The sequence below is a fragment of the uncultured Sanguibacteroides sp. genome, assembly GCF_900543425.1.
Classification (GTDB): Bacteria; Bacteroidota; Bacteroidia; order Bacteroidales; family Marinifilaceae; genus Gabonibacter.
The window spans coordinates 1-115343 of the sequence record NZ_UQRQ01000007.1 but is presented as its reverse complement, the minus strand read 5'-3'; the positions used below and the strand labels follow the sequence as shown (position 1 = coordinate 115343).

Annotated in this window: 85 protein-coding genes, 1 tRNA gene and 1 pseudogene (1 of these 87 running past the window's edge); 58 read left to right on the top strand and 29 right to left on the bottom strand. The window is 39.6% G+C overall.

The window, feature by feature from the left end; genetic code table 11:
• The 3 genes from QZR76_RS05495 to QZR76_RS05485 form a co-directional block, all read left to right on the top strand.
• Positions 1-85: the 3' end of an efflux RND transporter periplasmic adaptor subunit gene (locus tag QZR76_RS05495; protein ID WP_294141133.1), read on the top strand. Its footprint begins 1004 nt before the window's first position; 85 of the gene's 1089 nt are visible here — the last part of the coding sequence; its start codon lies off the left edge, out of view; its stop codon occupies positions 83-85.
• A 74-nt stretch (positions 86-159) separates the two neighbouring features.
• Positions 160-3210 carry an efflux RND transporter permease subunit gene (locus QZR76_RS05490; RefSeq protein ID WP_294141132.1) on the top strand — a complete coding sequence of 1017 codons (3051 nt, stop codon included), beginning with the start codon at positions 160-162 and terminating at the stop codon, positions 3208-3210.
• Positions 3211-3235: 25 nt separating this feature from the next.
• Positions 3236-4558, top strand: a complete 1323-nt coding sequence (locus QZR76_RS05485) for a TolC family protein (protein ID WP_294141130.1) — start codon at positions 3236-3238, stop codon at positions 4556-4558.
• A 93-nt stretch (positions 4559-4651) separates the two neighbouring features.
• Here the strand turns inward: QZR76_RS05485 and QZR76_RS05480 are convergent, their stop codons facing one another.
• The 4 genes from QZR76_RS05480 to QZR76_RS05465 all read right to left on the bottom strand — a co-directional run bounded on the left by QZR76_RS05480 (position 4652) and on the right by QZR76_RS05465 (position 10762).
• Entirely contained in the window at positions 4652-5848 is a 1197-nt protein-coding gene (locus QZR76_RS05480; RefSeq protein ID WP_294141129.1) for an FprA family A-type flavoprotein, read from the bottom strand.
• Between the two features lie 121 nt (positions 5849-5969).
• The gene (locus tag QZR76_RS05475) at positions 5970-7184 is read right to left on the bottom strand and encodes a C1 family peptidase (protein WP_294141127.1); all 1215 of its coding nucleotides are present in this window, start codon (positions 7182-7184) and stop codon (positions 5970-5972) included.
• A 136-nt stretch (positions 7185-7320) separates the two neighbouring features.
• Positions 7321-8217, bottom strand: a complete 897-nt coding sequence (locus tag QZR76_RS05470; protein ID WP_294141125.1) for a CPBP family intramembrane glutamic endopeptidase — start codon at positions 8215-8217, stop codon at positions 7321-7323.
• 22 nt (positions 8218-8239) lie between these two features.
• Positions 8240-10762: a DNA translocase FtsK gene (locus tag QZR76_RS05465; RefSeq protein ID WP_294141123.1), complete on the bottom strand. Its 2523-nt coding sequence runs from the start codon at positions 10760-10762 to the stop codon at positions 8240-8242.
• 272 nt (positions 10763-11034) lie between these two features.
• Between QZR76_RS05465 and QZR76_RS05460 the strand changes: the two genes are divergently transcribed.
• Both QZR76_RS05460 and QZR76_RS05455 read left to right on the top strand, forming a co-directional pair.
• Positions 11035-12504 carry a Do family serine endopeptidase gene (locus QZR76_RS05460; protein WP_294141121.1) on the top strand — a complete coding sequence of 490 codons (1470 nt, stop codon included), beginning with the start codon at positions 11035-11037 and terminating at the stop codon, positions 12502-12504.
• 99 nt (positions 12505-12603) lie between these two features.
• Entirely contained in the window at positions 12604-13464 is an 861-nt protein-coding gene (locus QZR76_RS05455) for a sigma-70 family RNA polymerase sigma factor (RefSeq protein WP_041502623.1), read from the top strand.
• Positions 13465-13504: 40 nt separating this feature from the next.
• On the opposite strand, the gene QZR76_RS05450 is transcribed toward QZR76_RS05455, so the two are convergent.
• A complete protein-coding gene (locus QZR76_RS05450; protein ID WP_294141119.1) occupies positions 13505-14014 on the bottom strand; it encodes a sigma-70 family RNA polymerase sigma factor in 510 nt (169 codons plus the stop codon).
• Positions 14015-14552: 538 nt separating this feature from the next.
• Between QZR76_RS05450 and QZR76_RS05445 the strand changes: the two genes are divergently transcribed.
• The 15 genes from QZR76_RS05445 to QZR76_RS05375 all read left to right on the top strand — a co-directional run bounded on the left by QZR76_RS05445 (position 14553) and on the right by QZR76_RS05375 (position 40620).
• A complete protein-coding gene (locus tag QZR76_RS05445) occupies positions 14553-14900 on the top strand; it encodes a hypothetical protein (RefSeq protein ID WP_294141117.1) in 348 nt (115 codons plus the stop codon).
• Positions 14901-14933: 33 nt separating this feature from the next.
• Positions 14934-18227, top strand: a complete 3294-nt coding sequence (locus tag QZR76_RS05440; protein ID WP_294141115.1) for a hypothetical protein — start codon at positions 14934-14936, stop codon at positions 18225-18227.
• Positions 18228-18331: 104 nt separating this feature from the next.
• On the top strand, positions 18332-18757 hold the full coding sequence (locus QZR76_RS05435; RefSeq protein WP_294141113.1) for a carboxypeptidase-like regulatory domain-containing protein: 426 nt from the start codon (positions 18332-18334) through the stop codon (positions 18755-18757).
• Between the two features lie 605 nt (positions 18758-19362).
• Complete coding sequence (locus QZR76_RS05430) at positions 19363-20571, top strand: FecR domain-containing protein (protein WP_294141109.1); 1209 nt, start codon at positions 19363-19365, stop codon at positions 20569-20571.
• A gap of 86 nt (positions 20572-20657) precedes the next feature.
• Positions 20658-24050 (top strand): SusC/RagA family TonB-linked outer membrane protein, encoded by a 3393-nt coding sequence (locus tag QZR76_RS05425; protein WP_294141107.1) that lies wholly within the window; start codon positions 20658-20660, stop codon positions 24048-24050.
• 10 nt (positions 24051-24060) lie between these two features.
• Positions 24061-25545 carry a RagB/SusD family nutrient uptake outer membrane protein gene (locus QZR76_RS05420; protein WP_294141104.1) on the top strand — a complete coding sequence of 495 codons (1485 nt, stop codon included), beginning with the start codon at positions 24061-24063 and terminating at the stop codon, positions 25543-25545.
• 24 nt (positions 25546-25569) lie between these two features.
• The gene (locus QZR76_RS05415; RefSeq protein ID WP_294141102.1) at positions 25570-26412 is read left to right on the top strand and encodes a DUF4843 domain-containing protein; all 843 of its coding nucleotides are present in this window, start codon (positions 25570-25572) and stop codon (positions 26410-26412) included.
• 24 nt (positions 26413-26436) lie between these two features.
• On the top strand, positions 26437-28038 hold the full coding sequence (locus QZR76_RS05410) for a PKD-like family lipoprotein (protein ID WP_294141101.1): 1602 nt from the start codon (positions 26437-26439) through the stop codon (positions 28036-28038).
• Between the two features lie 545 nt (positions 28039-28583).
• On the top strand, positions 28584-29528 hold the full coding sequence (locus tag QZR76_RS05405; protein ID WP_294141099.1) for an ATP-binding cassette domain-containing protein: 945 nt from the start codon (positions 28584-28586) through the stop codon (positions 29526-29528).
• Positions 29525-31813: a Gldg family protein gene (locus QZR76_RS05400; RefSeq protein ID WP_294141098.1), complete on the top strand. Its 2289-nt coding sequence runs from the start codon at positions 29525-29527 to the stop codon at positions 31811-31813. The genes QZR76_RS05405 and QZR76_RS05400 overlap by 4 nt, the downstream gene beginning before the upstream one ends.
• A gap of 12 nt (positions 31814-31825) precedes the next feature.
• Positions 31826-34129 carry a Gldg family protein gene (locus QZR76_RS05395; protein WP_294141096.1) on the top strand — a complete coding sequence of 768 codons (2304 nt, stop codon included), beginning with the start codon at positions 31826-31828 and terminating at the stop codon, positions 34127-34129.
• A gap of 26 nt (positions 34130-34155) precedes the next feature.
• The gene (locus tag QZR76_RS05390) at positions 34156-34548 is read left to right on the top strand and encodes a carboxypeptidase-like regulatory domain-containing protein (RefSeq protein ID WP_294141094.1); all 393 of its coding nucleotides are present in this window, start codon (positions 34156-34158) and stop codon (positions 34546-34548) included.
• An 835-nt stretch (positions 34549-35383) separates the two neighbouring features.
• Positions 35384-38719, top strand: coding sequence for a hypothetical protein (locus QZR76_RS05385; protein ID WP_294141092.1), 3336 nt, complete (start codon positions 35384-35386; stop codon positions 38717-38719).
• 247 nt (positions 38720-38966) lie between these two features.
• Positions 38967-40301, top strand: coding sequence for an NADP-specific glutamate dehydrogenase (gene gdhA, locus QZR76_RS05380; protein WP_294141090.1), 1335 nt, complete (start codon positions 38967-38969; stop codon positions 40299-40301).
• Between the two features lie 112 nt (positions 40302-40413).
• Positions 40414-40620, top strand: coding sequence for a hypothetical protein (locus tag QZR76_RS05375; protein WP_294141089.1), 207 nt, complete (start codon positions 40414-40416; stop codon positions 40618-40620).
• A 2-nt stretch (positions 40621-40622) separates the two neighbouring features.
• Here the strand turns inward: QZR76_RS05375 and QZR76_RS05370 are convergent, their stop codons facing one another.
• From QZR76_RS05370 to mce, 8 genes are all read right to left on the bottom strand, one after another.
• Entirely contained in the window at positions 40623-41387 is a 765-nt protein-coding gene (locus QZR76_RS05370; RefSeq protein ID WP_294141087.1) for a TIGR02757 family protein, read from the bottom strand.
• Positions 41388-41446: 59 nt separating this feature from the next.
• Positions 41447-42109: a tRNA (5-methylaminomethyl-2-thiouridine)(34)-methyltransferase MnmD gene (gene mnmD, locus QZR76_RS05365; protein ID WP_294141084.1), complete on the bottom strand. Its 663-nt coding sequence runs from the start codon at positions 42107-42109 to the stop codon at positions 41447-41449.
• On the bottom strand, positions 42109-43137 hold the full coding sequence (locus QZR76_RS05360) for a low specificity L-threonine aldolase (protein WP_294141083.1): 1029 nt from the start codon (positions 43135-43137) through the stop codon (positions 42109-42111). Before QZR76_RS05360 ends, mnmD begins: the two co-directional genes overlap by 1 nt.
• Positions 43138-43235: 98 nt before the next feature.
• A complete protein-coding gene (locus QZR76_RS05355; protein ID WP_294141213.1) occupies positions 43236-44405 on the bottom strand; it encodes a sodium ion-translocating decarboxylase subunit beta in 1170 nt (389 codons plus the stop codon).
• Positions 44406-44906: 501 nt separating this feature from the next.
• Positions 44907-45332: a biotin/lipoyl-containing protein gene (locus QZR76_RS05350; protein WP_294141081.1), complete on the bottom strand. Its 426-nt coding sequence runs from the start codon at positions 45330-45332 to the stop codon at positions 44907-44909.
• Positions 45333-45363: 31 nt separating this feature from the next.
• Entirely contained in the window at positions 45364-45720 is a 357-nt protein-coding gene (locus QZR76_RS05345) for an OadG family protein (RefSeq protein ID WP_294141079.1), read from the bottom strand.
• Positions 45721-45732: 12 nt separating this feature from the next.
• Entirely contained in the window at positions 45733-47292 is a 1560-nt protein-coding gene (locus QZR76_RS05340; RefSeq protein ID WP_294141211.1) for an acyl-CoA carboxylase subunit beta, read from the bottom strand.
• Between the two features lie 34 nt (positions 47293-47326).
• Complete coding sequence (gene mce, locus QZR76_RS05335; protein WP_294141077.1) at positions 47327-47731, bottom strand: methylmalonyl-CoA epimerase; 405 nt, start codon at positions 47729-47731, stop codon at positions 47327-47329.
• A gap of 276 nt (positions 47732-48007) precedes the next feature.
• Between mce and QZR76_RS05330 the strand changes: the two genes are divergently transcribed.
• The 7 genes from QZR76_RS05330 to QZR76_RS05300 all read left to right on the top strand — a co-directional run bounded on the left by QZR76_RS05330 (position 48008) and on the right by QZR76_RS05300 (position 57640).
• Positions 48008-48415 (top strand): hypothetical protein, encoded by a 408-nt coding sequence (locus QZR76_RS05330; protein ID WP_294141075.1) that lies wholly within the window; start codon positions 48008-48010, stop codon positions 48413-48415.
• 196 nt (positions 48416-48611) lie between these two features.
• Complete coding sequence (locus tag QZR76_RS05325) at positions 48612-50003, top strand: aminopeptidase P family protein (protein WP_294141073.1); 1392 nt, start codon at positions 48612-48614, stop codon at positions 50001-50003.
• Positions 50004-50020: 17 nt separating this feature from the next.
• The gene (dnaN, locus tag QZR76_RS05320; RefSeq protein ID WP_294141071.1) at positions 50021-51145 is read left to right on the top strand and encodes a DNA polymerase III subunit beta; all 1125 of its coding nucleotides are present in this window, start codon (positions 50021-50023) and stop codon (positions 51143-51145) included.
• A gap of 31 nt (positions 51146-51176) precedes the next feature.
• Entirely contained in the window at positions 51177-51953 is a 777-nt protein-coding gene (locus QZR76_RS05315) for a 3'-5' exonuclease (protein ID WP_294141068.1), read from the top strand.
• A gap of 248 nt (positions 51954-52201) precedes the next feature.
• Entirely contained in the window at positions 52202-53251 is a 1050-nt protein-coding gene (locus tag QZR76_RS05310) for an efflux RND transporter periplasmic adaptor subunit (protein WP_294141066.1), read from the top strand.
• 13 nt (positions 53252-53264) lie between these two features.
• Positions 53265-56300, top strand: coding sequence for an efflux RND transporter permease subunit (locus tag QZR76_RS05305; protein WP_294141064.1), 3036 nt, complete (start codon positions 53265-53267; stop codon positions 56298-56300).
• 68 nt (positions 56301-56368) lie between these two features.
• On the top strand, positions 56369-57640 hold the full coding sequence (locus QZR76_RS05300) for a TolC family protein (RefSeq protein WP_294141062.1): 1272 nt from the start codon (positions 56369-56371) through the stop codon (positions 57638-57640).
• A gap of 78 nt (positions 57641-57718) precedes the next feature.
• Here the strand turns inward: QZR76_RS05300 and QZR76_RS05295 are convergent, their stop codons facing one another.
• Positions 57719-58867 carry a lipase family protein gene (locus tag QZR76_RS05295; protein WP_294141060.1) on the bottom strand — a complete coding sequence of 383 codons (1149 nt, stop codon included), beginning with the start codon at positions 58865-58867 and terminating at the stop codon, positions 57719-57721.
• Positions 58868-59086: 219 nt separating this feature from the next.
• Here QZR76_RS05295 and argS point away from each other — a divergent pair, with 219 nt between their 5' ends.
• From argS to QZR76_RS05265, 6 genes are read left to right on the top strand one after another with little or no spacing between them, the layout of a single operon-like run.
• Positions 59087-60874, top strand: coding sequence for an arginine--tRNA ligase (argS, locus tag QZR76_RS05290; protein ID WP_294141058.1), 1788 nt, complete (start codon positions 59087-59089; stop codon positions 60872-60874).
• A gap of 11 nt (positions 60875-60885) precedes the next feature.
• On the top strand, positions 60886-61398 hold the full coding sequence (locus QZR76_RS05285; RefSeq protein ID WP_294141056.1) for a flavin reductase family protein: 513 nt from the start codon (positions 60886-60888) through the stop codon (positions 61396-61398).
• Positions 61399-61400: 2 nt separating this feature from the next.
• The gene (locus tag QZR76_RS05280) at positions 61401-62243 is read left to right on the top strand and encodes a histidinol-phosphatase (protein ID WP_294141054.1); all 843 of its coding nucleotides are present in this window, start codon (positions 61401-61403) and stop codon (positions 62241-62243) included.
• An 11-nt stretch (positions 62244-62254) separates the two neighbouring features.
• Entirely contained in the window at positions 62255-63268 is a 1014-nt protein-coding gene (locus QZR76_RS05275) for a hypothetical protein (protein WP_294141052.1), read from the top strand.
• Positions 63269-63306: 38 nt separating this feature from the next.
• On the top strand, positions 63307-64275 hold the full coding sequence (locus QZR76_RS05270) for an FKBP-type peptidyl-prolyl cis-trans isomerase (RefSeq protein WP_294141050.1): 969 nt from the start codon (positions 63307-63309) through the stop codon (positions 64273-64275).
• Positions 64276-64287: 12 nt separating this feature from the next.
• Positions 64288-65061, top strand: a complete 774-nt coding sequence (locus QZR76_RS05265; RefSeq protein ID WP_294141048.1) for an inositol monophosphatase family protein — start codon at positions 64288-64290, stop codon at positions 65059-65061.
• A 567-nt stretch (positions 65062-65628) separates the two neighbouring features.
• Here the strand turns inward: QZR76_RS05265 and QZR76_RS05260 are convergent.
• The 5 genes from QZR76_RS05260 to QZR76_RS05240 form a co-directional block, all read right to left on the bottom strand.
• Positions 65629-66951, bottom strand: coding sequence for a DEAD/DEAH box helicase (locus tag QZR76_RS05260; RefSeq protein ID WP_294141046.1), 1323 nt, complete (start codon positions 66949-66951; stop codon positions 65629-65631).
• 72 nt (positions 66952-67023) lie between these two features.
• A complete protein-coding gene (locus QZR76_RS05255; RefSeq protein WP_294141044.1) occupies positions 67024-67821 on the bottom strand; it encodes a patatin-like phospholipase family protein in 798 nt (265 codons plus the stop codon).
• Positions 67822-67911: 90 nt separating this feature from the next.
• Positions 67912-68916: a type I glyceraldehyde-3-phosphate dehydrogenase gene (gene gap / locus QZR76_RS05250; RefSeq protein ID WP_294141043.1), complete on the bottom strand. Its 1005-nt coding sequence runs from the start codon at positions 68914-68916 to the stop codon at positions 67912-67914.
• Positions 68917-69188: 272 nt separating this feature from the next.
• Entirely contained in the window at positions 69189-70526 is a 1338-nt protein-coding gene (gene tilS / locus QZR76_RS05245; RefSeq protein WP_294141042.1) for a tRNA lysidine(34) synthetase TilS, read from the bottom strand.
• Between the two features lie 119 nt (positions 70527-70645).
• Positions 70646-72514: a hypothetical protein gene (locus QZR76_RS05240; RefSeq protein WP_294141041.1), complete on the bottom strand. Its 1869-nt coding sequence runs from the start codon at positions 72512-72514 to the stop codon at positions 70646-70648.
• Between the two features lie 511 nt (positions 72515-73025).
• On the opposite strand from QZR76_RS05240, the gene ettA reads away from it, so the two are divergent.
• Both ettA and QZR76_RS05230 read left to right on the top strand, forming a co-directional pair.
• Complete coding sequence (gene ettA / locus QZR76_RS05235; protein ID WP_294141039.1) at positions 73026-74702, top strand: energy-dependent translational throttle protein EttA; 1677 nt, start codon at positions 73026-73028, stop codon at positions 74700-74702.
• A gap of 11 nt (positions 74703-74713) precedes the next feature.
• Positions 74714-75517: a hypothetical protein gene (locus tag QZR76_RS05230; RefSeq protein WP_294141037.1), complete on the top strand. Its 804-nt coding sequence runs from the start codon at positions 74714-74716 to the stop codon at positions 75515-75517.
• A 49-nt stretch (positions 75518-75566) separates the two neighbouring features.
• On the opposite strand, the gene QZR76_RS05225 is transcribed toward QZR76_RS05230, so the two are convergent.
• Positions 75567-78056, bottom strand: a complete 2490-nt coding sequence (locus QZR76_RS05225) for an AsmA-like C-terminal region-containing protein (RefSeq protein WP_294141035.1) — start codon at positions 78054-78056, stop codon at positions 75567-75569.
• A 55-nt stretch (positions 78057-78111) separates the two neighbouring features.
• Positions 78112-78672: a helix-hairpin-helix domain-containing protein gene (locus tag QZR76_RS05220; RefSeq protein WP_294141033.1), complete on the bottom strand. Its 561-nt coding sequence runs from the start codon at positions 78670-78672 to the stop codon at positions 78112-78114.
• A 212-nt stretch (positions 78673-78884) separates the two neighbouring features.
• On the opposite strand from QZR76_RS05220, the gene QZR76_RS05215 reads away from it, so the two are divergent.
• From QZR76_RS05215 to QZR76_RS05195, 5 genes are all read left to right on the top strand, one after another.
• Positions 78885-78957: transfer RNA gene (locus QZR76_RS05215), tRNA-Lys, on the top strand.
• 1149 nt (positions 78958-80106) lie between these two features.
• A complete protein-coding gene (locus QZR76_RS05210; protein WP_294141031.1) occupies positions 80107-80988 on the top strand; it encodes a hypothetical protein in 882 nt (293 codons plus the stop codon).
• Positions 80943-82397, top strand: a complete 1455-nt coding sequence (locus tag QZR76_RS05205) for a hypothetical protein (protein ID WP_294141030.1) — start codon at positions 80943-80945, stop codon at positions 82395-82397. Before QZR76_RS05210 ends, QZR76_RS05205 begins: the two co-directional genes overlap by 46 nt.
• On the top strand, positions 82387-86019 hold the full coding sequence (locus QZR76_RS05200) for a helicase-related protein (protein ID WP_294141028.1): 3633 nt from the start codon (positions 82387-82389) through the stop codon (positions 86017-86019). Before QZR76_RS05205 ends, QZR76_RS05200 begins: the two co-directional genes overlap by 11 nt.
• Positions 86020-86022: 3 nt before the next feature.
• Positions 86023-87885: a DUF1998 domain-containing protein gene (locus QZR76_RS05195; RefSeq protein ID WP_294141026.1), complete on the top strand. Its 1863-nt coding sequence runs from the start codon at positions 86023-86025 to the stop codon at positions 87883-87885.
• Positions 87886-88096: 211 nt separating this feature from the next.
• Here QZR76_RS05195 and QZR76_RS05190 read toward each other — a convergent pair whose 3' ends face one another.
• Entirely contained in the window at positions 88097-88801 is a 705-nt protein-coding gene (locus QZR76_RS05190) for a hypothetical protein (RefSeq protein ID WP_294141025.1), read from the bottom strand.
• 387 nt (positions 88802-89188) lie between these two features.
• Positions 89189-89800 carry a DUF1062 domain-containing protein gene (locus QZR76_RS05185; protein WP_294141023.1) on the bottom strand — a complete coding sequence of 204 codons (612 nt, stop codon included), beginning with the start codon at positions 89798-89800 and terminating at the stop codon, positions 89189-89191.
• Between the two features lie 551 nt (positions 89801-90351).
• On the opposite strand from QZR76_RS05185, the gene QZR76_RS05180 reads away from it, so the two are divergent.
• Complete coding sequence (locus tag QZR76_RS05180) at positions 90352-92394, top strand: heavy metal translocating P-type ATPase (protein ID WP_294141021.1); 2043 nt, start codon at positions 90352-90354, stop codon at positions 92392-92394.
• 152 nt (positions 92395-92546) lie between these two features.
• Here the strand turns inward: QZR76_RS05180 and QZR76_RS05175 are convergent, their stop codons facing one another.
• The 4 genes from QZR76_RS05175 to pgl (QZR76_RS05160) all read right to left on the bottom strand — a co-directional run bounded on the left by QZR76_RS05175 (position 92547) and on the right by pgl (QZR76_RS05160) (position 98013).
• Positions 92547-95810, bottom strand: coding sequence for a hypothetical protein (locus tag QZR76_RS05175; protein ID WP_294141019.1), 3264 nt, complete (start codon positions 95808-95810; stop codon positions 92547-92549).
• 144 nt (positions 95811-95954) lie between these two features.
• Positions 95955-96383: a hypothetical protein gene (locus tag QZR76_RS05170; protein WP_294141018.1), complete on the bottom strand. Its 429-nt coding sequence runs from the start codon at positions 96381-96383 to the stop codon at positions 95955-95957.
• A gap of 310 nt (positions 96384-96693) precedes the next feature.
• The gene (gene mscL / locus QZR76_RS05165; protein WP_294141016.1) at positions 96694-97122 is read right to left on the bottom strand and encodes a large-conductance mechanosensitive channel protein MscL; all 429 of its coding nucleotides are present in this window, start codon (positions 97120-97122) and stop codon (positions 96694-96696) included.
• Positions 97123-97317: 195 nt separating this feature from the next.
• On the bottom strand, positions 97318-98013 hold the full coding sequence (gene pgl, locus QZR76_RS05160; protein WP_294141014.1) for a 6-phosphogluconolactonase: 696 nt from the start codon (positions 98011-98013) through the stop codon (positions 97318-97320).
• Between the two features lie 305 nt (positions 98014-98318).
• Here pgl (QZR76_RS05160) and QZR76_RS05155 point away from each other — a divergent pair, with 305 nt between their 5' ends.
• The 16 genes and pseudogenes from QZR76_RS05155 (at position 98319) to atpG (ending at position 112212) form a co-directional block, all read left to right on the top strand.
• Positions 98319-98711 carry a hypothetical protein gene (locus QZR76_RS05155; RefSeq protein ID WP_294141012.1) on the top strand — a complete coding sequence of 131 codons (393 nt, stop codon included), beginning with the start codon at positions 98319-98321 and terminating at the stop codon, positions 98709-98711.
• Between the two features lie 390 nt (positions 98712-99101).
• Positions 99102-99902, top strand: a pseudogene (locus tag QZR76_RS05150) (MotA/TolQ/ExbB proton channel family protein); the annotation flags it as partial.
• A 107-nt stretch (positions 99903-100009) separates the two neighbouring features.
• Positions 100010-100615, top strand: a complete 606-nt coding sequence (locus QZR76_RS05145) for a biopolymer transporter ExbD (RefSeq protein WP_294141010.1) — start codon at positions 100010-100012, stop codon at positions 100613-100615.
• 21 nt (positions 100616-100636) lie between these two features.
• Positions 100637-101308: a biopolymer transporter ExbD gene (locus tag QZR76_RS05140; RefSeq protein ID WP_294141008.1), complete on the top strand. Its 672-nt coding sequence runs from the start codon at positions 100637-100639 to the stop codon at positions 101306-101308.
• 3 nt (positions 101309-101311) lie between these two features.
• Positions 101312-102136 (top strand): energy transducer TonB, encoded by an 825-nt coding sequence (locus QZR76_RS05135; RefSeq protein WP_294141007.1) that lies wholly within the window; start codon positions 101312-101314, stop codon positions 102134-102136.
• Positions 102137-102139: 3 nt separating this feature from the next.
• Entirely contained in the window at positions 102140-103084 is a 945-nt protein-coding gene (locus QZR76_RS05130) for a substrate-binding domain-containing protein (RefSeq protein ID WP_294141004.1), read from the top strand.
• A gap of 27 nt (positions 103085-103111) precedes the next feature.
• On the top strand, positions 103112-104764 hold the full coding sequence (locus tag QZR76_RS05125) for a tetratricopeptide repeat protein (RefSeq protein WP_294140998.1): 1653 nt from the start codon (positions 103112-103114) through the stop codon (positions 104762-104764).
• A 184-nt stretch (positions 104765-104948) separates the two neighbouring features.
• Positions 104949-105341, top strand: coding sequence for a hypothetical protein (locus tag QZR76_RS05120; RefSeq protein ID WP_294140997.1), 393 nt, complete (start codon positions 104949-104951; stop codon positions 105339-105341).
• 126 nt (positions 105342-105467) lie between these two features.
• Positions 105468-106973, top strand: a complete 1506-nt coding sequence (atpD, locus tag QZR76_RS05115) for a F0F1 ATP synthase subunit beta (protein WP_294140995.1) — start codon at positions 105468-105470, stop codon at positions 106971-106973.
• Positions 106974-107000: 27 nt separating this feature from the next.
• Positions 107001-107237, top strand: coding sequence for an ATP synthase F1 subunit epsilon (gene atpC, locus QZR76_RS05110; RefSeq protein WP_294141208.1), 237 nt, complete (start codon positions 107001-107003; stop codon positions 107235-107237).
• A gap of 4 nt (positions 107238-107241) precedes the next feature.
• Positions 107242-108354: a F0F1 ATP synthase subunit A gene (gene atpB / locus QZR76_RS05105; RefSeq protein WP_294140993.1), complete on the top strand. Its 1113-nt coding sequence runs from the start codon at positions 107242-107244 to the stop codon at positions 108352-108354.
• Positions 108355-108435: 81 nt separating this feature from the next.
• Complete coding sequence (gene atpE, locus QZR76_RS05100) at positions 108436-108690, top strand: ATP synthase F0 subunit C (RefSeq protein ID WP_041502119.1); 255 nt, start codon at positions 108436-108438, stop codon at positions 108688-108690.
• Positions 108691-108700: 10 nt separating this feature from the next.
• Positions 108701-109198, top strand: coding sequence for a F0F1 ATP synthase subunit B (gene atpF, locus QZR76_RS05095; RefSeq protein WP_294140991.1), 498 nt, complete (start codon positions 108701-108703; stop codon positions 109196-109198).
• A 5-nt stretch (positions 109199-109203) separates the two neighbouring features.
• Positions 109204-109740, top strand: a complete 537-nt coding sequence (locus QZR76_RS05090) for a F0F1 ATP synthase subunit delta (protein ID WP_294140990.1) — start codon at positions 109204-109206, stop codon at positions 109738-109740.
• A gap of 25 nt (positions 109741-109765) precedes the next feature.
• Complete coding sequence (gene atpA / locus QZR76_RS05085; RefSeq protein WP_294140988.1) at positions 109766-111343, top strand: F0F1 ATP synthase subunit alpha; 1578 nt, start codon at positions 109766-109768, stop codon at positions 111341-111343.
• Positions 111344-111348: 5 nt separating this feature from the next.
• Positions 111349-112212 (top strand): ATP synthase F1 subunit gamma, encoded by an 864-nt coding sequence (gene atpG / locus QZR76_RS05080; protein WP_294140986.1) that lies wholly within the window; start codon positions 111349-111351, stop codon positions 112210-112212.
• Here the strand turns inward: atpG and pgl (QZR76_RS05075) are convergent.
• Both pgl (QZR76_RS05075) and QZR76_RS05070 read right to left on the bottom strand, forming a co-directional pair.
• Complete coding sequence (gene pgl / locus QZR76_RS05075) at positions 112180-112980, bottom strand: 6-phosphogluconolactonase (RefSeq protein ID WP_294140983.1); 801 nt, start codon at positions 112978-112980, stop codon at positions 112180-112182. The two genes, atpG and pgl (QZR76_RS05075), sit on opposite strands and share 33 nt — an antisense overlap.
• Before the next feature lie 70 nt (positions 112981-113050).
• A complete protein-coding gene (locus tag QZR76_RS05070; RefSeq protein ID WP_294140981.1) occupies positions 113051-114211 on the bottom strand; it encodes a DUF6051 family protein in 1161 nt (386 codons plus the stop codon).
• A 171-nt stretch (positions 114212-114382) separates the two neighbouring features.
• Between QZR76_RS05070 and QZR76_RS05065 the strand changes: the two genes are divergently transcribed.
• The gene (locus QZR76_RS05065; protein ID WP_294140979.1) at positions 114383-115231 is read left to right on the top strand and encodes a LytTR family DNA-binding domain-containing protein; all 849 of its coding nucleotides are present in this window, start codon (positions 114383-114385) and stop codon (positions 115229-115231) included.
• The last annotated feature ends 112 nt before the right edge of the window (positions 115232-115343 follow it).

The window sequence follows — 115343 nt, the reverse complement described above, 5'->3', positions numbered from 1 at the left end:
TACGGTACTTACAGGCGGATTAATGCAATTGCAGAACGGCATGCGGGTAAATGTTTCTCTTGTAAAAGAGACGGGCGGTGAATAAGGTGGGCTTGTCATTTATATCCCGTGATGGAATTGTAATATTATTAGGGTTAAAAATCTAAAAATTAAAATGGAATGAGTCTTTCTTCAACCTGTATAAAGCGTCCGGTATTTGCCACGGTGATGAATCTGGTCTTGGTAATCGTGGGTGGAATCGGACTTTCTTATTTGGGTGTACGTGACTATCCCAGTGTCGATCCCCCGGTTATATCGGTATCGACTTCTTTTGTGGGGGCTAATGCCGATGTTATTGAAACACAGATTACGGAGCCTTTGGAGGCGGCTATCAACGGTATTCAGGGGATTCGTTCGCTAAGTAGTACGAGCCGTGACGGTCAAAGCCGTATTACGATAGAGTTTGAGTTGGAGGTAGATTTGGAAACAGCTGCTAATGATGTACGGGATAAGGTATCAGGAACCTTAAGGCGTTTGCCGCAAGATATAGATCCCCCGACAGTTTATAAAGCAGATGCCGACGCACAACCTATTTTCGGAGTTTCTTTACGGAGCGATAAGCGTTCTTTGATTGATTTGAGCGGATATGCAGAGCGTTATTATAAGGAGCGTTTGCAAACTATTCCAGGGGTAAGTAGTGTGGAAATATGGGGAGAGAAACGTTATTCGGTTCGTTTGAGAATGAACCCTTCTTTATTGGCAGCTCGTAAGCTGACCCCGATGGATGTGAAAGCAGCTATTGAAAACGAGAATATTGAGTTGCCTTCCGGTCGGGTCGAAGGCGATAACACGGAATTAACCATCCGGACGTTAGGACGGTTGATGTCTATTGAGGATTTTAACAATTTGGTGATTTCCAGGGAAGGGGATAAATTGGTCCGTTTCCGGGATATCGGTGTGGCTGAAGTAGATGCCGAGAATGTACGTAGTATATTGAAGAGAAACAGGGTTCCGATGGTTATTTGTGCGTTAATTCCTCAACCGGGAGCAAATTATATTGATATTGCAGATAGGGCATACCAAGTTATGGCTGATTTGCAAAAAGATTTACCTGAGGATATTGAAGCCGGTATCGCCTATGATAATACTGTTTTTATTCGTGATTCCATTAATGAGGTAGAGGATACGATTCTTGAAGCTTTTGTTTTGGTCGTATTGATAATTTTTCTGTTTTTACGTAACTGGAGAACGACATTGATCCCGGTATTGGCTATTCCCGTGTCGCTGATTGCGGCTTTCTTCGTCATGTATATGGCCGGTTTTTCCATCAATATATTGACATTATTAGCTGTGGTTTTGGCTATTGGGTTGGTCGTGGATGATGCCATTGTCGTAATGGAGAATATCTTTACGAAAATAGAGCAGGGGATGACCCCTTTAGAAGCCGGTTTTAAAGGATCCAATGAGATTTTCTTTGCTGTTATAGCGACAACGGTCGTATTGGTAGCTGTATTTTTTCCTATTGTTTTTTTGGAGGGAACGACCGGAAGATTATTCCGGGAATTTAGCGTGGTTATCGCAGGTGCTGTAATCGTCTCTTCTTTCGTCGCCTTGACTTTTACTCCAATGATTTCAACCAAACTGTTGACGAAGGATGCTACTAAAAATTGGTTTTACCGGAAAACGGAGCCCTTCTTTGAAGGGATGAATCGTATATATCGTCGTTGGTTGGAGCGTTTCCTGCAGGTACGTTATTGGGCATTAATTATTATAGGTATTTCCGGTATCGCTATTTATTTGTTATGGTTGGCCATTCCCTCGGAGATGGCTCCTTTAGAAGATCGTTCTAATATTCGTATCTCATCGACGGCACCGGAAGGGGCTACTTTTGAGTATATAAATCGTTATTCACAAGAACTTTCGGCTTTTATCGAGGAGACGGTACCCGAACAAGATAAGTTGATAGAATTTGTAGGAGGAGGACAGACCAATCGTTCCAGTTTGAATTTGTGGTTAGTGAATCCGGATGATAGAGAACGGACACAACAGGAAATTGCTGATGAATTGGCTGTAAGCGTGCGTCAATTTACGGGAGCCCGTACCTTAGTTTCTCAACAGCAGACTTTTGGAGGACGCCGGGGAGGACTTCCGATAGAATATGTCATTCAGGCTAAGAATCTGGATGATCTGAAATCGATCTTACCGAAGTTCATGGAGGAGGTAAATAAAAGCCCTTTGTTTTCCGCTTCTGATTTGAATTTGAAGTTCACGAAGCCGGAATTGACTATTAACATTGATAGGGATAAGGCTGCGGCTATGGGTGTGACCGTGCAAAATATAGCCCAAACATTGCAGTTGACTATGAGTGAACAGCGTGTAGGGTATTATATTATGAACGGAAAGCAATACCAGATATTAAGTCAGTTGGAGCGGGAAGATAGGAATAAACCTTCTGATCTGAAAGGAATTTATGTCCGGAATCAGGAGGGTAATTTGATCTCTATGGATAACTTGGTCTCTATGCGAGAAAGTTCTATGCCTCCTCAGCTATATCGTTACGATCGTTTCGTTTCCGCAACGGTGTCCGCGGGATTGTCCAAAGGCGTAACTATTTCACAAGGATTAAAGGAGATGGATCGGATTGCTGATGAGGTGTTGAATGATGATTTTAAAACGACTCTTTCCGGTAATTCGAAAGATTTTGTGGAAAGTTCTTCCAGTTTGATGTTCGCATTTTTATTGGCATTGCTGTTTATATATTTGGTTTTATCCGCTCAATTTGAAAGTTTCCGGGATCCTTTGATAATCATGTTGACTGTTCCTTTGGCATTGATTGGGGCTATGGTTTCCTTGTGGTATTTTGGTCAAACCATGAATATTTTTAGTCAGATCGGAATTATTATGTTAGTCGGTCTGGTTTCAAAAAACGGTATTCTAATCGTGGAGTTTGCCAATCAGCGGAAAGCTGCCGGATTACCTATGGCAGAGGCTATTCGAGAGGCATCGGTTTCCCGGTTACGTCCGATTCTGATGACGAGTTTGTCTACGGTATTGGGTATCTTGCCTATGGCTATTGCAACGGGAGCCGGATCTGAGAGTCGTGTTGCTATGGGAATCGCCGTAGTTGGCGGGATGGTTTGTTCTACATTATTGACTTTGTTTGTTATTCCGGCTATCTATACTTATTTTTCTTCTCAGAAAATAAGGATTATAGAGGAGATAAAGGAATAATAAGGACTTAAAAAGAAAAAAAATTATGAGAAGAGAGGTGTTATATCAATCCACGTTATGGAAAGCAATCGGTATGCTTGTTTTTTTTCTGAGTTTTGAATTTGATGGATTTGCTCAGCAGAAAATAACTCTCCCGGAATGTATCAATCAAGCATTAGAATCAAATTATGCTATAAAAATAATTCGCAATGAGGCTTCTATGGCCAAGAATAGTGTAGATTATTCATATTTTTTGCCCAGTCTGGCTATTGATGCGAGGCAGAATCAGACGCGTAATGATGTGAAGACGGAGAATAATGTAGGGGAAATCAATAAATTGTCTGATGTGAAAACCGATAATTATTCGGCCGGAGTGGCTTTAAACTGGCGTTTATTTGATGGTTTGGAAATGTTTACCACTCATGAACGTTATAAGGAATTAGAGTCCAGGGGAGAATTATCCGTAAAAATGGCAGTAGAGAATTTGATCGTGGAAGTAAGTGCTGCTTATTACAATGTATTGGTACAACAACATCGATTAAAGGCGGCCAGTCATTCGTTGAGTTTGTCAAAAGAACGTTATGATGAAGCACGCATTCGTCATCAGATAGGTAATATGGCTGGTTTGGAATCCCAACAGGCAAAAATTGATTTGAATTCGGATAGTTCTGCTTTCGTACAACAGAAAGAGATGGTGAAAAGTGCTTATATCAATTTGAATAAATTGATGAATATCAATTTGCAGGAAGTGGCATATGTGCAGGATACGATATTGTTGAACGTGCCATTAGAAATGGCAACATTGGAGAAAAATACATTGGTGCGTAATACGGCTTTGTTAATAGCTAAAAAAGAACAGAAAATATCGGCATTGGATTTGAAAAATGCAAGAGCTGTTTTTTTCCCGACATTGGATTTTAGTTCCGGATATAATTATAACAAGACAGATGCCCCGGCCTCCAATACGAAACTGAACCGGACAAATGGATTTTATTGGGGATTTTCCGTAAATATTCCGATCTTCAGTCGTATGCAGAATCGGACAAAAATCAGGAATGCCCGTTTGGAACAAGAAAATAGCGAACTATCCTATAAAGAGGTCGAAAAGGAAACATTAGGTGATTTGGCGTTATTATACAATACTTATGAAAATAATTTGTTGATGGTCGGTTTTGAACGGGAGAGTGCGGACGTTGCTGAAAAAAATTTGGATGCCGCACTGGAAAAGTATAAATTAGGATCCCTTTCCGGTATCGAATTTCGTGAATTTCAGCGAAGTTATTTGGACGCTGTCGATAGAATGCTGTTGGCTCTTTATCAGGCTAAAGTTTCAGAATTATCTTTATTATTGATTAGTGGAGATATATGATATAATTGTGGATTGTAAATTGACGATTCTTTTAAAGAAAATCAGAAGGAATAAAAAGACGGTTTCGAAGCTTACCCGAAACCGTCTTTTTATTTAGCAGATTTCATTCAATTTATCCGCCATCGCGTAAGCGATTTGACGACATAGCTCGAAATCCTCTTCTTTGGGTGCACCCCAAGCTTCAACGGAAGGAGCGACCACTTCCCATTTGATTTTTTCAGCAAATTGATTGAAACGGGGCATGGCTCCTCCGGCCCAGGCTTTACCTCCGAAAAAGGCTACAACGTGATTTTTTACTCCCATATGCTCCAATTCGTTTAGAAAGGTTTCCATGGTAGGGAATATTCCTCCGTTATAGGCACAACTACCCAAGATCACACCTTTGTAACGGAAAATATCGTTAATCATATAAGAGGGGTGAGTTTTAGACGTATCGTGAATTCGTATTTTTTTGATACCTTTTTCAGCCAAAAAGCGAGCAATCATATCGGCCATCTTTTCGGTGTTTCCATACATAGAGCTAAAAGCGATAACCACTCCTTTGTCTGTTTCGTATTTGCTCCATTTATCATATTTTGCGACAATGTCGGCGATATGGGAACGTCGAACAGGACCATGTGTGGCACAAATCATCTGTATGGGAAGTCCTCCTAATTTCTTTAATGCCTGTTGTGCCGGTTGCCCGTATTTCCCTACAATATTCGAGTAGTAACGGCTGATCTCTTCTTCCAGGTAATCCAGATCTACTTCATCGTCGAAAATTCCTCCGTCCAATGTCCCGAAAGCACCGAATATATCGCCGCTGAACAGAATACCTTCCGTGGATTCAAAGGTAACCATAGTTTCCGGCCAGTGAAGCATGGGGGCCATATAAAAATTCAGTTTATGTTTTCCCAAGTCCAACGAGTCTCCTTCTTTTACTTCCAATAAGTTATCGTATACACCGTAAAAATTTTTCAACATGGGAAAAGTCTTCGCGTTGCCGATTACTGTTACATCGGGATAATGACATAATAAGGCTTTGATTGCTCCCGTGTGATCAGGCTCCATGTGATTCACTATCAGGTAATCGACTTTACGTCCATTTAATAATTGTTCGATGTTTTCCACGTAGTCCTCCATTTTGCTTCTTTCAATGGTATCGATCAGGGCTACTTTTTCATCGATAATGAGATAAGAGTTATAGGCTACACCTTTGGGAAGAGGCCAATAATTTTCAAATATATGAGTTCTTCTGTCATTAACACCTACCCAATAAATATCCTTTTTTATTTCTACTGCTTGATTCATATCGATTAAGTTTTTTAATTAAACGTTTCAATTCCTCGCGAAATTATAAAAAAAAGGCTGTCTTCTTGGAGGAAGGACAGCCTTTTTTTATTTACTTTCTCTATTATGGAATAGAGAATATTTATTTAAGACCTAATTTCTTTTTGATATCTTTAGGAATGGCATTTTTGTGAATGAGGATATTCATTGTTTTTAGTTGCATAAAAGGATAGGAAACATAGAAATAACCTCCGAATTTATTATATTTATTCCATGAGTTTTTCACGATGAAATAAGGAGTTCCGTTTTGATCTTTTGCTTTTCCGATGATTTGCATACCGTGGTCATCGGTTGTTTGATAGTTATCAAACTCACGTTGTCTCATTTCCTGTGTGATCTGTTTCTCTGGAGCGGGACCATTTTTGAAAGCATCCGGATTTTGTTGTTTTTTAGGCATGGCTTCCCATTTGGCGATTTCAGCTCCGCTCATCTCTTTGGTATCGGTTGTCGGAACTACGGCAACACCCGGATTTACAGTAGCAAATCCCTTTTCGCTGACATCGGCACCCCAGGCAAAGGTATAACCTTTATCGATAGCTTTATCCATTACTTCCATAAACTCATCAAGAGGCAAATTATACGATTCTCCCCATAACCAATTATCCGGAACCTCAATAGCAAATGAGGTATAGAACGGGTGATGCGTGAAAGAAGTTAAACTTACATAGTCGTCCATATTTAAACCGACAACTTCGTCCGCAAATGTTCTGGGGGTGTATTCTTTTCCTTTGTATTGGAATTTTTCAGGTTCTGCTCCTAAATAAGCGTCTAAAATCCCTTCATACCCTTTTTTCCAGGCCGTACTTAGTTTCTTATTTTGGTTTGTGATAACCGCTTCCACGTAAGCTTTCAGTACGGCATCAATTTCGCCGAAAGCATGATTAGATTCACCGTATTCCAATCCCTCGTATACTTCTAAAGGAACAATACCATAATTCTTGATCGTATGTACCACATCTCCGAATGATCCACCCACTCCGAAATTCAAATATCCATGAAGACGTACGTATTTGTCAGCTTTATCGCTATAGGCATGTCTTACCGAATACATAGCAGAAAGATTAACAGAATCTTTGCCCATACGCATCATTTCAGATTCGAAAAATGCGGTTGCAGACCAAGACCAACAGGTTCCTGCACGACTTTGATCTTTTACTGAAAGTGTCGGTAATCTGACAATTTCCGTGAAGATATAACCTTCCGGTTTTTGCTCTTCTTCTTTTTCTTTTACTTGGGCGCTGGTAAATAAGGAGAGCCCGAAGATAAAAATGAACAGTAATGAACTGATTTTCTTCATTTTAATGTAATTTGTGTGAATAATGATATGTTATTAATTTCTATTTCCATACAGACTGCCGCCAAAGATAAAAAATTGCTTGTTTAAAACGGAAGATCAAAATTAAATTCGGCGTTTTTTAAGAAAAAAATAACATTTAAATTTTTTTCCATATATTGATCTTCGGGAAAAAATGATACTTGCTGTTACAGATCCAGATAAAGAGAACGCCGCCTACTAAAATGATGATCGGATCCCAATAAGAGGACGTAGGATTTAAATCTTTAAATAAGGCATGCGTTTGTAGAGCTGCTGAATCGTGTGTCACAAGTATGGATGCGAGAGCGTTGTTTGCAAAATGAAGGCCAAGTGCTAACTCGACGCCATCGTCTTTTACGGCAATATAACCTAAAATAAGTCCCATGAGTATGTATTGTGACATGGCGTTAAAGTATCCGAAGCGTTCGACCTCCGGATTGCTCGAATGCAATAAACCGAAAATGACGCCGGTAATCAGAACTGCAATCCACCTGTACTTGAAAAGTAAGGCAAAGCCTTGCATAAGATATCCTCTGAAAATAAACTCTTCGAAAGCAACCTGAAAAGGAATCAGGGTAATAATAATGACACACATGATGATAAAAGGAAGCGGTTCGAATTGGAAGAGTAGTTCGGACTTATTACTGAGGAAGTATTGCGGAAGCATGGAGAGAAGTGTTATGATACTCCATATTCCGGCCCCAAACAAAAAGCGGGAGGTATCGAAGCGGTTTCGACCCGTGAGTATATCCGTGGGCTTTTTTTGATGAATGAATTTCACACAAACCAATAAGCTAATCACTCCCACGGCAAAAGGAAACAATACCAAGGCTAAACCCGGATTTGTGTTGGGGACAGTTAGGCTATTGCTTTGCAAAATAGAACCCGTATTCATATAAATACTGTAAAGCAATATCGGAACGGAAGCTATTTGTACGGCTATAAACGTAATAGCCAGAGTAAGAACATATCGATACCACTGGTTTTCTCCTTTATTTGCTTTTTCTAAGAACATAACTGATGATTAAGTGTTGTTATTAAAATCGTTCTCCTACTGAACGGAGTAATTGTTCCAGACTATACTCATCAGCGATCAGTACTTGTCTGGCCTTGCTTCCTTCGTACGGTCCAACAATACCTGCCGCTTCCAATTGATCTATAATTCTTCCGGCCCGGTTATAGCCTATTGAAAAACGTCTCTGGATGGAGGATGTCGAACCCTGTTGAGTGTTGACTACCATTCGTGCAGCCTCTTCGAATAGAGGATCTTTAATACCGAGATCGGCCTCTGAACTGAAACCGTTTTCTGTATCCGATTGGTATTCAGGTAACATATAGGCAGAAGGGTAGGCCTGTTGAGCAGCAATGAAATGAGTAACGGCATCGACTTCGGGAGTATCCACGAAAGCACATTGTACGCGAACCATATCTCCGTCTGCAGAGATGAGCATGTCGCCTCTTCCTATCAGTTGATTGGCTCCCGGTGAGTCCAGTATAGTACGGGAATCGATCATAGAGGCTACTTTGAAAGCAATCCGGGCCGGGAAATTGGCTTTAATGACACCGGTGATAATATTTGTGGAGGGCCGTTGAGTGGCGATAATCATATGAATCCCAACGGCACGGGCAAGTTGTGCAATTCTGGCAATAGGTTGTTCAACCTCTTTACCTGCGGTCATGATGAGATCTGCAAATTCATCTACAACCACGACGATATACGGCAAATACCTGTGACCGTTATTCGGGTTTAATTGGCGTTTGATGAATTTTTCGTTGTATTCTTTGATATTTCGTACCTGCGCCAGTTTCAATAAATCATAACGGCTATCCATTTCGATACAGAGAGAATTTAGGGTAGCGACGACCTTACCTGTCTCCGTGATAATTGCGTCTTCTTCTTCCGGTAATTTGGCCAAAAAGTGTTTTTCTATAATGGAATAGATACTTAATTCCACCTTTTTGGGGTCGACCATCACAAATTTCAATTGGGACGGGTGCTTTTTGTATAATAGAGAGGTAATGATTGCGTTTAATCCGACCGATTTTCCTTGTCCTGTCGCCCCGGCTACCAATAGATGAGGCATTTTGGTCAGATCAAAGGTATAAGGTTCATTTGAGATTGTTCTGCCCAATGCAATCGGAAGAGCGTATTTGGACTCTTGGAATGCTTTGGAGGCAATAATTCCTCGCATGGAGACGATTTCCGGATTTTGATTCGGCACTTCAATACCGATTGTACCGGCTCCCGGAATGGGAGCAATGATACGGATTCCCAAGGCTGCCAAGCTTAATGCAATGTCGTCTTCCAGGTTTTTAATCCGGGCGATTTTAACCCCCGGAGCGGGGACTATTTCGTATAAAGTAACAGTCGGACCGATCGTCGCTTTTATTTTGGTAATTTCAATTTTATAATATCGTAATGTTTCGACGATAGTGTTTTTATTCGCTTCTAACTCTTCCGCCGTTACCTTGGGATTCCCTGACGAATGTTCTGCCAATAGTTCTAACGTGGGATAACGATAATTGGAAAGATCCAATGTCGGGTCGTAATCTTCATCAGGTCGCAGGTTTCTGTTTAACTGTTCTTCCAGTTTGTCCGCGATGATCGTGAGTTCAATGTCTTTACCGGAGTCTTCTCCTGCTTCGATTTCCCCGTCGGATTCTATCGTGGTTCTTTTTTCAAAAGGTTCATCTTCTTTTTTTATATTTATTTCAAAATCCGGTTGGGCTATATCCTGTAAAATGGGAGTATCGGGAGTATCGAATTGATGTTCGAATATATTGTTTTCTTCCTCTTCTCGAGTAAATGTTTCCTCTGAAAAAGATTCTTTCTCGCTTTCTTCCTCCTCTGTTTTCATCGCTTCTTTTTCGGCTTCCTCTCGAATTTTTTCTTCTTTTTCAGCTTGCAGGCGTGTGCGTTCTTCTTTGCGTTCTCTTCTTTGAATAAAATAATTTTTTACTATTGCGGCACATTTATTAAAAGCGTTTTCAAATCCGAAAAAGAGAATGACGGAAAAAGAGATTAATAATAAAAATAAAGTTCCTACTTTCCCGACTAACGAATTCAGCCAATTACTGATAAAGTAGCCGTGTGTTCCTCCGGGAAAAACATAACCTGTAGGGATAAAATTAAAAATATATCCGAAGAATAAAGAACACCAAATGATAAGAATAAATCCGATCAATAGTTTTCTTGAGAACCTATAAATAGAGCGTCCCATTACCTGCAAACCTCCGATAAAAAATAGATAACAAAATATAAAAGAGGATATTCCAAACCATTGGTTAATGAAAACATCGGAGAGTATGGCACCTATTTTACCGGCAGGGTTGCCCGCTTCTATTTCAGGATTGGTGATTAACTCCATGGAATTTTTGTCGATTAAACTTTGGTCAATTCCTCCCGTGAAAAAGAACCCGACAAACGAAAGAAGGAGATAGATGGATAATAAGATCAGGATCAGCCCCATGATTACGCGTGTTCTTGGGTCCTGTAATATATGCGGTGTATGCCAACTGCTTGATTTCGTACTCTTTTTCTGGTTGATTCTTGTTATCATGTGCTTGAATTTTATCGCGAGCGAAGTTACAATTTATATGGGAGAGTTGCAAAGCAAGGATAAATTTCCGATAAAATTTTAAATGAAGAAATTTTTTGTAATATACTGACATTACGTCTTGGTATAAGGGGTATTACGCTTGTTTTTGTGAAACTACAAAATCATAGGTTAAGTTATATTAATTAAGAATTTCTTAATAAGCGATTGGCAGGGATATTGTTAATATTGTAGGGTATAAAATGAAAAGTTGAGTTAAATCAAAAGATAAAGATATGGCAATTACAAAATCATTACTAAACCTCGGGTTAGGGATGGCAGGAGGATGTATTGCATTCTTCGTTATAGATACTTTACAAAAGGAGCCGATAAAACCTGTTCAACCTTTGGAGGTCGTTTCTCCGACCGCAGTTCGTCCGGTAACCATGGTAAACGATAATGCAATTAATAGCGTACCTGCTGGAAATGTGGACTTAAGGGATGCTGCCAAAAAGACAGTTCCTGCTGTGGTTCATGTCAAAACGATACAGATGGGAAGAGAGATTGTGGGGAATCCTTTATTGGAATTCTTTTATGGGAGAGCTCCCCGGGTTCGTGAGGTTCCGCAACGTATGGGATTTGGTTCGGGAGTTATTGTTTCGGAGGATGGGTATATTGTAACCAATAACCATGTGATTGACGGGAGTGACGATATTACGGTCGTTTTGAATAATAAAAAGGAGTATAAGGCGAAAATTATTGGGAAAGATGCCAATACGGATATTGCTTTGTTGAAAATAGAAGAACATGGATTACCCTATCTGGACTATGGGAATTCGGATGATGTGGAATTAGGTGAATGGGTTTTGGCCGTGGGGAATCCGTATAATTTGACTTCTACCGTGACTGCCGGAATTATTAGTGCGAAGGCACGTGATTTGGGTATGGATAGAAGACAAATGAATTTAAGTTCTTTTTTGCAAACGGATGCGGCCGTGAATCCCGGAAACAGTGGAGGTGCTTTGGTAAATGCCAAAGGGGAGTTGATCGGAATCAATACGGCTATAGAGTCGCCCACGGGATCTTATTCCGGTTATGCCTTTGCAGTTCCGGCGAATATAGCTCGTAAGGTGGTTGGAGATTTGAAGAATTTTGGAACCGTACAACGGGCCGTTTTAGGGATTCGTATGAACGAAGTGACGGCGGAATTGGCTAAAGAATTGAATCTAAAAGATGTAGGAGGAATATATGTTATAGAGGTACTTGCTAATGGAGCAGCGGCGAAGGCCGGTATAAAGAAAGGAGATATTATCAAAGAGATCAATGGTATTGAGGTAAATACTGTCTCTGCATTTCATGGTCAACTTGGAAAATATCATCCGGGGACTACAGTAGATGTACGTGTTGAACGGAATGGAAAGAGCAAAAATATGAATGTACTTTTGCAAAATATGTATGGTGACACGGCATTGGTGGATATGAAGGATGACGGTATTTTAGGTGCGGTGGTTGAACCTTTGTCTAAAGAGGAGCGATATCGATATGGAATCAACAAAGGAGTGAAGATTACCGAATTGAAAAACGGACATTTAAAGGGTATCGGATTGCAAAAAGGGTATATTATTGTAAAGATTAATAACTATTGGATATACGATAAAGACGATCTGGTGAAAGCATTGAAGATAGCAGAGAATGAAGGAGTTTTGATTACTGCTATTTCACCGAGAGGGCGGATCGAATATTTTGCATTATCATTACAGGATTAAAAAAAGTTAATAAACGAAAGGTGGCGATTTTAACATATTGGTATATGGATAAAATGTTCTACCTTTGCCACATATTTCGGGGAGAATATAAAAACAATTATGAGACAGCTAAAGATAACAAAATCTATAACAAACAGGGAGAGTGCATCTCTCGATAAGTATTTGCAGGAGATTGGTAAGGAGGATTTGATCACCGTGGAGGAGGAGGTTGAGTTAGCTCAGAGAATTCGGAAAGGGGATCAAAGGGCATTGGAGAAGTTGACGAGGGCAAATTTACGTTTTGTTGTTTCTGTGGCAAAGCAATACCAGAATCAGGGGTTAAGTTTACCAGATTTAATCAATGAGGGGAATTTAGGGTTGATCAAAGCTGCTGAAAAATTTGATGAAACCAGAGGGTTTAAATTTATTTCTTATGCCGTATGGTGGATTCGTCAATCTATTTTACAAGCCTTAGCTGAACAATCGCGTATTGTGCGATTACCATTAAATCAAGTCGGTTCATTAAATAAAATCAATAAAGCTTTTTCTCGATTCGAACAAGAACACGAACGTCGTCCTTCTCCGGAGGAATTGGCGGATACGTTGGATTTACCGGCAGAAAAAGTGGCGGATACGTTAAGAGTGTCCGGACGTCATATATCGGTAGATGCGCCTTTCGTGGAAGGAGAGGATAATAGTTTGTTGGATGTGTTGATCAACGATGATTCGCCTGTAGCGGATAAAACTTTGATTAATGAATCTTTGTCAACGGAGGTAGAGCGGGCCTTATCCACTTTAACCGAAAGAGAACGGGATATTATTCGTCTTTTTTTCGGGATCAATTGCCAGGAAATGACGTTGGAAGAGATCGGAGAGAAGTTTGGGTTGACGCGTGAACGGGTTCGTCAAATTAAGGAAAAAGCGATAAGACGTTTGCGTCATTCGTCACGGAGTAAGTTGTTAAAAACCTATTTAGGATAATAAAAAAGCGCCTTTAAGGCGCTTTTTTTAATGTTATCTGCTATCTAATGTTATATTGATGCTTTTCGAAATATTCCTTTAATTTTCGTAAAGCTCCATATTTGAGTGTCTTGACCGTGTTGACAGAGGCTCCGAGAAGTTCTGCAATCTCTTTATTTTCGTAACCGGAAAGGACAAGACGCATGATACGTGCCATCTGTTGAGGAAGTTGATTGATAGCATGGAGTAAAATTTGATTGGTCTCCTCTTCAATAAGCATATTTAAAACATGCGGGTCCTCACTTTCTTCTTTGGGGATTTTATCGTATCGTTTTGTTTCCCTTTGACAACTTCGGAGGTAATTTAATGATTCATTCCGAATCATGATGAAAAGGAAATTTTCAATTGAATTTAAGTTTTGATGCTTGTTTCTGTTTTCCCAGAATTTAATGATTACTTCTTGTGTAATATCTTGTGCAATATCGGGAGAGTTGACATAGTGAAGTGCTGATGCACAAAGTGTTGTATAGTATTTACGGATAAAAACTTCAAGTTTTAAAATTTCTCCCATATCTCATTAAACCTTCGTTTGTTGATAGTACACAATTTTCATTATGGTATGATCCGCTGTACCACATGTCCTTTCATTATCAGTTTATTCTATTTACAAGCTATCGATCTTTTCCCCTCGTTTCTCCCTTTCATAAAACGAAGGTTAATTTATATCGAAAATGCAAGTATAGAAATAATTTTTGAGAAAAGCCATTTTATATTCATCCAAAAATGATTTTAATGATGTCTTTTATAAGAAAATAAGATTATTTGTTTTATCATTCGTTTTAATGGTAAAATGAATTTTATTAAGTCGGTTCATTTTTTTTACGGTCGTTGGTTCAAAGAATAACTTGTGATCATTCTACAAGGTTGTTTTTCAATTCATTTTTTTTTGCTTTTAAAAAGAATATTTTATACTGAAAATCATTTTAAAATATTGCTTTGAGTAAACGGATAACGCGAGTGTTAATTATTTGTAATTTTTGAATTAATGCTAATCCTTTTGCGTTCTTGGTGGTGTCTTCTATAAAAGACTACAATTAAATAGTTGACAAATGAATCAAAAGGTGTGTTCTGTAGGCTGTTACAAATCAATTTTACTGAGCCGGAGTTGGAGTTTTCGTGTATTTGCTATAATTTTTTTATTGTTGATCACTTTTGGGCAATATGCTTTGCAAGGAAATGTGGGAGAGGGGAAATATGCTACGGCTCTTCCCTCCTCTCTTCCCAGGCTTATTGATATTATAAAAAAGACAGGATGGGTGTTGTGGGGTGAGTATGCGCTTTCGGAAGGAGAGAATAAAGCAACTCTTTTGGGAGGAAAGGAACAATGTCTTATTGCCGACGCTGTAAAATGGGTCGTAAACGGATTTAATCCGTTTACGGACTTCCATGTGAATTGAATTTATAAAAACTAACATACTAAAATTAAACCGATGAAATTTCAAATAATAAAAACAATTGCCTGTTACGAGGCCAAATTACTAAGACGGAATTGGGGATTTCGGATATTTGCTGTGATCGCTCTATTGGGGACATGGATATTCCAATATGTGGAACAAATTCAATTTTTATTTTGGTTTAAAATTGCGATGCCTTCTTCTTTGCCTTGGTTCAATACCTATATTTATAATGTCTTACAGGCATTGATGATTATATTTGTCGTGACAGATGTACTGAAAAGGGATCGACGATTCGATTCTGGAATCGTACTTACGGTGTATCCGGTTTCCAATAGCGAACTTATTTTAGGGAAAATGTGGGGTATCGCCAGCGTCTTTATAGGATTAAATTTTATTTCTCTGTTGTTAGCGGCTTCGATGAATATTTTTCTCAGTTTATCCCCTTTTAATCTCTGGTTATACTTTTTTTATTTTCTGACTTTATCCCTCCCCGCCCTGATTTTTATGACCGGTTTTTCTTTTTTCGTTTCTCGTTTGGTAAAAGAACATATTTTTTCTTTGTTACTATTGTTATTATTCTGGGGAGTAACCTATTGGTATTTGCCGGAAATATGTGGAGGAGCTTTTGATTTTTTTGCGATCGGAATTCCAAATCTTTTTTCTACTATCACCGGACATCCGGAACTTTCTCTTTATTTATTGCAACGTGCTTCATTCGTTGGAATTGGTTTGGGGATGCTGTTGCTTGCCGCACTATGGTATAGACGTTTAACGGATGGAAAGGAGTTAAAGAGGTTAAGATATTTGTCTTGTACTCTGTTGACAGTTGGGATTATTTGTATGTTAGGATATAGCTACTCTTTTCTGCATGAAAAAAGTGTTAGAAAGAGGTATGCCGATACTTATGTGAAGTACGCGGATAAGCTTGATTTGCGAGTGGAAAAATCATCTATCGTTTACCGTCAGGAAGGAAATCATATTTTTGCTTCCGTTCAACTTCAAGTTAAAAATATCGGCGAGATCCGAATGCAGGAACTTCTTCTTTATTTGAATCCGGGATTAGAGGTACGTCAATTATCGGATAAAGGTAAAAACTTGGCTTTTTATCGTGATAATCAGGTGATTGTGGTAGAGAAAGAACTTCAGCCCGGGGAGAGTACAACTGTGCAAATAGAGTATGACGGAAAGATTGACGAGCGAATTTGTTATTTGGATATTCCGGATAAAGAATATGCCGATACGCGTTGGAATAATGATGTATGGAGGTTCGGAAAACGAAATGCTTTTGTAGAGAAGGGATATACATTGTTGCTCCCTGAGTGTTTGTGGTATCCGGGAGCGGTTCCTCCGGTAAATTTAAGATCTTTGTATGCCACGGAGAAAAATTTTACAACATATGATTTACGGGTGTTTAATCCGGATCATCAGATGGTGATTTCTCAGGGCAAAGTAGAGGAATCGGGAGATACTGTTAGATTTGTGCCGGGAAATAAATTGACTGGAATTGCACTGAGTATAGGACCTTACGAGAAGAAATCCATAACGGTGGATAGCGTATTATTGGAATGGTATTATTTTAAAGGAAGTAATCTTTTGATAAAGGAGACAGATGATTTTTCAGATTTTCTAATCCCGTTTTTGCAAAAACACTTGAAAGGGTACCCATTTCAACATTTGAAAATGGTTGAAACTCCCGTTACATTGGCCTCTTACGTGAGAAATTGGAAAGGGGGAACTGAAAATGCTCAACCTGAGTTACTTTTTTATCCGGAACGGGGGAGTAAAATTTTAGCCATGTCGGATTATATTGAGTTTAGTGGAGAGGGAGCAGTTAACATGATTGATGGAAATGAAATAATTTCAGGACCTAAAGCAGATTTTATGAGGTTTGGTTTGTTTTTGGAATCTTCTTTTTTGCGTGAATATGCCATGCGGAGAAAACTTGATATGAAACGGCGTTTAGCATTATATATGAGACAAGAAATGATAAGCGTGCTAAAATCCGAGGCTATTCCTAATGAATACTCTATTCAGCCTTTGTATTCCAATTATTGGGGATTTATGAGTTCTCCCGACTATCCGATGATGGATCGCATATTGCAAGTCATGTTAAGATTTCAGGAGGATAATGCTACTTCAAGTATAGTAAAGATGCCGCTTTTCTTAGGAATGAACGAATATCAACAGGCGATGGTCTATCTGACTTCACATAGTTTGGAAGATGCGCTGAATGATGATACTTTACCTATAGGGATTATGACGGAAATAATTAATATAAAGGCCAGGGATTTAAAAAACAGGATTTCAACCTCTGTATCTTATACGGATCTACATCAATTTTTGAGTGATTTTAGGAGCTCCTATCTTTTTGGAGAGATTGATTTTAAACAATTTAGACAAGCTTTTTCGGATCAATTTCAGGTAGATATTTTACAATGGCTACCTGAATGGTATGAGGGAAGACAAACGGCAAGTTTAATTATAAAGGATTTAGGTGTCGATAAAGTAGAGAACGGAGAGGTAAAGGGATACCGTGGTCGGGTACGGGTGTACAACCCTTCGGAAACAGACGGAGTCTTATCCGTCATGGAGCGTGGTGGGTATATAAAACATTTCATGATCAACCGGGGAGAAGCGAAAGAGATTCGATTCCTTCTCGGTAAGATGCCGAGGGTAATATATGTAAATACCAACTTGTCGCAAAATATCCCTCAAACTCTTCATTGGGTTATGAATCCGACCGTAAAAATGGTTGTTGTTTCCGATACTTCACAAGGGATCTTTGATATGGATAAAAATTATTTTTTGCCGGAACCCGATGAGATTGTTATAGATAATGAGGATGATGGTTTTCAGATTGATAATGTAGTGTCTAAACGTTTTATAGGAAAAATATTGAAAAAGAAGGAATACGATATACCGTTGCATATCACATCCAATAGTTGGACTCCCGGAATAGACGAATCCTGTTACGGGGGAGTTGTGCGGAGTGCTTATTTGAAGTTGGGAGGGGGAGAGAATAATCATGTCACGTGGAGGGCAAATATTCAACGAGCAGGTGTGTATGAGCTATGGGTATATGTGCCTACTCTCCCTGCTTTTATCTATAACGGTTCGTTAGAAGGGGATTGCTTACAATATTATGCGGTTCAAAACGGAGAGGAAAACGATGAATTTAGTATTAATATCACGAAAGATCAAGGTTGGGTTTATGTCGGTGAATATCGGCTTCCGAAAGGAGAAAATCGTGTCGTTTTATTGGACCGGGCACAATCTCAAGTTCGTTTTGTTGCCGATGCCATCAAATGGAAATATATTAACGAATAGAGATTCCTTATTTAAAGGAATCTTTTGGAGAGAGTACTTTTTGATTATGTTGACTTTGAATACAGTACTGCCTTAATAATAAATGTTTTACTAAAATTAATGCTATGAAAACAAAATTCTTTTTTCAGAAGATGATGATGCTTCTTTTTGTCATTTGTTCTTTCCATGTTGTCTCTTGTGGGCAATCGAGTAAAATAACCGGAACGGTTACGGATGTATTCAAGGAGCCTATTATCGGTGCTAATGTACAGATAAAAGGGACATCCTTCGGAACGATTACGGATTTTGACGGCAAATATGTTTTATACGGAGTAATGCCTTGGGATACGTTGGTATTTTCGTATATCGGAATGAAAACGGTGAAAGTCGGGGTAAGAGGTTATAGCGTAATAGATGTTACTATGTATGATGGTAGTATGATGTTATCGACCAATACCCTTCAAAAACGATTGTTAGCTTTTCATCGGGAAGGTGTCTTTTTCGATTATGATCGCTATTTAAAGATGAGGATGCAACCTCAGGTGTGTTAATTTTCAGGTGAAAGTGTTGGGTACAAAAAGAAGAATAGTTTTACCGTAGTACTGTATTCTGTCAATGTATAATTTGTGTCGGAGGTTGTCTTTAAAAGAATTTTTTTAGGCAACCTCCTTTTTTTATCGGGTCGTGTATTATATGATTTTGTTTTTTGGCGTTATATGGGTAAAATTATTTAATCATCTTTTTTCAATTTTCATTCATCCTTTTAAGGGTTTGTGGTATCTTAAAACAAGATGTTATATTAAATTTAAAATTAGGTAATTATATACATCCTGAAATTTATATGCATTGGAATACACCCGTGATAGAAGATCGTACTGCTTACGATTCTATCGTAATAAGAAAGAATTTACTATTCTATGTGAAAAGGGAAGAGGAAAGAAATTGTATAGTATAGGTAATTTATCTGTAGTAGAGATTGTAAAATCTGCTACAGATATCCTTTTTCTGTTTAAAGAAATGATAATGTTTGTCATTGTATAATAGATATTTAGAAGTGAGGAGTAAAAAAAATGTTTTTTTTATTGTTTTTTTTCGTGTTTCATTCATCCTGTCTTGTGCTTTGTGGTGTCTTAAGATAAAAAATAGAGGATGTGTTATGGTATTAGATAGAGCGCAGTTATTGGCTGAAATCATTATACGGGTTAAATTGAAAAGGGCTTCTTGGGAAGAACGGGAAGTATTAGGGAAGTGGTTAGACGAAAGTGATGAAAATCGCCAATTATATAAGAATATTATTCGGGGGACGAGTATTGCTAAACGATTGAGATTGGAAGATGAAATCAATCGAACAACGAATTTTGATGAGATTCATAAAGAGATTTCCGGGCGTCTCCTTAGAGGGAAAAAACAAAAGAAGTATTTCGTAATAGGAGGGAGTGTTGCGGCCGCATGTATGGTGGGTGTGTGCATATCACTAATTCTGTTGTTTGAGAAAAAACCAATGGAAAGACTTTCTATGATTCCAGTCAAACAACAAGAAGCGGTTGAAATCAGTCCGGCCCGGGGGAAGGTAATGTTAGTGTTGGAAGATGGAAGAGAGATAAATTTAAATGTTTCGTTAACGGATACATTGCAACTTTCATCCGTTGCTGTGATTGAAGAACAGGGAAAATTATCTTATAAAACGCTATCCGATTCCTTGCCTGTAGAGGAAGTGAGACATATTATTCGTACTTATTGTAGTGATTATCAATTGGTATTAAGTGACGGAACCAAGGTATGGCTTAATGCGAAATCGGAGATCGATTATCCGGTAGAGTTTTTAGGTGATAAAAGGGAAATTTTCTTGAAAGGAGAAGCTTATTTTGAGGTTGCGCCTGATACGGAGAAGCCTTTTATCGTAAAAACAGCTTCTATGCAAACAAGGGTGTTGGGAACTTCTTTTAATATTAGTGCTTATGAAAATGAGCAAAATGTTTACACTACGTTGTTAACAGGAAAGGTAGAAGTGAGATTGAATAAACGGGGAAACACTTCTCCCATTACGCTAAAACCTAATATGCAATTGAAATTGGATAAAGAAAGTGGGGATTTTTCAGTAGAAAAGGTGCGGATAGAAAAGGTTACGGCTTGGCGTCACGGTGTTTTTGTATTTGATGAGGATGATATTGAAGTGGTAACGCGAATGTTATCCCGTTGGTACGACGTGATGTTTGTTTTTGACGGTGAACGGAAAGGACCCCATACGTTTAGCGGGCGGATGAGTAAAGATGAAAAACTGGACGAAATATTAAAGATGCTTACTTTAGCCGGAGGACCGGAATTTAAAGTCATAGGAAAAACGGTACACATAATAGAGAAATAAAATACCGGAAATGCTTTAGCGAGCATTTCCGGCTAAAAAACCTTGTTGACAGCAAGGTATGTGTTTAATTAAAACGTAACAAAAGTATGAAAAAAAACTACAAACCAAAAGGGTTCTGTGGACTTTTGGTGACTTGTAGAGTATTGTTTTGCAGTATTTTGCTGTTAGGCATTACTGCGGCGCTTACAAGTTCACCGGTCTACGGACAACAAAACACAAAACGATTTTCTTTAAAACTTACTCAGGTTAGTGTATTGGATGCACTACGGGAAATTAATCAATTGAGTGACAATTCCGTTGTATTTAAGAAGGAGGAGGTGGAGAAGGAGACAGTGAAAGTAACAGTTGATTTAAACAATGTCACGACTCTTCAGGCTGTTCAGGCTTGTATCAAAAACACGAATCTGGAGTGTAGGGAATTGAACGACAAAGTTGTTGTAGGACCTAAAAAAGCGCCGACTTCGGTTACGATCACGGGTACCGTGAAGGATAAAGAAGGACAGCCGTTGCCGGGAGCGACAGTTGTTGTTGCAGGAGATTCTTTGCATTTGGGAACCAGTACGACCATTGACGGTGCTTATACCTTGACGGTTCCGAGTGCTGTAAAATCTTTAATTTATTCGTTTATCGGCTATAAATCTCAACAGGTTGTTATCGGTAATCGTACCGTGATCAATGTGGTGCTGGAAGAAGATGTTAAAGAGGTGGAGGAGGTTGTCGTAACCGGTATGTTTACCCGTAAGGCGAATACTTATGCCGGATCTGCCGTTACCTTGACATCGAAAGATATTGTGCGTACAGGTAGTTCGAATCTGTTTCAAAGTCTGAAGAACCTGGATCCGGCTTTGTTTATTATGGATAACCTGGATATGGGATCGAATCCGAATAGCTTACCACAAATGCAAATGCGCGGTGTGTCCAGTTTCCCGGTAGAAGAGACCGGAATTCAGCTTAAAGGTAATTACCAAAATAATCCTAATCAACCGTTATTTATGTTAGACGGATTTGAAACCACGGTAGAGCGTGTGATGGATATGGACATGAACCGGATCGAAAGTGTTACGTTATTGAAAGATGCGGCAGCAAAGGCAATCTATGGTTCAAAAGCAGCGAATGGAGTAGTGGTTATCACGACTAAACGCGTAACGGGAACCCAGCAACTTGTAACCTATACGGGAAGTGTCGATATTGAGATGCCAGACTTGACCAGTTATAATCTATGTAATGCGGCAGAGAAGCTGGAAGCAGAGAGAATAGACGGTATGTACGATTATAAGAATATGGACGAAGAGATCAGATATTCCCAATTGTACGAGGAAAGAAAACAGCTTATTGCGGCCGGTTTGGATACCTATTGGCTTTCGAAACCTCTACGCACGGGAGTCGGACATAAACATAATCTTTCCGTTCAATTGGGTGACCAGAATTTACAGGCGTTATTCAGTTTGACTTACAATCAGGTGATGGGAGTTATGAAAGGATCTGACCGTAGAAATATTATCGGAGAGATCGATCTTTCTTATCGCAAAGACAACTTGTTATTTAGAAATAATGCTTCCATAACAAACAATAAGAGTAATGATTCTCCTTACGGGGCATTTAGTAAATACGCGCAAATGAATCCTTATTGGAGAGCCAAGGACCCGGAAACAGGAGAAGTAGCCCGTTGGGCTTATACCGGACAAGGAGCTTCTGTTGCAAACCCTATGTACGATGCAGAGATCGGAACTCTTTATCAGCAATCATATGTTGAGTTTATCAATAACTTTGAAATCGAGTGGAGACCTATTGAGGCTTTGATTTTAAGAGGTGGGATTACATTAGGCTTGAAGAGAAATGACGGTGACGAGTTTTTACCCGCAACTCACTCTTCATTTGCCAGTATTAACAAATATTCTTCTACTGAAGAACAGCTTCGGAAAGGATCTTACCGGATAGATGAAGGTAAGAGCAGTACCGTGTCTGCCAATATAAACGCGACTTATTCGGGGACATTTGCAGATCGTCATAATATTTTCTTGAACTTCAGAACGGAGATAGGAGAGAATAAAAGTCAGGCTTATGTATTCCAGGCGGAGGGTTTTCCTAACAACCAGATTGCCGATATCACTTTTGCGCGCCAGTACGCTAAAGATTCCCGTCCTTACGGAAGTTCTTCCTGGAACAGGAATTTGAGTTTCGTACTTGCCGGTGGATATAACTTCGATAATCGTTATTTATTGGATTTTAGTGCCAGAGAGGACGCTTCTTCTCTATACGGTGATGACAATCGCTGGGCTTTAGGATGGTCTTTGGCTTTAGGGTGGAATTTGCATAACGAGAAATTTTTTAAGAATGATATTATTCAGCAATTTAAGTTGCGGGCATCTATCGGTGTAACCGGAAACCAGAATTTCTATAACAATGAAGCTGTTGCGACTTACGAATATTACACAACAGATAATTACTTGGGAATGACGGGAGCTCAGGTTGCACGTATGGCTAACCCGAAATTGAAGGGCGAACAGAAAAAAGATTACAACGTGGGATTTGATGCCATTATTTATAAGGCTAATATCCGTTTTGATTATTACTGGGCCGATACCAAGAATATGTTGACCGATGTTTCTATTTCCACATCGACTGGTTTCTCTACCGTGAAAGATAATTTGGGTTTGGTTCGGAATCAGGGTGTCGAGGTTTACTTGACTTATAATGTATTCCAGAATAATAAAGGCTTTTTGAACGTGTTCGGTTCTTTGACGACCACGACGAATAAGATTATTCGTTTGTCGGAGAGTATGAGGACGTATAACGCCTTGCGGGATAAGATGGCAGCCGATAAGGGAAATAATAAGCCGGTAACAAAATACGTGGATGGAGAATCCATGAATACGATATGGGCCGTACCTTCTTTGGGAATTGATCCTCAGACGGGAAACGAGGTATATGTAAAACGTAACGGCGAGTTGACTTATACTTATGACGAGAATGATCAGGTGCCGGCGGGAAATTCTTTGGAAAAATACAGAGGAACTTTCGGTTTTACTGCTGAATATAAAGGATTCGGATTAAGCACCACTTTCCGTTATTATACCGGTTACCAAAAGTATAACTCGACTTTGGTAGATCGGGTAGAAAACGTGGATATGAACTATAATGTGGATAAACGGGCTTTATACGGTCGTTGGAAAGAACCGGGACAGGTGGCGCAATTCAAACGTTTGGGAACATTCCAATATGACGGTGATGCACAGTCATACCAGGAAAAGACACGTCCTACAACTCGTTTTGTGCAGGATGAAAGTTTACTTACCTGGGGAGCTTTAAACCTCTATTATGAATTCCAGCCTAATGTGCTTAAGTCGCTTAGAATGAGTAGATTGAAAATTTCTTTTAACATGAATGATATTGCTACTTTCTCTTCCGTTAAAGTAGAACGTGGATATAGTTATCCGTTTGCCAGAACAATGTCATTTTCTCTTATAGGATCATTTTAAATAAATAGATATGAAACGAATAACACAATATATAACTTTGTTTATCCTCCTCTTTTCTGTTACGTCATGTAACGATTGGTTGGATGTAACACCTGCATCACAGGTACCTGAAGAGGATCAGTTTAAAGATGAACCCGGATTCCGGCAAGCGTTAATCGGTTGCTATATCGGGTTGGCCAGTGAAACCTTGTATGGTAAAAACCTGTCTTGGTATGTGCTGGATGTACAGGATGGAAAATATGATTTGTATCCTTCGGCTCAGGTTTATCCGATGGCTGCTTATCAGTATAAGCATGTGAGAGCGACTCCTATTATTGATGCCGTTTGGTTGAATGCCTATAATATTATCGCCAATGCAAATAACGCTCTTAAATTTATTGAAAAGAGATCCAATGTCTTGGACCCGATCTCTTACAAGGTGATAAAGGGAGAATTATTAGCTATCCGGGCTATGTTGCATTTTGACCTGATGCGTATTTACGGATATGGAAACTTGGCTTCTCGTACAGATAAAGAGACAAAGCTCACGATTCCTTATGTTAAAGAATACAAGAAAGAGACGACGGAGCAATTGTCTTATAAAAAAACAATAGATTTGATTGTGGCTGATTTAAAAGAAGCCCTGGATTTATTGAAAGAAGAGGATCCTGTCACGAAAAAGCACACGGATGATTATTATGATAATTTAAATGACGACGGATTTTATAGTGATCGTACCTATCGTTTGAATTATTTTGCCGTAAAAGCTTTACTGGCGAGGGTATATATGTGGGAAGGAAGTGACGCTTCTTTGTTGTTAGCCCGCCAAGAGGCGTTGGATGTGATCGAAGATGGAGAAAAGGTCGATCTTTACACGTGGGTGACGAATGATGGTATTTCCACGGATTTGATTCTTTCTACGGAACATATTGCTTCCTTGAATGTACTGACGTTGTCAGATAAAATTTCCGGATATTTTAAATTGAATTTTACGGATACGGATTATGAGCAGATTAAATTGTCTGAAGAGGGAGTACAGAATATTTTTGATGAAAGCGGAACGGGTAGTAATGCTGATTTCAGGGGATCATCCAAAATGTTATTCCCTACTTCCAATGGTTACTATGTACCTTTGAAACTGGCTCAGGACCGGGCGATCAGCGGAACGAATTGTTTGAACAGAATTCCTCTGGTACGTATTTCGGAGATGTATTTGATCGTGGCGGAAACCTATCTGAAAGGAACGGATGTTAACACTACCGAAGCTGCCAAATATTTGACGACTTTACGTGAGAATCGTTCTAACTTCATTGATATTTCAGGATACACCCGAGATCAGTTGTTGACCTGTTTGACGAACGAATATAGGCGGGAGTTCCTTTGTGAAGGTGTGACGTTCCTCTATTTCAAACGTATCGGGGAAATAAATATTCCGAATTTGTCTACTCCGATGAGCGATGAGACTTATGTGTGGCCCTATCCGGAGACAGAAGCAGCAATGGGTCTTGTTCAATAAGTTTAATAGTATAAATTCAATGTTATGAATAAATTAAAATTTATATATACGATATGTATATTCGCTTTGGGATTGCTTATTGCAGGATGTTCCAAAGAGGAGATACCTACTTATAACGAGGAGTTTCCCACGGTTACTTTTCCGTGGACGGGAATAGGAATACGAACCTATCCTGGTTATAATACTACGACAAAGAAATTCGAAAAAGTATACTCTTTCTGGTCTGATCCGGACAAGGAGAAAGTTATTGTCGATATCCCTTTGGAAGTGGTAGGGGATGTACGGAGCTACGACCGGAAAGTAAATTATACGCTTGATCTGGATAGTTGTACATTGGTAGATGGTTCTTATAAAATTTTGGAAGCGGTAATTCCCGCGGGAGAAGCATTTGGTAAGATCTCGATCGAGTTAACCAAATTGCCTGTTCTGGAGACGGAGACCTGCATTTTGGAATTGGTATTGGCTGCTTCTGACGATTTTGTAAAAGGACCGAAAGAGTATACGCGTGTAAAATTTATGTGGGATAATCAATTGCCTATGCCGAGATCCGGAACATTCTACTGTCGTACTTATAATTATTTGATTGCTGCGGGACAGAGTATGAATTTGGCTACTTATGACTATTACAGTAAAAATGCCCATAAAGCGATATTGGAGGCTTTGGATTGGCCTTGGGAATCCGATAAATGGCCGGCATACAATAACCGTGATCCGCTCGGATTGACCTTCTATACTACTGCCCAAACCAATGCCTATTACGATTTATTGAATGCCTATTTAGAGGCCTATGAAGAGGTTAACGGGGAGCCTTTGCTGCATGACGGAGGATTAGCAAAAGGACAACCGGTTAAGGCGAGAAAGTTTTAATTTAACAGATCAAAGATTATTCATATGAAAAATATATTTTATCTATTGATACTTTTATTGAGTAGTGGCCTTTGGTCATGTTATGACGATAAAAGTACTTACGATACGGAAAAACTTCCTGAAATAAAGATTGACTTGGAAAATATTTCCGATGTTCAAAGGACTACCTATTTGGGAAATCTTAAAATAGATATACCTATTACAAAAGACGGACAGGCTAATCACCCGGATTTAGGATATTTATGGAAGATTCAGTTGGGAACCTCTTCTTTGGATTATGTGACTGAAGAACTCTCACATGAAAGAGTATTGGATATGACGGCCAATATGCCGATTAATGCCGGCGGTTATAAGCTTTTGTTAACGGTGACGGATTCTGCAACTACATTGCAATATTTTGCTTCTTTCACCTTAGTGGTAACCAGTGAATTCGGGGAAGGACTTGTTGTAGCCCATTCTCAAGACGGACAAACCTCAGATCTCTCTTTGGTGATGGACGAAAATCTGACCAAAGATTTTACCGGGGAGAGAAAGGTGATCTCTAATATTTATGCTTCCAAAGGAGAGGTATTTCCGGATAAGATCAAGAATATGATGTATACCGTTTCCGGATCAACCTATGGAACCTATCGGAACATTTTATGGGTAGCAGGTGAAAAAGGAGCTTACCGGATCGATGTAGAAGATTACTCCTACACGGATACCAAGAGTATTGTGCCCATGGCGGATGCTTCTTTCGAGGCTGATGCTTTTTATCCTTCTGCCCAAGTAACGCTAATGGTCGCTAATCAACAAATTTATCAACATTTGCGTCAAAACGACAATATGTTTGTTAAACCGGAAAAAATCACCAATGTACAAGGCCTTGAATCCAATTATTTGGATAATGCTGTTTTGGCATCTGCTGTCGGTGATAATGGGAATAGAGCCAATGCCGTATGGTATGATTCTAATATGGAATGTTTTGGTCGTTTTAATAGTTATTATTCAGCTCCCAAATGTCAATTGTTCAGTTCTTCGGAATACAATCAATCTTTCCCCTTTGATCCTTCCAATATTCGGGATAAGGAAGCCATTGCAGGGGGAATGATGGAGAGAGACGGTTTAGCTATGGTATTACGGGATAAAACAACTCAGGAGTATGAAATTTATATTTTTAAGACGCAAAATTCGAATTATGATCTGATCGCTCCGACTCCTTATGCTTTGTATAATGTTCCGGCCGGATTGAAAACCGTTATGGATGCGGCTGTTTCTTATACCTTTAGCTCGGTTGACCCGATCATGTATGTTGCCACGGAAACCGACGTATATGCCGTTAGAATGTCATTGGGTACGTTGACTTATGAATCTAAATATACGGTTGCCAGTGGAGAAAAGATCTCTATCGTTAGATTCTATATGCAGGGACGTTATAATATGGATCCTACCGAATTTGATAGTGATGCTTCAGCTTTGGTTCCGTTGAATGCAAAAGCTGTGCTGATTGCTACTCAGGCAGGGGATGCCGGAAAAGTTTATCTGGTTCCGCAAAAAGATTTAGGAACAGGTAACTTAGATAAAGAAAAACAAGTAACCTACGACGGGTTCGGTGTGATTTCGAATATCGTTGTCCAAGGGAAATAATTTTTTAAGTAGGTAAGCAATTATTGCTTACCTACTTAATTCATATTCGTGGATAATTACTGCGTATTAAAATTTTGTTTCGTTTAGGTCTGCTTTTTATAAATAGAAGGTAGAAGGGGTGAAGTATAATCTAAAAGAAATAGGAAGCTCAAGTCAGAAATATCAACTGGTGTCAGAAATTTGTGTTGTAAATCTGCATGATAGTATGATGGGGATGTGTGTGTAATCAAAAGAAATGATGGAAGAAACAATTGTAAGAGTGGAAAATCTATCCTACCGTTATCGTGTTCAGAGGGCTATGCGGGGCATCAATTGCGAAATTTCCCACAACGGGTACACGTCCTTTGGGAGTCACGGGGTGGGTAAATCAACCGCGATGAACATATGTGTGGGGTATTGAAATCGATGCAAGGTCATGTTATCTGGATTCGCAAACGAGGAAGACAATTGGACAACTATGCAGGGTTTCCTCGAAGAGACTATCACATAGTTGATAATCGAACTAAGAAGAATATTCGATGTAATATAATGTAATTAAATAAATTATGGAAGAATCAGTAGTAAGAGTAGAACATTTGTCCCATCGTTATAGCGTTCAATGGGCGATACGGGATATTAATTTCGAGATATACCAGAAGGGTATTCTCGGCTTGCTTGGCTCTAACGGTGCCGGTAAGTCGACGACGATGAACATCATGTGCGGGGTATTAAATCAAACGGAGGGGGAAGTTTATATTAACGGTATTAATTTTCGCGATGACCCGATTGCGGCGAAGATGAACATCGGTTTTTTACCGCAGAAGCCGCCTTTGTACACGGACCTTACGGTTCGCGAATATCTGGCCTATTGTGCGGAGTTACGTTCCGTGGAACCTAAAAAGATCAAGGGAGCGGTGGCGGCGGCGATGTCCCGTTGCGGTATCACTCATTTCAGCAAGCGTTTGTTGAAGAACTTGTCGGGAGGTTACCAGCAACGTGTCGGAATTGCCCAGGCGATTATTCATAATCCGAAGTTCGTGGTTCTGGATGAGCCGACAAACGGTTTGGACCCGAACCAGATTCTTGAGATTCGTGAGTTAATCAAGGAGATCGCTTATGACCGTTCCGTGTTGCTTTCGACTCATATTTTGTCAGAGGTACAGGCTACCTGCGATCATATTAAGATGATCGAGAAGGGTAATCTTGTTTTCTCGGGAACGATGGAGGAGTTTAACAATTATGTTCAGCCCAACTCTTTTGTGGTGGTGATGAAAAACCCTCCGGCGATTGAGGTGTTACGAGAAATCCCTGGAATCGAGCGGGTGGAAGAGGTAAGTCAGAACAGTTATCGGATGTGGTTTACCCGTGATAGTGACGTGACTCGGGAGGTGGTAGAGTTGAGTGTCTCCCGGGGTTGGGAATTAAGTGAGATTACGGTAGAGCGTAGCTCTTTGGATGAAGTATTTGCCCGCTTGTCCGGAAAAGTAAAGATGAATAGCCGTTTGTCATGAGAAAGATATACAAGATAGCGATAACAGAGTTACGTACCCTGTTTTATTCCCCGGTGGCATGGTTGATCCTCGTGGTCTTCACGGTTCAGGCTGCCATGTCTTACACGGGTTTAATCGATACCATATTGATGCAGCAGTTCTCCCGCCCGTTGTGGTACAGTATCGTGCGAGAACTTTTCACTCGTAGTTTCAGCCTTTACCCGACGATGCTGGGTAACCTTTACCTATACATACCGTTATTGACGATGGGTTTGATGAGCCGGGAGTACAGTAGCGGTTCGATCAAGTTGTTGTATTCGTCACCCGTTTCGACGATACAAATCGTTCTGGGTAAATACTTGTCGATGATGCTTTACAGTTTAATTCTTGGAGGAATTTTGCTGGTGTTTGTTTTTTTGACGGGTTTTAACGTTCCCGATTTCGACTATACGCTGGCGTTAAGCGGTGTTTTGGGGCTTTACCTCGTGGTTTGCGCCTATGCGGCGATTGGTCTTTTCATGTCCTGTCTTACTTCTTACCAGGTAGTGGCGGCGGTGTCGACGCTGGCCGTATTGGCTTTCTTGAATTACGTTGGTCGGTTGGGTCAGGATATTCCTCTTGTTCGGGATATCACTTACTGGCTGTCTATTCAGGGGCGTTCCTCGCAAATGATCGAGGGGTTAATCACGAGTGAGGATGTCTTGTACTTCCTTATCGTTATCGGGATGTTTCTTTCTTTATCCGTGATTAAGATACTCTCGGGTAAAAAACGTAATAAAAGTTTAATCGTGACGAGATACTTCGTTGTGACTTTTTTGGCTTTATTCCTGGGCTACCTGAGTTCCCGTCCTGTCTTTAAGTTTTATTACGATGCCTCGGCGACCAAGTTGAACACATTGGCCCCGGCGAGTCAGGAGGTAATGGAGAAGATGGACGGAGGTTTGACGATCACGACTTACGTTAACTTGTTGGAGAGTCATTACCATTGCGGTATTCCCTCGGAAGTGAACAGTGATAAAGACCGTTTTAAAGAGTATATTCGCTTCAAGCCTCGAATGAAGATGAAATACGTATATTATTATAAAGACGTGAAGGACTCGAATAATTACCTGATCGAGCGTTTTTCCGGTTTAACGGAGCGTCAGAAAGCGGAGAAAGTAGTGGTGGCGAATGATTTGAACATGAAAATGTTCCTGACACCTGAGGAACTTTCGCGTCAGATCGATCTATCGGGAGAGAATTACCGTTTTGTTCGTGTAATCGAGCGTGATAATGGCCGGAAGACGTTCTTACGTGTTTACGATGACGGTTATGTTTTCCCTAACGAGGCGGAGATCTCGACGGCGATGAAACGCCTCGTAACGGATGTTCCGAGGGTTGCTTTTGTCGTAGGACATGGTGAACGTGATATCCGCAAGGCCGGGGATCGTGATTATTACACCTTTGCGAAGAGCCCGACTTTCCGGCATTCGTTAATTAACAAGGGGTTTGACACGGAAGTGTTAGATCTTTCCGTGGAGTCTGATGTCCCTGCCGGCGTGAATGTGCTTGTCCTTGCCGATCCTTACACGGCATTAAGTGATAACGAGATAGATAAGATCAACCGTTATATCGATCGCGGTGGTAATCTGGTGATCGCCGGTGAACCGGGTAAACAGTCCATATTGAACCCGCTCACGCGTGTATTGGGAGTCGAATTCGTTCCCGGCGAACTTGTCCAACCGACGGGAGTTTATAATGACAACCTGTTGATTTGCCAGTTTAATGAAGAGGGAGTGAAGGTGATGACCCCTTATAAAAATTTATTAAACCGTTACGGTATTGTAATGCCCGGTGCTGCGGCACTTGCTTTTGACACTACGCGTGGCTTCCAGGTGGTTCCCGTTTTGACGACGGCCGGGGTAGGGAGTTGGAACGAGCTTGAAGGTGGCGATAAGGCCGTCTTTAATCCCCGGGCCGGAGAGGTTCAGGGAGCTTACCCGACGATGCTTGCTTTGACACGGCAGGTGGGTGATCGTGAACAACGGATCGTTGTGCTTGGCGATGCCGATTGTATCAGTAATTCGGAGTTATTGATGGATCGTGTTGGGGTTCAAACATCAAACTTCTCCTTGATCACGGGGATGTTCCGGTGGTTGAGTTACGGTGAATTCCCGCTATCGATCACTCGTCCGGCATATAAGGACACGGTATTGGAGCTGACACGGGAAGGTATGCCCCTGACGAGTTTATTATTGACATGGATATTCCCCGCCTTGTTCGTTTTGGGAGGAGTTGGAGTTTGGATGAAAAGAAGGTTGGGTTAAATAAAATAGAATATGAGAAAAGTATTAAAAATAGCTGGAAATGAGTTAGGTGCTCTTTTTTACTCACCCGTGGCGTGGTTTATTCTGGTGATCTTCACGATCCAGACGGGTCTTACTTACATGGATCTTTTCAAATCTTGTGTGACGTCTCAGTTTTTAAATGATGCCCCCGGCGAGGGTAGTTTGACGGGAGTAATCCTGGTCTCTTTAAGCGGTCTTTTCATCGTTGTACAACAATACTTGTACCTTTACATACCCTTGTTGACGATGAGCTTGATGAGTCGCGAGTACAGCAGCGGTTCAATAAAATTGTTATATTCGTCGCCAGTAACGGCCACACAGATCATTAGTGGCAAGTTCCTTTCGATGATGTTTTACGGTTTAGTTCTGGTGGGAGTTTTGCTGGTTTACATCTTGTTCTCTTGCTTTACGATCCCCCACTTCGACCTTTCGATGGCATTGTCCGGTTTGCTGGGTTTGTATTTATTGATCTGCGCCTATGCGGCTATCGGTCTTTATATGTCGAGTTTGACGTCTTACCAGATTGTTGCCGCAATGGGTACTTTAGCGGTATTGATCGTTTTGAATTTTATCGGTAATGTGGGCCAGGATATCGGTTTCGTTAGAGAGATCACCTATTGGCTCTCGATCAAGGGACGGGCGATGGTTTTCGTTAACGGGTTGATTTGTAGTGAAGATTTGTTTTATTTTATCCTTGTGATCCTTTTCTTCTTGGCCTTGTCTATCATGAAGGTAGAGTCTCATCGGGCTAAAAGGAGCCTGGCCGCATCTGCCGGAAGGTACGTGGCTGTAATCGTAGTTGTTGTCGGCTTGGGGTATTTGACCTCGCGCCCGACGCTACAGTTGTACAAAGACATGACCGCTTGCCAGACAGAGACGGTGACGAAGTCAACCCAAGAGATATTGGATCAAATCGACGGAGAGATTAAGATCACGACTTACGTTAACCTGCTGGGAACAAATTACATTTACGGTTTGCCGAGGGCAGAGAAGGCGGATATGGATCGTTTTAAGCCTTATATGCGTTTTAAACCGGATATAGAGATGTCTTACGTTCGTTACTACCTGCAGACGGCGCCCTTGAATAACAAGCGTTTCGCTGGCTTGGATGAACACGGAGTAGCAGAGGAGTACGCGAAGATGGCGAAGGTTTCCTTAAAGGGTTTTATCTCTTCCGAGGAGATCAATAAACAGATTGATTTACGCCCGGAGGGATACCGTTTCGTTCGCTTGCTGGAGGCCGCAAACGGTCGTAAGACATTCTTGAGAATGTATAACGACCAGTTACAATTCCCGACGGAGGCGGAGGTGGCAGCGGCATTGAAACGTTTGGCTATTGATGCGCCTAAAGTGGCTTGTTTGACGGGGCACGGAGAACGGAGTACGAGCGGTTTCGGAGACCCTGATTATTACTCTTTTGCCAGTAACCAAACTTTCCGTTACGCGTTGGTAAACCAAGGTTTTGATGTTCACGTTTACCGGATGAAAGAGGGGGAAGAAATCCCTTCCGAATACGATATTCTTGTTATTGCCGACATGAAGAGTCCTTTCACGCCAGACGAGTTGTCAAAAATCGGCCGTTATATCGAGCGCGGTGGTAACCTTTTAATTGCTGTTGAGCCGGATCGGGTTGAGTTGACGCATCCTTTACTCTCGTTGTTTGGTGTACGGTCGGTTCCCGGTATACTCGTGCAGCCGACGTCAGATTTTAACGCCGATTTGTTACAATGTCAGGTGACGGAAGAGGCGGCAGGGATCTCTCGTGAATACGCCCGAATGAGAAAAAGGGGCGAATGTGTGACAATGCCTGGAGCGGTAGGTTTGGAGTATGATAACACTACGGGCTACACCTTTCTTCCCATTTTGCGGACGGTTGGCAAGGGTAGCTGGAACGAGTTGGAAACGGTTGATTTGATTAACGAGCGGGTGGTATTGAACCCTTCAGCTGGAGAGGTCGAGGGTTCTTATGTCACGGCTTTGGGTTTAAGTCGGAAAATGGGGGACAAGGAACAACGAGTGATCGTCCTTGGCGATGCGGATTGCGCCAGTAATGCGGAGTTAATGATGATGCGTAAGGGGATCAACGCCTCGAACTACTCGTTGATCACGGAGAGTTTCCGGTGGTTGACGAACGGGGAGTTCCCGGTGGAGATCGTTCGGGCAGACCCTAAAGACACGACGGTCGTTTTCCCTATTACGGGAATCTTTTGGGTGAAGTTCTTTCTCTTGGGGCTGTTCCCGTTATTGTTGATCGGTTGCGGAATCTTTATTAATTACTTGAGGAAAAGAGGATAATTGTTTAACTATCAAAATGAATCGTTATGAAACAAAAAATGTTTTTTAAAAGCTTTTTAATGGTTATCGTATTATTCATGGGATTTACTTCCGTGGTAATGGCCCAGAATAGTCGCGTGACGGTCAAAGGTAAAGTCTGTGATCCGGATATGAATGTCGTTTTGGGAGTTCAGGTGATGGAGAAAGGAACAACTAACGGTACTATAACGGATTTGAATGGATATTTTGAATTGACGGTTTCGGAAAAAGGAACTCTTGTGATTATCTGTAACGGTTATGTTACCCGTGAGATAAAGGTGAAAGACTTTCTGGCAGCGCAAGGGCATTATCTGCTAATTATTCTTGAGGAAGAGGAGTTACCTGATCCATGGGTTGATTTTTACGATCGACTGCTTTTTTGCTTAGAGCCTAAGCGATAAGGAATTGTAGTGTGTATACTGAGGCAGGCCTTGCCCTTACAAAAAAACCAAAGGGGAAAATAATTTTGTGAGGGAGAGGGCCTGTCTTTTGTGTATATTCGAATAAAAACTAATGGAACGAACATGCAATTGATTATTGCCGATGCGGTTAAATGGGTTTATCGGGAAAATTGATGATCAAAAATGGTGAAGTTGTGAATATTTATAATAAAAGATAAAATATTTCATATGAAATTTACATTCTGTTTTTAAATGACTGTCGAACGTAAATAGATTGAAAAATAGAGAGTTAACGGATGGAGATAAATGACTAAAAAAAGAACCGTAATTGTTTTTTTTAGTGAACTGTAATTTTAGGTTTGGATTTCAGGTAGAGATACTCTATATTTGGAGAGTGTGTAACTAAAAATAAGATCATGAAATTACATCTCATTTCTGTATTTATTCGACATAAAATCAATGACTTAAGGCGTCGTTGGTCGTTTCGAGTGTTTGGCTTATTATGGTTAATAGGAATTTTGTATATTCCATTTTTATTTCAAGGGACGGAGCATTATAGGGGATTATCTGCAAATATTCTCTTTTTTAATGTCTTACAGGGCCTTTTCTTATTTTTTATTGTATGTTATTTTAGGATAAAAAGGGACGCAAATACGTTGGATCCTTTTCGGATGTATCAAGTAAATGATGTTTATTCTTTTGCATGTTGAAAAGGAAACTAAAATAATTGAGGGTGGTAGAAAAAAGCCAGGATGGATGCGTTTGAATGAACGTTACCGGATAGCTTGAGTTGGAGACAAATAATAAAATATGACTGAAATTTAAATTGAAAATTATGAAATTGAATCTTATATTGACCGTAGCCCGTTATGAAGCAAAGGTTCTGAGAAGAAGTTGGTTATTGCGCCTATTTGCTTTACTGGTGTTTGTCGGAATAACCGCTTTACAAATTATGACACAGAGTTCATGGAGTATAACGGAACACTATATGGTGGCCTTGCCCTCTTCCATGCCCTTTTTTAATGCTTATTGGTTTAATTTGTTACAGGTTTTTCTGTTGATCTTTATTGTGGCGGATCGCTTCAAAAGCGGAAAATACGTGGATACGACGGAGTCTTTGCGTGTACGTCCGGTGAGTAATGCAAATTATTTAGCAGGAATGGCATGGGGAATTTTCGTCGTATTTGTGGTGCTGAATATAATCTCTCTGTTAATTTCTTTATCCCTTAATATTTTTGTCAGTGAGGCTCCGGTAAGCATTTGGCCCTATCTCTTTTATTTGTTTACCTTAACTATTCCTTCCTGTTTATTTATGTTGGGTGTAACTTTTTTAATCTACTCTTGGATAAAGAATGCTATGCTTGCTTTGTTGGTGTTATTGGTAATGATCGGATTGATCTATGGTTTTATTCCTTCTGCCGGATATGGTATTTTTGATCTTTTTGCCCGGGAGATGCCTAATATGTTTTCGGAACTGACCGGGCATCCCGAAATAGGATATTATCTTTTACAACGTTTGACCTATATCGTTTTGGGTGTAGGATTACTGGGGTTTGCCATTGTATTGTATCCTCGGATTGCTAATGGAAAAAAAGGAAAGTTGAAATTATGCAGCGGGCTTATCCTGTTATCGGGTATATTAATCGGAGGTACCTTCGTCGGGTCGAAAGAGGCTGACAGGCGTTTTCGGAAGCATATGGTGGAAACTTTTGAAAAATACAGTGCGCAAGACCGGCTCTATTTGTCCGATGCGGAGATTACTTTCGAGCAAGCGGGTACGACCATGTCGGTGAAAAGTAAATTAACCGTCCAGAATAAGGAGAATCATCCGGTATCGGAGATCGTTTTATTTTTAAACCCGGCCTTACGCATCAAAGAAATTCGCAGAGAGAGCGGTGAAGCTATTTCTTATCGCCGGGATGGACAAGTCGTTATTCTGGAAAAAAACTTGGAACCGGAAGAAGAGTTTTCTTTCCAAGTGGATTACACGGGAAAGATAGATGACCGGGTGTGTTATCTGGATATTTCCGATGAGGAATATTACGATAATCGTTGGATTACGAATATATTTTGCTTTGGTAAACGATATGCTTTTTTAGAGAAGGATTATACGTTGCTGGAGCCTGAAGTGCTGTGGTATCCGGTAACAGAACCTCCTGTTCATTGGGTGCATCCTTATACTACGGGGAAAAATTATACGAATTATGTTTTAAATGTAATTCATAGGGATAAACGTACTGTGATTTCGCAAGGAAATCGAGAGGTATCCGGAGATACTATTCGTTTCGAGAGTCCCGATAAATTGACAGGAATCAGCTTATGTATAGGAGATTATACCCACAAATCGTTGACTGTGGATTCCGTGTGCTTAGATCTCTATTTTTATCGCGGGGAAAGCTATTTTAGAGCTCCTTTTGTCAGCATTAAGGATTCGCTTCCCTCTTTGGTAAAGCAAATGGATGGATTGATGGTAAGCAAATGGGGGCATCCTTATCTTTATGATAGGCTCTCTCTTTTGGAAACTCCCGTGTCGTTCGCTACTTACATACGGGGATGGAGTAGAAAGAGTAATTACGTGCAGCCGGCCATGGTATTCGTTCCCGAACGCGGGGTAACTATACCGGAGATCGGAAATCAAATAGCGAAGGAGTATGAAAGAATAAAAAGAGTGAAAAAGAATTTGAATCGTACAGGACAAGATCCTTATGATGAAGACTGGACAATGCGTAGTTTTATCGATTGTGTACAAAGTGTGTTTGTATTTCCCGGTTCTGGATTTGTGAAGGTCGATTTCGATTTGTTAAGAGGAAAACAGGATTATAGCGGAACGCCTGTGACGACAAAGGTGGGTGCCGGAAATAAGCATATACTCTCTTCTTTATTTCAAGATAACAGGTGTGCCGTTTTTTCTAAGGAGATCCCTATTGCCGGACAAATATTCGATGAGTTTCAGATACTGGTATCTCCGGCTTACAAGACGGCGACTACCGCTAACCAATCGCCACAAAACGAGATGCGCGTACTCGATTATCTCTCTGAACATAGTTTGGAGGAGGCCGCAACAGATCCATCTCTCTCTTCGGATATGTTTAAACTACTGTTGCTGAAGAAATGCAATTACTTGTATGAATTGATTATGGTGGATATTCCTGAGCGTGCATTGCAGGCTTTTATGGAAGAATTTATGACTAAATATCGTTATCAACAAGTTGCTTTCGAACGGTTTATGAAAGAATTTGAAGAGCGATTTGATTATAAGTTGGGCGAGGTATTTGATAAATGGTACAGGAATAAAGGATGTTCTTATCTGGAAACTAAAGATATCAGGGGGTATAAAGTAGAACAAGGGGAGTACGAAGGTTATGCGGTTCATTTTAAGTTGTATAATCCTGGAAAGTCCGATATTTTAATCTCGGCTACGGTAAGTGCGAATTGGCTCAAAAATGCTCGCGGGTATTGGGAGAAGAGATTCGTTTTGTCGGCGGGAGAGGCTTTGGAGGTACATATACCGTGTGACGATGTACCTGGAATGGTTTCGATAACTCCGAGTATAGTATTGAACCAACCCGCAGAGGTCGTGATGATGTTGCCGGACGAATTGGAGGTAATCCGTGATTCTACGCGGGGACTATTTTCGATCAGTCCAGATCTTTTCCTGCCCGATCCGAATGTCATTATCGTAGATAATGAAGACGAGGGATTTTCTTTATTTGATTCGAGCGGGAAACGGATGGCGGAGAAGAGAGATAAGAGGGATACCGGTTACGAGGAGTTGAAAGGCGGTCACCGTTGGACTTATATTATAGGGAGGGGATATTATGGGAAATATATTACGAGTGCTTTTTATAAAAAAGCCGGAGAGGGAAAGGCCATGGCCGAATGGAAAGCGAATTTTCCTAAACGGGGAAAATATGAACTGTTTATTTATAATGTAAGCGGAGGAAATAATATAATAAGTGTTAAGGGAATAACACAATACTATACGTTGTATTTTGGGGATAAGAAGGAGGAGATAGAATTTAATTCACAGAAAGAGCTTAGTTCTCCATGGGTTTCTGTGGGTACATTCTTCTTCGATAAAGGAGAGGCAAGACTGGTGATGAATGATAAATGCGATGTGGACCTCGTGTATGCCGATGCCGTGAAATGGGTATATGTCGGGGAGGAATAGAGTTCCGATTTTAAACACGGATAACCGGTTGCCAGAAAAGGGAACCGGTTATTTGTTTTTAAGAATCTTCTTGTTGAGAATCGGAAAGTTATAAGGTGTTGTATATAAATATAATGAAACGTTATACCGTATGAGAAAAGACCATAGAGGAATATTTGGGAGAGTGTGAATAAGAGTCTACTTTAGTCAAAAATTTAATAACGTATTAAAAGAAGGATCATCTTTTAATTGATTAATCGGAATGAATATGAAAACAGAAATGCAAGAATTTATGGATGCCTTGAAGGCAAGAACTCCGGGAGAGCCGGAATTCCATCAGGCGGTAGAAGAAGTTATTGAAACCGTATGGGATACTTATCAGGCTAATCCAAAATATAAGAAGAATAAAATTCTGGAAAAAATGGTGGAACCCGAAAGAGTGATACTGTTTCGAGTTCCATGGATCGACGATAAAGGTGAAGTACAGATTAATCGCGGTTATCGGGTTCAATTCAATAGTGCCATTGGACCGTATAAAGGAGGAATCCGTTTTCATCCTGCCGTGACTCTTGGAACATTGAAGTTTTTAGGCTTTGAACAGACATTTAAAAATTCTTTGACCACACTTCCGATGGGAGGGGGTAAAGGCGGTTCCGATTTTAACCCGAAAGGCAAATCGGATAACGAGGTCATGCGTTTCTGTCAAAGTTTTATGACGGAACTTTGTAAGTACATAGGTCCTGATACCGATGTCCCTGCCGGTGATCTTGGCGTCGGAGGACGTGAAGTAGGTTATATGTTCGGGCAGTACAAGAGAATTCGTAACGAATTTACCGGGGTGTTGACGGGGAAACCTTTTGAATTTGGTGGTTCCCGTGTTCGTCCGGAATCTACCGGTTACGGTACGGTTTATTTGGCACAACACGTGTTGGCTTCTAAGGGAGAAAAGATTGTCGGTAAGGTTGTTGCTCTTTCCGGTTTCGGTAATGTTGCCTGGGGGGCAGCTCAGAAGTTGGTTCAATTGGGTGCTAAGGTAGTCACTATTTCCGGACCTGACGGCTATATTTACGATGAAAAAGGCTTGGACGAGGAAAAGATCAGCTATATGCTTGAATTACGTGCGACTAATAACGATGTGGTAGAACCTTATGCCCGTAAGTTCGGAGCTAAATTTTTTGCCAACAAAAAGCCTTGGGAGGTGAAGTGTGATATTGCTTTTCCTTGTGCTATTCAAAACGAGTTGAACGGTGAGGATGCGAAACTATTGGTGGCTAACGGCTGTAAATTAATCGTTGAAACGTCTAATATGGGGTGTACTCCGGAGGCCATACATTACGCTAATGAATACATTACTTTTGTTCCCGGGAAGGCAGCCAACGCGGGAGGTGTTGCTACGTCCTGTTTGGAAATGAGTCAGAATGCCATGCATTACAGTTGGACGGCCGAGGAGGTAGATACGAAGTTATCTCAAATTATGAAAGATATTCACGATACTTGTGTCAGATACGGCAAAGAAGGGGATAAAGTGAATTACGTGAAAGGAGCCAATATCGGTGGTTTTATTAAAGTTGCGGAAGCTATGTGTGCCCAGGGGCATGTGTAGTAAGGTAATTAGATATTATTAGGTTAATGAAGGCGATTCGTGAGGATCGCCTTTATTTTATAAACTTTTTTCCCGTTTATTCGTTTTAGTATGGGATTTAAATGAATAAGTTATGAAAAAGGAGAGTAAAAAATGTATTTTACCGGAAGAAAAACGGGATAATCATTATTCAAAAAGCGATGACGCCTTAAAGGCCGAATACAATGAGGTATTGGAATCGATATTGGAAAATAACGATGAAGATGCAAAGGACAATATGTCGGATTATATGGATGAGTTAAAAGAAGAGTCGGATGCGCTGGATGATTTTGCCAGATAATTTTAATCATTGTACTTTTCAAAGGCTCCCAAACCGAAAAGAGCAAAGTCATAGCGAATCGGATCGACAGGATCGAATTCCCGGAGACGGCACGTTAATTCAAGTACTGCCTGGCGGTCGTTTTGCTTTCGGGTTAAAAGCCCCAGCTGCCTGCTGATGTTTCCGGTATGCAGATCCAGCGGGATAAGAAGGGCAGAGGCAGGAATCTTTTTCCATAGTCCGAAGTCGATTTCATCCCGACGGACCATCCAGCGTAAAAACATATTGATCCGTTTGGCGGCAGACCCTTTCTCTACGTCGGCAATGTGGCGCAGAACCCTGTTCTCTGCAGGAAGGGCCGTGAATATCGTATGCCATTCCGCTAATACCTCGAACATATCCTGATGCTGTTGGTAAGCCCGAGAAAATAGACCTTCTAATCCCCCGTAATTTTTATAGATACGGGAAAGTGATTTGAAAAAATAGATACAATCGTAATCATTGAAGGTACGATGTTTAAAGCCTTTTAAACAGGAATAGTCAGATTCCGCGGCATGGAGAACAAAATCATGAGGAGCGTAGTCCAATCGTTTTATCAGTTCCCTGCATTTTTTGATGATGACGGGGCGTTGCCCCCAGGCTAATGTTGCAGCCATAAATCCGGCAATTTCAATGTCTTCCTTTTCTTCAAAAAGTTTGGGGATTTGAATGGGATCCGTTTCGATAAAGAAATCGGATCTGCAATATTCCACGTATTTTTCATCAAGAAGTTGTTTGAGTGCAGACATAATCGAAATTATTTTCGGATTTTATAATTTACTAATCGATCGATTACCTAATTATGTAATCATTGAATCTTTTTACCTCTTAATATTTCCCGTTTCCCGGGTGGTCCGGGTAGGCGTTCCAGCGTTAATCCCAAGCCCCGTAATGCTTGTTTTACGATTCCTTTTACACAATAAGTGACAAAGATACCTCCCGGTTTCAATGCTTTGCAAAACAATCCCAGTATCTCTTCCTGCCAGAGATGAGGTTGTACATCGGGAGCGAAAGCATCGAAAAAGATTAGATCGAATCGGGGAGGAAAGTTCACTTCACTAAAATCCGCCTGGTGTTTATGGAGGGTAAAATAGGGTGTGATCTCCACTTCTTGCTCCCAGGGAGCCGTATGCAATTTGTAAAATAGAGTAGAGGTGTCGTTTAGTCGTGTGTTATAATTGAGTGCTTTTACTTCTTCTGCCGATAAAGGGTATTTCTCAAAACTATGATAGGTGATTTTCCGATGCTGCTCCTTGGCGTTTATTAGCGAGAGATAGGCATTTAATCCCGTACCGAAACCTGCCTCCAGGATTGTCAGCTCGGGACGATTCAGGTATTCGATACCGGTTTTAATGAAAATATGACGGGATTCTTGTATGGCTCCGTGAACCGAATGATAATGTTCATTTAGTTCCGGTATATGTATTGTAAAACTTCCATCTTCTGTGAGTTTGATTTCCCGTTGTTTCATTAACAGATTTCTTTACGTAAAAGATTGACGAATTCAATGATGTCATTTTCCGTGGTATCGAAGGAACATACCCATCTTACTTCTGCGGCATCCTCGTCCCATACATAAAAGAAACACTCTTCCTGAAGTCGTTCGATGCTCTCTCTGGGGATAATGGCAAATACCTCATTCCCTTCTACCTTTTGTGTGATGGTAATAGACGGGATCTGAGCAGCTTCTGCAGCTAATTTTTGTGCCATTGCATTGGCATGGGCTGCTGCTTTTAACCATAATTCGTTTTTCAGCACAGCGGAAAATTGAGCTGCAATAAACCTGGATTTGGAATGAAGTTGCATCAACTGTTTGCGGATATATTTTGCTTCTTTGGAGACAGCTGTATTGAAAAAGATGACGGCCTCCCCGAACATCATGCCGTTTTTTGTTCCTCCGAAACTTAAAACATCGATTCCGACCTCTTTGGTAACAGCCAAGGGAGAACATCCCAGGGTAGCAAGAGCATTTGCCAAACGGGCTCCGTCCATGTGTACATACATATCGTGTGCATGAGCAAAATCACAAATCTCTTTCAACTCTTCGGGAGTATATAAAGTGCCGAGTTCCGTGCACTGGGTCAGAGAGATCATTTTGGGTTGTGCATGGTGTTGCTCTCCAAAACCGTGCATGTGATTTTGTATTAATCCTATCGTTAATTTTCCATCGAAAGTCGGTACGGTTAATAGCTTGCTTCCCGTTTGTTTTTCAATGGCTCCGCATTCGTCCACGTTTATATGAGCTGTTTCAGCACAAATAATGGCGTGATAGGAGTGAGTGAATGTTGCCAGACTCAATATATTGGCTCCCGTGCCGTTATACACGAAATAAACGTCGATGTCGGACCCGAAAATTGTTTTGAAATCCTGAACGGCTTTTGCCGTGTAATCGTCTTCGCCGTAAGAAGGTTGATGTCCATAGGCTGATTCTTCCAGCGCTTTGAATACTTCCGGTAATACCCCGGAAAAGTTGTCACTTCCGAAACCTCTTAGTCCCATGTGATATGATTATAAAATTAAGTAGAACAAAGGTAATGTATTTATTGAAATAAAAAACTCCCCGTTGAACAGGGAGTTCTTTATATAGAGATGATAGATTACATCAAGAAACTCAGTAAGATACCGGCTGCTACTGCAGAACCGATCACTCCGGATACGTTAGGAGCCATGGCATGCATTAACAAGTGGTTTCCCGGGTCCGCTTTTAATCCCATGTTTTGAACGACACGGGCACTATCGGGTACGGCCGAGACTCCGGCAGCTCCGATCATCGGGTTAACGGGGTTGTGTTTGGGTGATAACCAGTTCATCACTTTACCGAAGAATACACCTGCAGCCGTTGCTAATACGAAAGAAGCAGCACCTAAGCAGAAGATCAGAATGGAGTCGGTTGTCAGGAATACGTCGGCTTGTGTCGAAGCACCCACGGTAATACCCAATAACATCGTAATGGTATCGATTAAGGCGTTACTTGCCGTATTAGCCAAACGATTGGTTACCGTAGACTCTTTCAATAAGTTACCGAAGAATAACATTCCCAACAACGGAAGAGCTGACGGGGCCAGGAAGGCAGTCATCAACAGACCGATAATAGGGAATAATTGTTTCTCCAAACGGCTTACGGCGCGTGGCGGACGCATTCTGATTTTACGTTCGGCTTTCGTCGTCAATAAGTTGATTACCGGCGGTTGAATTACCGGAACTAAAGCCATATAAGAATAGGCGGCAATGGCGATCGGGCCGATGAGGTTTTTCACGATCGTTCCGTCAGCCAGCATGTTTACACCGTTGGCTAATTTGGAAGAAAGGAAAATAGCAGTAGGACCGTCGGCACCACCGATGATACCGATAGCTCCGGCTTCTGGCGGAGCAAATCCTAACCAAAGGGCTCCCAAGAAGGTAGCAAAAATACCGAACTGGGCGGCAGCTCCGAGAATCATCAACCGGGGGTTGGAAATTAAGGAGGAGAAGTCGGTCATAGCCCCTATACCTAAGAAAATCAAGGGGGGATACCAACCGTTGACCACTCCCTGGTAGAGAATGTTCAATACCGATCCGGGTTCGTAAATACCTAATTTCAGGTTGAATCCTTCTGCCATATAGAATGGAATGTTCCCGATGATAATACCCATTCCGATCGGAATCAGCAACATCGGTTCGTAATCGAAACGGATGGCTAAATAAATGAAACAAAGAGCAACCAGAATCATAATCAGGTTACCGGCCGTTGTATTGGCAAATCCGGTAAATTCCCAGAAATTCTTCATTCCGGCTGTGGCATCTGAATTGTGTACCGCATTCATGTCGGGATCAGAGAAAACGAGCTCTCCGTTCTCGATAGTTGCAACTCTTGTTCCTAACTCTACGATTTTCTCTTTCGTGATATAACAATAAGCAGTAGCATTCGGGTCCAAATTAGCCGAATAGTTTACTACTTTTTTAGGATTGTAAGTCATGATCACTTGGTTCCCATTCAAAACCCATGTACCGGTATATCGTTGTTTGATGGAGTCCATCGTGAACGATCCATCGGCAGAAAAACTGTAGATTTTATAACGGGAAACAGTGGTATTGGACTTTCCAAGGGCATTCGGAATATAACCTCCGCTTTTGTTTACCCATTTACCGTGGACAAGTTCCTCTTTCAAATTATCTTTACCCGATGCCTCGCAAACCGATGTGGTTAACGTCGCAAACAGGAAAGATAACATGATGAAAAATACTTTACTCATATTTTTTTTGTTATAAGGGTTTATAAGTCTCCCGACTTATGCAATTTCAATTAACGTGTCACCTTGAAGTACGGCATCGCCTACTTTTATGGCTATGGATTTCACTACGCCGCCTTTTTCTGCCAATACGTTGTTTTCCATCTTCATGGCTTCCATGACAAGCAGACAATCTCCTTCTTTTACTGTATCTCCAACGTTAACGTTTAATTTAAAGATGCTTCCGGGTAGAGGAGCGATAACCTTAAATACTTTGGCGCTTTCACTCTTCTTAATTTGTCCCTCTCCGGGGGCAGAAGCTACAGGTTTACGAGCTAATACCGGTGTTTTGGGTTTCATAGCCTCATTCTGAAGTTCTACTTCATAAGGAGAGCCATTGACGTTAACGGTTGCCATATTGCCGTCGAATTCTCCAACTTCTACTTCGAAGGTCTGACCGTTTATTTTGAATTTATACTTTTTCATTGTTTATTGTTCGTTTTATAAATGAATTAAACTATCTGCGGGGTTGGTTTTGTACTCCGTAAATTTTAGAGCTCCACGGGGAATACTGTTTTTGTGCATTCTTAATGGTGATGATATTACTTTCTTCATCATGTAATTCATTGAGATACATATGAATACCCATTGCGATAGCAACATTGACATTGGCCTCGATATTGATGTTTTCTTCCGGCTTTCCCTCTTTTTTGAGTTTATTTTTAATATTAAACTCTAATAACTTGGGAATAGCCATAAAGATGATCACCAATCCGATCAGAGCTGCAAAAACGATAACCCACCCCACGACTGCGATCGTGTATCCTCCGGCTTTTGCGGCTAAATCCGTGGAGAGTATGATTGCATTTATCATATCAATTGAATTTTATAAAGGTATATTACTATGTTTTTTCGGCGGATTAACAACCTTTTTCGTTTTCAGGCTTTCAAATGCGCGAATGATTCTGAAGCGAGAGTTACGCGGCTCGATTATATCGTCGATATAACCGTAAGATGCTGCTTGATACGGATTGGCAAATGCTTCATTATACTCGTCCTCTTTCTCCGTAACGAATTTTGCCCGAGCTTCCGGATCGGTCAATTCGGCTAAATTCTTGCCGTAAAGTACCTCGATGGCTCCTTTGGCTCCCATTACTGCAATTTGTGCTGACGGCCAGGCATAGTTGAAGTCTCCGCGAAGTTGTTTACAGGACATCACGTCGTGTGCTCCACCGTATGATTTTCTTAAAGTAACGGTTACTTTAGGTACGGTAGCCTCTCCATAGGCAAACATCAGTTTAGCCCCGTGAGTGATGATACCACCGTATTCCTGACCGCTACCCGGTAAAAATCCCGGAACATCGACCAAGGTCAAAATAGGGATATTAAAGCAGTCACAGAAACGAACGAAACGTGCTGCTTTACGAGAAGCTTCTATATCCAACACTCCGGCTAAGAAGTTCGGTTGGTTGGCAATCACACCGATAGGCATACCGTCCATCCGGCAGAATCCTACGATGATATTTTTGGCATAATTACGGTGAACTTCCAAAAATTCCCCGTAGTCCACGATAGATTCGATAACTTCCAACATATTGTAAGGCATATTGGGATTATCCGGAATGATCGTGTTTAATTTATCTTCCAAGCGATCGATCGGATCGGTACAAGGAATAATCGGAGCATCTTCCAAATTGTTGGAAGGCAGGTAAGAGAGTAATTTACGAATAATCATAATACCCTCTTCTTCGTTTTCTAACAAGAAGTGAGAAACTCCGGATTTTGTCGCGTGTACACGAGCTCCTCCCAGGTCTTCAGTCGAAATATCTTCTCCGGTTACGGTTTTTACCACTTTCGGTCCGGTTACGAACATGTAAGAGGTATTTTCTGTCATCATGATAAAGTCCGTTAAAGCCGGGGAATAAACGGCTCCTCCGGCACAAGGTCCGAAAATAGCAGAAATCTGGGGAATTACTCCGGATGCCAAAATGTTGCGTTCGAAAATTTCTGCATATCCGGCTAATGAAGTAACACCTTCCTGAATACGTGCACCACCGGAGTCATTCAGTCCGATAATCGGAGCTCCTACTGCCATAGCTTTATCCATTACCTTACATATTTTCATGGCTAATGTCTCGGATAAAGCTCCTCCGAATACGGTAAAGTCCTGAGCAAATACAAAAACCAAACGACCGTCGATGGTTCCTTGTCCGGTAACCACACCGTCACCTAAGAATTTGGTTTTTTCCATTCCGAAATTGGTACAACGGTGAGTTACGAACATGTCAAACTCTTCGAAGCTTCCGTCATCCAATAACATATCGATACGTTCACGGGCTGTAAATTTTCCTTTTTTATGCTGGGAGTCGATTCTCTTTTCGCCACCACCTAATTTTGCTTGTGCTCGGAGATCGATTAGTTTCTTTACTTTATCTTGATTTGTCATCATAATTTTATGAGTATAAAAGATTATTCAAAAATTACTTTGTTCCACAAAGCTCCGTTAGTACTCTGCAGGTTGATTTCGGGTGTAAAAAACCTATTTTTAAACCTTCTGCACCGTTTCTCGGTGTTTTGTCAATCAATTGACAACCGGCAGCTTGTGCGTCATTTAATGCAGTTGCAACATCTTCGACCGCAAATGCCATGTGATGCATACCTCCTCCGGTTTTCTCAACGAATTTTCCGATGGGGCCTTCTGGATCTGTGGATTCAAGCAATTCAATCTTAGTCTGTCCAACCTTGAAAAAAGCAGTTTTAACTTTTTGATCTTTTACTTCTTCAATGGCATAGCACTCTAATCCCAATACTTTTTCATAAAAAGGAATAGCTTCATCCAAACTGGCAACGGCGATGCCAATGTGTTCGATATGAGTTGGTTTCATTGTGATAAAATTTAAATTAATTAGATATTATGTTTAATTTTAATTTGTTTTCCACACAGATTTTTAGAACTATTGTCTCCTTAAAATACAAGGTGCGAAATTACTGATTGTTATTACGATTTTCAAACAATTTGACGTTGATTATTCTAAAAAAATAGTGTTTAGAATCATTTTAAATAACATGGTGAAAAATAGGTAAAAATCGAATGTTTATTGTTGTAACTCTTTACTTGTTAAATCCGTAAATCTCAAAAAATAAATGAAAAATAAAAGATCATGAGTAAACAGAAGTTTGTTGTTTTTATTTTGGCGATTATCGGGATGATTGCTACTTTTTTACCTTGGTATGAAGTGAATCTTTACGGTTCAATTGCGGGGTATCAATCGGCGGGTTGGTTCACGTTTATCATGTTTGCCGTTGCTTTTTTGTTTGCTTTAAGGGGGAGGTTGAAGGAAGATATGGGAGTGGGCTGGGTATATGTTGGTTCGGGTTTTAGCTTGGCGGCAGCTTTCGTCGTGTTATGGCGTATTATCAATATTTATTTAGACAAGGAGGGGGCTGTGACGACATTAACCGGAGAGATGATGGCAGAGGAAGTACGCATCTTATATGGTGCTTATCAGGTTGTCATTGCTGGTATATGTCTTCCTTTCGGAGCGTTCCTTTTTCAAGGAAAAAAATAATGAAGAACAAGTGAATTCCGGGATCGGGGAGTTGGAAAATCAATAAAGATTCAATTCCGTGATCCCGGAATAGTTATGTTTGAAAAGAGAAGAATTTATGATTTTGGAAATAAATCTTTTCATCTATTAAAAAAAAATCAGTACCTTGTCGTCTCGTTTGTAACGTTGAAAATTATTCATTAAAATAATAATAAATATGTTTGATAAAAGCGTGTATGTTAGTAGAAGAAAGCGACTTATTGAAAAAATGAGTGGCGGTCTGGTACTTGTTCTTGGTAATGGAGAAGCTCCTGCGAATTATACGGATAACACCTATAAATTCAGACAGGATAGTTCATTCCTTTATTTTTTCGGATTGAATTTACCCGGTTTTGCCGGAGTGCTGGATGTTGATACCGGTAAGGAGTATATTTTCGGGAATGATGTGGATATGGATGATATTATCTGGATGGGACCACAACCGATCGTAAAAGATATGGCCGCCGGTGTAGGAGTTGCTAATACGGCGCCTTTTACCAAATTGGCTGATTGTTTGAAAGAGGCGATAGCTGCCGGACGTAAAATTCATTTTTTACCTCCTTATCGTTATCGAAACATGATTATTTTGGAGGATTTGTTGGGTATTCATCACTCTTTGGTGAAGAGCTATGCTTCTTTGGAGTTGATTAAGGCTGTTATTTCCTTACGTTCCGTGAAAGAGCCGTGTGAGATCGATGAAATTAACCGGGCTTGCAACATCGGATACGAAATGCATGTGACAGCCATGAAACATGCTCACCCGGGTGTGAAAGAACAATACGTTGCCGGATTGATTGAAGGTATTGCCGCTTCTTATGGAAGTATGGTTTCTTTTCCGGTTATTCTATCTCAAAATGGAGAAACCCTGCATAATCATGACCATAGCAAGATATTGACGGAAGGACGCATGATGCTGACGGATGCCGGAGCCGAGTCGGTTATGAACTATTGTTCGGATTTTACGCGTACCGTGCCTGTCGGGGGAAAATTTAACCAGAGACAAAAAGAGATCTATAATATTGTACTGGCATGTAATAATAAGGCAATGGAGATTGCCCGTCCGGGAGTGACTTATCAATATGTGCACCTGGAAGTCTGTAAGGTGTTGGCACAAGGGTTGAAGGATCTCGGATTAATGAAGGGAGATGTGAATGAAGCGGTTGTTGCCGGTGCACATGCCTTGTTTATGCCTCACGGCTTGGGTCATATGATGGGGTTGGACGTGCATGATATGGAAGATTTGGGACAGATATATGTAGGGTACGATGAAGTTACCCGTCCGATTAATCAGTTTGGTACCTCTTCCTTAAGGATGGGAAGAATGTTACAACCGGGTTTTGTTATTACGGATGAACCGGGTTGTTATTTTATACCGGCTTTGATCGATCAATGGAGAGCACAGGGTCTGCATAAAGATTATTTGGTGTATGATAAGATCGAAGCTTATAAAGATTTCGGAGGTATTCGTTTGGAAGACGATATACTGATTACGGAAAACGGGTGTAAATGCATGGGAGATCACCGAGCTCCCATAACCGTTGAAGAAGTAGAGAATACTATGCAAATGTAAATTTAAAATCGTATAATATGAAGTTTGTTATATCAAGTAGCACTTTTCTTTCTCGGTTGCAAGCTGTGAGCCGCGTCATTAGTGGAAAGCCTGCTCAGCCGATTCTGGATAATATTTTACTGGTGGCTAAAGACAATATGTTGTTCGTTACCGCATCCGATAAAGAGACTACCATGGAAGCCCGTGTGGAGTTGGAACAATTGGAGATACCCGGTAGTATTACCATTCCTGCTAAATTATTGTTGGATATACTGAAAGAGTTTCCGGAACAACCGTTAACTTTTGAAATCAATGAGGCGACTCATAAAGTAACGATTATCTCCGATAAGGGTGAATTCTCCGTGATGGGAGAGGGTGCTGAAGATTATCCGATACAATCCGGTTTGGATGAAAATTCGGTCGTGTTGGTAACCAATTGCGGTATGTTACTGGAAGGAATTTCCAAGACTGTTTTTGCGACGGCGAATGACGATCTTCGTCCAGTGATGAACTGTATTCTGATCGAGATGAACGCGGAAAATTTCACTTTTGTTGCTTCCGATGCCCATAAATTGGTACGATATAAGCGTTTCGATGCCCGTACGGATGGAGAGCAGCGGGCTTTGATTTTGCCGAAAAAGCCCTCGTTGTTATTGAAAAATATTTTACCGAAGGATGAAAGCGAATTGAAAATGCAATTCAATGAAAAAATGGCTTGTTTCACTTTCGGGGATTACAAGATGGTATGTACTTTGGTAGAAGGACGTTTCCCGAATTATAATTCGGTTATTCCTCAAAATAATCCCAAGAAAATTATAATTGAGAAAAAAGAGTTGTATAATACCTTGAGAAGAGTGTCCGTGATGGCTAATCAAGCCAGTAATCTGGTGAAATTCGATTTGACAAGGGGGTCTATGGTCATCTCTGCTCAAGATGTGGATTATGCTATGTCCGGACATGAGACGATCTCCTGTCAATACGATGGAGATGAAATGGCTATCGGATTTAAATCTCCTTTTGTCTTGGAAATTTTAGCCAATTTAAATACGGAATATTTTGTATTGGAATTATCGGATCCCAGTCGTCCCGGTCTCTTCCTGCCTTACGAAAGTGATAGTCAGGATGAGGATTTATTGATGCTATTGATGCCGATGATGGTGTAATACATTTATTTGAAATTTAAATTGAAAGTTTGTGAAATTAAAACTGACCTGTCCGATCGTTTTTTTTGATTTGGAAACGACGGGTGTTAATATTGCCAAGGATAAAATTGTTGAAATATCCGTTTTGAAAATCCATCCCAATGGAAAAGAGGAACAGAAGACTCTCCGGGTTAATCCGGAAATGCATATACCGGAACAAGCGACGGCGATTCATGGTATTACGGATGAAGATGTAAAGGATTCTCCTGTTTTTAAGGAGGTAGCTAAAGAGTTAGCCCGTTTTATCGAGGGATGTGATCTGGGAGGGTATAATTCGAACCGTTTTGATATTCCTCTGCTTGCAGAAGAGTTTTTGAGGGTAGGGGTGGATTTCGATATGCGTAAGCGCAGATTTGTGGATGTACAAACGATCTTTCATAAAATGGAACAACGTACGTTAAGTGCGGCGTATCGTTTTTATTGTGATAAGAATTTGGAAGATGCACATACTGCGGCGGCGGATACCTTGGCTACTTACGAGGTATTACAATCTCAATTGGAACGCTATGAAGGGCAGTTGGAAAATGATATCACTTTCTTAAGTAAGTTTTCGTCTCAAAGCAATAATGCGGACTTCGCCGGTTTTATCGTGTATGATGAAAATGGAGTTGAGGTTTTTAATTTTGGAAAAAATAAAGGAGTTCCTGTACTTCAGGTGTTGAAGGAGCAACCGGGGTATTTTGCCTGGATGCTGAATAGTGAATTTCCATTGTATACAAAAAAAATATTGACTGAAATTAAATTAAGAAGTGCCGGATTATTGAAATAGTTTGTCTAAATAGTATAAAATACGTATAATTAATTAAGAACGTTCGATAACCTTATCGAACGTTTTTTTATTTCAAAATGTGTATGAATGAACTTTTTATAGCCTGTTTCGTATTGTATATATTTGGGTAAAATCTTTATCTGAATTTTTGCTTCATTTCGTTAACTGGGATTCTGGCATGGAAGTTGTAAAGACGTAGCCCTTGTAGTAATAAAGAAGTTGAATAATAATTAATAATAATTTGTTTTATGAGGTGTAAATGGGCAATTTTAGGTTTATCTGTACTTTTGGGCGTCTCTTGTAAAGGAAAAAAGGATAATACCGTCCCCGATATTATCCGTCCGGTAAAGGTCGTAAAAGTAGAGTCGTTAGATGCTATAAATAAAGTGTATACAGGTATTGTCGAGGCGGAAGAATATAGCAATTTGGCTTTTAAGGTATCGGGTCCGTTAATTGAAATGAACGTGGAAGAGGGACAGAAGGTGAAGAAGAATCAAATCATCGCGCGGGTGGATCCTTTGGATTATCGGTTACAATATGAAGCGAATAAGGCAGCCTACTTGACGGCTAAATCTCAATTGGAGCGAAATAAGAAGTTATTGGCCATGCAAGCCATTTCCAAACAAGATTATGAAATTGCGGATGCAAATTACATCAAAGGGAAGTCTGCTTATGAAACCTCACAGAATACATTGGAAGATACGAAATTGAGAGCTCCTTTTGACGGATTCGTGGAAAAAAAATTCGTAGAGAATTACCAGAAAGTGATGCCGGGAGAGTCTATTATAAAACTGGTGAATCCCCGAAAATTAGCGGTCAGCTTTACTTTACCGGAAACAAGTGTGGATTTGACCCGGGTTCCGATGACGGTAACGGTTGAGTTTGATACTTATAAAGGACTTTGGTTTAAAGCCCGGGTAAAAGAATTTATCGATGCTTCTCCTGACGGAACGGGTATTCCCGTGAAATTATCCATTGATGATCCTCGTTTTTCCAGAGATATACATAATATCTATCCCGGATTTTCCTGTAAGGTTAATTTGAAAATAGAGACGAGTGTGGCAGGTAGCTATATCGTGCCGATGAGTGCTCTCTTTAAAGATTTGAACACGGGTAAAACTTGCGTGTGGCTGTATAACACAACCTCAGAGACGGTAACGAGTCAGGCTGTGGAAATCGGACAATTGATAGGTAATGATAAAGTGATCGTGGAGAAAGGATTGAATCGTGATAATATCATTGTGGTGGCGGGTGCTAATTATATCACGGAAGGTCAGAAAGTAAAAATATTAAAATAATAAAGGAAAAATTATGAATATAGCTAGATATTCGCTGGATAACACGAAGGTAATCTATTTTTTCCTGGCCATATTGATGATCGGAGGCGTTTTGTCGTTTGATTTATTGGGAAAGAAAGAGGATTCTCCTTTTGTGATTAAAACGGCAGTCATTATTACACAATATCCCGGAGCAACGCCTGCTGAAGTGGAACAATTGATCACGGAACCCATAGAACGGGAGATTCAGTCTATGCGGCGCGTACATAAAATAAATTCGGAGTCTTTTTATGGGATGTCTAAAATTAAAATTGAGCTGAGTCCTGCAACTCCTCCGGATGAAATGCCTCAGATGTGGGACGAGTTGAGGCGTAAGGTATTGAATATTCAACCGAGCCTGCCTCAGGGTGCTTCTCAAATTAGCGTATCGGATGATTTTGGGGATGTATTTGGTATATATTACGGTTTAACGGCTGACGAGGGATTTAGCTACCACGATTTGAGGGAGTGGGGACAAAAATTAAAGACTCAATTGGTGACGATTGACGGTGTGCAAAAAGTAGCCTTGTTCGGGGAACAGACAGAAGTGGTGAATGTTTTTATAACGATGTCGAAGTTAGCCAATTCCGGATTAAATCTAAACACGTTGATCAATACCATAAAATCCCAGAATTCTCTAATCAATACAGGCGTAAAGAGAGCCGGGAATATTGAATTGAAAATACTTGCCGACGGAACTTATAAAACTTTAGACGATATTCGGAATCAATTGATTGTGACAGAAACCGGACAGCAAGTTCGTTTAGGCGATATTACGATTGTGGAGAAGGGGTATTTGGATCCGCCCTCCAGTTTGATTCGGGTAAATGGTAAACGGGCTATAGGCATTGGAATCTCTACCGTACCCGATATGGATGTGGTAAAGACCGGAGAAAAGGTGAAAGACAAATTGAGTCAGTTGGTAGAGATGATGCCTGTCGGCATCGAGTTGGTGACTCTTTATCCGGAGAATGAAATTGCAAGAGAAGCAAATAACGGATTTATTTTAAATCTGATAGAGTCTGTTGTGATTGTTATTCTGATCATTCTACTTGTCATGGGAACTCGGGCCGGACTATTGATAGGTTCTTCCTTACTTTTTTCCATCGGGGGAACCATGCTAATCATGCAATTTATGGGCGTGGGACTAAACCGGACCTCCTTGGCTGCTTTTATTATTGCCATGGGTATGTTGGTCGATAATGCCATTGTGGTTACGGATAATGCCCAGATATTGATAAAAAAGGGAATGAAGCGGCGGGACGCTTTAATAAAAGGAGCTACTTCTCCTCAATGGGGATTATTGGGAGCAACCTTAATTGCTATTTTCTCTTTTTTACCTCTTTATTTGGCGCCTTCGGCAGTTGCGGAGATGGTTAAGCCTTTGTTTATCGTGTTGGCTGTTTCTCTGGCATTGAGTTGGATATTGGCATTGACACAGACGACTGTATTCGGTAATTTTATCTTAAAAGAAGGAAGCGGCGAAGCTGTGAAGGATCCTTATGATACGAAATTTTATAATAAATTTACCGCTGTGCTACGAGAGTTGATACATCATAAGGTGCTTACGCTTGTTACCGTGATTGTATTGTTTTTCGTTTCACTTTATATTATGGGGGCCATGCCTCAAAACTTTTTCCCGAATATGGATAAACCTTATTTCCGTGCAGATTGTTTCTTGCCGGAAGGGTATAGTATTCGGGAATCGGAAAAAATATTGACGGAGATCGAAGGTTACTTAATGAAGCAAAAGGAGGTGAAAAATGTCTCCTTGACGGTGGGGAGTTCCCCGTTGCGTTATTATCTGGCAAGTACTTCTTTCGGCCCGAAATCGAATTTCGGTAACTTGTTGATAGAAGTGGATGATAAAGCTAATTCGCCTATTTTGGAGGAAAGATTGAATACTTATGTACGGGAAAATTATCCGGATGTATTAATCCGTTCTTCTTTGTTTAAACTTTCTCCGGCCGTGGAAGCCTCTATTGAGATCGGTTTTATCGGGGATAATATAGATACCTTAGTTGCTTTGACCAATCGTGCCATGAAAATGATGCGGGAGACCGGAATGGTTACCAATGTGCGGAATAGTTGGGGAAATAAGGTTCCGGTTTGGGAGCCTGCTTATTCCCAGGAGCGGGGACAGCGTGTCGGAATTACTCGTCAATCCGTGGCTTATGCATTGAAGATTGCGACCAATGGCTTATCGCTTGGAGATTATCGGGAAAAAGATCTGTTTATGCCGATTTTATTGAAAGAGGATGGGTTGGATACAAAGAATCTTGATAATATGAAAACATTACCGGTATTTACTTCGAAAGGCTTGACCGTCCCGTTGGCTCAGGTTGTGGATAGTTTTGCTTACGATTATAATTTTAATGTTATCAAGCGTTATAATCGGGATCGGGTGATGATGGCTCAATGCGATGCGAAAAGGGGAGTAAATACGAAAGCTGCTTTTGCCAAGGTTTTGAGTCAGGTGAAGCAAATGGATCTGCCGGAAGGCTATTCGATGAAAGTTTTTGGAGAGGAAGAGACACAAGAAGAATCGAATCAGGCTTTGGCTGCTAATATGCCCCTGACTCTGATATTGATGTTTATCGTGCTTTTATTGTTGTTCCGTACTTATCGAAAACCGACGGTTATTCTGTTAATGGTTCCTTTGATCTTTATCGGTGTCGTTTTTGGATTGCTGGTGATGGGAAAAATGTTTGACTTCTTTGCGCTGTTAGGTGTATTGGGATTGGTTGGAATGAATATAAAAAATGCCATTGTACTGGTCGACCAGATAGGGATAGAACAGGAAAACGGTTTGGCTCCTTTGGATGCCGTGTTGCAGGCCACGAAATCCAGAATCGTACCGGTAACAATGGCTTCAGGAACGACTATTTTGGGAATGTTACCCCTTTTATTCGATGCCATGTTCGGGGGAATGGCCGCTTGTATCATGGGCGGATTATTGATAGCCAGTTTGTTGACGATAGTCGTGTTGCCTGTGACTTATTGTTTGATTTTCAGGATAAAAGTAAGATAGTACATGGTCTCCTGATTCTTGGCATTTGAGGGTCGGGAGCCATCATCTAAATTCATAAACAAAAAAGTATGAAACAATTTATTTTAAGTATATCGATTCTGTTGGCTGCCGTTACCGTGAACGGACAAGCGTTGATGTTGACGTTGGAGCAATATCGCCAACGAGTATTGGAATATAATCAGGATGTAAAACAGTCGCAGGAGGCTGTAAAAGCTGCTGTCTTCGCTTTGAAAGCGATTAAGACAGGTTTTTTCCCGAAGGTCCAGATCGGAGGAGATTACTCTTATCAATTGGAGGATGTAGAGTTTATGCAGGGAATCGATATGAAACATAGTAATTACTCTGCCGTAGCGACTGCTTCCCAGAATCTGTATTCCGGAAGCGGAGTGAAAAAGCAACGGGATGCGGCGAGATTGCAAGAAGCTATTGCACGGTTAAGCGAGGAGTTGACAAAAGATAATATTATTTATGCCGCAGATTTGAGTTATTGGTCGGTTGCTGCTAATGAGACACTTTATCTGATATCGGAAGAGTTTGTTATGATTGTACGGGAGTTATACGATATCGTAAATAAACGTTTCGATGAGGGCGCTATTAGTAAAACAGATGTATTAATGGTAAAGACTCGGTTGAAGGAGGCTGAATTGCAGTTGTCTACGGCAGATATGAACTTTAAGACAGCCATGCAGTCGTTAAAGATCATGATGGGAGTTGCTTTGGAAGAGACCGTTGTCGTTATCGATTCTATTCAAAAACCGATGATTGTTCCCGCGTTACAGCCTATTGAAACGGCCTTAAAACGTCGTCCTGATTTTCAGATCGCCACGGAAAATCTGAATCTGGCGAAACAACAAACAAAGATATTACGGGCAAAATATCTTCCTCAGTTCAGTATTGGATTGAAAGAGGCATGGGGAACGCCGATGATTAATGTTGACGGAAAAGAGCGTTTTACCACGGTAGCTTTTGCCAAGTTAAGTATGCCTGTATTCAATTGGGGCGAAAAACGTCACTATGTACAACAAAATAGAGCAATGGAGGTTTATAAAGCATTGGAAATTAGTAAGGTACAAGATCAGATTAAAGAGGAGTTGGCTAATGCCTGGGTGAAGTTGAATGAATCTGCCAAACGAGTGGAGATCGCACGAACTACTTTAGATATCTCCCGGGAAAATTTAATGTTAAATACATTTAGCTATAACGAGGGAAAATTACCGATCTTAGATGTGCTTTCCTCTCAGGCGACCTGGTTACAAGCATACACGAATGTGGTTTCTGCGAATTATCAATACAAGGCGGCTTTAGCGGAATATGTTAAAATATTGGGAGGATACAATTGATTAACCCACGGGGACGGGTGCAATGTGCTATTTTTGTAAATTAAAGGATTCTGTGATTTAGTGATTGGGATAAAGTTTTTATAGTTTGAGTACTACCTGTAAATAGAATTGAACCCCGGCACTACTGTGATCTCCTTGAAGGGAGACAAAATTAACCCTGCATCCTTGCTGCTGGAATGAATGAAAAGCATGTTCGGCATTTAGATAAGGTACGTAAGTGTCATCGGGCGAGTGCATAAGCGTGAGAGAAGAGTTGGGAGTCCATTCGACAAGAGAGTTTTGTCTCAAAGCTTTTTCCAATTTTTTTATGGAGTTGTTTTTTTCCGGTAGAAAAAAAGCAGGCGATAATATATCTTCCAGCCAATGACCTAATCGCATGTTTATTTCCGGTAGATCTTGATTCCCGTTGAAAAGAGGAATTACCTGATCGGGAGAAATGAAAATCTCGTTCCAATCTAACTGTAAACGGCTACCTGTGTTTAAACCGAGAATCAGATAAGGAACAAAGGCAGGTTGGGAGATGTAATTTTGGTTTAAAAAATAGTTATAGGTAGCTTCTAAATCGTAAGCTCCCCCTCCTGCAAAGGTTTGTTTGACTTTTAGGTCGGTAGCGGGTATTTCTTCGATTTTTTTCAATAAAGCAAGAGTGGCATTTCCTCCTTGTGAATATCCCATTAGGGAAATCTCTTCCGGAATGGAAAAACGAATGGATTGCAGATACTCTTTTCCGGCCCTGATCATATCCAGACACGATTGGGCGGTACTGTTGCTGTGAAAAAAAGGGTGGAATAGATGTTCCGTCTCTCCAAATCCGATGTAGTCTGCCATAAAAACGACTTGCTTAAAGAGAACGGGAGCAAGTTCGAAATGAAGAAGCTGGCGGGAGGGGGCTTGGGATTTTAAAAATAAAGAAGAGTGTTGTACGCTGGTAACACCATTTATATTTTTATTGGAAGGATAAGCGATAACGCCAGAGGCGATAATATCTTGATTTTTACAGTCTTTTGTCCGATAACGTATGGTCGTGACATGAATATTTTGTAAAAGAAAGGAAAGAGAGGAGTAACGGGTGAAAATTTCAGGATACCTGTTTTTTATCTCTTTGACGGAAAACTCTTTTTCTTGAATGACAGATACGAAGTAACGGGGAGAGATAGATTCTTCATCTTTAGAGCAGGAGTGGAGTAATAACAATCCGATAACTGAAAAGAGTAAGAATTTCTTCATGATATATATTTTTTATGTTCGTGTTCAAATATAATAAATTATGAATTGATGTTAAGTGAATGATCGGGAGAAAGCGGGATTTTTGTTTTTTATCCGGATCGTTCGGTCAAAAATGGAAATAATTGTGGGGAAAAGTGATTTTTCCGATTAATTGCGGATATTATCTTGATAAATTGTATTTTTGCGAACGTTAGTGAATTGTTTAAAAGTTTGAGCGATATGACGATAGAAAAAATGCTTACTCAGCAAGTATTGGAGGCCGTAAAGGCATGTTACGGGGTTGAATTGACAGCTAAGGATATTCAGTTGCAGGAAACGAGAAAAGAGTTTGCCGGAGATTTGACGGTAGTGGTTTTTCCGTTTACCCGATATTCTCGAAAGTCCCCCGAAGAGACGGCGAAAGAGCTGGGAGAGTATTTGAAGCAGAATATAGAAGAGGTCAAAGAATACAATGTCATTAAAGGTTTTCTTAATGTAACGATCTCTTCAGCCTATTGGATTGAGGTATTGAATGAAGTAGCCGAAGAGGAGAGATTTGGCTACTTAAAAGAGAAGAGCGGGAAGACCATTATGATAGAATACTCTTCTCCTAATACGAACAAGCCTTTGCATTTAGGTCATATCCGGAATAATTTGCTGGGATGGTCTGTGTCTGAAATCCAGAAAGCAAACGGGCATGAGGTGATTATGGTTAATTTGGTGAATGATCGGGGAATACATATTTGTAAAAGTATGATAGCCTGGAAGAAATTCGCTAATGGAGCGACACCCGAATCTACCGGCACAAAAGGAGATCATTTCGTGGGCGATTACTACGTACGTTTCGATAAAGAGTATAAAGCTCAAATAAAAGAGCTGATGGGAAAAGATATGTCGGAGGAGGAAGCAAAGAAAAATGCTCCGATTCTGTTGGAAGCTCAGGAGATGTTGCGCAAATGGGAGGCTGGAGACGAGGAAACCGTAGCTTTGTGGCGGATGATGAATGATTGGGTTTTGGAAGGGTTTGATGAAACTTATAAATTGATGGGGATCTCTTTTGATAAGATCTATTTCGAATCGGAAACTTATAAAAAAGGACGCGATCTTGTGTTGAAAGGGTTGGCCGACGGAGTTTTGTACCAGAAAGAAACGGGAAGTATTTGGGCCGATCTGACGGGAGACGGGTTGGATCATAAATTGTTGTTGCGGGATGACGGAACTTCCGTTTATATGACTCAGGATATTGGGACTGCCTACGATCGTTTTAATGAATTTAATATCGATCAGGAAATCTATGTTGTAGGCAATGAGCAGAACTATCATTTTCAGGTGTTGTCCCTGATTTGTAAAAAATTAGGTTTCGAGTGGGCAGACAAGATTAAACACCTCTCTTATGGTATGGTGGAGTTACCGGAAGGGAAGATGAAATCAAGGGAAGGTACGGTAGTTGATGCCGATGACCTTATTGCGGAGATGATTCATACCGCACGGGTAACTTCTGAGGAGCTGGGGAAGTTGGAGGGTTATTCTCGGGAAGAAGCAGAAGAGGTGTATCGTAAGGTTGCCTTAGGAGCTTTAAAATATTTTATTTTAAAAGTAGATCCTAAAAAAACGATGATGTTCAATCCGAAAGAATCGATTGATTTTAACGGAAATACGGGACCTTTTATTCAATATACCTACACGAGGATTAAGTCGGTATTGCGCAAAGCGGCAGAAATCGGAATTGCGATCGAACCGGGGGATATACATACCTCGTTAACGGAGAAGGAACAGAATCTGATTAAACTAATAGCCAAATTACCTTCGGTAGTAAAAGAAGCCGGGGACAATTATAGTCCTGCCGTGCTGGGAAATTACGCGTATGAGCTGGCCAAGGAGTTTAATCAATTTTACCATGATTACTCTATTCTGAAGGAAGAGAATGTAACGGTCCGGAATATTCGATTATTGTTGGCGCGGCAATGTAGCGAGGCTATAAAAAGTGCTATGGGGATGCTGGGAATTGAGATGCCGGAAAGAATGTAAACAAGAGAGAAATGAATATGCTTCAAAAAATAGATCCTAAGGTTATTCAGGAGAATGCCATCCAATTAATTGGTGAGGAGTGGATGCTTATTGCTGCCGGTAATGCCGATCATTTTAATATGATGACGGCGAGTTGGGGTATGATGGGTTTTTTGTGGAACAAGCCTGTCGTGACTGTTTTTGTACGCCCGCAGCGGTATACGTTTGAATTTATGGAAAATAATGCCTATTTTACGCTTACTTTTTTGGGAAAAGAGAACCGAAAAGCGTTAAATGTATGTGGCTCGACTTCAGGTAGGGATGTCAATAAGGTGGAAAAGAGTGGATTGACTCCCTGTTTTACATCGTTGGGGAATCCTTTTTTTGAAGAAGCCCGTTTGGTTTTGGAGTGTAAAAAAATATACACGGATTGGTTAAAAGAAGATGCTTTTTTAGAGAAAAGACCGGTAGTGGAAAGTTATCCTGAAAAAGATTTTCATAAAATATACGTGGGCGAGATTGTTAATGCTTGGATGAAAAAGTAAGAATGGATTTATGTAATTATCATAGTCATTGTACTTTTTGTGATGGAAGGGCGCCTGCTGAAGATTTTGTAAAAGCGGCGATAGAAGCAGGATTTCATAGTTATGGAATCTCTTCCCATTCTCCGCTGCCGTTTGAAACCGACTGGTCTTTAAAACGGAGCGAGGTAGGGAATTATTTGCAGGAAATGGAGAGGCTTAAACGAGTATATGCTCCGATGCTTGAAGTATATGTAGGGTTGGAAATTGATTATTTGAATGATGAATGCGGACCTTCGTCTCTTTACTTTCAACAATTGCCGTTGGATTATCGTATCGGTTCCGTTCATTATGTAGTGAATCCGGAAAAAGAGAAAGTGATGGATATGGACGGGAGAGTCGAAGATTTTCGGAGAAACCTGGATGATGTGTTCGCCGGAAATTTGAGGCAGTTGATAAAGAATTATTTTCAGGCTTCGATGCGAATGGTTGAGTTAGGCGGTTTCGATTTTATTGCTCACGCGGATAAAGTGGCGATGAATAGTTCGCTTTGTGATCCGGAAATCGTGGACAGCAAATGGTTCCGGGCGATGATGATGGATTATTTGAGGTTGATTGCAGAGAAAGGTGTGATGGTGGAGATCAATACGAAAGCCTATGTACGAAGAGGAATGTTGTTTCCGGACGTGCGTTATTTTAGAGAATTGAAGACATTAAAAATACCCCTGATGGTAAATTCCGATGCCCATGAGCCTGGAAAAATAAATCAAAGTAGGGCAGAGGCATTTGAGTTGTTACGAGAGGCGGGAATTCGGAGTACGGTACATTTACGAAAAGGATTTTGGGAAGAAACGGAGATAACGGTTTAATAAAAACGAGTATGGGAAAATATTATATTTTATCGGTATGCGTGTTGATACTTAGCTTTTGGAGTTGCTCCGAAGAAAAAGAGGACGATCTGATTGATATTTTGGAGAAAGAATCCATCGGTATTGGGGAATACCTGCGAGAAAATGCTACAACTTCTGTTACTACGGTTTGTTTCTATTCCGTAAAAGGTTTGCCGATTGATTCTATCTATATTTTTAACAACGATCAGTCGGGAACTTTGGTGAAAGAAGATGAATACGCCCTGATCGATTACGATGTGTTGGATTTGAACGGGAAATACATGGATTCTACTGATCCGCAACAGAAGCTGGATTCTACTTATATCAGAACTTACGCGATGGGGGGACCGGTATATAATGTACTCGATACGGTGAATAAGTTTAATTATATCGGGGAGGCGTTGAAATACATCGGAGAAGGTAAAACGGGTGAAATGATTGTTCCTTCTAAACTGGGTAGCCAGAACGGAAAGTCGATGTTGTATAAACTTCAGGTAAAACGGGTCATTCCGGACTTTAAGAAATATGAAGACGCTTTGATTCAGAGTTATATAGGTCAAATAGAAGGTAAGATCGGCGATCCTGTCGAGATAAGACAAAATGATTCGATCACTTATCTGGTAATGACACGTCAAGGAAGCGGAGCCTCCGCAATCAAGGAAGGAGATACGGTTTCGATTTCACATGAGGCCTACGTTTTGACCGAGGGTTTGTTGAAGCAGTATGAAGTTTGGGATAGTGTGACGATGATTCATCCTCAAGCCCCGAGAAATGGGACGATATTGGAAGCTTATGCAAAGGCTTTGACCTATTTACGCGATGGAGACGAAGCAACGGTTATTTTGCCTTATGTTTTGGGATACGGACGTGCAGGAGTAAGGAATACAGGCGGACAGATTTTGATACCCTCTTTTTCAACTTTGGTATATACGTTGAAAATAAAAAGAGTGGGTATATTTACTCCTCCGGAAAATCCGGAGACGGGAACGGGTAACGAGCCATGACAGATGGTATATTTTAATAACAACTAAAAAAAACGGAAATGAAAAGAAACAATTTAATTTGGGGATTAGGCTTGCTGACGGGAATATTTGCAGGCTGTTCGGATGATATAGATACGATTGATATCAAAAAGGTTCTTGCTCAGGAACAAAAGAATATCGAAGCTTATCTTGATAAGAATGCCGAGACTGAGATAATAAAAATACCTGTATCCGCACAAAACGAACATATTGCGGACATGTATGTTTTCAATAACGATCAAACCGGAACGGTAGCGCAAGATAAAGAGTGGGTATTGATTAACTATGATTTGACGAACTTGAACGGGTATATTTTTGATACGACAGACCCGGCTAAGGCCGCAGGCGTAGGTGGTGGATTTACAGCTACTTTTCCTTATGGAGGACCGGTGTATTGTCAGGTCGGAGACGGTAATTTTGTAGGTTTGTTAGCCGGTTATATCGGTGAAGGTAAAAAAGGAAATTTACTTATTCCTTCTCCGGTGATGTATAGTAACGGAATCACTCATTTGTATGATATGAAGGTGGAGAAAGTCGTGGGAAAAGATCTGTTCTCCTATGAAAAAGGAATGATCAAACGGTATATGGATGAAGTTTATTCGACTATTCCCCAGGAAAATATTCTGGATGTGAAGAGTGGCGATACGACAACCTATATTGTTCGGACGACATTAGCTTCAGAAGGAGAATACATTGAAGCAAAAGATAGCGTTAGTGTCGTATGTGCGGCTTATCTTTTGGATGAGGTGAGAGATAGAGATAACTTAAGACAAATTATAAAAATCGATGGAAATAAACCGGTGAAATGGCTTGTAAGCGATTTAATCGATGGCTTGAAGTTAAGTTTCCCGCTATTGAGGGCCGGTGATAAAGCCGATATTATTGTGCCTTACGGTATGGCTTATGAAAATAAACTTTTTAGAGGAATTCCTCCTTATTCAACCATTATTTATCGGTTGGAAATCAAAGAGAAAATTGCTAAAAAGTAAAAGAGTAAAGAAATGGATCCGGATTTGAAAAATACGCTGGAACTTGCTGTCAAATGGGCTAAAGAGGTCGGAAAGATACAGTATTCTTATTTCCGAACGAACAATTTGGGTATTGAAACCAAATCGAATGTTTTCGATGTGGTGACGAAGGTGGATAAGTTATGTGAAGCTTTTTTGTTGGAACAGATAAAAACGTATTTTCCGGATCATAGTGTATTGGGCGAGGAGAGCGGGGAACACGATGCACATAGTGATTATTTATGGGTTGTCGATCCTCTGGACGGAACGAACAATTATAGTCAGGGATTGCCCGTGTTTACGGTCTCTATCGGATTAACCTATCGGAAAGAACCGTTGATCGGTGTCGTATATGCTCCCTATTTGGATGAGATGTATACGGCGGTTCGGGGAGAAGGAGCTATACTGAACGGAAAATCGATTCGGGTATCTGATAAAAAGGATTTGTTGCATAGTGTGTTGGGAACCGGATTTCCCTATGATAAGGACGTGAATCCGGATAACAATGCAGCTAACGTATCCCGTATTCTGCCACACATCCGGGGACTCCGGCGTATGGGATCAGCTGCCTATGATTTGTGTTGCGTGGCTGCCGGATTTTTGGATGCCTATTGGGAATTGGGACTACATGCTTGGGATGTATGTGCCGGGGAGCTTATCGTACAAGAGGCCGGAGGAGAAATCCGATCTTTTCGGGAAGACCGGGGAATTGCTATCATGGCTGGGAATCACCGTCTGATTGATGAAATGCAAGAGTACATACGATAACCTGTGATTGGAATTATTCTTACATAATAAAACTGGAGTTCATTGACCGGACTCCAGTTTTTATTTTTTGAAAAGAGAGTAATAAGGTCTGAGATTAATTTTGGATTTAGGATTTACGATTAATTTCTGCTCCTGCTATTTTAAAATCATCGATCTAAAATCCGAAATCGTCAATCTTTTCAATCCCTTAATTCTTTTAATCTATAATCGCAAGGGATAATTCTTCGGGGTAAAGACGTTTCCGTCGGTCGTGTAGTCAATTTTCGTTCACTACCCTCCGGGACTCGCTTTGCTCGGACAATCCGTCGGGTGGCCGTTCCGAAAACCGAACCCGACACTCGCCGTTCACTATTGATACCCCTTCGTTTTTATCCCTTCCCCTTCAATTAATCGCAAATTTTAAATTGAATTTTTGATTTACGATTAATTTCTGCTCCTGCCATTTTAAAATCATTGATCTAAAATCCGAAATCGTCAATCTTCTCAATCCCAGAATCCCTCAATCCCTTAATTACAAAATTTCTTAATTTCCGAATCCTTTAACTTCGCTTGTTTCGGATATGGCTTTTAAAAGGAGATAGCGAATTTGGTTTTCATGTTTTTGATTTTTTCTTTCCGGATAAGGGCTAGTGTTTTTCTTATCTTTTCGCGTTTAATGGCCACAAAAGCATGAAAATCTTTTACCTCGATATGTCCGATTTCCTCTTTTTGTAAATTTCCTTTTTGACAGAGAAAGCCGACTATATCCATTTTACTCAATTTGTCTTTTTTGCCTTTTCCGATGTATAAGGTATCCCATTTCGGTTTAGGGGGAATCTTATTTGTGCCGGATAAACGGAAAACCTCCGGAATTTCCGGGAGATATGCCGGACATGTTTCTGATTCCTCCAGAAGTATAAAGGCAGTTCCTGAAGCTTTCATCCTGGCAGTACGGCCATTACGATGAATGAAAGCCTCTTCTGTTTCTGGCAGATGGTAATGGATAATATATTGTATTTCAGGTATATCGAGACCTCTTGCTGCTAAATCGGTTGAAATTAAAATTGCTGTACTTCCGTTTCGGAATTTGCATAGAACTCTTTCTCTTTCCGTTTGTTCCAATCCGCCGTGAAAAAATTCACTTTCCACCTCCTGTTCCCGGAGGTAGGAGCTGATCCGTTCGGCGTGTTCTCTGTAATTACAAAAAATAAGGGTCGGAGCTCCGTTTAATTCTCCTAACAATTGATATAGGGTGGTAAGTTTGTCTGTTTCCTCTGAGTAGACGGTTTTTATTTCTAATTTGCCGGAAGGTGTTTCTTTTAAAAAGTTAATGGTGTGAGGTGATTCCATCCCGACAAATACAGGGATTTCAATGGCTGAGGTGGCAGAAGTGAGAATCCGCTTTTGAATCCCGTGTAAACAGGCGAATATTTCTCTCATCTCTTCGAGAAATCCGAATTCAAGCGATTTATCAAATTCGTCCAGAATAATTGTATGCACCTCTTTTAAATCAATATTTTTCCGATCGATATGGTCTAATAGTCGGCCGGGAGTACCTATGAGTAAGGCCGGGGGGTAGGCGAGACTTCTCTCTTCAACTTGAATATCATGTCCGCCATAGCAACATACGACCCGATGGAGACTTTTTAGAGATCGAAATACGGATTCAATTTGAAGAGCCAGTTCCCGGGAGGGGGTAAGAACCAATGCTTGGATCTCTTTTTTGTCGGTTGACAATCTTTCTAAAAGGGGAAGCAAAAAAGCTAATGTTTTTCCGGAGCCGGTAGGGGATAGTAAAAGAATATCTCTATTATTTTGCTGGGCTTCAATCGCTTGGTTTTGCATTTCGTTTAAAGCCGTAATTCCGAGTGATTGCAGTATATTCCGAAAAGTGTTGTCGATGAGTGTCATTAGTATGAATTAAGTTTCCGACAAAAATAATATTTACTTTTCGGTTTAAAACAGATACGACTGATTATTCCATCAGTTTAGTCCTAAAGTTGTCATTATTTTAGGGCGTTTAAATACAATCATAGCTTCCTTATAGCCTTCATCGAAAATCTTTTCCGTATTATTCAGGTCAAACATACTGTATCGGCTAATGTGCTTAGGCATAATCAGAATGTCACAACTTTTAGCATCAATATTCATATTGGAAAGAATTCCCATGTGGAAAGAGCGTTCCGCGAGATGTACCAAATTCTTAATATGATTACTGGGTTCAACCGGGTCGATATGGACTCCGATAATGATATCACATAAATCACGGATCGGACGTACTGGTAAATTCATAAAAACACCACCGTCCACGTATTGTTGATTATCAATAACCATAGGTACGAATACGATCGGAACAGATGAGGAAGCCACGACCGACGGAATAACCTTGCCGCTGTTAAAGTGAGCGGGAATACCCAGGTTCATGTTGGTTGCCGTGACAACCAGAGGAATTTGTAATTGATCGAAGGTTTCTACTTGAATGAATTCGGATAACCGCTTCTCCATTCCACCCATCATCATAACTCCCATTTTAGAGACAACGGGACGGGCAAAGTCTAACATCTTTGTTCCCAGAAAGAATGAAAGCGACTCTTCTGCTGTGTGCCCGGAGGCAATCATGGCTCCGGCAATAGCTCCGGCGCTGGTACCGGAAATAATATCAGGTTTGATCCCTAATTCTTGCATGGCCTTGTATACTCCTAAATGTGCAAAACCTCTTGCTCCTCCTCCGCTTAAAACTAATCCCAAATGATAGGGTCTTTTTTCCTTGTTGATATCCATAGAATATATATTGTTACTTTCCTTACTATACGGGAATGAAAAAGAATGGTTGAAAAAAAAGAGCCGGTTTATAACCGACTCTTTCCGTATTTATTTTACAGTCGCCATGTGAGCGATCAATTCGATTACTTTGTTGGAGTATCCCCATTCGTTGTCATACCAAGAAACGAGTTTAACAAAGTTTGAATTCAATGCGATACCTGCTTTTGCATCAAAAATGGACGTACGGGCGTCTCCTAAGAAATCGGATGAAACTACGTCTTCTTCCGTGTATCCCAAGATTCCTTTTAATTCGTTTTCAGAGGCTTCTTTCATGGCAGCCTTGATTTCATCGTATGTAGCCGGTTTTTCCAAACGGCAAGTTAAATCTACGACAGAAACATCAAGTGTCGGAACCCGGAATGCCATACCCGTCAACTTACCGTTTAATTCGGGGATTACTTTACCCACGGCTTTGGCTGCTCCCGTAGAGGATGGAATAATATTACCGGCTGCAGCGCGTCCACCTCTCCAATCCTTTGCAGAAGGACCGTCAACCGTCTTTTGAGTTGCTGTAGTAGCATGCACGGTAGTCATCAAACCTTCAACAATACCAAATTTGTCATGAATTACTTTTGCTAACGGAGCCAAGCAATTGGTGGTACAAGAAGCATTGGATACGATAGTTTGTCCGGTATAAGATTTGTTATTTACACCCATAACGAACATAGGGGTATCGTCTTTTGAGGGTGCTGACATGACAACACGTTTTGCTCCGGCTTTTAAATGAGCTTCGGCTTTTTCTTTTGTCAAGAATAATCCGGTAGATTCAACAACATATTCAGCTCCTACCTCATTCCATTTTAAATTAGCTGGGTCTTTTTCAGCCGTAACGCGAATCGCTTGTCCGTTTACAACTAATTTGCCGTCTTTCACTTCGATCGTTCCATTAAAACGTCCGTGCATGGTATCGTATCTAAGCATATACGCCATGTACTCCACGTCGATAAGGTCATTAATCCCTACGATTTCAATATCGTTTCTACCCATAGCTGCACGGAAAACCAAACGACCAATACGTCCGAATCCGTTAATACCAACTTTAATCTTTGACATCTCTAATTATATTAATCGGTTAATAATGATATTATTATTCTTATTATTCTCTTATTTTCATACAAAAGTATGGATAAAAAAATGAAAAACAAAGAAGTTTTTGAATTGTTATACGCGAACGTTTTTTTTCTTAAAAAAATTTGCGCAAACGTTTTAAATGACTATCTTTGCCATCGCAATCTAAGAAATGTTTTTTGCTTTTATAAGTGTAGTAAATTTATTGTTAGTGTGTTAAAAAGAGGCTAAGGCCTCTTTTTTAATTTTTCGCTTTTTTATTCTTGTGTCTTAGATGAGACCTGTATCATTAAAGCCTTTTTGGTGCCGGGTGTAATTTTATAACGATCGTCCAAGCGATGCCCAACGACCCAGATAATGTCTTTTCCGGATTGGATGATAAGGCACTCTTTTTTCTGTTTTGCACTAAATTTTAAATCAATAAATAGATCGCTCAATTTCTTTTTACTTCTTTTCATTCCTAACGGACAAAACCAATCTCCTGTCGACCAATGGCGTACGATAAGGGGATAACTGATTTTATCCAGATCGAAACAAGCGACGTGGTTTTCTTTGGGTATTTCAAATTCGGAAGAGATCTCCATTTCGTCCAAAGTAAAAGTAACGTTGTTTAAATGATAGGTCCCATTGTCGGCCATTAAAGTATGTTCATCTTCTTTTTCAAGGATATTAAATAACCTCCAGTAAGTGCGTCCTTTGGTCAATAAGTATTCCTCCGCTTGAAATTGCTTTCCGGGAATAGAATCGTTACTTTCTAATATATCTTTTACCTGGGTGGTATTAAATCCGTAGGGTTTTAGAATTTCATATAATAAGGTATAGGGGGCGGGTGAGTCCAATGTCTGCTGGATATGGATTAGCATCTCACCGTTTTCTTCGGATACGATTTGTTGTTTCAACTGTTTTATGCCGTATAGATAGATTTGTTCGACTTCCCGCATTGCCTGACAGTTTTCCTGTACGGTTTTTAAAAAAGAGGGATTGATGTCTTTGCATACCGGAATAATGAGGTGACGAATTTTGTTTCGTACGTAATCCAGCGTGTTATTCGTGGAGTCTACACGATATCCTAACTTGTTGAGGGTAATGTAATCGATGATTTCATTTTTAGAACGGTCTAATAGAGGACGTAATATCCTTCCGTTTATCGGACGGATTCCGGTGAGTCCCTTGATGCCGGTTCCCCGGCAGAAATTAATAAAAATAGTTTCGGCCAAATCGTCGGCATGGTGTCCTACCACGATGTAATCCATGTTTTTTTTCTGCCGGACTTCTTCAAACCAATTGTATCGTAATTCTCGGGCAGCCATTTCGATACTTATACCTTTGCTCTTGGCGTGGGAGAGCGTATCGAATTTCTTGACGCTATGAGGAATTCCGTAAGTGTCACAAAATCGCTTGACGAATTGTTCGTCCATATTGGATTCTCTTCCCCGCAGATTGAAATTGCAATGCAATGCCAATATTTTAAGATTTAAATACTTAAAGGCATGCAGCAAGGCTATGGAATCTGCTCCTCCGCTTACCGCAATGATAAAACCGGCATTTTTGTCGATGGAATGCTCTTCCAGAAAATGATTAATTGTCTCGATCATGGTTTCCTCGTTCTAATGATAGACTAAAATAACGATTTTATCGGGATTATAAAAATTAGAGTATCGAAAGTTCTGTAAAAAGATGATGGAAGGTTTCCGGATATCTCGTAAGCAGGAGATTACCAGAAGCGTATTTCTCCGTTTTGGTAGGTAAAAGGACGCTCTTCCCGCCCTGTCGAGTGATTTCTTAACCAAAACAAGGCTCCGGATGGGACGGAGTCGTACTCGATGTAGTAATCGTCTGCTATTTTCCTGCCCAAGGAGTGCCAACCGTTATGACCGTAAAAGAATAATTCGTACTCATCACCGGGATGTATTCCGTTACCATCGTTTGGGGAAAGATAGCCAATGGAAGAGATCTGTACCGGTTCGCCGAAATCCAGAAGAAGATTTCTATGCATGTAAGTATAGGTTAGCGGGTCGTTATCGCTTAAATGTTCTTCCTGACGATTGTTGTCCTGAGGAATAATTTTCCAGGACAAAGATTTACCTTTCACATCACGAAATACAAGTTCCGCTATATGAGAGTAATGTGTGTTGCTTATTTTCCAATATCGATACTTTAAATTGGTATCCACCTTAAATGTAGTATAATGCATATATGGGTTTTCGGTAATTTTGTGGATAAATACCGAATCTTTAAATGAAAGAGTATTGGATGCACTGAAACAATTCCCTTTTAATAACTCCCCGTATACGGTTTTATAACTGACAACGGGGAATTTTCTGGTAATTCTGATTTTTTGATGTTGGGTGGTATCCGGAATCAAAAACTCGGTTTTTCCGTTAGTTTTTAAAATAAAAGGATAGTTTCCATTCATTAACTGATTGCCCGAGAAATAGACCGGGAAATAAACAATACCTCGTCCCAGTTTGAAAAATTCTACCTGATCGTGTGCGATTTTTCCCCATCCCACGATTTTTAAAGTCAAATCGTTAAACATGGCAATATAGGCGTATTTGACACGGCGGGAAGGGGGGAACAGAAGATTCACCTTGACGTCGGAAGTGTTGAGGTATACGTCTGTCACATCTTTATTAAAGGGATCTCTGAAAAACTCGGGAATAAAATTCTCTCCTTTCGGGTCATATGGGATTTCGTTGATAGAAAAAGTTTTCCGGTATACTTTCGGCGCTGTTTTTCCTTCTATCTGATACGAGGAGAGAGTTCTGTATTTGGGATCGACAACGACCATCCAATAGTGATACCCGTTCATATCGGCCCAGGCCGGAACGAAATCAATGGTACAGGGAATTCCCACGTTTCGGGTTGCTATTGCACGCAATCGGCTGTCATTAATGCATTCGTATTTTTGGTAAGGAATGCCGGCAATCATATCGGAAGAGGCTTGTTCGCTATTATAAAATTCTATGGATGCTTCCTTTGCCAATTGAAATGCGGAGTATTTCTGATCGTCACAATAAGTTGTTTTTTCAGTAATCTTATTTTCGTAGATAGGAATAATCGAGTCCTTCCAACTGTCAAGAGTCTCGTTATCGATACGATAGGGTAATAGGTATTCACAAAAATCTTCGAATGGTAAAGATTCCAGCCAGGGTTTGGTTTTCAACATCTTGAAGGCTATATCTATATTGTGAATCAAATAGTCGGCTTTGATGTGTTTGACATCTTCTTCTTCTTGTAGTTGCTCTCTATACTCTTTATAACGATAGGGTTGCATTAAGATGATTTTTTTTAGCCAATAGGAATCCGGTAACGTATCGACGATACTCTTAAATTCTCTCAGGTAAGGTCCGTTGTAAGAGAAATGACCAGGCATGTTTTCAATAAGGAAGACCGCTGCTTTTCGTTTTAGACTGTCGGCTGGATCTTGTGAATAATGCTTTAATACTTTTTCTAATTCTTGCCGATTTTTTCCGCTTAATTTTAAGGCATAGCTTAATTTTTCCGAATGAGTTTGGCAAGAAAACCAGAAAGTACTACCGAGAACCCACAATAAATAAATGAATTGTTTTATTTTTATCATACCGGCGATTCGTTTCATTTTGGCAAAAGTAATGAAATTTAGTGTTGTAAGGGAAAATTGAAAAGAGAAATATGACCCCGTTATCCGATTCTTTCTATATGTTTTTATTATATTTCAGGAAAAATGAAAGACAGTGGAGAAAACTTGTTAACTTCTTCCGGTATATTGCCTCCGGTTTTTCTTCTTTTTTTAATTTTTATTCGAAATAGACGAATACATTTGTTGATGATTTTGATAATTCGTAAAAAATGTAAAATGGAACAGAGTTTCTTTTATTATTGAAATAAAAGGAGAGGAAAAGTGGATGAAAGGGATATGGATGAAATATCTGATGGACAAGTAAATTATTTTTTTGTTTGAAGCCGTTGAAGGGGATAAAATGATTTTTACTTAGTGTTATTAAGTATTGTGATTTTTTTTATTGATGGATATGGCTTATCTTTGTATTCATTTTGATAGGAATAAGTTGTAAGTGTAATTTAAACATAATAATAGAACAAGTTAAAAACATATGGCAGACGATAAAAAAATTATTTTTTCAATGATGGGGGTAAGTAAGACCATTCCTCCGCAACGAAAGATAATAAAAGATATATATCTTTCTTTTTTTTATGGGGCGAAAATTGGAGTAATCGGGCTGAATGGATCTGGTAAATCAACTTTATTAAAGATTATTGCCGGATTGGATTCTAATTATGAAGGTAAGGTTGTCTGGTCCAAAGAGCATTCAATCGGTTATCTTCCCCAGGAACCGTTGTTAGATGATACGAAAACGGTGAAAGAGGTGGTGGAAGAAGGAGTTCAAGAAGTGATGGATCTGTTGAAGGAGTATGAAGAGGTGAACTTAAAGTTCTGTGAACCGATGAATGACGACGAGATGGATAAATTAATGGTTCGTCAGGGAGAATTGACCGAATTGATAGAGCATAACGGGGGGTGGGAAATTGATCAGAAATTGGAGCGGGCCATGGATGCTCTTCGTTGTCCGGAGCCGGATGCTTTGGTAAAGAATTTGTCTGGAGGAGAACGTCGTCGGGTTGCACTTTGCAGGTTATTGCTGAGAGAACCCGATATTTTATTGCTGGATGAGCCTACGAACCATTTGGATGCGGAGTCTGTCGAGTGGCTGGAACAACATTTACATCAATATTCCGGTACGGTGATTTGTGTAACTCACGACCGTTATTTTTTAGATAATGTGGCGGGATGGATTTTAGAGTTGGATCGGGGGGAAGGAATACCTTGGGAAGGAAATTATTCCTCTTGGCTGGAACAGAAAGCTAAACGTTTGGAACTGGAGGAGAAGCAGGCAAGTAAACGAAGAAAGACGCTGGAAAGAGAATTGGAGTGGGTGAGAATGTCGCCGAAAGCCCGTCAGGCAAAAAGTAAGGCTCGTTTGAAGGCTTACGACCGAATGATGGAGGAAGACGTAAAGGAGAAAGAGGAACAATTGGAGATTTTTATACCGAATGGTCCTCGCCTCGGAAATAAGGTTATTGAGGCGGAACACGTATCGAAGGGTTTTGGCGATAGATTACTCTTTGAGGATTTGGAATTCCAGTTGCCTCCGGCCGGAATCGTCGGGGTTATTGGACCGAATGGAGCGGGGAAAACGACTCTTTTCAGGATGATTATGGGATTGGAAAAGGCGGATGCCGGAACATTTGAGGTGGGACCGACGGTGAAGATCGGCTATGTCGATCAACAACATGCTTCAATTGATCCGGAAAAGACCGTGTATCAGATTGTTTCAGGAGGAAACGACCTGATAACCGTGGGTGGCCGTGAAATAAACGCGCGGGCGTATGTTTCTAAATTTAATTTTTCAGGTTCCGATCAAGAGAAAAAGTGTGGAATTCTGTCCGGGGGAGAACGAAATCGTTTGCATTTGGCTTTGGCATTGAAAGAGGAGGCTAACGTTCTATTATTGGATGAGCCTACCAATGATATAGATGTGAACACGTTGCGAGCATTAGAAGAAGGTTTGGAAAGTTTTGCCGGTTGTGCGGTTGTGGTTTCCCATGACCGTTGGTTTCTGGATCGAATCGCAACTCATATCCTGGCTTTCGAGGGTGATTCTAAAGTGGTGTATTTTGAAGGGAGTTACTCCGAATACGAGGAAAATAAAAAGAAACGTTTGGGAGATGTTACTCCTAAACGTATACGTTATAAAAAATTAATCGGCTAAGGTTAGAAAGCGTGCCTAAGAAAAAAGAAAATAATATCGTGAATACTGGCTTTGTTCCCGGTATATACAACTATTGCGATCGTTGGTGTGAACGCTGCAAATTCCAATCCCGTTGCATGAGTTTCACGATGGGGAAAAAATTGAAAGAAAGGGCTAAGGTCGATTTTGACGAGGAGTTGCCGGAGGACGATGATGTTGCCCTTTCCCGCTTGAAGAGTATCTTTGATTCAACCTACGAGGTGTTGCGGGAGTTAGCCGAGGAGAAGGGAATCGCAATCGAGGATATATATCGTGCAGAAAATATCGATAAGGGGTTCTGGGGTGAAGATTATGAGGGTTTGGACGATGACGATGAAGAGGTAACCAAGAGGGTGGAAAGAGAAGATATGATCTGCTGTAATCGGATATACGAGGCCCTTGCTGATAAATGCCAAGAGAGTATATATCAGAAATTGGATGAAGAGGAGGAGAAAGGAAACGGGATAAAGACCAAGGAGATCGATGAAGCATTAGTGGAAATCAGCTGGTACCTGGATTTGATCCACGCGAAAATGAAGCGGGCCTTGTATGGATTCCATATATACGCGGACAAGATCAATGCCAAACAGGAAGAAAACGATTATAACGGTTCTGCTAAAGTAGCCTTGTTGGCTATTGAAATTTCTTATCAAGCTTGGTCTGTATTGAAAAATAAAGTACCTTATTTTCAACAGGATATAAAGCGTATTTTAGTCGTTCTGGAGCAAATGCTACGGGATTTGGAACGTCGTTTTCCGGATGCCCGAAATTTTTGTCGTCCGGGTTTCGATCAATAAAATAAGGCTACTTTACAAGTAGCCTTATTCTATTGATGATTACATAACCTTATTTCTTTTTGAAAAGTTTATCAAGTCCTTTCAGTATATTTTTTTTAACCTCATTGCCCGCTTCTTTTTCTACGGCTTTTATTGCTTTTGTTAAGTCTGGTTTCACGATGGGTTTATCAAGGGTTCCTTCAATTTTTATGTCTACATCTAGCGCTTTGATATTGCCTGATCCCGGGAGTGCAGAGAGTACATTGTTGATGTCTTTTCCGAAATACTTCCGGTCGATATTCATGGATAGAGTGTAATCCATCTCTCCGTTTACGGTCTGTGAACCGGATATCGTCGTTGGGTTTCCTGCCAAATTGGTGGTGAAGGGTTCGATGATAATATTTCCGTGATCCAGTTTAAAATCTATTTTCAACTTGCTGATGCTGATTCGACTTAACTCGTCATTTTTTAATAAAGTGGCTAATTTAGCCATTGCCGGATTGTCTTTAATCAAGAAGCCGGCCGTGGAAAGACTTCCTCCTCCGTTTACCGTGTTCATAATTGGGCTCATCTCCTGATCTAAATTGGCGGAGAATTTCATTACGGTAGAGATTTTACCGGAACAATTCATTGCCATGGGAATACTTTGCTTGATAAAGGTAAACGCGTGGTAAGCGGCATTGATGTCGAAATCATCTATCCGGAGGTTAAAATCTACAGATGGTTTAGCCGGATTTGCCGTGTTGTAAGATCCGTTCATAAGCATTTTCCCTTCCAACATATCCATGCCGAGGTTTTTAAGCGTGGCAACACCTCCTGCTGTTTGTACATTACCGTTAATATTTTTAACCGTCAGTCGGTCAAACAATAGGGTTTTAACATTGGTATTCAAGCCCAATTGGATATTTTTAGGAACTTCAAATACTCCGCCGGACGAGGAAGAAGCGCTATCTGTTTGTGCTTGTATGGTATCTGTGGGCATATTCGCCATCAACTCGTTTAAATTCAGTAATTTCGAGTTTAAGTTGAAATTTCCTTTTAACGTTTGATTCTTAAATATATAAGGTAGATAGTTGGCCACGTATCCTTCCAGGGTGAGATCGGATGAATTGATTTGAATCAATAGATTTTTCAAATTCAAGCGGGCGGGAGTTACGGTTAAGTCTCCGGAAGGGATAGCGATGCCTTTGGGGAAATCGCTGTTTTTGAACAGGACGTCTTTCAACGAGATTTTTCCGGTGGCGGAAAATTTTTCGTATTGTTCTTTTTCGATGTATTGGTATTTGCCGTTAAATGCCATGTCCACGGAAAGTATACCGTTAAGGGTAATGTCTTTCATGGGAAGGGCTTTTTTCAGGCTTTCGAAATTAATGACTCCTTTGGCTTCTCCTTTTAAGGTGGGATCTTCCGGGTTCGAAACCAGCAAGTTCATATTGAACGGATTGTTTGCCACGGAAAAAGATAAGGTGCGCAAATCGGCAACCGTTAGAGAGGATGCTCCTCCCGGATTGGTAACGCTTAGCTTAAGATTAATTTTCTCTATGGATTCGGGAAGTTCCGGATATTTTAGACTGGCATCCAATATATTGAATTGGATATCGAATTGCGGAAGATGGTTTTCATAGTATTCTCCTTTTGCCGTGACGTTAAGTTGAAAACCTCCGGAAGTTTTTACTCCCTCGATCTCTTTTTGGAATTCTTTCGGCACCATAGCCAAAAGGCTTTCAAATTTGGTGTCGGGAGCGTTTAGCTTCAGATCCATATCGTATTTTTCTTTTCCGATTCCTACATTACCTGTCAAATCCAGTTTCAGATCGTTCAACGACATATCGTTTTTCTTAATATGGAACAGCATCTCTTTTAGGTTGGCTTCGATATCGGCTTGCCAGTTGAAATTCGTGTTGTTGACCCATACGCTGTTGCCCTGACGGAAATAGATATTTTTCAGATCGAGTAAAATTTGCAGAAGCGTATTTGTTTCGGAAAGATTTCCTTGCAATTTCAGGTTGATTTTATCGATATTGACATAGGTGGATGACTGGAAATCTTTATAGCCTAAGTAAAGATCCCGAATCTCGATATTGTTGAATCGGATCGATTGGCCGGAAGATTCCGTTTTTGTCTGGCTACTGTCTTGTGGTGTAACGGTTTCCGTGCTGTCCGATGCGATCATAATGTCCCAGTTCGCCCGGCCTGAAGCCGTTACTTGGGGCATCAAACGGCAATCTTTTAATAGAATATGGTTGATGATGATCTCATTTCCCGAAATAAGGGATTTTAGATTGACAGATGCTTCAAATTCGGGAATACGAATTAAGGTATCTTTTGCCGCTTCCCGGTTTTCAGATAACATGACATCTGTTAGCGTTACGCTTAAATCCGGAAAATTTTTAAACATACTTAAATTGACATCTCCGATTTTTAGGTCGGCTTTGATATACTTTGAGGATTGTTCTTCTATAAGTCGTAGAATATCGCTTTTAAAGAATACCGGGATCGTTATCAAGGCGATAAGGATCAGTATAAAAATGCTAAGGATAATAATAAATACTTTTTTCATATTTAGTTGCTTTTATGTTTCTAATAAATAATGAACCCCTACAAAGTTATGTAAATTATTTGAAGTAAGGTTTTATCTTTTTGAGTTTGTGTGGAGCTAATACTTTTTTCTGTTCCAATAGGGAATAACTGATCGTTCCCCACTCTTTCTTGGCTTTGAAGATTAGTTGAACCTCCTCGTATTCCAAATAAGGATGGCTTAATATGCTTTTAAAACTCATGGTGTCCATCTCTTTTTTTATAATGTATTTGGAATCGGCGTAGAAACGGTCCAATAGAGAGTCAATAGAAAGGTATTTGAAGGAAATTTCTTTCAACTGTAAGGGAGAATGAAAGCCTCCGAGACGTTTTCTGTATTTTAATATTTTCGAGGCATAGTAGGGGCCGATGCCTTTTATCTTGGTTAAAGAAATACTGTCGACCGAATTTAATTCAAACCGTTTTGCCGGGGAGGTTAAGCGAGTAGAGGTGTATACTACCGTATCGGGGATTTCGGCTTGTGTAAGCAGAAAAAAAGGAGTTTCATCTTCCTCCGTTAAAAGAGGAAGTACGAAGAATCCCGTTAACAGAAAAGATAACACGATAATTCCTTTTTTCTCTGACGATCTGAACGGCATGTTTGTTATAATCTTATAAATGGTTATAAGTTATGATATTTTTTTGAAATATCCAAGAGCAGAGCTATCGGTTCGTGGAGTTTTTGTCTATCAACTACTTAATGTTTACCTTCAGGGGTGGGGATAAAAAAGTCAGGAAAATAAATAAAAATAAATTTGTGTGACATGCAAAAATATATACCTTTGCACCGCAATTGTGAAAAACAATTGATGATTCAGTAGCTCAGTTGGTAGAGCACAACACTTTTAATGTTGGGGTCCTGGGTTCGAATCCCAGCTGGATCACAAAACTCTGGAAACCAAATCGTTTACATTTCGATTTGGTTTTTTATGACTGATTTACGTGTTAGCGGTCGTCATCTAACAATTCGATTCCAAACCCTTTGATTTTTTTTCCGTTTCTTACGAAATAAATTTTATACACCGGTTTTTGTTGGCCGGGATAATTACCGGAATAACCGGTTTCTCTAAAGTGGGTAATATCTCCGGACCATAAGTATCGTAAGTCTTGTGAATCTCTCGATTTTCTTTCAAGTGGGTTATAGAAAAGAGATCTTTTATCCAGCATGGGTTTGGGGGAATAATCCCATAACGAGATATAAAACAAGGGTTTTGCAGGTAATGTGTATTTGAAATCAACGTTGGATAACCCATCCCTCTTTGAATTCAGTTCTTTAAGAGGTAGTTTTTTGAAATAGATCGAATCGTTTCTGGTCAAAATCTTTTTTTTCGGATCTGATTGGAATGGATTGCTTAAAGTAAATGCGTTATCGAGATTTGGTTTTTTTAGGGTATCTGAAAATAATCTGCCAAATGGTCTTTTTTCAAACAAAAAATCATATTCCGAAAATTCTGTTATCCTTTGTGCCGACAAGGAACCCCAGAATAATATTTGAATCACAAATAAGATAATAAGGCGTTTCATAATCTGTAATTTTTAATCATTCTATGCAAATATAGAAAGATTTTTTTAATATGCAACTATTATTGTTTGTATAACAGATTGAATAATAATCATGTATACGGACAATCCATTTATGTCTACGAAATTTATGATTGATGGTAAATGGAGTCGTTGTCATGAGAAATGAAAAGTATAAGTTGATAGTATTCCCACTAATTTATTGTTAAAAGAGAAAAATGTGCAATTGTGTTATTTGCAATTCGTGATTATCATTTACTCCTTTGATGAAATTCTTTAATTTATTGATATTAAAGTGTTAGTTTAGTTGAATGAAGTGTTTGGAGTACATATTTTGATAAGATAAGAGTGTTGTCTGTGTTATGTAATAGTAGTTTGTTTGAATAATATTTATATATTTGTATTATCTATTTGGTGAATATTAGAAAATATAAGTTATTTTTAGTAGCGATATATGAATATTATTTTATCAAAAATATTACTAGTATTATAAATAATGATAATAAGAATATATGATTGAAAATTTGAATATATTATATTATCGAAGTTTATTGGAGTATGCAAAACCTCTGAAAAGTATTGTAAATGATAGAAATATTGTTTCGATTTCATTTGCTTTGATATGGAGAAATTTTGAAAGACAAGGCGTTCATATTAATATTCCAGGTAATAACGTTATCTTATATGATTTAATTAGTTTGTTGTATAGAGAGTTATCGACGTTGATATATCAGAAATATGCGGATTTTCCTCCAATTATTATTGGGAGTAAATGGAAACATAAGACAGGATATAAAGGATATAATTTTGAACTCGAATCTAAAAGTAATGAAAAAATAATACTTCGAGATAGAAAGAAAGAGCTGTCTATTTCTGTTACTGATGAAAATGCTTTGTATCGGAACTATTTGAATGTACAGAATAGAAACTTACGACCAATTAAAACATATAGAGATTATTTTAAAAATAAAAGTGATTGGTTTAAAGTTTTTAAGTTTGTTCCTATGCATTTTACGCAAAAAATTGTTCTTATTGCGAAGTCAGCTTGGGATCATGTCGAAGAAAAATCTTGTATACCATCAGTTTATTTGCCTAATTCACAAAATGGAAAGATTAATATAAAAAAATCGATACCTGTTTTTGAAGATTGTATCGCATATTTTACACCTAATTATAGGGTATGTTATGAACAACTTTTGTTACAAAAAATTAAGATTGATACAATACTTGTCTGTGATGCCGATTTGGCTTCTATTTCACAAATTATTCAGGATCAGATGGTTTATCATTTTAAATTAATTGTTCTAACAAATGCTTCCTTAATTTCAAAGTTGAATGGAATTTGTTCATGGAATTGGAAGAGAGAAGAAATAGATTTATTAAAACGTTTATGATTAAGTTAATAAGAATATCTGATTCAGAGCTTGAGATATTGCTTGTGCGTTTTGAAGAAAAAATGGCATGGGTTCGGAATTTAAATATTCCGATAATATTAAATAGTTATGGCTATTTTTTGCGTTTAGCATTAAATTTTGTGAAAAAACAAGATTTTGATTATCTTCTTTTGCGTTTGAAAAATAATAAGGATTTGGAGCAGAATGAAGGCGGGTATTCTTTGGAATATTTGGCTAATAATAATCCAAAGCAGGTTTTAGAAGAAGTAATTATTTATTTGAGAGATAATCTATTTAAAATAGATAGAATTCGTAAATTGATATTGGATCATAATTCTATTGTTAATGCAGATCAGAACGATTGTGAATATTTAGAAAATAATGGAATTAAGCGAGTATATACCTTAAAAGAAATTAAGTCGAAAATAAAAACAGGGGAATTGAATGAAAATAATAAATTATATTTTTATACGTTTAATGGTCTGAAGGATTTTAATTTTCTTTATAATCTGTCCTGTGATGTATTTTTAATTCTTTATGAAGCAGAAGTAAATTTGTACGAAAAACAGTTTTATACATATATCTCTGTGCTTGAAAAGGAAATTAGTAGTGAAAATCGTTATCGTTTGTGTGGTATTAATTATGTGCCAGTGAATAGAGCACCTATACTTGTTAACTCTACATTGGAATCTATTATTAGACGTTTGGATGAACGTTCACAGACTGCATATGATGGATATTTGAATGAGAGTGATTTGCTGTTGGATGAACTTGAAGATAAAATACAGTATGAATTGAGATTTGCAAACGGAAAATCTGTATTATTAGATAGTAATGACAGTGTTTTTGATGATAAAGGAAATTTAATCAAAACACGTTTATTACATGTTGGGGATGTTATTCGGATTTATCCCAAAGGGGAGTTAGCTGAGAATTTATTGCAGACAGCTATTGATTGTGAACCAGATATTTATGGGAATGTGTTGGAACATGCAAATTTTTGGTTAGATATCTTAAGAAGATTAGACCAAAAATATAAAGATAGGAAAATCCTTTATCGAGAATTGAAAAAGAGAGGATTGAAAGTTCAGTTCAATACTGTTGATACTTATTTTAAAGGATATAGGCAGTACCCTATGTTTAATAGTGATTTAAGGGCTATTTTAACCTTGGGTGGACAGGAAGATAGATTTGAGCAAATAAAAAAATCAAAACGATTATATGTCAGTACAACAATTGCTTTGGGACGAGGAATAAAACAAGAGTTAAAACAATTCTTACAGGAGAGAACACTTGGAGACATACTGATTAAGCGCAATTTTTCGATTGAAACTTTAGCAAGGTTTATAGAGGAAAAAATGCCATTATCTATTATTACTGAAATAAAAGAGAGAATATATGAATGCTAATAGAGAAATGTTAATTACCAGAATAACCAAAGAGTTGATTGGTCCTGGATCTGATATTTTTGAATGTGGAGATAAAGTGAATTATTCTGATGAAATAATAGAAGGTAAACCGTTACAAAGATATTTTTCTGGTATATTGTATCCTAAGCAATATACAAAGAATGGAAATAATAATATTTCAGAAGAGGATGATATCAACGAAGTGGAAGATACTAAGGAGGATAGTGCTATTATAAACGAAACAGATGATTTTTTTAAACAAGAGGAATGTATATATCAGAATGCTGCTGAAGATGAAAAGGAAGAAGTACAATATGTTTCCAATACATTTTTTCCTTCTCAATATGGCATTTCGTTTGTTGTCTCAAAAGAATGTTCCGAAATTAATGTTAGTGTATCTTTTGGATGTTATAAGAAAGCAAAAAGTGGGGAAGTAGCTTTAAGTTATGATGGAGATGATATTGACTTGTTATCTCGGTTTGGATTGGATAAATTTGTTGATTATGATTGTGATCGTAAACTATTGAGATTGTCTAAAGAATTGACAAAAAGTGAAAAGAAAGCGAGAACTGAATGTCAATATCAATTGTGGGAGGAGCATCGGAATAGTCAGTTGTATAAAACTCTCTCTAAACTTTTTTTTAAAGATAAATATAAAAGAATAAATAATGAATTAACTTTTAAGATTCCTCTTGAGTATATACTAAAAGCAGAAAACAGACATTATAAATGCTTATTAGCTGATGCAAATGTCAATGTTGCAGAGAAGTGGTGGCGAGGTAAAATAAATGCAAATGAAATTTTGTTAAAGGATAATTTGTGGCTTCATGTCGTTGCATATCCTAAAGATAGTAGGTATTTTTTGAAAGTTATTGTTGAAAATACTTTGCAGTATCCCAAAGATAAGTTTTCTCTGGCAAAGGAAATTATGAATCAACTTTGTCTGTTTCAAGTTAATATTAGGATAGATACACCATTTCTTAAATCTTTTAACAATTATAAGGATATCCTGTACAAATCTACCGAAGATAAAATGTTGGATTATCTTTATCGAAATAAAATGGCCTATGGTGTTGGGCATAATACTTCTTGTGTATGGGAAAACTGTGAGAAAGATGAATCTCATCCGACTTGGATTTCTTCTTCATTTTTGCCACAATATAACGTAAAAAGCCAAAGTACAGATATTGAAGATATTTCAAAAGATGTGTTAGTTATTAAAGAATTATCTTCATTTAATAATAATAAAACACAAATTATTGAAAATTTAAAATCGCTTTCTGTAGCTTATGAAAAATGGATAGCTAACGAACAATTTAATGCCAATGGAAATGAATGGGCTTTAAGGAATGGTGAAAAATGTGTTCAGATAAAAGAGCGGATGAATCGGGGTATAGAGTTGCTGAATTCTAACAATAATGCAATGCGTGCTTTTCAGTTGGCTAATGCGGCGATCTATTTGCAGATGTTTCGAAATGAAATATACTTCAGTAAAAAAAGAGATGGTTATGAGCCATTTGAGCAGCATGATTTTTTTGACTATTCTTATGAAGATTATGCTCATATTCAATATCCTGATCTCAATAAAATCCCAGCTTGGAGACCTTTTCAGTTGGCATTTATATTGCAATGCCTTCCTTCTTTTATAGAAGAGAATACAAAAGACAGAGAACTTGTAGACTTATTATATTTTCCGACTGGTGGAGGTAAAACAGAGGCTTATTTGGCTGTTTCTGCATTTTTGATTTTTTGGAGAAGATTACAATATCCAAAAAATTATGGAGGAGTAAATGTTATTGTCCGTTATACGCTACGGTTGCTTTCTGCGCAGCAATTTGAAAGGGCGACTAAGTTAATTTTAGCTTGTGAATTTATCCGTCAGAGTCATACTGATTTAGGTTCGGATAAGATTACTATTGGCTTCTGGGTCGGTGATTCGACTATTCCGAATAATATAAAGAAAGCTACAGTTTTACTTACTAAAGTACAGGATAGATTAAATAAAAAGCAAGCTGTGATTAATCCCTTTCAGGTATCTAATTGTCAATGGTGCAATACGAAGGTGATTGGACGGATGGAGGCAAAAGCAAATGGTGTAATTGGACATAGAATATTACATAATAGATTGACAGCCTATTGCCTTAATCCGGAATGTAGTTTTTCGGAACGAAAAGGTGGATTTCCGATAGTTTTAATTGATGAAGATATTTATAGTGATCCACCTACAATGTTATTTGCAACCGTAGATAAATTTGCCCAATTGGCTTGGAAAGGTGAGGCAACTACTTTATTTAATCATGGGAAAAATAGAAAACCCGAATTAATCATTCAGGATGAATTGCATTTATTGAATGGTCCATTAGGAAGTATGGTTGGACTTTTTGAAAATGTAGTATTGAATTTATGTACAACACCCACTCAAGCTCCGAAATTAATTGCTTCCACTGCGACTATTAAAAATGTAGATAAGCAAATTGCTGGCTTGTATGGTAAATCTGTGCGAATTTTTCCGCAAAATATAACTAGTGCCGATGATTCCTTTTTTTCGAAGACACAGGAAAATAGTAAACGTCGGTATGTGGGTATTTTACCTACAGGAAAAACTTTCACAATGGCTAATCTTCGGTTAAATGCGGCTTTGATATTTGCTCGTTTGGAAATATGGCAAAATGATTTGAATAAAGTAGAAGTAGACCAATTCTGGACAATCTTATCGTATTTTAAAAGCTTAAAGAATATAGGCAGGTTTTCAAATAAGATTGCTTCTGAATTGATACCTGAAATCAAACAATTACAAGTGAGATATTTAATGAATCAGGTGCCTTATAATTATAACTATAACAAATTATCTTATCGCAATTTAGAGTTAACTAGTAGAATTCCTAACGAACAAATAAAAAGAAACTTGGATAAACTTTCTGTTGCTTTTGATGGGAATTTGGCTGAACATCAGGCATTTGATTTGGTGTTGGCTACGAATATGATAAGTGTTGGATTGGATATAGGACGACTGAATGTTATGTTAATAAATGGAATGCCTCCTAATACGGCTGAGTATATTCAGGCAAGTAGTCGAGTCGCTCGTCAGAGAGAGGGGATTGTTTGTACGCTTCTAGATCCCAATAATACTAGAGATCTGTCTTATTTTGAAGATTTTATATCGTTTCATAAAACGTTTTATAAACAAGTAGAACCTTTAAGTGTGACACCATTTGCAGAGAATGCTTTAGATAAAATGCTGTTTACTTTGATGGTGACATATTTTCGCCATAAAATGGGATTTTCAGTCAATAATATGGCTGACGCTTTGCAAATGGAAGATATAAAAGCTGGATTTGTAGCAGGTTTAAAGGGTATGTTTAATGATCATTTGTTTATAAATGAGGAGGATAAGAGTATTGTATTCCAAAAAATAAATAATTTGATACAGGATTGGTTATATAAAATTGATGCGAGTCCGGAGCATGGATTGTTTTTCTATGGTGGAAATAGGGAAACTGAAAAGAAAAAAAATTTATTAATTCCTATTCAGGAAAAACAATCAGAGGATGATATTAGGGTGGCTATGCAATCAATGCGTAATGTGGAGCCAAGTGCCATTGTTGTTGTTAAAAAGCAGTAAGTTATGAAAGAAGAAGTAAAGCATAGTAGAAGTAAATTCATATCAAATTATGGAGGCATTGGCTCTTTGATTGATACTGTGAATAGTTCTATAATTATAGAAACATTTGATAATTGGCAATATCCGAATTATTATGATAAAGAACTAAGTAAGTATATCATTACTGATGATCGATTGTTGAATAGGTTAAAAACAAGATTTCCATTATTGAAACAATTAGTGAGTATTCCTACAGAGATTGGAGGTAATGTGAAACCACAGGCGAATTACTTTCCGAAATGGTTTTATTGTCCACATTGTAAACGTTTTATGCATTATTCTGATTGGAAAAGACGTTGGGGGACTCAAGGGGAAGATTTTAATTTGCAATGTTTTAATCCGGAATGTAAAAAAGAATATTTGGAGCAGGTGCGTTTTGTTATGACTTGTCCTAATGGTCATATTCAGGATTTACCTTGGAACTTTTGGAATAATCGTAAAAATCGAAATGTAGAGGATGCAAACGTAGATAAGGTTGATAGAGAAGAAGATGATAATTTATTTACAATATTCTTAAACTATACTAAATGCTGTGAAGAGCAGGAGCTATATTATGAAATAAGTAATGAAAATACTGATTTATCGGGTATTCGAATAAAATGTAAAAAATGTGGTAAAAGTGAGTCCTTGAAAGGTATTTTTGGATTCCAACAAAAGTGTGGTGGGAAAAAATATTGGTTGGGTTCTCAGGAGGGTACATTTATAAAAGAAACTTGTGATGAGAAAGCTACGGTAAAGATAAAATCGAGTAATAGTGTATATTATGCGAATACGTTAAGTAGCCTTTGGATTCCTGAACAGCAAATTATGTGTATATCATCCGATAATTGCTTGTTGATTGATAAATGGCTTGAAAAAGGTAAAGCTGTTAAGAAAATTATTGAAGATATGTGGCTTGATTACGAGGTTCCAAGAGAATTATCAATGCAATATATTGAACAGCCGAAGAATACTTTTATTCCTGAAATTCTTTATCGTCAGACAGAATACGAATATTTTTTAATGAAGAAACAGCCTGATGATCGGAAGATTAGGTTTCGATTAATCAATGTTGAAAATAAATTGAGTGGTTTTAAATATTTGGTTAAGATTGATAAATTAAAGAAAGTGACGGTACAGACCTCTTTTACTCGTAATGAACCTATTGATGTAGACAGTGTATTGGTTGGGGATGAAGAATATATTAAAAGCTATAATGTTAAAAGACAATCTTTATCGAAAAATAGTTTTAATACTTATATTTTACCTGCTATAGAAAGTTATGGTGAAGGTATATTATTTGTTTTAGATATAAAAAAATTAACAGATTGGGAAAAGAAAAAAGAAGTTATAGACCGTGTTAATATTATTATTGAACATGGTAAAAGATCTGATTGGAAATTTCATCAAATAGAAGCTGAAAATTTGTCTCCGCGGAAAATATTAATACATACTTTGGCTCATTTGTTGATGAGAGAGTTGGAATATATTTGCGGTTATCCGATGTCTTCGATGCAGGAACGGTTATATGTTAGTGATACTATGTACGGTTTTTTGATTTCAGCTTATGATGGAACTAACGGTTATTTAGGTGGTTTGTCAAAATTGTGTAATGATTTAGTTGATATGCAAGAGATTTTGGATAGTGCATTGAATCGGGCCAGAAACTGCTCTCTTGATCCAATATGTTATGAAAGTGAAGGGCAAGGGATTGCTCAGTTAAATCTTGCAGCCTGTCATTCGTGTACTCTTCTGCCTGAGCTATCTTGTGAGCATGGTAACTTATTTTTAGACAGGCAGCTTGTTATCGATTCTGAAATAGGTTTCTTTAAATGTTATTTGAGGTAGTAAAAGAAGATAGTCATGGAATAAAAAAGAAGTTATTATCTATAATCGTTGGATGTTAATATGAAAGTTAATGTATTATTTTCAGATGTAAATGATTTGTTTTTTGTATGACAGATTTGATGATGATAGAAACGAATTGATTGTTTTGATTTGAAAGATAAAAGAAGCTACCTCTTTTTCGAGAGACAGCTTCATTTATGCAATGAATTATTTAGAGTGCTTTATTGTTTTGAGGAGTTGGAGCATCAAATAATTCGGGATGTTCTTCTATGTATTTTTGTTGTTCTTGCGCACGTTTATATTGTTCTACAAAGTATTCACACAAACGTTCTGCGGAAATCGGTTCTCCTGTGATTTTGAAATACAATGGTTTCCCTTGTTTTTCAAAGGTTACAAATTCTCGTGTACTTCCATGTACGAATATTTTACAATGTTTTGTTCCGGCTTTGTATAAAGAATCGCATAACCACGAAATCGTTTTTCCGTACGTGGGAGTTAGTTGATTGAGTTCCCATGTCCCGTGTACTTTTTCAATAAGCATTCGGGCTTTCGTAATTCCATCACGTTCTGTTATGATATTCAGTTTGTTTAATGGGATCATACATTTTAACAAATTTTCTTCAGAGGGATTATCGTAAAACTTTTTTGCGTCAAATTTGTAATACGAGAGGGCGGAGAGCTTATATTGTTCGAGTTCGCTAATAAATTTTCTGGTTGGGCTGCTACTAATAATCTCTGAAGATTTTGATAGTTCTTCTGGTGCGTAACGTGATTTTAAGTCTTTTACAATATCCTTGTATTCATCGCCAATATCTTTACCAATCTCTTGGAAAGCGTAACGTTCTACTATTTTCTGTTTCTCTTCAGAACAGGAAAAGAATACGAATGCCATACATATTAATATATACTTTTTCATGGATTATAATTTTAATCTATTATATACGAATATAGGAATGTTATTTCAAATATACAACTATATTGGCTTGTTTAATGGACAAAATAGTTGTTATGTGTACTAATTGTTTATTTATATATACAAAATTTATGTTTAATGATAGTATATGATTGAATTACCTGAACAAACAAAGGTCGTGTTCAGGAAATGTTTTCTCGAGGGCTGAAAATACCAGGAAGTAGCAGATGAGTTGGCAATCTCTATTTATACGGTTGTCCCCTATAAATAAAGCTTTGTGTATCCTTCTACAAACTTTAAATACACAGAAGTCGTTTCCTTCGCAATGACTTATTAACCTGATAAGGATGTTAATCGTTCATGTATTCGTTTTTCAGTCAATTTCCGGTATCATTCTGTTGTATATAGGTCTTCTAACTTCTCTCTGCTTACCAGTACAATATCTCCGTTTTTGACTTTATGTTTTTTTAGCGAATAATTTTCGGGAGTGAAAATTGCTTTTGTTTCAATCATCCGGTTTAATTGATTGGCCGATAAACCTAAGCAAAATCTGACAACAGAAGATAATTTTAGTCCGAACTCGAAATGATTTCGAATTTTAAATGTTATAAACTCATTGTCGGAATTTAAAATGTCGTTTATCGAAATAATATCATGTACTATTTCGTATTCGACACTACTGTAATCCAATTCGACACTATTTTTTCTTCCTGTTTCGGGAGAAAAAGCATATTCCCAGGCTATGGCTTCATTGTTTTCCAAAAATTTGAGAAACAAATCTTTTTTTATTAGTTCGGGTTTTGAACGTGATAATATGGTTAAGTTGTATGTACTGTCGCATTTTGTACATCTATAAATTAGCCATACATCAATATTTTTTTTCTGAGAATTCATTCTGAATTTGTCGCTGCAATAAAACCTGTTAGAATTACAGTGATTACATTTTCTTTTTAAGGTAGGAGTATTTTTAACCTTTATTTCCCATATATATTCTGTTTTCATGATCTATACTGTGCTTAAATGTTCTTTTTAAGATTTCCTGATGATTCACAGTATTGCAGGTTATGACAAAACCAGGGATAGCCGTAATTACAATAACAAATATTATTGTCCTTAAAGGAAAATACTGTGAATGATAAAGATGATATAAAAACCTCTCCGAGTAGTCCTACTCGAACAAAAGAACTATTAGCCTGTGGTTTATGAGGCTAATATTAAACCAGTATAAGTCTAAGAATTGTTCTCAAAATGTGACTATTTAGAATTGCGGAGCAAAGATAAGTGATTTTGCTTCATATTTAGAATTTTGGCGATCTAAAAAAATCATTCGTTTTAAAACCATTCCTCTTTTACTTTTATAGCTTGTTAAGTAGTTGTTGTATAGTAAAGTATATGATTTTTATATTCTTGAAAAATGTCACAAGGTCTGTTGTTTCGATGGCTCCGGAAGTGTAGCTCGAACGTTAAGTAGATTGATATTTGTGATATTATAAAAAAAATGACACTTATTGAAAGTTTTTCTCGTATATTTGCCATTGTTAAGCTGAATGAAAATGGAACGGAATCATACGATGAAAGAAGATATGAAAATGGATACGAAAGGTCATATGGCAGGAAATAGTATGGGTGGTCATATGATGCATATGGGTAATTTGAAACAAAAATTTTGGGTTTCGCTTGTAATAACCGTACCGATTTTATTATTATCCCCGATGATGGGTATACGTGCTTCTTGGCAATTGTCGTTTCCGGGGTCGTCTTGGATCGTGCTCGTTTTGGCTTCTTTCCTGTTTTTTTATGGAGGTAAACCTTTTTTATCCGGGGCAAAAATGGAGTTACAAATGAAAAGTCCGGCTATGATGACCTTGATTGCCATGGGAATCATCGTGTCTTATGTCTATAGTGTATATGCTTTTATTGCAAATGATATATTGCATACTATTGATCATAAGATGGAGTTTTTCTGGGAATTAGCCACGTTAATCGTGATTATGTTACTGGGACATTGGGTTGAGATGAGGGCGGTCGGACGTGCCGGGAATGCTTTACAAAAAATGGCGGAATTACTTCCGGGGAGTGTACATCTTGTACAGCAAGATGGAAGTACGAGGGAGGTTCCTCTTCAAGAGGTGAAAATAGGACAGCAGGTGATGGTGAAATTGAACGAACGGATCCCGACGGACGGAAAAATCGTCTCGGGAGAAACAACAGTAAATGAATCCATGGTTACGGGAGAATCCCGGGGAGTGAAAAAGGGAGTCGGAGCTTCTGTGATAGGAGGCTCCTTGAACGGTAACGGGACGATTGTGATAGAGGTTACGGGTACCGGGGAATCCGGTTACCTTGCCCAAGTGATGGAGTTGGTAAGTAATGCCCAGATGGAAAAGTCCAGGGTCGAATCCGTATCCGATAAAGTGGCAAAAGCTCTTTTTTACGTGGCGTTGTGCGTGGGAATAATTGCTTTTATTCTTTGGTTGGCCATCGATCAGAATTTAAATACGGCATTGACTCGTATGGTAACTGTATTTATTATTGCTTGTCCTCACGCGTTAGGATTGGCTATACCTTTGGTGGTAGCTCGTTCTACCTCTTTAGGTGCGACTCGTGGACTTCTGATTCGGAATAGAAATGCTCTCGAAAAAGCCAAAAAAATAAATGTGGTCACTATGGATAAAACGGGAACCTTGACGGAAGGAAATTTTCGAATAACCGAAATAAAGAGTCTTTCCGGTAAATGGAATGACAAGCAGGTTATAAGTATGATGGCCGCCTTAGAAGTTCATTCGGATCATCCTTTGGCTCAGCAAATTGTAGGGGAAGCCCACAGAAGAAATATTACTATATCCGATGCCGAACATGTTACTCTTATGGAGGGAACCGGGTTGACAGGGGAGATCGACGGTAATCCCGTGAAACTTGTTGCCGTTACTTACTTAAATACAAATCGTATCCCGTATGATTCCGACGAGTTTGATCGATTGGCCCGTCAAGGAAATTCGATCAGTTATCTTTTGTGGAAAGAAGAAGTGATCGGTTTGGTTGCCCAGGGCGACCGGATAAAACCGGAAGCCCGTGAAACGATAGAAGCTTTGCGGCAAAAAAATATCCTTTCTGTTATGTTGACGGGTGATAATCCGGCATCGGCCATGATGATTGCCGAATCATTGGGTATAGATAATGTACGTGCTTCTTTACTTCCCGGGGATAAGGAAAAGATAATCGAAGAGTATCAGCAAAAAGGGGAAAAGGTGATGATGGTCGGCGATGGAGTAAACGATGCGCCCGCGTTAGTCCGTGCGGATATCGGTGTTGCTATTGGTGCAGGTACGGATGTCGCTATCGATTCGGCCGATGTGGTTTTAGTACAAAGTAATCCTTACGACATCATCCATTTTTTGTCATTGGCAAAAAGAACCTCTTCCAAAATGGTACAGAATTTATGGTGGGCTGCAGGATACAATATCATTGCCATTCCTTTAGCTGCAGGAATCCTTGCTCCGGTCGGCATCGTTTTAAGCCCTGCGTTGGGGGCGGTCCTGATGTCATTCAGTACGGTTATAGTTGCCGTGAATGCGTTGTTATTGAAAATAAAATAATTGATTATTGATTTATTGATTTTGCGAGATGAACCGTCCCGTCAAGTTATTTTTTGTACCCCGGGGACGGTTCTTGAGGTATAAAAATAACACCCAAGAACCGTCCCCGGGTATCATTATAGGAGTTAAATTAATCTTTTGTCAACTTGAATTTATTCTTTTATTTTCACCCACTTCACGGCATCGGCCACAAGTCCTTGGCGGAAGTCTTTATTTAAGGTCTTATCGCTTAGGGTTACCCGGGCGTTTTTCGAAAAATCGAACGTTCCTAAGGATATCCAGCTCCCTTCTTTCTCTTTGCTCAAAGAGACGATAACTTCCTGCTCTTTTTTACCGTCGAAAACGGTATAGGAACGTAATATCTTTAGATTTTCGGGTACACCCATGGTAAAAGAATCTGAGTCACCGAATTCCGTGTAGTAAAAGAATACCTCGTATTTTCCCTCTCGCGGTAAGGTGACGTTCCACTCCACTTTTTGCTTACCAGAACCGGCTATTTTATAATATGCACTTTTCACGGGGAAGCCATAAAAATGGTTTTGAATAGTAAGAAACCAGGTATCTTCCGTGAAAAATTCATGATATTTTTCCCGTTTTTTTTCTTTTCGGAATAAAGAGGTGATAAAACTCTCCGGTTTTACCACCTTGAACCCGGGATCTTCGTTATCCACGATAATTTCATTCTCTTTCTTGTCCGCAGGGAACATGGATGCGTCTAATTTAAGGACCCCGGTAGTCGTGTCCACGTTGGCGTTTCCCGGGTCTTCTGTTTTGAAACGTACAATAGCGGGAATATTTTGAGCCAAAGGTGTTTGCAGGATATTTCCATAATATTGCTGTCCCCGAACCCGTATTTCCCTTCCCTCGTGCGGTGGGATAATCCACCCTTTGTGTTCTCCCGTTTTGATTAGTCCGGGCGCATCACTCCGGTTAAATACCTTGAAGCTATACAAACTATAGGGTGTGTCTGTTTCCGTGATCTTCATGACCCGTACATCCCGCACATCGAGCAGGGGCAATCGATTAGCGTTGTAGCAATTCTCCACGAGGGAATCTAACCGGAATCCGAACGTATCGTTAAACTGCCGGAAAAACTCACCCGAGGTGGTTTCCTGAAAAAGGTTATTCTTGGCAAAGTCCAAATAAAATTCTTGAAATTGTTCTTCTTTCACCTGTAACATGATGTATGCCCATAGTTCTTCACTTTTTTTACGGATAATACTTCCTAACCTGCCCGAGGATAATTTTTTATCGTGTAGGGCATCTTTTAAACTCTTGCCGTTCAGGTACTCGGCAGCGAGGTAATCGTCCATCGGGGATGAATTATTGTCTTTGAAATCTCCACGTGCCACGTTGGTTAAAATATCATGAATGATCGGGTATTTCCGGGAGGAAATAAACATTGTTTTTCCGCTGAACATAGGCTTCACGTCATAACTGCCGTTCTGTTTGATAAATTCAATATCCAGGTTTAACCAGAAAATTGCTATATCTCTATCTGTCATTTCTTTAGTAGGTTCGAAAGAATAAATTTCTAACGAATATTTTTTTTCCGGTATAAACACTATTCCTCCCTGTACACGCTCTCCGGTCAATCGCATTATCCCGGGAAAGCAATGAAAGTTACAAGGTACCTCCACGAGCGAGAACCAGCGGTAGGGGTATTTTTGTGTCGGGTCATAGTTATTCTTTTGCCCCAAGTAAGATCTTTTTTTAGATTCGGCAGTTCGTATACATTCGCTTTCAAAAGTTACCTCCTTGATGCCTTTTAATTTCTCTCTTAAGTCTTCTACCGGAAAATCGTCGTGTTTCTTTAGAAGATACTCGTGGCTGGGTAGGTAATAAAGTGTCATACGGGTTGAATCTACCGTGATTTCCCGTTTCTTGTAGTTCCCGATACACAAGCTGATACCCGGCATGTCATGGTCGAGGGTGAACGTGGTTTCTCCTTTCTTTTCCTTTATGGTACTTCCTTGCGAGATAGCTGTCAACCGGGGATCGTGTTCCACCCGTAACGAGTAGCGGGAGAAATTGACGTTCCTGATCCCGGTTTCCCCGTACGGTGGCACGCACACCGGGTACCAGATACACTCCGGTGTAAGCAGCTTGTACCCCTTCCCGCAAAAAGCGGGCGTGTAACCGAAGCGGTATATATCGATATTATTTATCGCCGGGGAATGGTATTTTTCCGAGTCCGTATCTAAAAAGCAGATATCGTTCTCGATGTTTCCCTCGTAATCGATAGCTACCTCGACCTTTTCCCCGGGTTTTAATTTTTTCTCCGAGACAATAGCTTGCTGTTCCCTTTTGAAAGAGGCCATTTTCCCGTCTATCTCGAGGGAGTTGACTTTGAGTCCCGGGTTGAGATAGATGACGAGAGGTATTGCTTTCACGTTTCTGTTCTCGATTTCCATCCTGCTGTTTACCGCGATATTGCCGTTTTTTTTCTCTTTCACGTGCAAGTCGTTTCGAACGATTCTTGCGGCCGGGAGTTTCCCGTGTTCCTCGTACACTCGCTTGTAGGCTTCCCTTTGATTGTCAATTGCCCCGTGACGGGAAGCGAACACGATCGCCAGTCCGCATGCCAGTATAAACATAGCGAAGGCAACGTTCAGGCTTTTTTTGGAGGTTTTCCGGTAATTGGGAATTCTGGGGTATGGAATAATCGACAAGGCGAGGAACCCGATACCCGTTAGCAGGATAAAACTTCTTTGCAACAGGTAGTTTCCCAAGTTCACGTGTCCCGTGAAATCGGAAAACATATTGGGGATATAACTGGCGCACGGGTCGAGTAAACCGTTAAACCAATCGGCACCATAATAACCGATGGTACCAAGCAAGAGGATTAAAATCATCAAATTTAGTCCTTGTTGACGAACGAACCGGATCACGAGGTAGGAGATACCGAGGAAGTAAACCAAGGCCGGTAGGTTAAGCGTGAGCCAGTAAAAGAGATAGAGAGCCAAGTCAAAAGAGCGGGGATAAAAAACGGCGTTTATCAGTATGGAAATGGCAAACACGATAAGGTTCACCACGGTAAAGAGAAGCCATTTCCCTAAAAAACTTCCGATCACGATATCGTCATTTTCGAGCGGGTGTGTGTGTAAGGTTTCTTTGGCTCTGAACCTGGTGGTTCTCGAGTCGTTAACGATAAAACCGATGACGAAGAACAATTGAACGATGTTAAAATAATAAGCCGTCTTGTAAGGGATGGAGGAGGGTAAGGCTTGTGATACCCAGACCATGGAGAACCGGAACAAATCTTCTATCGAGTTGATACCATTTTCAAACAGGGGAGTGAACTGGTAGACAACGAATCCCGTGATAGATAGAATTGTAAATATTCTGAAAAGAATATTCCTGCGGGAACATTTAAACTCGTACACGGCCTCGATAAAGATATTGTTCTTGTTCATGATGCTAACTTTATAATTTTTATAAATAGATAAGTTTTTAACTATGTGCTGAAAAGTAAGGAGAAATATAGTATACTTTAAAAAGATTGTCCTTATTTTTCCATTATAGAACAATTCTTTTAATAATGCTTTAGAAAATTAAGTTTAGCCTTGTATTGGACTTTTTTTGGCAACGGTCAATGTGCATATTGCTGATACGGAGCTTACTTTGTTTGTGGCTATTATTTTATATTCCCCTGCATGTTTTGCTTTTGTCTCACTAATGACAATGGTTACAATATTTTGATTTATGGTTATTGTATAATCTGAATTATCGATAATTGATACGTTATTGTGACGAATGTAAACTTTGATAGGTGTAGTTCCGGTAATTAGTGTCGTAATGGTCGTAACTCCGTCCTCTTCAATCGTAAGCTTTTCTGGGGGAGGAACTTGGAAAAACGGTGGTTTCGGTGTTTCAGTAGAAGAGAGAGTTTCCATAAAAACAAGACTACTGGCCGCTTTTACTTCCTCTTTATAACTCCCGCTAAGAGTTATAAATAACATCATAATAAGTAAAATTTTCTTTTTCATAGCTAATCATTTAGATTGTTAATTTATTTCTATAAATTAAAAACAAAATAATTATATATGCAAATATTTGCTGATATTTATTATAATAATGCTTGTTATGGTTTCCAATAAAACTTGTTGCTATTTTGATATTGTATTATTTATTGTCAATACAATCATCTGAATAGCATGTAGAAACGGGATGCGGTGCTTTCTGAAAAATATGTATTTTATGTAACCGGATGGAAGTGCGATGGATGTTTCTTTACAAAAAAAATACTGATCTTGCTTATAAAGATCAGTATTTTTTTGTAATAATGGCGATGAAAATTTATTTTATCTCTTTTTCTTTTAAAAGGTCCCGTATTTCTGTTAATAGCTGGACATCGGCAGGGGGAGCCGGTGGTGTGGCGGGGGGTTCTTCTTTCTTTTGAGATAGCTTGCTGATTACCTTTATAAGGATAAATATAGAAAAGGCAATGATTATAAAGTCTATGACTACTTGTATAAAATTGCCATAGGTTAAAGCAACTTCCGGGGAGACTATCTTCCCGTTATCGAGGACAGCTTGTTTTAAGACTATTTTTAGATGAGAGAAATTGATACCTCCCAATGCCAAGCCGATAGCTGGCATTAGAATATCACCGACTAACGAGGAAACTATTTTGCCAAAAGCTCCTCCGATAATGATACCGACAGCCATATCCACTACATTCCCACGCATGGCAAAAGCTTTGAATTCTTGTAATACTTTTTTCATTTCTTTTTGTTTTTAGATATTATCCATGTATATCGATTGTACGCTTTATTTTGTTTTGTTTAAAATGATTTATGATTATTGAAAAATAACATGAATTTACTATCAGTAAATGTTTCGTGTTGATTTATAAAACATTAACCGGGAAAATTATTTCCCGGTTAATACGATTATATTGAAACTTTCTTTGTGATGAAATTATAATAGTTGATCCGTGTATATATAAGCATTACGAGCTTTTGAAAGGATATAAAGAGCCGGAAAATTTCCTTCACCCTGGGCAATGTGCTCTATGATCTCCTTTTTTTCGGGGCCGAGAACGGGAACCAAAATATGTTTTCCCTGTAAAATAAGAGAACCCGTCATACCGATTCGTTTTTGCCCCGTGACGGGATGTTGAGATACCGCATAGCAACGACGATCTGTTAATAAATTGGATGACTCCGGAAAGATAGAAGCCGTATGCCCGTCCGTACCTACGCCGAGAATGATGCAGTTGAAACGGGGAAGATCGGAATAGCCGGGAAGTTCCCATTTAACCATTTCCGAGTAACGTTCCGCCTCGATATTGGGATCTTGTTCTCCCCAGATGCGGTGAATGTGGTCTATGGGAATTTCCAGAGGATGGAAAAGAAGTTGTTCGGCATGTTTGAAGTTACTTTCATCGTCATCCGGGGCGACACATCTCTCGTCTACCCAATAGAAACGGAGTATGTCCCAGGGAATACGTTCTTTGTATTCTTTTACCCATATTTTGAATAGCATTTGTGCCGTTTTACTGCCGGATAATGCAATGTGAAACGGATTTACCCGACTTTGTCCGATAATAAAGATGAGTTTTTCACTTAGCGAACGTAAGGCCTCTTCAGCTGTAGTTAAAGTTTCTATTTTCATGTTCAATACGATTTATTTACATGATTTGAATAATGCAAGTTATATTTTATTCGTGATTAAAACAAGGGTTGTTACATCTTACTTCATTAAAATGACCTGTTTTCGAATGAAATTCATGAATTGGCACGGAAAAACGGTTCGTTAACTTTTGGATTTGTTTATCGTATAAGAAAATTAAAATATGAGATAGATAAATAAAAGAATATGGATTAATGTGAATCCTTATCAAATTCATAAATTATTTATCAAAAACGTTTTTTTTGAAAATAATATTTCTTAATTTTGAGTGTAATTAATATGAAAAAATGAGAAAGATATTGTTTCAATATGTCTCGCTGTTCATGCTTCTCTTCCTGTTTGGCACGGAACTATTCGGTTTGGAGTCCGATAGTCGGGGAGTCGTGGGGAATGAAGTATGTGTAGAAGGGGAGAAGGATGATCCAACACTTTCGACGGCTGAAATAGACCGTAGTGGGGCCATAGAGCGATCTCTCGTTTTTTCCCAACAAGAAATTTCTTTTAATGGTAATCGGGAACACGTGTCCTTATTACATTATCGAAATATTCAACTTTCTTCTTTAAAAATAGATGTAGTTTTATCGGAGAAAACTCTTTCTCAAGAGAATTTTGATAAACTTCTTGTGCTTCGTCACCAGAAAGGTTTCTATGTCTATCATCTGCGTAAAATAATTGTTTAGCCTGCCTGTTTTTTGCTGTTCTGACCCATTGCGCCTGTGAATATCAGGTGTGAAAAGTGAAGAATGAATAGATTTGCGAGATTCATTCGGGAACAGGTATATCGTAACGTTGATATCGTGTCCGGGTATCAAGGTGTGTAACGTATGTTTATGGATAAATTGTAATCGGCCGTTCGTGTATGAGAAAGAAGGCGGAGAAGTTCCGGTTTCTATACTTCGCAAAGAGCAACTATTTTATGTTTTTGAATAAATAATTATATCATGGAAAAGAGAAAATTAAGCGGGGAATTGGTCCTGCAAAAGTTATATCCGTTTCTCGTAATGGGAGTTGTTTTCGGGTTAGTTTTTTTAGCGTTGTACTTGGCATTGTAATATTTAAAATTTGAAATCATGAAAAAGAGTGAAAATATAAATAAAGGAAAAAGAAACTTTGGAATATCTGCATTTCCGATTATTATTCTTTGTTTTGCTTTGGCATTGGTCGTTTATCATTTCGTGTTCGGTAATCCTGTAAACTTTATTAACAATGATCCGAATAACCATCCCTTACCGGGGAATTTATTAGGAACTATTTATAAAGGGGGTATCATTGTTCCCGTGATCCAAACTCTTTTATTTACCGTATTGACGCTAAGCGTGGAACGTTTTTTTGCTTTACGCAAGGCAAGAGGCAAAAAAGATTTGAAACAGTTCGTGGTGAAAGTAAAGAAATCCTTAGCGGATGGAGATCTGGAGGGTGTAAAAACTTTGTGTGACGAACAGAAGGGGGCTGTAGCCAATGTGATCCGGGCTTCCCTGGCAACTTATGCGGATGTGAAGTCGAACGAAAGAATGCTTAAGGAAGAGAAGCAATTGGCCGTGAGGAAAGATTTGGAAGAGGCGACGATGTTGGAATTACCTACTATGGAACAGAATCTACCCGTCATTGCGACGATAACCACGTTGGGAACCTTGATGGGATTGCTGGGAACTGTTATCGGAATGATAAAGTCGTTTGCGGCTTTGTCGTCTGCCGGGGGGACGGATTCTATCGCTCTTTCGATGGGTATTTCCGAAGCTTTGGTAAACACGGCCTTTGGAATTGCGACGGGAGCTTGTGCGGTTATCGCCTATAACTTTTACACGAGTAAAATAGATGGTATTACGCATAGTATCGATGAAATCGGGGCTTATATCGTGCAAACTTTTGCCGTTCGAAAGCCGGAAGCGGACATTCGGGAGGAGACAGAAAATCAGGTTGCCCCGACAACCGATCCGCTTTTGGCATGATTTGAATGAGAAACCATTAAAATGAACGAGTGATGAGTCAGAAAATGAAAAAGAAATCAACACGTATCGATATGACGGCCATGAGTGACGTGACGGTCTTATTGTTGACCTTCTTTATGCTGACATCCACTTTTATCCAGAAAGAGCCTGTGAAGGTCAGTCCTCCGCAGTCCGTATCGGAAATAAAGATACCGGAAAATAATATCGTATCCATATTGATCGAATCGAATGGAAAGGTATTTATGGGCTTGGATAAACCTCAGGATCGGATGGAAGTTTTAAAGAGAATGGGAGAAAATTATAATATCGCTTTTACGGATCAGGAGTTGAAAAAATTTAGTTTGAATAATTCTTTTGGAGTACCTATTCAAGGCATGAAACAATTTCTTGCACTATCTCCGGAAGAACAGGATAAGCTGATCATGAATTACGGAATACCGTGTGATAGTACGGATAATCAATTTAAGACCTGGATGCAATGTGCACGGGAAGTAAATAAAGAGTTAGTCATTGCGATTAAGGCAGATCAAAATACTCCTTATCCTTTGATTAAAGATATCATGAATACCCTTCAGTATTTAAGAGAGAATCGGTATAATCTGATTACCAATTTAAAGAACGCACCTGAAGTCTGATCGATTTTAAAATAAAAAATTATGGCAGAGATTCAACAAAAAGAGGAGGGTGGCAGAAGAAAGGGTAAACAGAAAAAGTTCGACATTCATGTGGATTTTACTCCCATGGTGGATATGAATATGTTATTGATTACTTTTTTCATGCTATGTACCTCTATGAGTAAACCTCAGACAATGGAAATTAGTATGCCTCGGAAAGATTTATTAAATGAACAGGAGCAAAATAAAGTGAAAGCTTCTAAGGCGATAACGATTTTATTAGGAAAAGAGGGTAAGGTATATTATTACGTGGGGGAGCCGAATTATGATGATCCGGATTTATTGAAAGAGACTGATTTTTCCTCCAACGGATTGCGTGCTCTATTGTTGGGACGTAATCAGTTTGTGGTTCAAAAGATTCGTGAACTAAAACGGAAAAAAGCCAACCTGGAGATCACGAATGAAGAGTATATGAAACAGTCGTCAGAGATTCGGAAAGATAAAGATTCTCCCGTGGTATTGATTAAAGCAACAGATTTTGCCAATTATAAAAATCTGATAGATGCTTTGGACGAGATGCAAATTTGTAATATAGGGCGTTATGCCATTATGGATATTACTCCCGGTGATTTGCGTTTATTGCAGGATTTGACGCATGATGGATACGCGGAAGACCTGAAAGAAGTTGTTCGTTATGTGGAATTAAAGCAATAGGTTATGGCAAAAGATTTGGATGTAACCTGCGGAGAATGGTGTGATCTGATCTTCGAAGGAAAAAATAAGGAATACGGGGCTTACGTGCTTCGTAAGAGTTCTTCCAGACGCCATATCACGGCCTACCTGATTATTATCGGTTTGATCGTGATGCTTATGGTATTGCCTATTTTTATTCGTTTTTTTACTCCGGCGAAGGCCCAAGAAAAAATGGTTACGGTAACCGAGTTGTCGAATTTAAAGATGGAGTTACCGGAGGTAAAGGAAGAAAATAAGGTGGTTGCGGTAAATGTTCCGCCTCCTCCCACGTTGAAGAGTACGATAAAATTCACGGCTCCGGTAATCAAAAAAGATGAAGAGGTGAGAGATGAAGACGAGTTGAAAACTCAGGAAGAGGTAACTCAGGCAAAGGTGGCGATCTCTGTAGCGGACGTAAAGGGAAACGATGAGGAGTCCGGAAAGGATATTGCCGATCTGGAGGATCACAAGTTAGTTGTAAATGATGAAGATGCTGTTTTTCAGGTGGTCGAACAGAGTCCGACATTTCCCGGTGGGATGAAAGCGTTGTTGAAGTGGCTCAGTAAAGAGGTACATTACCCGGCAATAGCAGAAGAGATGGGGATTTCCGGTAAAGTAATCGTACAATTCGTGATCGGAAAGGACGGGAGTGTCAGGGATGTCGAAGTGTTGCGTTCCGTGGATACGGATTTGGATAAAGAGGCCGTACGGGTAGTGAAGAAAATGCCGAAATGGATTCCCGGAAAGCAACAGGGAGTTCCTGTTTCCGTACGTTTTACTTTACCGATCACGTTTAAAATTCAACGGTGATTTATGAAAAAACGAAGTAACTATATTGGGTTGGGTTTCGTCTTACTGCTGATGGTTGCCTGTAAAGGCAATTCATCGGCGGTACAGGAAACTTTGTTTAGCGGCGTAATTCCCATAGCTGTCGATCAAACTCTTTCTCCGATTGCGGATGAGGAGATCGCTGTATTCGAATCGCGATACGAGTACGCGGGAATACTTCCTGTATATACGAATGAAGTGGAGGCAATCAATCTTTTATTAAAGGATAGCGTGCGTTTCGTTATCGCTACCCGTCCTTTATCGGAGGAGGAAACGGAATCGTTTCATAGTCGTAAATTTTTTCCGCAATCGATTAAAATTGCCACGGACGGAATTGCTTTGATCGTACACAAGCATAATGCCGATTCGATTGTCAATCTGGATATGTTGCAAAAGATTTTTTCGGGAAAAATTACGGATTGGAGAGAACTCTCTTCTCGCTCCGCGTTGGGAAAGATTCAGGTCGTTTTTGACCATCCGAACTCCAGTACGGTTCGTTACGTGATCGATTCCATATGTCGGGGAGATACGTTGTCCGATCGTTGTCGGGCAGCCGGGACTAATCGACAAGTTATTGATTATGTCGCTCGTACGCCGGGAGCTTTAGGGGTGATTGGGGTGAATTGGATTAGTGAAGAGCAGGATTCGCTTTGTAAAGATTTTAAAAAGGATATTCAGGTCATGCGTATTAGTCGCTCTCGAATGCCTTCGTATCAAAACAGTTATCAGCCCTATCAGTACTATCTTTATACCGGTCAGTATCCGTTGAGAAGAGACATCTATATTTTGTTGAATGATCCCAAGGGTGTTTTACCGACCGGATTAACCTCCTTCGTTACGGGTGCTCAGGGGCAGAGAATTATTTTAAAATCCGGATTATTGCCGGCTACGATGCCTGTGAATATTGTGGATGTAAGGGGTGAGTTATAAGATGAATGGATAATAAAATGTAAAGTCATGAACTCGATAAAATTAATAGGATGCATAAGTTTGTTGTTTGCCGGAGTATGGGTAAAGGCGGCGGGTAACAAGGAGGGTATTGATTTATATCAATCCGGAATGTATGATGTCTCTAAAATGTATTTTTTGAAAAATCTGGAGGTCGTTGCGCCGGAACAAAAAATGGAGGCATATTATTATTTGGGAGAAAATTATGTAGCATTGGGACAGCCCGATTCGGCACGAATTTATTATGAAAAGGGGATAGAGGTTCAGCCTGAATATCCCTATAATTATATAGGAATTGGAAAGTTAACATTAAAAAAGGATGCGAAAAAGGCGGAGGATATTTTTGAAGAAGCTCTTAAAATCAAAGGGTATAAAAAAAATGTCCGTTTACGGTTGGCATTGGCTCAGGCTTATTTTTATACCGGAGACCGAGAAAAAGCGATGGAGTATATACAACAGGCTAAGGAGTACGATAGTAAAAGCGGATTACCCTATTTACTGGAAGGAGATGTTTTAGCCAAAGAGGGCAATATCGGTGATGCTTGTGCAAAATATGATATGGCGCTTTACTTCTCTCCTGATTGTATAGGGGCTTATATGAAATTGGCACAGCTGTATATGGCGACCAATTCATCGTTTTCAATGGAAAGCCTGAATCGGGTGAAGGAGATGGCTCCGGATTTTTGCGGGACTTATTGTCTGCTTGGAGAGTTGTATGAAATGTCCGGAGCTTATAGTGATGCGGCAAAATATTATGCCGAATTCATTCGTTACGGTTATTACGATACGAGTCATTTGTTGCGTTATGCCGGAATCCTTTATTTTAATAAACAATACGAAGAGATGCTTCCGGTAATCAATTCGGTTTTAAAAGAGTTATCCGACAATAAAGTGGCTAAGAGATTGTATGCTTATTGTTTGTCGAAACTTGAGCCTGATGCTAATGGAATAAATGCTATCCGGCATTTTATAGAAACAACTCCCGAAAATGAATGCATAGCCCAAGATTTTTTGTGTTATGCGGAGCAATTGGTATTAGTCGAGCGTTATGATGATGCTTTGTCTTATTACGAAAAAGCGTTACTTAAGGATGAGACCAAAAGAGACCTTTACCGGGAGATGATGGATATAAGTATAAAAATGAAACAACCGGATCGGGCAATGCGCTATTACCAAAAATACACGGAAGAAACGGAAAATTCCGAACCCGGGGATGTATTACGATTGGGGAAATGTTTTTATAACGTGGCCTGTCGGGATTCCGTTACGGATTCACGAAATAGAGAATTGATGGTAGCCGATTCTTTATTCGGTGTCGTGAGTGTGGAAGTGCCGCAAAGTTATGTCGGCTATTTCTGGCGTGCCCGGGTGAATTCCATGTTGGATCCCGAGACGGAGAAAGGTTTGGCTCGTCCTTACTATGAAAAAGTAATTGAAATAGCCTTGGAACAACCGGAACGCAATAAAAAAGAGTTGATAGAGAGTTATAAGTATTTGGGATATTACTATTATTTGCAGGCAGATGCTATTACCGCTAAAAATAATGGTAATCCCTTGCCGGCTAAAGCGGAGTATGATACTGCAAAATCCTATTTCTCTAAGGTGATCGGGATCGATCCTGCAGATGAGATTGCCAGTCAGGCATTGAAACAGATCAAGTAGAATCCTGCCAGGAAAACGGAAGGTAATAAAGGTATCTTTTTCTCCTGATCTGAAAATTACCTCCGTTTTCCGATTCTGCTCTACTTAAAGATTGAGCTGTATCAGAGGATATTACTTTTTTTTTATTTGAAATATGTTGTAATAATTCAAAATTGGCATTATCTTTGATAACGTATGAGTGGTTATGCAAAGATTGGTTAGAATCATATTGATTTTAGTGGTGTCCCTGAGTGTCGGGGCAGAGCCTCTTCAGAAAGCTATTTATGAGGGAGAGGATGCAAATTCTATTGTTTCTGAGAATTATCAAATGAGTTTTTCTTTGCCTGTGACGGTTGATAAATTAATGAATGCTTACGATTGGATAGGAAGCTCGTTTGTTTTGATGCCTACGGTTGATTTGCCTGCAGAATCCGAACTTCAAAAAGGCAGATGGTTTGATTCCTCTGCAAGGAGTAACCGTCAAACGATGATCGCTTTATTGAAGTATACCGATAGTTACCGGAAAATAGAAGGGCATTTATTCGAGCGGCATATACAGGGATTTTATATCTATATGCTGAATAAAATAATTATTTAGTTCTGTTTGAGTCTATTAATAGAGGATGTTCCTGCCTTGTAGTGTTAACGGTATTAGAATAAAAACTTTTTAAGTTGAAATACGTTAACATATAGTTCTGATGTTTATAGAATTTAAATTGATGTTATGATACAGAAAATTGGGTATGTTACACAGGTAATCGGACCTGTTGTCGATGTTATCTTCGAGAATAAAGAAGGCGAATTACCACCGATTTATGAAGCGTTGGAAATTGAAAGAGATAATGGGCATAAGTTGATCGTAGAGGTTGAACAGCATGTCGGAGAAAATACCGTACGTTGTGTTGCCATGGATACGACGGATGGATTGTGCCGGGGAATGAAAGCTATTGATTTGGGCAGGACTTTAACGATGCCTGTAGGACAACAAATAAAAGGACGTTTGCTGAATGTCACGGGTGATGCCATTGATTACTTGGCTCCTTTAGACTATTCTGAAACACTTTCTATTCATAGAGAGGCTCCTAAATTTGAAGATTTATCGATTAAGGAGGAGTTTTTGTTTACGGGTATTAAGGTTATCGATCTGTTGGAGCCTTATGCCAAAGGAGGAAAGATCGGTTTATTCGGCGGAGCGGGCGTGGGAAAGACGGTATTGATCATGGAAATGATCAATAACATAGCGAAGGGACATAACGGATATTCTGTTTTTGCGGGAGTTGGAGAACGAACAAGGGAAGGAAACGATTTGTTGCGGGAGATGATCGCATCCGGAGTCATCAATTACGGTGAAAAATTTAAGAATGAGATGGAGGAGGGAAAATGGGATCTGGAGAGTGTGGATATGGAAAAAGTGAATCAATCTCAGGCGACTTTGGTTTTCGGACAAATGAACGAACCCCCTGGAGCTCGTTTAAGAGTGGCTCTCTCCGGTTTGACCGTGGCGGAAATGTTTAGGGATTCAAACGAGGGAGGTCATGAGATCTTATTCTTTATTGATAATATATTCCGTTTTACTCAGGCGGGGTCCGAGGTTTCGGCCTTGTTGGGACGGATGCCGTCTGCCGTGGGGTATCAGCCGACCTTGGCTTCAGAGATGGGAAAATTACAGGAGCGGATTACTTCCACAAAGAACGGATCGATTACTTCTATTCAGGCTATTTACGTTCCCGCGGATGATTTAACCGACCCCGCTCCGGCTACAACGTTTAATTTTTTGGATGCTACGACGGTATTGAGTCGTAAGATTACGGAGTTGGGTATTTATCCTGCTGTTGATCCGTTAGAATCCAGTTCTCGTATTTTGGATCCGAATATTGTCGGTGAAGAACATTATAATATAGCTCAACGGGTGATAGAGTTATTACAACATTACAATGAACTTCAAGATATTATTGCTATTTTAGGCGTGGATGAACTTTCGGATTCGGATAAAATTGTTGTCAATCGGGCGAGACGGGCACAAAGATTTCTTTCTCAGCCTTTTCATGTCGCAGAGCAATTTACGGGAATACCGGGAGTGATGGTACCTTTGGAGGAGACTATTCGTGGATTTAAGATGATCCTGGATGGTGATATGGATGAATATCCGGAACAGGCATTTATGAACGTGGGAACCATCGATGATGTGATAAAGAAAGGAAAAGAGATGATGGCGGCAGCGGAGAAATAGGAGGTTTGTTAAGTAGAAAAGGGGTGTATTATGAAATTGAAAATTATATCTCCGGAAAAAGTAATATACAAAGGTGACGTGGAGCGGGTCTCTTTACCGGGAAGTCTGGGACTTTTTACCGTTTTAAAAGATCATGCACCATTGGTTTCCTCGTTGGTTGAAGGAAAGGTCGTTTACCTGGGAACAGAAGGGGAGAAAGAGCTGATGATAGAGAGTGGAGTGGTGGAAGTACGAGATAACGAAGTGATTATTTGTATCGGTTAAGGTTATGAAAAAATGGATTACATATTTCGTGATGTTGTTTCTGTTTGCAGGAGGTATGAAGGTATTTGCTCGGGAAAATCCGGGAGTGCGAAACGATAGCCTGGAAACCGTATCGAGAGGTGTGGACGAGGAGATAGGGCAGGGAGAGAAGAAAGATGTTTTCCAGCCTAAAAAGGTTATTTTTGAGCATTTGGGAGATACATACGGCTGGGAAATTGCCAGTAACCTGAAGTTACCTTTGCCCGTCATTGTCAGAGATAATACGGGTAAATGGCATATATTCAGTTCGAAGCATCTGGAGAAGGGGAATAAACACGAAGGCTTTTATATCACCGGGGAAGGAAAATACGAAAATAAGGTGGTTGGTGAGGATGTTTTGGGTAATTTGTATCGGCCGTTAGATTTTTCTATCACGAGAAATGTGATGTCGATCCTTCTAACTGCTTTATTAACCTTGTGGATGGCTTTTGCTTTGGTTCGCTTTTATAAACGAAAAAAATGGAAGGCTCCACGCAAGGGATTGGGATTTATCGAGATGATTGTGGAGATGCTGTACCAGGAAGTTATTGTAGGAATATTGGGAGAGGAAGCCAAGCGTTATGCTTCTTATTTATTGACCGTATTTTTCTTTATTTTTATAGCAAACTTGGTGGGCATGATTGCTGTTTTTCCCGGGGGAGCCAATGTGACCGGAAATCTTTCTATCACCTTGGTACTGGCTTTATGTACTTTTGTTATCGTGAATGTTTCTGGAACGAAGAGGTATTGGAAAGATGTTTTTTGGCCGGATGTGCCGACGTGGTTGAAGTTTCCTCTTCCGATCATGCCTTTGATCGAAGTATTTGGGGTATTCACGAAACCGGCCGCCCTAATGATCCGGCTTTTTGCCAATATGTTGGGGGGACACTTGATTATTATTATTTTAATATCATTGATATTCCTGTTTGGAGCGATGGGAAGCCTTGTTGTGGGCACAACGACAGTTTTATCTGTCTTTTTTGCCGTATTTATGGATTTGATTCACGTGTTAATCGCTTTTATTCAGGCTTACGTATTTATGATGCTTTCCGCCTTATTTATCGGATTGGCCCGGGTAAAAAAGGATAGTGATGAATGATCGAATGAAACAATGAATTGAAACAATCAAAGGGTTGTGGAACAATAGATGAATAAAGAATTAATTTAAAATGAAAAGGTTATGTTAAGTATGATTTTATTAGAAGCAGTTGCCAGCGTTGGTTTGGCAAAGATCGGAGCAGCAATCGGAGCAGGCATTGCGGCAATCGGGGCCGGTATCGGAATTGGAAAAATCGGTTCTTCTGCCATGGATGCCATCGCTCGTCAACCGGAGTCAACCAATAAGATCAGAACCAATATGATTGTTATTGCCGCTTTGGTGGAAGGGGTTGCCCTTTTTGCGATTATTGTTTGTTTGTTGGCTTTATTTGTATAAACGTTAGGTTATGTCATTATTTACACCGGAATTCGGATTGGCGTTTTGGATGCTGGTTGTTTTTTTGATCCTGTTGGGTATTCTCGGAAAATTTGCCTGGCCGGTGATCATAAAAAACATGGAGGAACGGGCCGCTTTTATTGATAAAGGCGTGGAGTTCACCCGGGAAGCCCAAAAAGATAGGGAACAGGCGAAAGCCGATGCCCAAAAGTTGCTTGCCGAAGCGCACAAGCAGCAATTGGAGGTGTTACAGCAAACAGAACGACTGAAACGGGAAAAAATCGAAGAAGCTCGTCAAGAAGCGGATAAAGAGGCTCATCGGGTGATCGAGGCGGCAAAATTAGCCGTAGAACAATCGAAACGGGAAGCTGAATTACAAATGCGAAAGCAGGTGGGAATACTTTCTCTCCAGATAGCTGAAAAGTTGGTGCGAAGAGATTTGTCTACCGATAAGGCTCAGATGGAAATCATCGATAAGTTATTGAATGAGTTAGAGAATAAAGAGTAAAGAGTATGGATGAAGGATTGATTGCACGTAGATACGCGAAAGCACTATTCCGGTATGCACAAAGTCTGGGAGTAGAAGAGTTGGTCTATGATAAGATGAAATTATTTCAGGCAAACTATATCTCTCATCCGGATTTACAGAAGGCTTTGTTGAATCCGATGTTGTCGGCTGATGATAAAATACAACTTTTATCGACAGCGATCGGGATTGAGCCCGGACAAGCCTATTTGCGGGCCATTCGGTTGCTGATCAAAAATCATCGGGAGATGTATATGAGATCGATTTGCCTGGTGTACCAGAAACTTTATAGGGAGGCTTATGGTATAATACGGGTGAAGGTGATTACGGCAACCGATCTGAAGGAAGAAGGATTGGAGAGGATTAAGGCATTTGTGAAAAAAAGTACAGATAAAACAATAGAGTTCGTGCATAAAATAGATCCGGCTATTATCGGAGGATTTATTTTGGTGATCGGAACTCGTCAATTGGATGCTTCATTGCTCAGGGAATTGAAGGAGATTCGTCTGGGACTTTTGAAATAGAAAATTAATTTTTAAGTGAAAAGTTATGATTAAAGCAGATGAAATTTCAGATATATTAGAGATGCAGCTTAAGGAGGTGGATACCAAGATGGCTTTTGAAGAGGTGGGGACGGTAATGGAGGTCGGTGACGGTGTTGCTCACGTGTTTGGATTGGATAACGTGCGCTCCAATGAGTTGATCGAATTTGAAAACGGGGTGTTGGGAGTGGCAATGAATCTGGAAGAGGATAATGTCGGAGTCATACTGATGAATGCCGGGGATAAGGTAAAAGAAAATTTTACGGTAAAGCGTACCGGTAATATTGCCTCTATTAAGGTAGGAGAAGGGTTGTTAGGGCGTGTAGTGAATACGTTAGGAGAACCGATCGACGGAGCCGGTCCTATTCAGGGGGACTTGATCCAGTTACCTTTGGAACGGAAAGCCCCGGGTGTTATCTATCGGCAGCCGGTGAAAGAGCCTTTGCAAACCGGGATTAAAGCTGTTGACTCCATGGTGCCAATCGGTCGTGGACAACGGGAGTTGATTATCGGCGACAGACAAACGGGAAAGACAACGATAGCGATAGATACCATATTGAATCAGCGAAAGAATTTCGATGAAGGAGATCCTGTCTATTGTATTTACGTGGCGGTCGGACAAAAGGCTTCTTCTGTTGCCATGTTGGTAAATACGTTACGCGAGCGCGGAGCGTTGGAATATACTATTGTGTTAGCGGCAAATGCTTCGGATTCCGCGGCAATGCGTTATTACGCTCCTTTCGCGGGAGCAACTATCGGGGAGTTTTTCCGGGACAGCGGTCGTCACGCTCTTGTCGTGTATGACGATCTTTCCAAGCAGGCCGTGGCTTATCGTGAAATTTCGTTGATTTTGCGTCGTCCTTCCGGACGGGAAGCTTATCCGGGTGATATTTTTTACCTGCATTCCAGATTGTTGGAGAGAGCAGCACGGATTATTTCGAATGACGAGGTGGCCGCCTCAATGAATGATTTGCCGGAAGTATTGAAACCTTATATTAAAGGAGGAGGGTCTTTGACGGCTTTGCCTATTATTGAAACTCAGGCCGGTGATGTCTCTGCTTATATTCCTACAAATGTGATTTCAATAACGGATGGACAAATATTTCTGGAATCCAGTTTATTTAATGAAGGCGTACGACCTGCTATTAACGTGGGGGTTTCTGTTTCCCGTGTAGGAGGTAATGCACAGATAAAATCCATGAAAAAAATAGCGGGGACTTTGAAAATCGATCAGGCCCAATACCGGGAGTTGGAAGCTTTTGCTAAATTTGGCGGAGATATGGATTCGGTGACGGCCATGGTTATCGATAAGGGGCGTAAAAATGCACAACTACTGATACAACCTGCTTATTCTCCTATGCCTGTGGAGGAAGAAGTGGCTGTCATATATTGTGGTACACAAGCTTTATTGAAAGGTGTTCCCTTAAAGAATGTAGCTGAGTTTGAGAAATTCTTTTTGGAAATTTTGCGATCCAGGTACCGGAAAGAAGTATTGGATAAACTACGTGACGGTATTTTGGATGATTCTGTTTCTGTTTTGTTGAAAGAGGTTGCAGCAGATGTAGCTCAAAAATTTAAGGAATAAACAACATGGCAACGACACGAGAATTAAAAGGGAGGATTAATTCGGTACACTCTTCCCAAAAGATAACGGGGGCGATGAAGATGATCTCTTCGGCCAGGCTGAGAAAGGCAGAAAATGCCTTGTATAATACTCGCCCCTATCTGGAACAATTGCAACGTCTATTGGATCGTATCTCGGGTACGTGCGATTACGTTTCTCCGTGGAGTATTGAGCGATCCGTGGAAAAAGTTGCTGTTGTCGTTTTCGGGTCGGACGAGGGGCTTTGTGGCTCTTTTAACCTCATGTTATATAAAAAATTGCAGGAAGTATTATTGGATCGGGAGAAGGGAAAGAGGGTGGAGGTGTATCCTGTCGGAAAAAAAATTTTAACAGAAGTAAGACGTACGGCAGGAATCGAGATAAAAGAGATACCTGAATTGACAGTACGGAAAGAACATTCGAAAGAGATGTTATCCTTGGGCGATGAGTTGATGCATCGTTTTTTGGAAAAAGAGATTGATCGGGTAGACGTAATATACGCTCATTACAAGAGTATAGGTTCCCAGGAAATGACTTGTTTTCAGCTTTTACCCTGGAAAGGGAAAGAGCCTGAAAAGCTTTCAGTCACGGAGCAAAATAGAATATATATTTACGAACCGGATTGTGTTTCCATTTTGGATGCGGTTTACCCTCTAACGATTCGTTCCACTTTGTATCGGGCTCTTTTGGAGAACCAGACGTCCGAGCAAGCGGCTCGAATCCTTTCCATGCAAATGGCTAATGATAATGCAATTAAATTGTTGGGTAATTTGCAATTGGAATACAACAAGCTTCGACAACAGGGAATAACAACAGAATTATTGGATATTGCCGGAGGCGTCGTAGAGTGATTTCGGGGTATGTTCCGGGTAATCCGCATCAATTAGGGTTGATATCTGCCAGTCTTTGGTTAAGGAAAGGGCTGAGCGATCTAAAAAGAGTTCCAAACGAGCATCTTCCTGTAGGATAAATTTAGCCGCGTAATCATCGACTAAATTGGAATCGATTAGTATCTTCTTTACAATAGGGGCTTTATCTACTCCTGTGATATAAATGCTGATATCGCGGGCGTGAAGCGTGGGATTACCGGTTAAAGCTATTCGTTTCTGCCCGCTTTCCGGTTGAAAAGCTACGGCATAATTTTCCTGACAATGGAAAAGGGATTCCTCTCCCGGAAAGATAGCGGAAGTATGTCCGTCATTACCGACCCCGACTATAACCATATCAAAAACGGGTATACCCTCCTTGGATGGTAATTGATCCTTTACCAATCGCGAGTAGCGGCAGGCTTCTTCTTCCGGATCGGCTTCCCCGTGGATACGAAAGATTTGAGATACTGGTAGAGGGACATGGTCTAAAAGCAGCCGTTTCACCAATCCGTAATTACTCGCCGGATCTGTCGGAGGTACGCAGATTTCGTCTACCCAGTAAAGGCGGATACGTTCCCACTGAATATCTTTTTTATATTTTCCCGCTAAGGCTTTATAAAATGGAATGGGGGTATTACCGCCCGGTATGGCTAAATGGAAAGCTCCCTCTTTTTCTTTCATCTTTTCTATCAATTTCCGACATAACGCGTGGGCCGTTTTTCGAGATGAAGAATACACGTGTAATTTCATATTCCTATCAATTAGTTTACTCGTTGTACGTTTACGGTCTCATTTTGTTTATGGGAAGGATGAAGTAGCTTTAAAGAAAGGACGCTGCTTTGTTAAAGAGCCCCTTGAATGATTGATAAAGTAATTCGGGAGCAATGCGCGTATTCGAGGGGAACGGATTTTGATGATTGTAATCGTACGGGAAATCCCATTCTTCTAATATAGTGGTGGCGTTGGATACTCCCAAAGCCTCGATAACGCCGGAGGTCGGCATAACGATGTCATTCTTTAACGTGAGGATTTTGATCCGTTCTTTATTTTCTTTAAAGAAGGTTTCCCTGTATTCTTTTAAGGTTTCGGGAACAAGCATGGCCTTGAAAGCTTTTTCCAGAAAATCTTCTTTAAATACCGTGGGTAACATCCGGTGATGCTCGTTGTTTTCCAAAAAATTATGTAAGAAATAGTGACGCACGCGTCCATAGGCTTCCTGATCCATGATGTCCCTTGCATTTCCGTTCATTTGACTGAATATGGAGCCGCCACAAAACATGAATAAGCGACTGTTTTGAACCAAATGATCCGGATTTGCCAGGAATAAAATCTGAGCGAGTAATGCGCCTATCGAGTAAGCAAAAATATTTACGGAGGAATCTTCTTTAAAAAGTGGATGTTTTCCTTGTTTGATTTCTGACAGTAGTTGCCATAGATTGAAAATAGATTCCCTTCCTGAAGCATAAAACCGGATGGGGCTTTCGGACAATCGACAGCTCAGCGCCACGTTGACGAAGGTAGAATTAGACAGGTCGGAGATTTGTTGTTTACGCTTGGTTACCCAAGGGAGGATAGCTCTTGGGTTGTACCAGTTACTGGGAGTCCTGTTCATATGAAAGGCGATAGGAAAAAGGATAACGGCTTTTCCGGTGGCCAAGGATAAAAATTCTGCCCATGTCAGGTATTTTTCCCAACTCCGTTCGTTTAATCCGTGTAGTAACAGAATAGCCTGATCGGTCTTTTGTGTTCCTTTAGGAACGAAAACCACGTACGGGAAATTTTTATTTTCTTCGATACCGTTATCCGGTATAGGGCAAAATTCTGTGGTGGGGATGGACTCTTGAAAACAATTGATTTCGTTTTCCCCGGTACGTTGTATAAAACGGTAGGGACGAATTTCCAAAGGTCTGTCTTCGATAATTGCCTTCTTTTCGTAAGAAAAAATAGATTTCAATTGTTGGGTACGTAACGAAATTTTCATGACTTAGTGTGTTTTTGTTTACAAACAAAAGGTAGAAAGCTCAATTTTCCAAAAAAAAGGTTTAGCACCTCCCGGAAAGGGACAAAAATTGATATAATGGGGTGAAATTCGTTTATAGGTGGTGAAAATTCTGGGAAAAAATAACGTATCTTTGTTTGCAAACATGGAAAGATGGGATTGTTGAATCGTAAGATACCGGCTTATATGTACGAGAAAACGAATTTAGTTCGTTTAGTCCTGTTTACCGCCCTTTTTGCCCTTGTATTTATTAATATATATAAGCCTTTTAGCTCTTCCAGTTGGTATCCTGTTTCTGAGTTTAAATTTTTCGTTTTTTCCAGTCTGGTTATTCTAACCGGGGTTTTGGTGGTCGTCATCAGTCGTATCATAATGTATCATTACGTAAAATCTCATTTTATCTCATACGTTCAATACGGGCTTTGGATTTTAGGAGAAATATTCTTTATGGCTCTTTTTTACACGGTATACACGCTCTCGTTAAATGAAGGGAGAGAGGTGATGGATGTTTTTAAAGATTCCATGAAAAATACAAGTCTGGTATTGCTCCTCCCTTATGCTATTCTTATGCTCTATTTTTCCTGGCAGGAGAAAGAGCGGCAGTTAAGGAGACTGGAAGAGGAAAAGACGGATGCAGGCGGAAAAGCAACCGTTCTTTCGTTTTACGACGAGAAAGGGGAATTGCGTTTATCTGTAAAGCGGAGTAACCTATTATACATAGAGTCGGCGGATAACTATGTTTTTATCTGGTACTTGAACAAGGGGGTCGTGACCCGCTTTATGTTGCGTAATACGTTGAAAAATATGGAAGAACATTTTTTTAATACGACCATATTACGTTGTCATCGTTCCTATATGGTGAATTTCGAGCAAGTCAGGGTTATTCGACGGGGAAAAGACGGGATTTACCTGGAACTGGGAGTGGATAAGGTGCCGGATATTCCGATTTCAAAAACTTATAGCGAGAAAGTAACCCAATGGTTTATGAGTTATTCTTCCTGAATCTTTTAATTGCAAATTGTAGATTTTAGATTGTAAATTAAGAAAATCTGTATCCCGTTTATAAAAGTCAATCTCTGAATCACTAAATAAGAAAGCCCTGAAAGATTCGATT

Coding starts and splice junctions, on each gene's coding strand:
- QZR76_RS05490 (WP_294141132.1), top strand. CDS start 160: ATGAGTCTTTCTTCAACCTGTATAAAGCGTCCGGTATTTGCCACGGTG.
- QZR76_RS05485 (WP_294141130.1), top strand. CDS start 3,236: ATGAGAAGAGAGGTGTTATATCAATCCACGTTATGGAAAGCAATCGGT.
- QZR76_RS05480 (WP_294141129.1), bottom strand. CDS start 5,848: ATGAATCAAGCAGTAGAAATAAAAAAGGATATTTATTGGGTAGGTGTT.
- QZR76_RS05475 (WP_294141127.1), bottom strand. CDS start 7,184: ATGAAGAAAATCAGTTCATTACTGTTCATTTTTATCTTCGGGCTCTCC.
- QZR76_RS05470 (WP_294141125.1), bottom strand. CDS start 8,217: ATGTTCTTAGAAAAAGCAAATAAAGGAGAAAACCAGTGGTATCGATAT.
- QZR76_RS05465 (WP_294141123.1), bottom strand. CDS start 10,762: ATGATAACAAGAATCAACCAGAAAAAGAGTACGAAATCAAGCAGTTGG.
- QZR76_RS05460 (WP_294141121.1), top strand. CDS start 11,035: ATGGCAATTACAAAATCATTACTAAACCTCGGGTTAGGGATGGCAGGA.
- QZR76_RS05455 (WP_041502623.1), top strand. CDS start 12,604: ATGAGACAGCTAAAGATAACAAAATCTATAACAAACAGGGAGAGTGCA.
- QZR76_RS05450 (WP_294141119.1), bottom strand. CDS start 14,014: ATGGGAGAAATTTTAAAACTTGAAGTTTTTATCCGTAAATACTATACA.
- QZR76_RS05445 (WP_294141117.1), top strand. CDS start 14,553: ATGAATCAAAAGGTGTGTTCTGTAGGCTGTTACAAATCAATTTTACTG.
- QZR76_RS05440 (WP_294141115.1), top strand. CDS start 14,934: ATGAAATTTCAAATAATAAAAACAATTGCCTGTTACGAGGCCAAATTA.
- QZR76_RS05435 (WP_294141113.1), top strand. CDS start 18,332: ATGAAAACAAAATTCTTTTTTCAGAAGATGATGATGCTTCTTTTTGTC.
- QZR76_RS05430 (WP_294141109.1), top strand. CDS start 19,363: ATGGTATTAGATAGAGCGCAGTTATTGGCTGAAATCATTATACGGGTT.
- QZR76_RS05425 (WP_294141107.1), top strand. CDS start 20,658: ATGAAAAAAAACTACAAACCAAAAGGGTTCTGTGGACTTTTGGTGACT.
- QZR76_RS05420 (WP_294141104.1), top strand. CDS start 24,061: ATGAAACGAATAACACAATATATAACTTTGTTTATCCTCCTCTTTTCT.
- QZR76_RS05415 (WP_294141102.1), top strand. CDS start 25,570: ATGAATAAATTAAAATTTATATATACGATATGTATATTCGCTTTGGGA.
- QZR76_RS05410 (WP_294141101.1), top strand. CDS start 26,437: ATGAAAAATATATTTTATCTATTGATACTTTTATTGAGTAGTGGCCTT.
- QZR76_RS05405 (WP_294141099.1), top strand. CDS start 28,584: ATGGAAGAATCAGTAGTAAGAGTAGAACATTTGTCCCATCGTTATAGC.
- QZR76_RS05400 (WP_294141098.1), top strand. CDS start 29,525: ATGAGAAAGATATACAAGATAGCGATAACAGAGTTACGTACCCTGTTT.
- QZR76_RS05395 (WP_294141096.1), top strand. CDS start 31,826: ATGAGAAAAGTATTAAAAATAGCTGGAAATGAGTTAGGTGCTCTTTTT.
- QZR76_RS05390 (WP_294141094.1), top strand. CDS start 34,156: ATGAAACAAAAAATGTTTTTTAAAAGCTTTTTAATGGTTATCGTATTA.
- QZR76_RS05385 (WP_294141092.1), top strand. CDS start 35,384: ATGAAATTGAATCTTATATTGACCGTAGCCCGTTATGAAGCAAAGGTT.
- gdhA (WP_294141090.1), top strand. CDS start 38,967: ATGAAAACAGAAATGCAAGAATTTATGGATGCCTTGAAGGCAAGAACT.
- QZR76_RS05375 (WP_294141089.1), top strand. CDS start 40,414: ATGAAAAAGGAGAGTAAAAAATGTATTTTACCGGAAGAAAAACGGGAT.
- QZR76_RS05370 (WP_294141087.1), bottom strand. CDS start 41,387: ATGTCTGCACTCAAACAACTTCTTGATGAAAAATACGTGGAATATTGC.
- mnmD (WP_294141084.1), bottom strand. CDS start 42,109: ATGAAACAACGGGAAATCAAACTCACAGAAGATGGAAGTTTTACAATA.
- QZR76_RS05360 (WP_294141083.1), bottom strand. CDS start 43,137: ATGGGACTAAGAGGTTTCGGAAGTGACAACTTTTCCGGGGTATTACCG.
- QZR76_RS05355 (WP_294141213.1), bottom strand. CDS start 44,405: ATGAAGAATTTCTGGGAATTTACCGGATTTGCCAATACAACGGCCGGT.
- QZR76_RS05350 (WP_294141081.1), bottom strand. CDS start 45,332: ATGAAAAAGTATAAATTCAAAATAAACGGTCAGACCTTCGAAGTAGAA.
- QZR76_RS05345 (WP_294141079.1), bottom strand. CDS start 45,720: ATGATAAATGCAATCATACTCTCCACGGATTTAGCCGCAAAAGCCGGA.
- QZR76_RS05340 (WP_294141211.1), bottom strand. CDS start 47,292: ATGACAAATCAAGATAAAGTAAAGAAACTAATCGATCTCCGAGCACAA.
- mce (WP_294141077.1), bottom strand. CDS start 47,731: ATGAAACCAACTCATATCGAACACATTGGCATCGCCGTTGCCAGTTTG.
- QZR76_RS05330 (WP_294141075.1), top strand. CDS start 48,008: ATGAGTAAACAGAAGTTTGTTGTTTTTATTTTGGCGATTATCGGGATG.
- QZR76_RS05325 (WP_294141073.1), top strand. CDS start 48,612: ATGTTTGATAAAAGCGTGTATGTTAGTAGAAGAAAGCGACTTATTGAA.
- dnaN (WP_294141071.1), top strand. CDS start 50,021: ATGAAGTTTGTTATATCAAGTAGCACTTTTCTTTCTCGGTTGCAAGCT.
- QZR76_RS05310 (WP_294141066.1), top strand. CDS start 52,202: ATGAGGTGTAAATGGGCAATTTTAGGTTTATCTGTACTTTTGGGCGTC.
- QZR76_RS05305 (WP_294141064.1), top strand. CDS start 53,265: ATGAATATAGCTAGATATTCGCTGGATAACACGAAGGTAATCTATTTT.
- QZR76_RS05300 (WP_294141062.1), top strand. CDS start 56,369: ATGAAACAATTTATTTTAAGTATATCGATTCTGTTGGCTGCCGTTACC.
- QZR76_RS05295 (WP_294141060.1), bottom strand. CDS start 58,867: ATGAAGAAATTCTTACTCTTTTCAGTTATCGGATTGTTATTACTCCAC.
- argS (WP_294141058.1), top strand. CDS start 59,087: ATGACGATAGAAAAAATGCTTACTCAGCAAGTATTGGAGGCCGTAAAG.
- QZR76_RS05285 (WP_294141056.1), top strand. CDS start 60,886: ATGAATATGCTTCAAAAAATAGATCCTAAGGTTATTCAGGAGAATGCC.
- QZR76_RS05280 (WP_294141054.1), top strand. CDS start 61,401: ATGGATTTATGTAATTATCATAGTCATTGTACTTTTTGTGATGGAAGG.
- QZR76_RS05275 (WP_294141052.1), top strand. CDS start 62,255: ATGGGAAAATATTATATTTTATCGGTATGCGTGTTGATACTTAGCTTT.
- QZR76_RS05270 (WP_294141050.1), top strand. CDS start 63,307: ATGAAAAGAAACAATTTAATTTGGGGATTAGGCTTGCTGACGGGAATA.
- QZR76_RS05265 (WP_294141048.1), top strand. CDS start 64,288: ATGGATCCGGATTTGAAAAATACGCTGGAACTTGCTGTCAAATGGGCT.
- QZR76_RS05260 (WP_294141046.1), bottom strand. CDS start 66,951: ATGACACTCATCGACAACACTTTTCGGAATATACTGCAATCACTCGGA.
- QZR76_RS05255 (WP_294141044.1), bottom strand. CDS start 67,821: ATGGATATCAACAAGGAAAAAAGACCCTATCATTTGGGATTAGTTTTA.
- gap (WP_294141043.1), bottom strand. CDS start 68,916: ATGTCAAAGATTAAAGTTGGTATTAACGGATTCGGACGTATTGGTCGT.
- tilS (WP_294141042.1), bottom strand. CDS start 70,526: ATGATCGAGACAATTAATCATTTTCTGGAAGAGCATTCCATCGACAAA.
- QZR76_RS05240 (WP_294141041.1), bottom strand. CDS start 72,514: ATGATAAAAATAAAACAATTCATTTATTTATTGTGGGTTCTCGGTAGT.
- ettA (WP_294141039.1), top strand. CDS start 73,026: ATGGCAGACGATAAAAAAATTATTTTTTCAATGATGGGGGTAAGTAAG.
- QZR76_RS05225 (WP_294141035.1), bottom strand. CDS start 78,056: ATGAAAAAAGTATTTATTATTATCCTTAGCATTTTTATACTGATCCTT.
- QZR76_RS05220 (WP_294141033.1), bottom strand. CDS start 78,672: ATGCCGTTCAGATCGTCAGAGAAAAAAGGAATTATCGTGTTATCTTTT.
- QZR76_RS05210 (WP_294141031.1), top strand. CDS start 80,107: ATGATTGAAAATTTGAATATATTATATTATCGAAGTTTATTGGAGTAT.
- QZR76_RS05205 (WP_294141030.1), top strand. CDS start 80,943: ATGGAATTGGAAGAGAGAAGAAATAGATTTATTAAAACGTTTATGATT.
- QZR76_RS05200 (WP_294141028.1), top strand. CDS start 82,387: ATGAATGCTAATAGAGAAATGTTAATTACCAGAATAACCAAAGAGTTG.
- QZR76_RS05195 (WP_294141026.1), top strand. CDS start 86,023: ATGAAAGAAGAAGTAAAGCATAGTAGAAGTAAATTCATATCAAATTAT.
- QZR76_RS05190 (WP_294141025.1), bottom strand. CDS start 88,801: ATGAAAAAGTATATATTAATATGTATGGCATTCGTATTCTTTTCCTGT.
- QZR76_RS05185 (WP_294141023.1), bottom strand. CDS start 89,800: ATGAAAACAGAATATATATGGGAAATAAAGGTTAAAAATACTCCTACC.
- QZR76_RS05180 (WP_294141021.1), top strand. CDS start 90,352: ATGGAACGGAATCATACGATGAAAGAAGATATGAAAATGGATACGAAA.
- QZR76_RS05175 (WP_294141019.1), bottom strand. CDS start 95,810: ATGAACAAGAACAATATCTTTATCGAGGCCGTGTACGAGTTTAAATGT.
- QZR76_RS05170 (WP_294141018.1), bottom strand. CDS start 96,383: ATGAAAAAGAAAATTTTACTTATTATGATGTTATTTATAACTCTTAGC.
- mscL (WP_294141016.1), bottom strand. CDS start 97,122: ATGAAAAAAGTATTACAAGAATTCAAAGCTTTTGCCATGCGTGGGAAT.
- pgl (WP_294141014.1), bottom strand. CDS start 98,013: ATGAAAATAGAAACTTTAACTACAGCTGAAGAGGCCTTACGTTCGCTA.
- QZR76_RS05155 (WP_294141012.1), top strand. CDS start 98,319: ATGAGAAAGATATTGTTTCAATATGTCTCGCTGTTCATGCTTCTCTTC.
- QZR76_RS05140 (WP_294141008.1), top strand. CDS start 100,637: ATGGCAGAGATTCAACAAAAAGAGGAGGGTGGCAGAAGAAAGGGTAAA.
- QZR76_RS05135 (WP_294141007.1), top strand. CDS start 101,312: ATGGCAAAAGATTTGGATGTAACCTGCGGAGAATGGTGTGATCTGATC.
- QZR76_RS05130 (WP_294141004.1), top strand. CDS start 102,140: ATGAAAAAACGAAGTAACTATATTGGGTTGGGTTTCGTCTTACTGCTG.
- QZR76_RS05125 (WP_294140998.1), top strand. CDS start 103,112: ATGAACTCGATAAAATTAATAGGATGCATAAGTTTGTTGTTTGCCGGA.
- QZR76_RS05120 (WP_294140997.1), top strand. CDS start 104,949: ATGCAAAGATTGGTTAGAATCATATTGATTTTAGTGGTGTCCCTGAGT.
- atpD (WP_294140995.1), top strand. CDS start 105,468: ATGATACAGAAAATTGGGTATGTTACACAGGTAATCGGACCTGTTGTC.
- atpB (WP_294140993.1), top strand. CDS start 107,242: ATGAAAAAATGGATTACATATTTCGTGATGTTGTTTCTGTTTGCAGGA.
- atpE (WP_041502119.1), top strand. CDS start 108,436: ATGTTAAGTATGATTTTATTAGAAGCAGTTGCCAGCGTTGGTTTGGCA.
- atpF (WP_294140991.1), top strand. CDS start 108,701: ATGTCATTATTTACACCGGAATTCGGATTGGCGTTTTGGATGCTGGTT.
- QZR76_RS05090 (WP_294140990.1), top strand. CDS start 109,204: ATGGATGAAGGATTGATTGCACGTAGATACGCGAAAGCACTATTCCGG.
- atpA (WP_294140988.1), top strand. CDS start 109,766: ATGATTAAAGCAGATGAAATTTCAGATATATTAGAGATGCAGCTTAAG.
- atpG (WP_294140986.1), top strand. CDS start 111,349: ATGGCAACGACACGAGAATTAAAAGGGAGGATTAATTCGGTACACTCT.
- pgl (WP_294140983.1), bottom strand. CDS start 112,980: ATGAAATTACACGTGTATTCTTCATCTCGAAAAACGGCCCACGCGTTA.
- QZR76_RS05070 (WP_294140981.1), bottom strand. CDS start 114,211: ATGAAAATTTCGTTACGTACCCAACAATTGAAATCTATTTTTTCTTAC.
- QZR76_RS05065 (WP_294140979.1), top strand. CDS start 114,383: ATGGGATTGTTGAATCGTAAGATACCGGCTTATATGTACGAGAAAACG.